101 protein-coding genes, 3 tRNA genes, 2 rRNA genes, 1 other RNA gene and 1 pseudogene (2 of these 108 running past the window's edge) are annotated in these 115,343 nt (G+C 61.6%); 60 read left to right on the top strand and 48 right to left on the bottom strand.

Translation table 11 applies throughout. The features are described from left to right. The 12 genes from J0663_RS09510 to phnN form a co-directional block, all read left to right on the top strand. A protein-coding gene (locus J0663_RS09510; RefSeq protein ID WP_207244141.1) for a carbon-phosphorus lyase complex subunit crosses the window boundary here: on the top strand, positions 1-399 show its end. The gene continues 708 nt to the left of window position 1, outside the view; the window shows 399 of its 1,107 coding nt (coding positions 709-1,107); the start codon falls outside the window, past its left edge; it ends in the stop codon at positions 397-399. Then, positions 396-1,271, top strand: coding sequence for an alpha-D-ribose 1-methylphosphonate 5-phosphate C-P-lyase PhnJ (locus J0663_RS09505; RefSeq protein WP_207244140.1), 876 nt, complete (start codon positions 396-398; stop codon positions 1,269-1,271). Before J0663_RS09510 ends, J0663_RS09505 begins: the two co-directional genes overlap by 4 nt. Further along, a complete protein-coding gene (gene phnK, locus J0663_RS09500; RefSeq protein ID WP_207244139.1) occupies positions 1,268-2,044 on the top strand; it encodes a phosphonate C-P lyase system protein PhnK in 777 nt (258 codons plus the stop codon). Before J0663_RS09505 ends, phnK begins: the two co-directional genes overlap by 4 nt. Before the next feature lie 29 nt (positions 2,045-2,073). Further along, entirely contained in the window at positions 2,074-2,781 is a 708-nt protein-coding gene (gene phnL / locus J0663_RS09495; protein WP_207244138.1) for a phosphonate C-P lyase system protein PhnL, read from the top strand. Then, a complete protein-coding gene (locus tag J0663_RS09490; protein ID WP_207244137.1) occupies positions 2,778-3,395 on the top strand; it encodes a DapH/DapD/GlmU-related protein in 618 nt (205 codons plus the stop codon). The genes phnL and J0663_RS09490 overlap by 4 nt, the downstream gene beginning before the upstream one ends. Positions 3,396-3,513: 118 nt before the next feature. After that, positions 3,514-4,356 (top strand): phosphonate ABC transporter ATP-binding protein, encoded by an 843-nt coding sequence (gene phnC, locus J0663_RS09485; protein WP_207244468.1) that lies wholly within the window; start codon positions 3,514-3,516, stop codon positions 4,354-4,356. Between the two features lie 68 nt (positions 4,357-4,424). After that, positions 4,425-5,336: a phosphonate ABC transporter substrate-binding protein gene (gene phnD / locus J0663_RS09480; protein ID WP_207244136.1), complete on the top strand. Its 912-nt coding sequence runs from the start codon at positions 4,425-4,427 to the stop codon at positions 5,334-5,336. A 68-nt stretch (positions 5,337-5,404) separates the two neighbouring features. Then, positions 5,405-6,385: a phosphonate ABC transporter, permease protein PhnE gene (phnE, locus tag J0663_RS09475; protein ID WP_207244135.1), complete on the top strand. Its 981-nt coding sequence runs from the start codon at positions 5,405-5,407 to the stop codon at positions 6,383-6,385. Then, entirely contained in the window at positions 6,385-7,737 is a 1,353-nt protein-coding gene (gene phnE, locus J0663_RS09470) for a phosphonate ABC transporter, permease protein PhnE (protein WP_207244134.1), read from the top strand. Before phnE (J0663_RS09475) ends, phnE (J0663_RS09470) begins: the two co-directional genes overlap by 1 nt. Positions 7,738-7,854: 117 nt before the next feature. Next, positions 7,855-8,550, top strand: a complete 696-nt coding sequence (locus J0663_RS09465) for a DUF1045 domain-containing protein (protein WP_207244133.1) — start codon at positions 7,855-7,857, stop codon at positions 8,548-8,550. A 13-nt stretch (positions 8,551-8,563) separates the two neighbouring features. Beyond that, positions 8,564-9,703 (top strand): alpha-D-ribose 1-methylphosphonate 5-triphosphate diphosphatase, encoded by a 1,140-nt coding sequence (locus J0663_RS09460; RefSeq protein ID WP_207244132.1) that lies wholly within the window; start codon positions 8,564-8,566, stop codon positions 9,701-9,703. Then, the gene (phnN, locus tag J0663_RS09455; RefSeq protein ID WP_207244131.1) at positions 9,700-10,293 is read left to right on the top strand and encodes a phosphonate metabolism protein/1,5-bisphosphokinase (PRPP-forming) PhnN; all 594 of its coding nucleotides are present in this window, start codon (positions 9,700-9,702) and stop codon (positions 10,291-10,293) included. The genes J0663_RS09460 and phnN overlap by 4 nt, the downstream gene beginning before the upstream one ends. A 110-nt stretch (positions 10,294-10,403) precedes the next feature. On the opposite strand, the gene J0663_RS09450 is transcribed toward phnN, so the two are convergent. Together J0663_RS09450 and polA are read right to left on the bottom strand one after the other, a co-directional pair. Continuing rightward, the gene (locus J0663_RS09450; protein ID WP_207244130.1) at positions 10,404-12,689 is read right to left on the bottom strand and encodes a DNA translocase FtsK; all 2,286 of its coding nucleotides are present in this window, start codon (positions 12,687-12,689) and stop codon (positions 10,404-10,406) included. A gap of 169 nt (positions 12,690-12,858) precedes the next feature. Next, the gene (gene polA, locus J0663_RS09445; RefSeq protein WP_207244129.1) at positions 12,859-15,858 is read right to left on the bottom strand and encodes a DNA polymerase I; all 3,000 of its coding nucleotides are present in this window, start codon (positions 15,856-15,858) and stop codon (positions 12,859-12,861) included. Positions 15,859-16,386: 528 nt separating this feature from the next. Between polA and J0663_RS09440 the strand changes: the two genes are divergently transcribed. Then, complete coding sequence (locus J0663_RS09440) at positions 16,387-16,803, top strand: MarR family winged helix-turn-helix transcriptional regulator (protein ID WP_207244128.1); 417 nt, start codon at positions 16,387-16,389, stop codon at positions 16,801-16,803. Positions 16,804-16,809: 6 nt separating this feature from the next. On the opposite strand, the gene J0663_RS09435 is transcribed toward J0663_RS09440, so the two are convergent. Continuing rightward, positions 16,810-19,197, bottom strand: a complete 2,388-nt coding sequence (locus J0663_RS09435) for a bifunctional diguanylate cyclase/phosphodiesterase (protein WP_207244127.1) — start codon at positions 19,195-19,197, stop codon at positions 16,810-16,812. Between the two features lie 210 nt (positions 19,198-19,407). On the opposite strand from J0663_RS09435, the gene J0663_RS09430 reads away from it, so the two are divergent. The 6 genes from J0663_RS09430 (at position 19,408) to J0663_RS09405 (ending at position 28,690) form a co-directional block, all read left to right on the top strand. Next, the gene (locus tag J0663_RS09430; RefSeq protein ID WP_207244126.1) at positions 19,408-20,796 is read left to right on the top strand and encodes a dipeptidase; all 1,389 of its coding nucleotides are present in this window, start codon (positions 19,408-19,410) and stop codon (positions 20,794-20,796) included. A gap of 397 nt (positions 20,797-21,193) precedes the next feature. After that, positions 21,194-21,874, top strand: coding sequence for an SH3 domain-containing protein (locus J0663_RS09425; protein WP_207244125.1), 681 nt, complete (start codon positions 21,194-21,196; stop codon positions 21,872-21,874). 574 nt (positions 21,875-22,448) lie between these two features. Then, a complete protein-coding gene (locus tag J0663_RS09420; RefSeq protein WP_207244124.1) occupies positions 22,449-24,776 on the top strand; it encodes a transglycosylase domain-containing protein in 2,328 nt (775 codons plus the stop codon). A gap of 249 nt (positions 24,777-25,025) precedes the next feature. Next, entirely contained in the window at positions 25,026-26,942 is a 1,917-nt protein-coding gene (gene dnaK / locus J0663_RS09415) for a molecular chaperone DnaK (RefSeq protein WP_207244123.1), read from the top strand. 85 nt (positions 26,943-27,027) lie between these two features. Continuing rightward, on the top strand, positions 27,028-28,155 hold the full coding sequence (gene dnaJ, locus J0663_RS09410; protein ID WP_207244122.1) for a molecular chaperone DnaJ: 1,128 nt from the start codon (positions 27,028-27,030) through the stop codon (positions 28,153-28,155). A gap of 334 nt (positions 28,156-28,489) precedes the next feature. Continuing rightward, positions 28,490-28,690, top strand: coding sequence for a hypothetical protein (locus J0663_RS09405; protein WP_207244121.1), 201 nt, complete (start codon positions 28,490-28,492; stop codon positions 28,688-28,690). Positions 28,691-28,836: 146 nt separating this feature from the next. Here the strand turns inward: J0663_RS09405 and J0663_RS09400 are convergent, their stop codons facing one another. Next, positions 28,837-29,202, bottom strand: coding sequence for a helix-turn-helix domain-containing protein (locus J0663_RS09400; protein ID WP_207244120.1), 366 nt, complete (start codon positions 29,200-29,202; stop codon positions 28,837-28,839). A 401-nt stretch (positions 29,203-29,603) separates the two neighbouring features. Here J0663_RS09400 and recF point away from each other — a divergent pair, with 401 nt between their 5' ends. Genes recF through J0663_RS09385 form a run of 3 tightly spaced genes read left to right on the top strand, consistent with a single transcriptional unit; the run spans position 29,604 to position 32,034 of the window. Further along, positions 29,604-30,728 (top strand): DNA replication/repair protein RecF, encoded by a 1,125-nt coding sequence (recF, locus tag J0663_RS09395; protein WP_207244119.1) that lies wholly within the window; start codon positions 29,604-29,606, stop codon positions 30,726-30,728. Beyond that, a complete protein-coding gene (locus J0663_RS09390; protein WP_207244118.1) occupies positions 30,725-31,549 on the top strand; it encodes a molybdopterin-synthase adenylyltransferase MoeB in 825 nt (274 codons plus the stop codon). The genes recF and J0663_RS09390 overlap by 4 nt, the downstream gene beginning before the upstream one ends. Continuing rightward, a complete protein-coding gene (locus J0663_RS09385) occupies positions 31,546-32,034 on the top strand; it encodes a GNAT family N-acetyltransferase (RefSeq protein WP_207244117.1) in 489 nt (162 codons plus the stop codon). The genes J0663_RS09390 and J0663_RS09385 overlap by 4 nt, the downstream gene beginning before the upstream one ends. A gap of 10 nt (positions 32,035-32,044) precedes the next feature. Here J0663_RS09385 and J0663_RS09380 read toward each other — a convergent pair whose 3' ends face one another. Next, entirely contained in the window at positions 32,045-33,046 is a 1,002-nt protein-coding gene (locus J0663_RS09380; RefSeq protein ID WP_207244116.1) for a 2-hydroxyacid dehydrogenase, read from the bottom strand. Positions 33,047-33,232: 186 nt separating this feature from the next. On the opposite strand from J0663_RS09380, the gene J0663_RS09375 reads away from it, so the two are divergent. Continuing rightward, positions 33,233-33,772: an SH3 domain-containing protein gene (locus J0663_RS09375; RefSeq protein WP_207244115.1), complete on the top strand. Its 540-nt coding sequence runs from the start codon at positions 33,233-33,235 to the stop codon at positions 33,770-33,772. Here J0663_RS09375 and J0663_RS09370 read toward each other — a convergent pair. Beyond that, complete coding sequence (locus J0663_RS09370) at positions 33,765-34,757, bottom strand: adenosine kinase (RefSeq protein ID WP_207244114.1); 993 nt, start codon at positions 34,755-34,757, stop codon at positions 33,765-33,767. The two genes, J0663_RS09375 and J0663_RS09370, sit on opposite strands and share 8 nt — an antisense overlap. Before the next feature lie 72 nt (positions 34,758-34,829). Here J0663_RS09370 and J0663_RS09365 point away from each other — a divergent pair, with 72 nt between their 5' ends. Then, positions 34,830-35,018 carry a hypothetical protein gene (locus J0663_RS09365; RefSeq protein WP_207244113.1) on the top strand — a complete coding sequence of 63 codons (189 nt, stop codon included), beginning with the start codon at positions 34,830-34,832 and terminating at the stop codon, positions 35,016-35,018. Positions 35,019-35,174: 156 nt separating this feature from the next. Further along, a complete protein-coding gene (locus tag J0663_RS09360; RefSeq protein ID WP_207244112.1) occupies positions 35,175-36,122 on the top strand; it encodes an AEC family transporter in 948 nt (315 codons plus the stop codon). Between the two features lie 75 nt (positions 36,123-36,197). Here J0663_RS09360 and J0663_RS09355 read toward each other — a convergent pair whose 3' ends face one another. After that, complete coding sequence (locus J0663_RS09355; protein WP_207244111.1) at positions 36,198-36,761, bottom strand: c-type cytochrome; 564 nt, start codon at positions 36,759-36,761, stop codon at positions 36,198-36,200. A 153-nt stretch (positions 36,762-36,914) separates the two neighbouring features. On the opposite strand from J0663_RS09355, the gene J0663_RS09350 reads away from it, so the two are divergent. Together J0663_RS09350 and J0663_RS09345 are read left to right on the top strand one after the other, a co-directional pair. After that, the gene (locus J0663_RS09350; protein WP_207244110.1) at positions 36,915-37,670 is read left to right on the top strand and encodes a 3-deoxy-manno-octulosonate cytidylyltransferase; all 756 of its coding nucleotides are present in this window, start codon (positions 36,915-36,917) and stop codon (positions 37,668-37,670) included. 12 nt (positions 37,671-37,682) lie between these two features. Continuing rightward, the gene (locus tag J0663_RS09345) at positions 37,683-38,537 is read left to right on the top strand and encodes a prephenate dehydratase (RefSeq protein ID WP_064711858.1); all 855 of its coding nucleotides are present in this window, start codon (positions 37,683-37,685) and stop codon (positions 38,535-38,537) included. Between the two features lie 24 nt (positions 38,538-38,561). Here J0663_RS09345 and J0663_RS09340 read toward each other — a convergent pair whose 3' ends face one another. From J0663_RS09340 to J0663_RS09320, 5 genes are all read right to left on the bottom strand, one after another. Continuing rightward, positions 38,562-38,930, bottom strand: a complete 369-nt coding sequence (locus tag J0663_RS09340) for a VOC family protein (RefSeq protein WP_097617236.1) — start codon at positions 38,928-38,930, stop codon at positions 38,562-38,564. Between the two features lie 133 nt (positions 38,931-39,063). Next, positions 39,064-39,324 carry a hypothetical protein gene (locus J0663_RS09335; protein ID WP_207244109.1) on the bottom strand — a complete coding sequence of 87 codons (261 nt, stop codon included), beginning with the start codon at positions 39,322-39,324 and terminating at the stop codon, positions 39,064-39,066. 145 nt (positions 39,325-39,469) lie between these two features. Further along, positions 39,470-40,165 carry a helix-turn-helix transcriptional regulator gene (locus J0663_RS09330; RefSeq protein WP_207244108.1) on the bottom strand — a complete coding sequence of 232 codons (696 nt, stop codon included), beginning with the start codon at positions 40,163-40,165 and terminating at the stop codon, positions 39,470-39,472. A gap of 4 nt (positions 40,166-40,169) precedes the next feature. Continuing rightward, entirely contained in the window at positions 40,170-41,129 is a 960-nt protein-coding gene (gene nudC / locus J0663_RS09325; RefSeq protein WP_207244107.1) for an NAD(+) diphosphatase, read from the bottom strand. Continuing rightward, positions 41,126-41,536, bottom strand: coding sequence for an HIT domain-containing protein (locus J0663_RS09320; RefSeq protein WP_207244106.1), 411 nt, complete (start codon positions 41,534-41,536; stop codon positions 41,126-41,128). Before J0663_RS09320 ends, nudC begins: the two co-directional genes overlap by 4 nt. Before the next feature lie 89 nt (positions 41,537-41,625). On the opposite strand from J0663_RS09320, the gene ffs reads away from it, so the two are divergent. The 4 genes from ffs to J0663_RS09300 all read left to right on the top strand — a co-directional run bounded on the left by ffs (position 41,626) and on the right by J0663_RS09300 (position 44,718). Further along, positions 41,626-41,722: signal recognition particle sRNA small type (gene ffs, locus J0663_RS09315), an RNA gene on the top strand. A 45-nt stretch (positions 41,723-41,767) separates the two neighbouring features. Continuing rightward, positions 41,768-43,633 (top strand): DNA polymerase III subunit gamma/tau, encoded by a 1,866-nt coding sequence (locus J0663_RS09310; RefSeq protein ID WP_207244105.1) that lies wholly within the window; start codon positions 41,768-41,770, stop codon positions 43,631-43,633. 23 nt (positions 43,634-43,656) lie between these two features. Then, positions 43,657-43,980, top strand: coding sequence for a YbaB/EbfC family nucleoid-associated protein (locus J0663_RS09305; RefSeq protein WP_207244104.1), 324 nt, complete (start codon positions 43,657-43,659; stop codon positions 43,978-43,980). Between the two features lie 165 nt (positions 43,981-44,145). Then, complete coding sequence (locus J0663_RS09300) at positions 44,146-44,718, top strand: hypothetical protein (RefSeq protein ID WP_207244103.1); 573 nt, start codon at positions 44,146-44,148, stop codon at positions 44,716-44,718. A 59-nt stretch (positions 44,719-44,777) separates the two neighbouring features. On the opposite strand, the gene J0663_RS09295 is transcribed toward J0663_RS09300, so the two are convergent. After that, entirely contained in the window at positions 44,778-45,395 is a 618-nt protein-coding gene (locus J0663_RS09295) for an MOSC domain-containing protein (protein ID WP_207244102.1), read from the bottom strand. Between the two features lie 57 nt (positions 45,396-45,452). Here J0663_RS09295 and recR point away from each other — a divergent pair, with 57 nt between their 5' ends. Together recR and J0663_RS09285 are read left to right on the top strand one after the other, a co-directional pair. Then, the gene (recR, locus tag J0663_RS09290) at positions 45,453-46,058 is read left to right on the top strand and encodes a recombination mediator RecR (protein ID WP_207244101.1); all 606 of its coding nucleotides are present in this window, start codon (positions 45,453-45,455) and stop codon (positions 46,056-46,058) included. Positions 46,059-46,069: 11 nt separating this feature from the next. Next, positions 46,070-47,335 (top strand): lytic murein transglycosylase, encoded by a 1,266-nt coding sequence (locus J0663_RS09285; RefSeq protein WP_207244100.1) that lies wholly within the window; start codon positions 46,070-46,072, stop codon positions 47,333-47,335. 6 nt (positions 47,336-47,341) lie between these two features. Here the strand turns inward: J0663_RS09285 and J0663_RS09280 are convergent, their stop codons facing one another. Next, complete coding sequence (locus J0663_RS09280; RefSeq protein ID WP_207244099.1) at positions 47,342-47,797, bottom strand: GNAT family N-acetyltransferase; 456 nt, start codon at positions 47,795-47,797, stop codon at positions 47,342-47,344. A 10-nt stretch (positions 47,798-47,807) separates the two neighbouring features. Next, the gene (locus J0663_RS09275) at positions 47,808-49,439 is read right to left on the bottom strand and encodes an MFS transporter (protein WP_207244098.1); all 1,632 of its coding nucleotides are present in this window, start codon (positions 49,437-49,439) and stop codon (positions 47,808-47,810) included. Between the two features lie 244 nt (positions 49,440-49,683). Between J0663_RS09275 and rimP the strand changes: the two genes are divergently transcribed. From rimP to J0663_RS09225, 10 genes are all read left to right on the top strand, one after another. Continuing rightward, positions 49,684-50,289, top strand: a complete 606-nt coding sequence (rimP, locus tag J0663_RS09270; protein ID WP_207244097.1) for a ribosome maturation factor RimP — start codon at positions 49,684-49,686, stop codon at positions 50,287-50,289. Between the two features lie 59 nt (positions 50,290-50,348). Next, a complete protein-coding gene (nusA, locus tag J0663_RS09265) occupies positions 50,349-51,950 on the top strand; it encodes a transcription termination factor NusA (RefSeq protein ID WP_207244096.1) in 1,602 nt (533 codons plus the stop codon). Further along, positions 51,947-52,639: an RNA-binding protein gene (locus J0663_RS09260; protein WP_207244095.1), complete on the top strand. Its 693-nt coding sequence runs from the start codon at positions 51,947-51,949 to the stop codon at positions 52,637-52,639. The genes nusA and J0663_RS09260 overlap by 4 nt, the downstream gene beginning before the upstream one ends. A 102-nt stretch (positions 52,640-52,741) precedes the next feature. Continuing rightward, complete coding sequence (infB, locus tag J0663_RS09255; protein WP_207244094.1) at positions 52,742-55,495, top strand: translation initiation factor IF-2; 2,754 nt, start codon at positions 52,742-52,744, stop codon at positions 55,493-55,495. 150 nt (positions 55,496-55,645) lie between these two features. Beyond that, entirely contained in the window at positions 55,646-56,050 is a 405-nt protein-coding gene (gene rbfA / locus J0663_RS09250) for a 30S ribosome-binding factor RbfA (protein WP_207244093.1), read from the top strand. Positions 56,051-56,062: 12 nt separating this feature from the next. Further along, entirely contained in the window at positions 56,063-56,995 is a 933-nt protein-coding gene (gene truB, locus J0663_RS09245; protein ID WP_207244092.1) for a tRNA pseudouridine(55) synthase TruB, read from the top strand. Between the two features lie 78 nt (positions 56,996-57,073). Further along, positions 57,074-57,922 (top strand): alpha/beta fold hydrolase, encoded by an 849-nt coding sequence (locus tag J0663_RS09240; protein ID WP_207244091.1) that lies wholly within the window; start codon positions 57,074-57,076, stop codon positions 57,920-57,922. A gap of 149 nt (positions 57,923-58,071) precedes the next feature. Next, positions 58,072-58,341, top strand: coding sequence for a 30S ribosomal protein S15 (gene rpsO, locus J0663_RS09235; protein ID WP_009997779.1), 270 nt, complete (start codon positions 58,072-58,074; stop codon positions 58,339-58,341). A gap of 348 nt (positions 58,342-58,689) precedes the next feature. After that, positions 58,690-60,828, top strand: a complete 2,139-nt coding sequence (gene pnp / locus J0663_RS09230) for a polyribonucleotide nucleotidyltransferase (protein WP_207244090.1) — start codon at positions 58,690-58,692, stop codon at positions 60,826-60,828. Between the two features lie 75 nt (positions 60,829-60,903). Further along, positions 60,904-61,920 carry a class I SAM-dependent methyltransferase gene (locus J0663_RS09225; protein ID WP_207244089.1) on the top strand — a complete coding sequence of 339 codons (1,017 nt, stop codon included), beginning with the start codon at positions 60,904-60,906 and terminating at the stop codon, positions 61,918-61,920. Between the two features lie 95 nt (positions 61,921-62,015). On the opposite strand, the gene fabI is transcribed toward J0663_RS09225, so the two are convergent. Genes fabI through fabA form a run of 3 tightly spaced genes read right to left on the bottom strand, consistent with a single transcriptional unit; the run spans position 62,016 to position 64,620 of the window. After that, the gene (gene fabI / locus J0663_RS09220; RefSeq protein ID WP_207244088.1) at positions 62,016-62,822 is read right to left on the bottom strand and encodes an enoyl-ACP reductase FabI; all 807 of its coding nucleotides are present in this window, start codon (positions 62,820-62,822) and stop codon (positions 62,016-62,018) included. A gap of 4 nt (positions 62,823-62,826) precedes the next feature. Beyond that, on the bottom strand, positions 62,827-64,059 hold the full coding sequence (fabB, locus tag J0663_RS09215; RefSeq protein ID WP_207244087.1) for a beta-ketoacyl-ACP synthase I: 1,233 nt from the start codon (positions 64,057-64,059) through the stop codon (positions 62,827-62,829). 45 nt (positions 64,060-64,104) lie between these two features. Beyond that, on the bottom strand, positions 64,105-64,620 hold the full coding sequence (gene fabA, locus J0663_RS09210) for a 3-hydroxyacyl-[acyl-carrier-protein] dehydratase FabA (RefSeq protein ID WP_207244086.1): 516 nt from the start codon (positions 64,618-64,620) through the stop codon (positions 64,105-64,107). Between the two features lie 301 nt (positions 64,621-64,921). Here fabA and irrA point away from each other — a divergent pair, with 301 nt between their 5' ends. Then, positions 64,922-65,341 (top strand): iron response transcriptional regulator IrrA, encoded by a 420-nt coding sequence (gene irrA / locus J0663_RS09205; RefSeq protein WP_207244085.1) that lies wholly within the window; start codon positions 64,922-64,924, stop codon positions 65,339-65,341. A gap of 5 nt (positions 65,342-65,346) precedes the next feature. Here irrA and J0663_RS09200 read toward each other — a convergent pair whose 3' ends face one another. Beyond that, entirely contained in the window at positions 65,347-65,982 is a 636-nt protein-coding gene (locus J0663_RS09200) for a trimeric intracellular cation channel family protein (protein ID WP_064805816.1), read from the bottom strand. A 178-nt stretch (positions 65,983-66,160) separates the two neighbouring features. On the opposite strand from J0663_RS09200, the gene J0663_RS09195 reads away from it, so the two are divergent. Continuing rightward, the gene (locus J0663_RS09195) at positions 66,161-66,634 is read left to right on the top strand and encodes a hypothetical protein (protein ID WP_207244467.1); all 474 of its coding nucleotides are present in this window, start codon (positions 66,161-66,163) and stop codon (positions 66,632-66,634) included. 47 nt (positions 66,635-66,681) lie between these two features. Here J0663_RS09195 and J0663_RS09190 read toward each other — a convergent pair whose 3' ends face one another. Then, the gene (locus J0663_RS09190) at positions 66,682-67,470 is read right to left on the bottom strand and encodes a YdcF family protein (protein ID WP_207244084.1); all 789 of its coding nucleotides are present in this window, start codon (positions 67,468-67,470) and stop codon (positions 66,682-66,684) included. A 67-nt stretch (positions 67,471-67,537) separates the two neighbouring features. Then, positions 67,538-68,260 carry a YoaK family protein gene (locus J0663_RS09185; protein WP_207244083.1) on the bottom strand — a complete coding sequence of 241 codons (723 nt, stop codon included), beginning with the start codon at positions 68,258-68,260 and terminating at the stop codon, positions 67,538-67,540. Positions 68,261-68,493: 233 nt separating this feature from the next. Here J0663_RS09185 and J0663_RS09180 point away from each other — a divergent pair, with 233 nt between their 5' ends. Further along, entirely contained in the window at positions 68,494-68,730 is a 237-nt protein-coding gene (locus tag J0663_RS09180) for a DUF2798 domain-containing protein (protein ID WP_207244082.1), read from the top strand. Between the two features lie 55 nt (positions 68,731-68,785). Here the strand turns inward: J0663_RS09180 and J0663_RS09175 are convergent, their stop codons facing one another. From J0663_RS09175 to J0663_RS09165, 3 genes are all read right to left on the bottom strand, one after another. Beyond that, a complete protein-coding gene (locus tag J0663_RS09175; RefSeq protein ID WP_207244081.1) occupies positions 68,786-69,025 on the bottom strand; it encodes a GIY-YIG nuclease family protein in 240 nt (79 codons plus the stop codon). A 119-nt stretch (positions 69,026-69,144) separates the two neighbouring features. Next, positions 69,145-69,220, bottom strand: a tRNA-Ala gene (locus J0663_RS09170). A 148-nt stretch (positions 69,221-69,368) separates the two neighbouring features. After that, a complete protein-coding gene (locus J0663_RS09165) occupies positions 69,369-69,752 on the bottom strand; it encodes a TIGR02300 family protein (RefSeq protein WP_064841223.1) in 384 nt (127 codons plus the stop codon). 373 nt (positions 69,753-70,125) lie between these two features. On the opposite strand from J0663_RS09165, the gene cmk reads away from it, so the two are divergent. Further along, complete coding sequence (cmk, locus tag J0663_RS09160) at positions 70,126-70,773, top strand: (d)CMP kinase (RefSeq protein WP_207244080.1); 648 nt, start codon at positions 70,126-70,128, stop codon at positions 70,771-70,773. A 175-nt stretch (positions 70,774-70,948) separates the two neighbouring features. Next, the gene (gene rpsA, locus J0663_RS09155) at positions 70,949-72,652 is read left to right on the top strand and encodes a 30S ribosomal protein S1 (protein ID WP_088676369.1); all 1,704 of its coding nucleotides are present in this window, start codon (positions 70,949-70,951) and stop codon (positions 72,650-72,652) included. A gap of 77 nt (positions 72,653-72,729) precedes the next feature. Here rpsA and J0663_RS09150 read toward each other — a convergent pair whose 3' ends face one another. From J0663_RS09150 to J0663_RS09140, 3 genes are all read right to left on the bottom strand, one after another. After that, positions 72,730-74,259, bottom strand: a complete 1,530-nt coding sequence (locus J0663_RS09150; RefSeq protein ID WP_207244079.1) for a hypothetical protein — start codon at positions 74,257-74,259, stop codon at positions 72,730-72,732. A 227-nt stretch (positions 74,260-74,486) separates the two neighbouring features. After that, a complete protein-coding gene (locus J0663_RS09145) occupies positions 74,487-75,113 on the bottom strand; it encodes a ribonuclease D (RefSeq protein WP_207244078.1) in 627 nt (208 codons plus the stop codon). Positions 75,114-75,293: 180 nt separating this feature from the next. Next, positions 75,294-76,103 (bottom strand): MerR family transcriptional regulator, encoded by an 810-nt coding sequence (locus J0663_RS09140; protein WP_207244077.1) that lies wholly within the window; start codon positions 76,101-76,103, stop codon positions 75,294-75,296. A 173-nt stretch (positions 76,104-76,276) separates the two neighbouring features. Between J0663_RS09140 and J0663_RS09135 the strand changes: the two genes are divergently transcribed. Continuing rightward, positions 76,277-77,557, top strand: coding sequence for a 4-aminobutyrate--2-oxoglutarate transaminase (locus J0663_RS09135; protein WP_207244076.1), 1,281 nt, complete (start codon positions 76,277-76,279; stop codon positions 77,555-77,557). Positions 77,558-77,619: 62 nt separating this feature from the next. Continuing rightward, a complete protein-coding gene (locus J0663_RS09130; protein WP_207244075.1) occupies positions 77,620-79,101 on the top strand; it encodes an NAD-dependent succinate-semialdehyde dehydrogenase in 1,482 nt (493 codons plus the stop codon). 39 nt (positions 79,102-79,140) lie between these two features. Here J0663_RS09130 and J0663_RS09125 read toward each other — a convergent pair whose 3' ends face one another. Then, on the bottom strand, positions 79,141-79,350 hold the full coding sequence (locus tag J0663_RS09125; RefSeq protein WP_207244074.1) for a SlyX family protein: 210 nt from the start codon (positions 79,348-79,350) through the stop codon (positions 79,141-79,143). A gap of 400 nt (positions 79,351-79,750) precedes the next feature. Between J0663_RS09125 and uxaC the strand changes: the two genes are divergently transcribed. Together uxaC and J0663_RS09115 are read left to right on the top strand one after the other, a co-directional pair. After that, positions 79,751-81,166: a glucuronate isomerase gene (uxaC, locus tag J0663_RS09120; protein WP_207244073.1), complete on the top strand. Its 1,416-nt coding sequence runs from the start codon at positions 79,751-79,753 to the stop codon at positions 81,164-81,166. Next, positions 81,163-82,651, top strand: a pseudogene (locus tag J0663_RS09115) (mannitol dehydrogenase family protein). Before uxaC ends, J0663_RS09115 begins: the two are co-directional and overlap by 4 nt. Before the next feature lie 230 nt (positions 82,652-82,881). On the opposite strand, the gene J0663_RS09110 reads toward J0663_RS09115, so the two are convergent. From J0663_RS09110 to J0663_RS09080, 7 genes are all read right to left on the bottom strand, one after another. Further along, complete coding sequence (locus J0663_RS09110) at positions 82,882-85,332, bottom strand: GcvT family protein (protein WP_207244072.1); 2,451 nt, start codon at positions 85,330-85,332, stop codon at positions 82,882-82,884. After that, positions 85,333-86,208 carry a phosphotransferase gene (locus tag J0663_RS09105; protein WP_207244071.1) on the bottom strand — a complete coding sequence of 292 codons (876 nt, stop codon included), beginning with the start codon at positions 86,206-86,208 and terminating at the stop codon, positions 85,333-85,335. Between the two features lie 136 nt (positions 86,209-86,344). After that, a complete protein-coding gene (locus J0663_RS09100; protein ID WP_207244070.1) occupies positions 86,345-87,421 on the bottom strand; it encodes an ABC transporter ATP-binding protein in 1,077 nt (358 codons plus the stop codon). Positions 87,422-87,445: 24 nt separating this feature from the next. Then, complete coding sequence (locus tag J0663_RS09095; protein ID WP_207244069.1) at positions 87,446-88,543, bottom strand: Gfo/Idh/MocA family protein; 1,098 nt, start codon at positions 88,541-88,543, stop codon at positions 87,446-87,448. Next, a complete protein-coding gene (locus tag J0663_RS09090; RefSeq protein ID WP_375337155.1) occupies positions 88,543-89,430 on the bottom strand; it encodes a carbohydrate ABC transporter permease in 888 nt (295 codons plus the stop codon). The genes J0663_RS09095 and J0663_RS09090 overlap by 1 nt, the downstream gene beginning before the upstream one ends. After that, positions 89,423-90,382 carry a carbohydrate ABC transporter permease gene (locus J0663_RS09085; protein WP_171049220.1) on the bottom strand — a complete coding sequence of 320 codons (960 nt, stop codon included), beginning with the start codon at positions 90,380-90,382 and terminating at the stop codon, positions 89,423-89,425. The genes J0663_RS09090 and J0663_RS09085 overlap by 8 nt, the downstream gene beginning before the upstream one ends. A 6-nt stretch (positions 90,383-90,388) precedes the next feature. After that, a complete protein-coding gene (locus J0663_RS09080; RefSeq protein ID WP_207244068.1) occupies positions 90,389-91,675 on the bottom strand; it encodes an ABC transporter substrate-binding protein in 1,287 nt (428 codons plus the stop codon). 260 nt (positions 91,676-91,935) lie between these two features. Between J0663_RS09080 and J0663_RS09075 the strand changes: the two genes are divergently transcribed. The 5 genes from J0663_RS09075 (at position 91,936) to J0663_RS09055 (ending at position 97,239) form a co-directional block, all read left to right on the top strand. After that, positions 91,936-92,613: a TetR/AcrR family transcriptional regulator gene (locus J0663_RS09075; RefSeq protein WP_207244067.1), complete on the top strand. Its 678-nt coding sequence runs from the start codon at positions 91,936-91,938 to the stop codon at positions 92,611-92,613. Positions 92,614-92,744: 131 nt separating this feature from the next. Then, a complete protein-coding gene (locus J0663_RS09070) occupies positions 92,745-93,893 on the top strand; it encodes a Gfo/Idh/MocA family protein (protein WP_207244066.1) in 1,149 nt (382 codons plus the stop codon). Positions 93,894-93,896: 3 nt separating this feature from the next. Then, positions 93,897-95,060: a dihydrodipicolinate synthase family protein gene (locus J0663_RS09065; RefSeq protein WP_207244065.1), complete on the top strand. Its 1,164-nt coding sequence runs from the start codon at positions 93,897-93,899 to the stop codon at positions 95,058-95,060. A 29-nt stretch (positions 95,061-95,089) separates the two neighbouring features. Then, entirely contained in the window at positions 95,090-95,920 is an 831-nt protein-coding gene (locus J0663_RS09060) for a sugar phosphate isomerase/epimerase family protein (RefSeq protein WP_207244064.1), read from the top strand. Positions 95,921-95,961: 41 nt separating this feature from the next. Continuing rightward, a complete protein-coding gene (locus J0663_RS09055; protein WP_207244063.1) occupies positions 95,962-97,239 on the top strand; it encodes a Gfo/Idh/MocA family protein in 1,278 nt (425 codons plus the stop codon). Between the two features lie 28 nt (positions 97,240-97,267). Here J0663_RS09055 and J0663_RS09050 read toward each other — a convergent pair whose 3' ends face one another. From J0663_RS09050 to J0663_RS09040, 3 genes are read right to left on the bottom strand one after another with little or no spacing between them, the layout of a single operon-like run. Beyond that, positions 97,268-98,281, bottom strand: a complete 1,014-nt coding sequence (locus tag J0663_RS09050; protein ID WP_207244062.1) for a hydroxyacid dehydrogenase — start codon at positions 98,279-98,281, stop codon at positions 97,268-97,270. Continuing rightward, entirely contained in the window at positions 98,278-100,134 is a 1,857-nt protein-coding gene (locus J0663_RS09045; protein WP_207244061.1) for a DUF2264 domain-containing protein, read from the bottom strand. The genes J0663_RS09050 and J0663_RS09045 overlap by 4 nt, the downstream gene beginning before the upstream one ends. Then, positions 100,124-101,170, bottom strand: coding sequence for a LacI family DNA-binding transcriptional regulator (locus J0663_RS09040; protein ID WP_207244060.1), 1,047 nt, complete (start codon positions 101,168-101,170; stop codon positions 100,124-100,126). Before J0663_RS09040 ends, J0663_RS09045 begins: the two co-directional genes overlap by 11 nt. 144 nt (positions 101,171-101,314) lie before the next feature. On the opposite strand from J0663_RS09040, the gene J0663_RS09035 reads away from it, so the two are divergent. Further along, positions 101,315-102,604, top strand: a complete 1,290-nt coding sequence (locus J0663_RS09035; protein ID WP_207244059.1) for an ABC transporter substrate-binding protein — start codon at positions 101,315-101,317, stop codon at positions 102,602-102,604. A gap of 63 nt (positions 102,605-102,667) precedes the next feature. Here J0663_RS09035 and J0663_RS09030 read toward each other — a convergent pair whose 3' ends face one another. From J0663_RS09030 to J0663_RS09010, 5 genes are read right to left on the bottom strand one after another with little or no spacing between them, the layout of a single operon-like run. Beyond that, entirely contained in the window at positions 102,668-103,639 is a 972-nt protein-coding gene (locus tag J0663_RS09030) for a glycoside hydrolase family 26 protein (protein ID WP_207244058.1), read from the bottom strand. A 3-nt stretch (positions 103,640-103,642) separates the two neighbouring features. Further along, a complete protein-coding gene (locus J0663_RS09025; protein ID WP_207244465.1) occupies positions 103,643-104,164 on the bottom strand; it encodes a DUF995 domain-containing protein in 522 nt (173 codons plus the stop codon). A 37-nt stretch (positions 104,165-104,201) separates the two neighbouring features. Continuing rightward, positions 104,202-106,067 carry a glycosyltransferase family 2 protein gene (locus J0663_RS09020; RefSeq protein WP_207244057.1) on the bottom strand — a complete coding sequence of 622 codons (1,866 nt, stop codon included), beginning with the start codon at positions 106,065-106,067 and terminating at the stop codon, positions 104,202-104,204. Next, positions 106,064-107,047 (bottom strand): UDP-glucose 4-epimerase GalE, encoded by a 984-nt coding sequence (gene galE / locus J0663_RS09015; protein ID WP_207244056.1) that lies wholly within the window; start codon positions 107,045-107,047, stop codon positions 106,064-106,066. Before galE ends, J0663_RS09020 begins: the two co-directional genes overlap by 4 nt. Before the next feature lies 1 nt (position 107,048). Then, the gene (locus tag J0663_RS09010) at positions 107,049-108,071 is read right to left on the bottom strand and encodes a UDP-glucuronic acid decarboxylase family protein (RefSeq protein ID WP_207244055.1); all 1,023 of its coding nucleotides are present in this window, start codon (positions 108,069-108,071) and stop codon (positions 107,049-107,051) included. Between the two features lie 382 nt (positions 108,072-108,453). On the opposite strand from J0663_RS09010, the gene J0663_RS09005 reads away from it, so the two are divergent. Beyond that, positions 108,454-108,774: a hypothetical protein gene (locus tag J0663_RS09005; RefSeq protein ID WP_207244054.1), complete on the top strand. Its 321-nt coding sequence runs from the start codon at positions 108,454-108,456 to the stop codon at positions 108,772-108,774. A gap of 84 nt (positions 108,775-108,858) precedes the next feature. Here the strand turns inward: J0663_RS09005 and J0663_RS09000 are convergent, their stop codons facing one another. After that, positions 108,859-109,641 (bottom strand): helix-turn-helix transcriptional regulator, encoded by a 783-nt coding sequence (locus J0663_RS09000; RefSeq protein ID WP_207244053.1) that lies wholly within the window; start codon positions 109,639-109,641, stop codon positions 108,859-108,861. A gap of 551 nt (positions 109,642-110,192) precedes the next feature. Here J0663_RS09000 and J0663_RS08995 point away from each other — a divergent pair. Continuing rightward, complete coding sequence (locus J0663_RS08995; RefSeq protein WP_207244052.1) at positions 110,193-113,606, top strand: DEAD/DEAH box helicase; 3,414 nt, start codon at positions 110,193-110,195, stop codon at positions 113,604-113,606. 65 nt (positions 113,607-113,671) lie between these two features. Here J0663_RS08995 and J0663_RS08990 read toward each other — a convergent pair. From J0663_RS08990 to J0663_RS08975, 4 genes are all read right to left on the bottom strand, one after another. Further along, positions 113,672-113,762: transfer RNA gene (locus J0663_RS08990), tRNA-Leu, on the bottom strand. Between the two features lie 49 nt (positions 113,763-113,811). Continuing rightward, positions 113,812-113,888, bottom strand: a tRNA-Met gene (locus tag J0663_RS08985). Positions 113,889-113,983: 95 nt separating this feature from the next. Next, positions 113,984-114,098 (bottom strand): 5S ribosomal RNA (rrf, locus tag J0663_RS08980). Positions 114,099-114,283: 185 nt separating this feature from the next. Beyond that, positions 114,284-115,343: ribosomal RNA gene (locus tag J0663_RS08975) — 23S ribosomal RNA — on the bottom strand; it runs 1,820 nt beyond the window's last position.

The raw sequence follows: 115,343 nt of genomic DNA, 5'->3' as shown, positions 1-115,343 counted from the left end.
GACGTGCCGGAACTCGGTTTCGCCGTCTCGCTCGGCACGATCCAGATCACCGAGTGCCAGATGGTCAACCAGTTCAAGGGTTCAGCCAAGGCGCCGCCGCAGTTTACCCGCGGCTACGGCCTGGTGTTCGGCCAGAGCGAGCGCAAGGCGATGGCGATGGCGCTTGTTGATCGCGCGCTGCGCGCCGAAGAGTTCGGCGAGGATATCACCGCCCCGGCCCAGGACGAGGAATTCGTCATTTCGCATTCCGACAATGTCCAGGCGACGGGCTTCGTCGAGCACCTGAAGCTTCCGCATTATGTGGACTTCCAGGCCGAACTCGATCTCGTCCGCCGGATGCGCCGCGAATTCGAAGCCGCCCACAACGCTGGCGACGACATGAAGGAGGCCGCCGAATGAGTGATCTCGCCAGCTACAACTTCGCCTATCTCGACGAGCAGACCAAGCGGATGATCCGCCGCGCCATCCTGAAGGCGATCGCCATTCCCGGCTACCAGGTGCCCTTCGCCAGCAGAGAAATGCCGATGCCCTACGGCTGGGGCACCGGCGGCGTGCAAGTGACGGCCTCGATCATCGGCCCCGACGACGTGCTGAAGGTCATCGACCAGGGCGCCGACGATACGACCAACGCCGTCTCCATCCGCGCTTTCTTCCAGAAGGTCGCCAATGTCGCGGTGACGACGCGCACCAGCGAGGCGACGATCATCCAGACGCGCCACCGCATCCCCGAGCAAAAGCTCGGAGCCGGCCAGGTGCTCGTCTATCAGGTGCCGATCCCGGAACCGCTGCGCTTTCTCGAACCGCGCGAGACCGAGACACGCAAGATGCATGCGCTCGAGGAATACGGCCTCATGCATGTGAAACTCTATGAGGACATCGCCCGCAACGGCCGCATCGCCACGACCTATGCCTATCCGGTCAAGGTGCATGGCCGCTACGTCATGGACCCCTCGCCGACGCCGAAATTCGACAATCCGAAGATGCACAGGTCCGAAGCGCTGCAGCTTTTCGGTGCCGGCCGCGAAAAGCGCATCTATGCCGTGCCGCCTTATACCGACGTCGTCAGCCTGGATTTTGAAGACCATCCCTTCGAGATCCAGCGTTTCGGCACACCCTGCGCGCTCTGTGGCGCAGAGGAGGTCTACCTCGACGAGGTCATCCTCGACGACAAGGGCGGGCGCATGTTCGTCTGCTCCGATACCGACCATTGCGAAGACCGCCGCGCCCAGGGGCATGCCGGCGAAATGTTGGCCCGGGAGGCAGCCGAATGACCGACACGCCGCTTCTCAAAGTCAACGACCTCTCGAAATTCTATGGCAACCGGATCGGCTGCCGGAATGTATCCTTCGAGCTCTGGCCCGGCGAGGTTCTCGCTATTGTCGGCGAATCCGGCTCGGGCAAGACGACATTGCTCAACTGCATCTCCACCCGGCTGATGCCGACCACCGGCAGCGTCGAATACCACATGCGCGACGGCGGCTACCGCGACCTCTACCGCATGAACGAGGCCGAGCGTCGCTTCCTGATGCGCACCGACTGGGGCTTCGTGCACCAGAACCCCGCCGATGGCCTGCGCATGACCGTTTCTGCCGGCGCCAATGTCGGCGAACGGCTGATGGCGATCGGCGACCGGCACTATGGCAAGATTCGCGCCTCGGCGATCGACTGGCTCGAACGCGTCGAGATCGACGCCGACCGTATCGACGACCAGCCGCGCGCCTTTTCCGGCGGCATGCGCCAGCGCCTTCAGATCGCCCGCAACCTCGTCACCGGCCCGCGCCTCGTCTTCATGGACGAGCCGACCGGTGGTCTCGACGTTTCGGTACAGGCGCGCCTGCTCGATCTCGTGCGCGGCCTTGTCAACGACCTTGGCCTCTCCGCCATCATCGTCACCCACGATCTCGCCGTCGCCCGGCTTCTGTCGCATCGCATGATGGTGATGAAGGACGGCTATGTCATCGAACATGGGCTGACTGACCGCGTGCTCGACGATCCGAGAGAGCCTTACACCCAACTGCTCGTCTCCTCGATCCTGCAGGTCTGAGCCTTCGTTAGAATCAGGAAGAAGAAATCATGCCAACGCCCCTCGTCGTTTCCGAAGTCTCGAAGAGCTTCACCATGCACCTGCGCGACGGCATCAAACTGCCCGTCGTCTCCGACGTCGCCTTTTCGGTCGCAGCAGGCGAATGCGTCGTACTCGGCGGTCCCTCGGGGATCGGCAAGAGCTCGCTGCTCAAGATGATCTACGGTAATTATGCCGTCGACACCGGCCAGATTCTCATCCGCCACGACGGGCGTGTCGTCGATCTCGCCTCCGCCGATCCGCGCACCGTGCTCAACGTGCGGCGCGATACGCTCGGCTATGTCAGCCAATTCCTGCGCACGGTACCGCGTGTGGCGGCGATCGATGTGGTGGCCGAGCCGCTCGTCGCGCGCGGCGCGGACACCGTGGCCGCGCGGGAAAAGGCCGGCGTCCTGCTGGCCCGGCTCAACCTGCCAGAGGCGCTCTGGCAGCTTCCGCCTGCCACCTTCTCCGGCGGCGAGCAGCAACGTATCAACATCGCGCGCGGCTTCATTACCGACCATGCGATCCTGCTTCTCGACGAACCCACAGCCTCGCTCGATGCCAGGAATCGTGCAGTCGTCGTCGACATGATTGCGCAAAAGAAGCAGGCGGGTGTCGCCCTCCTCGGCATCTTCCACGACGAGGAAGTGCGCGAAGCCGTCGCCGACCGCATTCTCGACGTCCAGCAGTTCTCGTCGAGAAAGATTGCCGCATGAGCCGCAAGCTTGATATCGAGCCCTATATTCACGAAACGGCCGCCGTCAGCGACTCCACCTTCGGGCGCTATACGGAGGTCTCCGAACGCTGCCGCATCAGCGAGGCCGAGTTCGGCGACTATTCCTACATCATGCAGGACGGCTCCGTCTGGTGCGCGACGATCGGCAAATTCGTCAATATCGCCGCCGCCGTGCGCATCAACGCCACCAATCATCCGACCTGGCGCGCGACGCTGCACCATTTCACCTATCGGGCCGGCGACTACTGGCCGGACGCCGACATGGAAACGGACTTCTTCGCCTGGCGACGCTCAAACCGCGTGACGATCGGCAACGACGTCTGGATCGGTCATGGAGCGACAATCCTGCCCGGGGTCAGTGTCGGCAACGGGGCGGTGATCGGGGCCGGAGCCGTCGTTTCGAAGGATGTCCCGCCCTATACGATCGTCGGCGGCGTGCCGGCTAAATTGATCCGCGAGCGCTTTCCGAAAGAGATCGGCGAGCGCATGGACAGGCTTGCCTGGTGGGACTGGCAACATGACCGTCTGCGCCTGGCGCTGCAGGATTTCCGCAACCTGAGCGCGGAAGATTTTCTGTCGCACTACGAGGACTAGATGCTGTCGCCGCCGCGCCGGGATTTGTGACACGACTTACACAAATATGACACGCGAGGTTCACGAAGCGGGACTAATGCGATGCTGACCGAGGCCTGGGATGCGAGGAAAAAGCATGATGTTCGAGCTGAAGGATGTCACACGTCGTTTCGCAAACAAGCTCGCCGTCGACTCCGTCACGCTCAGCATTCCCCAGGGCCAGATGGTCGGCATCATCGGCCGCTCCGGCGCCGGCAAGTCGACGCTCCTGCGCATGATCAACCGCCTGCAGGAGCCGAGCTCCGGCTCCATTCATTTCGCCGGCGTCGAAGTCTCCGCGCTTCGCGGCCGGACCTTGCGCAACTGGCAGCGCGACTGCGCGATGATCTTCCAGCAGTTCAATCTGGTGCCGCGCCTGGACGTTCTGACCAATGTCATGCTCGGTCGCCTCAATCACCGCTCGACGCTTCTGAGCCTGCTCAATATCTTCACGCGCGAGGAGCGCGTGCACGCGATCGCAGCGCTCGAACGCCTCGGCATCGAGCAGACGGCGCTGCAGGCGGCCGGCACGCTTTCCGGCGGCCAGCAGCAGCGCGTAGCCATTGCCCGCGCGCTGATGCAGAACCCGAAGATGGTGCTCGCCGACGAGCCGATCGCCTCGCTCGATCCGCTGAACGCCAAGATCGTCATGGATGCGCTACGCGATATCAACGAGCGCGAGGGTATTACCGTCATCACCAACCTGCACACGCTCGATACCGCCCGCAACTATTGTGAGCGCATCGTCGGCATGGCCGGCGGCCGCGTCGTCTTCGACGGAAAGCCCTCTGAGCTGACGGCCGAAGCAGTGAAGGCAATCTATGGCACCGACAAGGACGGCGCCGGCATCGACGAAACGATGACCTCGACCAGTCTCGAATCCGCGCGCCGTGCCGAGAACCAATCATCCGGCATGACGGCCAAAGCAGCCGCTATGCATTGACCGTTTCCGGCCGACGGGACAAGGGCCGGAGAACCAACCGACAAACCACGTCACAAAAGGAGACTTCCATGTCTGCATTCCGCAAGATTTTGATGGCAACCATTGCCGTTGCCGCCCTGGCCGGCAATGCCGCCGCACAGGAGGTCAAGGTCCTCCGCATTGGTCTCGATGGCGGCGAAAACGAAGCCGACCAGGTTCGTCGTACCGAGTGCGTCAAGCCGGGCCTGATCGCCGCCACCGGCGTTTCCGAGGTGCAGCTCTTCCCGTCGCCGAACTATAACGGTGTCATCCAGGGCCTCCTCGGCGGTACGATCGACCTCGCCGTCATGGGCGCCTCGTCCTACGCCGCAATCTATCTCAAGGATCCGAACGCCGTTACCCCGGTCCTCACAACCAAGCAGGCCGACGGTTCGACCGGCTACTACTCGATCATGGTCGCTCGCAAGGATTCCGGCATCAAGACGCTCGCCGACGCCAAGGGCAAGAAGCTCGGCTTCGCCGATCCGGACTCGACCTCCGGCTATCTTGTTCCCAACGTTGCCCTGCCGAAGGACATTGGTGTTCCCGTCAAGCAGTACTTCTCGGAAACCGGCTTCGGTGGCGGCCACGAGAACCTCGTCCTCGGTGTTCTCGACAAGAAGTTCGACGTCGGCACCACCTTCGGTTCGGCCCAGGGCGATTGGGCGCAGGGCTACACCTCCGGCAACCTGCACCAGATGGTCGCCAAGGGCCTGCTCGACATGGATGATATCGTCCAGGTCTGGAAGTCGCCCCTCATCCCGAATGGCCCACTGATGGTTTCCCAGAAGCTGCCGGCCGATCTCCAGAAGAAGGTTACCGCCTACTTCGCCGAGCTGCCGAAGACAGACAAGAGCTGCTTCGAATCGTTCACCGGCGGCGGCTATGTCGACTGGTCGCCGGTCGACCAGAGCTTCTACCAGACGATCATCGACGCCCGCAAAGCCGTTATCGGCGGCTGATTCTCGGTCTGGCAATCTCGCGGCGGCATCATCATGATGCCGCCAATCTTCCAAAAAGGAAGTCACATATGGATCACTCGGCCGGAGCGGCTCATCTGGATGGACTGCAGGAAAGCTCCCGCACGATCCTCGACCATTACCAAAGCCAGGTTCGGACTCGGCGGATGTACACGGTCGTCTCGATCTCCATCTTCCTGATCATCCTCAGCGCTTCGCTCGATTTTGCCAACAGCGCCAATTCAGGCAAATTCTTCGAGCGTCTTCCCTATTTCTTCGATTTCATGAAGAGTTTTGTGCCGGACAGCCCGCTGGAGATCTTCCGCGCCATGTTCGACCTGCCTTCGCCCTTTTCCGACGGTTCCATAAAATACGACTATACAAGCGACCGCGTCTGGATCACCGACAGTTTCTACATTCCGAATTTCTTCTACCAGCTCGCAATCACGCTGAACATCGCCATCGTCTCCACCATTCTCGGTGCAAGCGGCGCGTTCATGCTCTGCTTTTTCGCTTCCACCAATCTGGTCGGTGCAGGCGTAACACGATGGATCGTGCGGCGCATCATGGAAATTATGCGCGCTTTCCCGGAGATCGTCATTGCCGGTCTTCTCGCGGCGATCCTGTCGATTGGTCCTATCTCGGCGATCATCGCGGTCTGGGTCCACACCGTCGGCGCGTTGGGAAAGCTGTTCTTTGAAGTCGTCGAGAATGCCGACATGAAGGCGGACGAGGGCTTGCGCGCCGTCGGCGCCGGCTGGATCGAGCGGGTGCGCTTCGCCATCCTGCCGCAGGTACTGCCGAATTTTGTCTCCTATACGCTGCTGCGCACCGAGATCAACGTGCGAGCCTCGACCATCATCGGCGCTGTTGGCGGCGGCGGCATAGGCGAGGTCTTCAGCCTTTCGATTGGTCGCGACCATGCCGCCAAGACTTACGCAATCATCATCCTGCTGCTGATCACCGTCATTTGCGTCGACCAGTTCTCCGCCTGGCTGCGCCGCCGACTGATCGGCAAGCAGTCCTTCGAATTCGGCCGGGGAGCGGCGTGATGTCCTCTGTTCTGACGATCGACGCCGCCAAGCGCAACCGCCTGCTGGATACCTATCCCGACGTCTTCCATCGCAGCTTCATGCAGCGCTGGGGCTTCCCCCTCATTTCGGCGGCGGTCCTTGTTTACCTTGCCTTCTGCTTCGCCTTCTTCAACGTCATTCCGACTTTCATGAACGGAAACTGGGATCGCGCGGCAACCTATGTCCAGGATTGGTATTCCTGGCGTGCCCAGCCGCGCTTGCGTTTCCAGAATGATCAGGTCGTTGCGCAATGGACAAGCCGCCGCCAGTATCCCGAAGGCGCTGATATCGACTGGCTGAAGCCAAGCGCCGACGGGAGCAGATACATTGTCACCTTCGGCAGCGACGGCGATCGTCTGGAAGTAGGCCCGAGCCGCGTCGACGTCTATGTCGACGGCAAGCTCTATCCCGTGACCATCACCCGCGACCGCGCCTCCCTGCCCGCAAATGCGCCAGCCCAGATGCAGCAGGACGACAATAAGGTGAATGTCTATTACGGTTTTGCCGGACAGGCAGAAATCCGCACCAGCCAGGTCTATGTGCAGCGCCGCTTCCTCGGCTGGGCGAACTTCTTCTTCGATACGCAATCGCCCTTCTGGGGCCGCAGCCTGCCCGAGATCATCGGCTTGATCTTTTCGGGCGATCGGCTCGATGCGAATCAGTCAAATGCTTCGCTGGCGTTGGACAACTTCCTCAACAACACGAGCTGGCAGCACGGCGACATCCTGTCGAAACTGATGCAGACGCTGGTCATGGCCTTTGTCGGCACGCTGTTCGGCACCCTGGTCGCTTTCCCGCTCGCCTTCATCGCCGCGCGCAACATCATGCGCAACCGCACCGTGAACTGGGGCACGAAACGGCTCTTCGATTTCCTGCGCTCGATCGACATGCTGATCTGGGCATTGTTCTTCACGCGTGCCTTCGGGCCGGGGCCGCTACCGGGAATCGCAGCGATCTTCTTCACCGATACGGGCGCGCTCGGAAAAGTCTACGCGGAAGCGCTGGAGAACATCGACGATAAACAGCGTGAGGGCGTCAAGTCCGTAGGTGCAGCGCCAGTCGCTGTCCAGCGTTTCGGCGTCATCCCACAGGTTCTGCCGGTCTTCATCTCGCAATCGCTCTACTTCTGGGAATCGAATACCCGTTCGGCAACCGTGATCGGCGCCGTCGGTGCGGGCGGCATCGGCCTCAAGCTGTTGGAATCCATGAAGACCAATTCGGACTGGGACAAGGTCGCCTATATGGTGCTTCTGATCCTCCTGGTGGTTTTTGCCTTCGACAATCTCTCGAATGCGCTGCGCTCGCGCGTGATGGGAAAAAAGAGCCACTGACGAGCTGCCGCATCATCATTCTGTCACGGAAATCTTTTAGCCGGGAGCCTGCTTGCGGTTCGCCGCCAAATCACTGCACAGTGCGCTCCCCGTTTCGACGATCCCCAGGATAAAGCCTTGCGCTACGCTCTCTATTTTTCGCCGCCGAAGGATGATCCCCTGACCGGCGCGGCCTCGCTCTGGCTCGGCCGCGATGCCTTCACCGGCGAGACCTATCCTGCACCGGAACATGAGACGCTCAGCGCCGCGGAGCAGTTCGAATTGACCGCCGACCCCCGCCGCTACGGTTTTCACGCCACGATCAAGGCGCCGTTTTCGCTCGCTGCCTCCGTCACCGAGAGGGATCTCATGGCGGTGGCCGAGGAATTTGCCGCGCGCACGCCGGCCTTCGAGATTCCCGAACTCATGCTCGGCCAGCTCGGCCGCTTTTTCGCCCTTGTTCCCAGTTCTGTTCATCAACCTCTTCAGGATTTCGCCGCGAAGGTGGTAAAATCGTTCGAGCCGTTCCGCGCGGCGCTCTCCGAGGCCGATATCGCGCGGCGCAATCCGGAGACGCTCAGCGAAAGGCAGCGCGCCAACCTGCAGCGCTGGGGTTATCCTTATGTCATGGAGGATTTCGGCTTTCACATGACGCTGAGCGGCCAGGTGCCGGAGACACGGGCCGAGGTCATGAAGGCGATCCTGACCGAGCGTTTTGCCGATTTTACCGGCCGGCCGCTTTCCATTTCCAGCCTCGCTGTCTTTATCGAGGAGACGCGCGAGGCTCCGTTCAAAGTTCATTCCTGGCTGCCGCTTGCCGGCGCCAAACGCTGAGAGAGCCGACGACATGAGCAAAGAGACCGTGTTTTCCAACGCCCGCATCGTACTCGAGGACGACATCCTCTCGGGATCGATCCTCATTCGGGACGGCAAGATCGCCGATATCTCTGAGGGCAATTCGGTAGCCGGCGAAGATTTTGAAGGCGATTATGTCATTCCGGGCCTTGTCGAGCTGCACACCGACCACCTCGAAGGCCATTATCAGCCCCGTCCAGGCATCCGTTGGCACAAGACGGCCGCGGTCCAGGCGCATGACGCCCAGATCGTCACCTCCGGCATCACCACGGTTTTCGACTGCCTGCGCATGGGGGCGGACGAGGATGGCGGCTTCGAACATGGCGAGATGCGCGACATGGCTGATGCCATCCAGGCGGCGGAGAAGGAAGGGCGGCTGCGCGCCGAACACCTCATCCATCTGCGCTGCGAGGTCTCGGCCGACAACGTGCTCGAACATTTCGCCGATTTCGAAAACGACCCGCATGTGCGCCTCGTCTCGCTGATGGATCATGCGCCCGGCCAGCGCCAGTTCCAGACGATGGACCAGTATATCTTCTACTACCAGAAGAAGCGGGGCCTGAGCGACGAGGTGTTTGCCCGTTTTGTCGCCAAGCGCCAGGAGGAATCGGCACGCAATTCGACGCCGCATCGCAACGCCATTGCCAAGGTCTGCGCCGAGCGCGGCATCACGGTCGCAAGCCATGACGATGCGACGCTCGCCCACGTCGACGAGGCGATCGACAACGGCGTACGGCTTGCCGAGTTTCCGACCAGCTTCGACGCCGCCCGGGCATCGCACGAACATGGCATGAGCGTGCTGATGGGCGCACCGAACATCGTGCGCGGCAAGTCCCATTCCGGCAACATTGCCGCCCGCGATCTCGCCGAGATGGGCGTGCTCGACGTGCTTTCCTCCGATTACGTTCCGCTCAGCCTGCTGCATGCGCCCTTCATCCTCGCCGACGAGGTGGAGAGCATCACGCTGCCCAAGGCGATCGCCATGGTGACGTCGACGCCCGCCCGTACCGTCAGCCTCGACGATCGCGGCCGGATCGCAACCGGGCTGCGCGCCGATCTCGTCCGCGTTCACCGTTCGCACGGCGTGCCGGTGACACGCTCCGTCTGGCGCCAGGGACGCCGTGTCGCATGACGCACGAACCTCATCCGGGAGCCGGAGCCGAGCGCGGCATCATGGTCGTCGTCGTCGGACCGAGCGGCGCCGGCAAGGACACGCTGATGAACCTTGCTGCCAAGCGCTTTTCCGGGCACGACAACCTGCATTTCATCCGCCGCGTCATTACCCGTCACCGCGATGCCGGCGGCGAGCAGCATCTTTCGGTCTCTCTGGAAGGGTTTGCGGCCATGGAGCAGTCAGGCTCCTTCGCCGTCTGGTGGGAAGCGCACGGCTTGAAATACGGCATTCCGGCCGAGGTGTCCGTTGCTCTCTCCAAGGGTCATGTCGTCGTCGCCAACGGCTCGCGCTCCGCACTTCACCGCTTCCAGGCCGCCTTTCCGCGGCTGAAGGTCATCAATGTCACGGCCCGCCCGGAAGTGCTCGCCAGCCGGCTGGAGGCGCGCGGTCGCGAGACGCATGAGGACATCATGGCCAGGCTTGCCCGCGGCCCGCTGACCGTGCGTGGCGACTATGACGTGACGGAGCTCGACAATAGCGGCTCGCTCGAAGAGGCCGAGCAGAAGATGATCGGCATTCTGAACGGACTGCTGGCCCAGGCTCGGTAGACAAGCGGCCGCAGAAATTTCCGACGCATCGGGAGCGCCCTCACCCTTCCCCTCCCCGAGGGAAAGGGGATGTTGGAGCAAGCGGCATGCGCCCTTTTTCACTCACGCGATTAGTCGCCGTCGCCCCGCCCGGAGACGATCTCGCGCTTGCCGACATGATTGGCCGGGCCGACAAGACCTTCCTTTTCCATGCGCTCGACCAGGGAAGCGGCTCTGTTGTAACCGATGCCGAGGCGGCGCTGGATGTAGGAGGTCGAGCACTTCTTGTCGCGCAGGACGACCTTGACCGCCTGCTCGTAGAGCTCGTTGCCATCTTCGGAGGCCATGGCGCTCTTATCGAAAACGGCGCCGGCATCTTCCTCTTCCGGCTCTTCCTCTTCGTCGGCGGTAACGGTGTCGAGATATTCGGGGCGGCCCTGTGTCTTCAGGTGCGCAACGACTTTCTCCACTTCAGCATCAGAGACGAAGGGGCCGTGGACGCGGGCGATGCGGCCGCCGCCTTGCATATGCAGCATGTCGCCCTGGCCGAGCAGCTGTTCGGCCCCCTGTTCGCCGAGAATGGTGCGGCTGTCGATCTTCGAAGTGACCTGGAAGGAGATGCGGGTCGGGAAGTTTGCCTTGATCGTGCCGGTGATGACATCGACCGAGGGACGCTGGGTCGCCATGATCAGGTGGATGCCGGCGGCGCGCGCCATCTGCGCCAGACGCTGGATCGCACCTTCGATCTCTTTGCCGGCGACCATCATCAGGTCGGCCATTTCGTCGACGATGACGACGATATAGGGCATCGGCGCAAGATCCAGTTCCTGGCTTTCCTCGACCGGCGCACCGGTTCCCTTCTCGAAGCCGGTCTGGACCATGATGTGGATGGTCTCGCCCTTTTCGCGCGCCTGGGAGACGCGGCCATTATAGCCGTCGATGTTGCGCACGCCGAGGCGCGACATCTTGCGGTAACGCTCCTCCATTTCGCGCACGGCCCATTTCAACGCCATCACCGCCTTCTTCGGATCGGTGACGACGGGGGTCAACAGATGCGGGATGCCGTCATAAACGGAGAGTTCGAGCATCTTCGGGTCGACCATGATCAGCCGGCACTGTTCCGGCGTCATGCGGTAGAGCAGCGACAGGATCATGGTGTTGATGGCGACCGATTTGCCCGAGCCGGTGGTGCCGGCGACGAGCAGATGCGGCATTTTCGCGAGCTCGGCGATCACGGGCTCGCCGCCGATCGTCTTGCCGAGGCCAAGCGCCAGTTTATAGCCGCTCTTGTCGAAATCCTGGCTTTCGATCATCTCGCGGAAATAGACCGTTTCACGGGTGACATTCGGCAATTCGATGCCGATGACATTGCGGCCGGGGACGACGGCAACGCGGGCCGAAAGCGCCGACATCGAGCGGGCAATATCGTCGGCCAGGCCGATGACCCGCGACGACTTCACGCCGGGCGCCGGCTCGAATTCGTAGAGGGTGACGACGGGGCCGGGGCGGACATGAATGATCTCGCCCTTAATGCCGAAATCCTCCAGCACGCTTTCCAGCAGGCCGGCATTCTGCTCCAGCGTCTCCTGCGACATGATCTCGCCAAGACGTTCAGGCGGCTCCTGCAAAAGCGCGCGCGGCGGGAATTCATAGCCCGATGCGTCGATCTTTTCGGGCCGCACCGCAAGACGGGGCGACGGCAGGACTGCGGCGACGGGGGGCGTGGGCCTGGGCAGAGGTGCGGCCTGAGGCGACGGGGCGACGGGCGCGGCAACTGCAATCGGCTTTTCCCGCGATATCGCGACCGGCGGGGGCACGGCAGGCCCGGCGGGCGCGTGAAGGGCCGGCTGAACCGGACGGGATGCGGCGGGAGCATGTTTCGGCGCGCCCGGATGCCATTCCATGACACGGAACAAGGATGTGATCGAATCAGGCGCAGCCTCGATCTTCGGCAGGGCGATCGCGGGCGCGCGAACCGGCTCGGCCTCCTCGAAGGCCATGACTTCCCAGAAGGCGAAATCCGAAATCGAGGACAGTTCGGACGCGGCGCGCAAGCTGGGCGCGCCAACTGCATCCGGAAACGCCGGCTGCTGCGGCTCGATCATCGGAGCGGGTGCAGCGACCAGGTCGTCCGGCTCCGGCAGATAGATATCGAAAGGCACGTCGACGGCGACCGGTTCGATTCGTACCGCAAGCTGTGCAATCTGCGAATCGTCGCGAATCGACTCATTCTGCACGCGGCGCCGGCTGATCAGCGTTTCCGGCGTGCGGGTAAAACGCACGTTCGGCGCGAGGGAGAAATTACTCTGCCAGATCGGCGCCGGCGGTCTTTCGCCGACCTCTTCCTCCCGAAGCTCCGTTTCAAGCCCGCTGGAAAATTCTGCGGCATCCGTCAAATTGGTTCTGGGAAAACGCATGCGTCCGATACTCACTCATGCTTGGCAAATTACGACCCTACCGGGATAGAAAAGGAAGGTTAATAAGTTCCTTCCTGCCGTATCGTTCCGACACGGGTCTCGGAGATAAACTTCTGCGATTTCAAGGATTTGTATTAAGCGGAAAAATCTTCGCTTTTTGACGAGGCGCTCAATGCGCCTCGTCCCAATTGGTGGCGGCACGCGCATCGACCTTCAGCGGCACGCGCATTTCGAGCGCCGGCATGGTGGCGTTTTCCATGACCGAGACGATAATTGGCATGGCCTTTTCGACATCCTCATCCTCGACTTCGAAGATGAGTTCGTCGTGCACCTGCAGCAGCATGCGAACACGTTCGGCAAGGCCGGCTTCGGCGAGGGCCGGCTCCATCTTGATCATCGCCCGGCGGATGACGTCGGCCGCTGAGCCCTGGATCGGCGCGTTGATCGCCGCCCGTTCGTTGAAGGCGCGCACCGAGGGATTGGAAGAGCGGATTTCCGGATAGTTGATTCGCCGACCGAAGATTGTTTCGACATAACCCTTGTCGCGCGCCATCGCCTTACGGCTTTCCATATAGTCGCGGATGCCGGGGAACCGCTCGAAATATTTCTTGATATAGTCACCGGCTTCCGAACGCTCGATCGACAGCTGGTTGGCGAGGCCGAAGGCAGAAATGCCGTAGATGATGCCGAAATTGATTGCCTTGGCACGGCGGCGCACCTCGCCCGGCATGCCTTCGACCGGCACACCGAACATTTCCGAGGCCGTCATGGCGTGGATGTCGACCCCATCCTCGAAGGCCTTGGTCAGCTGCGGGATTTCGGCCACGTGGGCAAGCACTCGAAGTTCGATCTGGCTGTAATCGGCGGAAATCAGCTTGTGGCCCGGCGTCGAGATGAAGGCGGTGCGGATCTTGCGGCCTTCTGCCGTGCGTACCGGTATGTTCTGCAGGTTCGGTTCGGAGGAGGACAGGCGTCCCGTGGTCGTCGATGCCAGCGAATAGGAGGTGTGAACCCGCTTTGTCTCCGGGTGGACATAGCCCGGCAGCGCGTCGGTATAGGTGGATTTGAGCTTGGTGAGCTGGCGCCAGTCGACGATCTTGCGCGGCAGCTCGATGCCGGCAGCGGCCAGATCCTCGAGCACCGAAGCGGAGGTGGACCATTGCCCGGTTTTCGTCTTGCTGCCGCCGGGCAGCCCCATCTTTCCGAATAGAATATCGCCGAGCTGCTTGGGCGAACCGATATTGAAACGCTCGCCGGCCAATGTGTAGATCTCGTCTTCCAGGCGTGCGGCACCCTGAGCCAGTTCGCCGGAGAGACGCGACAGGATCTGCCGGTCGACGGTGACGCCGCGCGCTTCCATGCGCGCCAGCACCGGCAGCAGCGGCCGCTCCAGCCGCTCATAGACGCTGGTCAGCCCTGCCGCCGCCAGCCGCGGCTTCAGCACCAGCCAGAGGCGCAGCGTCACGTCGGCGTCTTCGGCGGCGTAATGAGTGGCGCGGTCGATATCGACCAGATCGAAAGTGACATTCGCCTTGCCGCTGCCGGCCACGTCCTTGTAGGGGATCGGCGTATGGCCGAGGAATTTTTCCGAGAGCGGGTCCATGCCGTGAGCGCCGGTGCCGGCGTCAAGCACATAAGAGATCAGCATCGTGTCATCGAAACTTCTGGTCTCGATGCCGAAGCGCTTCATCAGGAGGTAGTCGTATTTCAGGTTCTGGGCGACCTTGAGCACCGATTCGTCTTCCAGCAAGGCCTTCAGCCGCGGCAGCGCATCGCGCATCGGGATCTGGTTTTCGACAAGGCCGCCGCCGAGCAGATCGCCGACGCCGCTCTTGTGGGCAAGCGGCACGTAGGCGGCGCGGATCTTCGTGCCGGTCGGGTCGGCCGTATTATCGGCAATCGCCAGCGCAAAGCCGACAAGCTCGGCCTGCATCGCATCCAGCGACGTGGTCTCGGTATCGAAAGCGACGAGGCCGGTGTCGCGCGCATCGGCGATCCAGCGGTCGAGCGTGGCCAGATCGCGGATCGTTACATAGGCCGAATGATCGAAGGGCAGCGCCGCAAAGGCCTCGGCCCGCGACTTGGCAAGATCGCCAGGCGAAAAGGCGCCTTCGACGCCGGCCTTCGCCTTTGCCCGCGGCGGCACGGGCACCGATTCACCCGAAACGTCGGGGATGGCGCCGGCAACAGGTTCCGGCTCGGCCGCATCGAGGTCGGGACCATGGGCTTTATCACCCCATTCGATGCGGACGACCGCCGGTTCGATGGCGCTCGCATCGCAATCGCAGACTTCGGCGACGCGTCGGGTCAGCGTCGTGAATTCCATCGTCTTCAGGAAGCCGATCAGCTTCGGGCCGTTCTGCGGTTCCAGCAACAGCGCATCGAGATCGAGATCGAGCGGCACGTCGGTGCGCAGCCGCACGAGTTCGCGCGAAAGCCGCGCCATGTCGATATTGGCAAGGATCGTCTCGCGGCGCTTGACCTGCTTGATCTCGGTGGCACGGTCGAGCAGCGTGTCGAGATCGCCATATTCCTCAAGCAGCTGGGCAGCGGTTTTCGGGCCGATGCCGGGAATGCCGGGAACATTGTCGACGGAGTCACCGGTCATCGCCTGCAGGTCGATCATCTTTTCCGGCGGCACGCCCCATTTCTCGACGACGTCGGGAATGCCGATCTGCTTGTCCTTCATGCTGTCATACATGTGGACGTTTGGTGTGACGAGCTGCATCAGATCCTTGTCGGAGGAAACGATGGTGACGTCGGCGCCTGTTGCCTCGGCCTGGCGGGCATAGGTGGCGATGATGTCGTCGGCCTCAAAGCCCTCGGTTTCGATGCAGGGCAGGTTGAAGGCGCGGGTCGCTTCTCTTATGAGGCCGAATTGCGGGATGAGCTCTTCCGGCGGGGCTGAGCGGTTCGCCTTGTAGGCGTCATAAAGATCCTTGCGAAAGGTCTTGGCGGAATAATCGAAGATAACGGCCAGATGGGTCGGGGTGACCCCGACATCGGTATTGCGCGCATCCCTCAAGAGTTTCCACAGCATGTTGCAGAAACCGGAGACGGCGCCGACCGGCAGGCCGTCGGACTTGCGCGTCAGCGGCGGCAATGCGTGAAACGCCCGAAAGATGAATCCGGAACCATCGACTAGGAAGAGGTGATCGCCTTTTTTCATGCGTGCATGGATAGCGCGGGCACGGAACGAGGTCCATACAAAGTTCTGGCGCGCCAAGCGATTGTGGCGTCCCGAGCCGGGCGGCGCCACGCGTCCACTCGCAAGGACGCCGTAGTATTTTGAATCGTCAGATCATTTTGTCCCTGAAGCGATCCCCGCTCACAGAATTAAGGGGAAAGGGAATCCTGCTCACCAAACTGTTACCGATTTGTAACGTTGCGTGACCCTTGAAAAACCACATTCGCAGTTACAAATGCATGTCACCGGCGCTTGATCGCGTCGCGGGTCTGATTACCGGCTTGTCCCCCGCCGCATCAGGCTTGGACAAAGGCCTTATCCCCCTCTCCGGGCCTTTGTCCCCATTTTAAAGTCGCCATGGCCAAACCTCCAGGTCATGGCGACTTTTGTTTTTCAAGGCTCCAGGAAATTCCGATCGCGACCGGCATTTTTTTGGAAGGTCCTATGCGATTTGCTGCATTGTCTCCGGCGTGGTTTTGAGCCTAATTTGCAATCATGGGATTTAACCGCATGGATTCGGGAGCTTACCTTGCCAGCCAGCTGGCGAAGGGTTTTGCCCGCTCGCTGCACCAGCGCGCGGTCGGGCTCGGTTTCTCTCCCGGCCAGTTTCCCATCCTGCTGGAACTCTGGGCCGAGGACGGGCTGACGCAGAAACAGCTTCTCGAGCGAGTCGCTATCGAGCAGGCGACCATGGCCAATACTTTGTCGCGCATGGTCCGCGACGGGCTGATCGAGCGCCGGCCGCATCCCTCCGACAAGCGGGCGCAGCTGATCTTCCTGACGCCGAAGGCCCGCGCCATGGAAGCTGAGGCGATCGAGAGCGCCCGCGAGGCGGACCAGGCGCTGTTTAAAGGCTTTCGCGGATTCGAGCGCGAGCTGACGCTCGAATATATCCGCCGGCTGCTGGAAAACGCCAAGGCGCTTTGACCGGCACTACTCGCAGGCAAGACGCGTAGCTCGCCTCCATGGTATCGGCCGCGCGTCGGCGTCAGCCGTCGAGGACAGGAGTCTTTTACGGGCGGCGAGCTTGATGCTCGGCTCGATATCCGGCTTTCCGAGCAAAAAGCCCTGTACCTGGGCGCAGCCTTCTTCGAGGACGATCTGCCGCTGCGTCTCGGTTTCGACGCCCTCGGTCACGACAGGCATGCCGAGACTGTGGCCGAGGCCGATGATGGCGCGCACGATAGAACGTGCGGCCGCGTCTTGCTCGAGCATGCCGGTGAAGCTGCGATCGACCTTGATTTTGTCGAACGGGAAGGTCCGCAGGTTGGAAAGCGAGGAAAAACCGGTGCCGAAGTCGTCCATGACGATGTGAACACCCAGGCTGCGCAGCCGTTGCAGCGTGGCCATCACCCGATCGCGATCACGGATGAGAGCTGCCTCGGTGATCTCGATCTCCAGCCGGTCGGGCGCGAGCCCTGTTTCCTCGAGGATCGCCTCGATTCGCTCAGACAGGTTCGGCAGCATGAACTGCACCGGCGAGACGTTGACGGCGATCGTCAGTGGATGCGACCAGCGCGCGGCCTCTGTACAGGCCTGCTGCAGCACCCATTCGCCGAGCTGGACGATCGAGCCGCTTTCCTCCGCGATCGGAATGAAGACCTCCGGCTCGCTTATGCCATGGCCCGGCCGGTTCCAGCGCATCAGGGCCTCGTAACCGCTGATCTCGCCGCTCTGCGCATCGAGAATCGGCTGATAGCTGACATGGATCTGATTGCGGGTGATGGCGTGGCGCAGTTCGCTTTCGATCTGGCGGCGGGCTCGCGTGGCCTCATCCATCTCCGCATCGAAGAAACAGGCCTTGCCGCGGCCACCGTGCTTGACCCGATAAAGTGCGATATCGGCGTTGTTGCAGATCTCGTCTGCATCGCTTCCGTCGGCCGGATAAAGGGCGATGCCAAGGCTGACGCCGACGGCGGTCGGGTCGCGCGCCGTATCCATCTCGACGGCGAATTCGTCGAGGATCGCGGCTGCGAGCTTCTGCGCGGCCGCCGGTTGCTGTCCGGCGGGCTGGATGATGGCAAACTCATCGCCGCCGAGGCGGGCGATCGTATCGCTTTCATCGGCCACGCGACGCAGGATCGAGGCGACCTTGCAGAGGATGCGGTCGCCCTCGGCGTGGCCGAAAACGTCGTTGACGGTCTTGAAGCGATCGAGATCGATATAGAGGAGCGCAACCTCGCTGTTCTTTCGTTCGGCCATCTGGAGCGCCTGGCGGATGCGCGTGTCGAACAACGACCGGTTCGGCAGGCCGGTGAGACCATCGTGGTGGGCGAGATGTTCGATCATCTCCTCGGCCTGTCTGCGTTCGGTCAGATCGCGCACCGCCAGCACGTCGCAATTATGCCCGCGATAGACGATCCTGCTGGTGTTTACCTCGACGGCGATGTCCTTGCCGTTCCTGGTGTTGAGCAATGTTTCGCCAGGCCCGCTCTGCCCCTGGATAGCGGTCAAGGCGACTGACGGCGCCTTGCCGACAAGATCGGCGAGCTTCCAGCCGGAAAGGCCTTGGAAGCGTTCATTGGCATCGATGATCCGGCCTTCCCGCAGGATCAGCAAGCCCTCCTGGGAGGCATTTGCCAGCCCTCTCAGATCCGTCAGGTGGCTTCCGATAAACACCACCGCGATAGCCGTCAGAATGAGGGCCGTCGCCGCGACCACGACGATCGCAGCCAGCAGGCTGGTATCGAGCACCGTTGCCGGGACCTCTTTGCCGGGATCCGGGACGAGCGTGATGCTCGCCATCGAAATGAAGTGGAGGGTGCAGATTGCAAGGACGAAGGTGACCGACGAGGCTAGGAGCCGCCTGGCTCCGTTCCACTGGAAGAAGGCGTGGAAGGCAGCGCTCGACAGCAGCGCTCCAGCCAGAACCGCAGTCAGCGTCATATAGGGATCGTAGAGAATCACCGCCTGAGTCTCGATCGCCTGCATGCCGGTCAGGTGCATCGAGGCAATGCCGAGCGCCATCAGGACGCCGCCGCCGATGCGCGAAAATCTGCCGCTGCTTTGCGAAGCGACGCGAATCGCCACCCACGAACCGACAACCGACAGCAGGAAGGAAAGCGCCGTCAGGCCCAGCTGGTAGGTGATCGGCATGCCGCCGTCATAGGCCAGCATCGCGATGAAATGCGTTGCCCATACGCCGGTGCCGAAGGCGAAAGCCGACGCGCCGATCCAGAGCTTGCGCCGCCCCGTATCACATCCTTGAGCGCGGGAAAGCGGCAGCATCGCCGCCATCGCGCCAACCAGGCAAACCGCGGCCGCCGCAAGCACCAGCCGCCAATCGTGATCATCCCGAATACATGTAATGACCGAAAACATCCGTCCCCCGAACAGCTGAATACGGTCACGTTATTTCGGTTATGCTAAATAACCGTAAATTGAATTAGAATGTTCTTCTATATTGTCGCGGTAATCTTCTTGCACCCGATCCTGACATGGTCGCGTTCGCGCCGCCCATTTTGCTTTTCCGCCTCGCCTGCTTTCCTGCTTTGGTCTATCGTCCGGCCGAATTTCAAAAAGGAGTCGAAAATGACGGATCTACAACAGGTGCTTGCACGCGCGGATCAGAACCTTTCCTCGAGTCTCGAAAAGCTTTTCGAGCTTCTGCGCATCCAGTCGATTTCTACCGATCCCGCCTACAAGGCCGAATGCCGGAAGGCCGCCGAATGGCTGGTCGCCTATCTCGAAGGCCTTGGCTTTACTGCCTCGGTGCGCGACACGCCGGGCCATCCGATGGTGGTCGCCCATCATGCCGGCGCTTCGGCCGACGCGCCGCATGTTCTTTTCTACGGTCACTACGACGTGCAGCCGGTCGACCCGATTGAGCTTTGGGAAAACGATCCCTTCGAGCCGTCGATCAAGGAAGTCGGCAATGGCCGCAAGATCCTGACCGGTCGCGGCACTTCTGACGACAAGGGCCAGCTGATGACCTTCGTCGAGGCCTGCCGCGCCTATAAGGAGATCAACGGCGCGCTTCCCTGCCGCATCACGATTCTCTTCGAGGGCGAGGAGGAATCAGGCTCGCCGTCGCTGAAGCCTTTCCTTGAAGCCAACGCCGCCGAGCTTAAGGCCGATTATGCGCTTGTCTGCGATACCGGCATGTGGGACCGCGATACGCCGGCCATCGCCGCGGCGCTCCGCGGCCTCGTCGGCGAGGAAGTGACCGTGACGGCCGCCGACCGCGACCTGCATTCCGGTCTCTTCGGCGGCGCGGCAGCAAATCCGATCCATATTCTCGTCAAGGCGCTTGCCGGCCTGCATGACGAGACCGGCCGCATCACGCTCGAGGGCTTTTACGACGGCGTCGAGGAAACGCCCGACAACATCAAGGCGTCCTGGGAAACGCTCGGCAAGACCGCCGAAAAATTCCTCGGCGAAGTCGGCCTTTCCATTCCCTCCGGCGAAAAGGGCCGGTCGGTGCTGGAATTGACCTGGGCGCGGCCGACTGCCGAAGTCAACGGCATCTGGGGCGGATATACCGGCGAAGGCTTCAAGACGGTCATCGCCGCCAAGGCCTCGGCAAAGGTTTCGTTCCGGCTCGTCGGCGCCCAGGATCCGACCGCTATCCGCGAGGCCTTCCGCAGCTATATCAGGTCGAAAGTTCCGGCCGACTGCTCGGTCGAGTTCCATCCGCATGGCGGCTCGCCGGCGATTCATCTCTCTTACGACTCGCCCCTTCTGACCAAGGCGAAGACGGCGCTTTCCGATGAATGGCCGAAACCTGCCATCGTCATCGGCATGGGCGGCTCGATCCCGATCGTTGGCGACTTCCAAAAGATGCTCGGCATGGAATCACTGCTCGTCGGCTTCGGTCTCAGCGACGACCGCATCCATTCGCCGAACGAAAAATACGAGCTTGTTTCCTACCACAAGGGCATCCGCTCCTGGGTGCGGATCCTTCAGGCGCTTGCCGGCTGACCGGCAATGGCGTGCCTTGCGCCGGCCACCAAAATCAAAACAAAAGGCCGGTCGCCCGGCCTTTCGTCCTCCGCCCGGCTCGGTGCCAGTTCATCCGTGGTCAAGGAGCAAGCGGGTATTGGCGTCAGATTGCCGCCTGAAGGTTAACAGACGGTTAACGATGCTCTCATGAGGCACCCTCGAGGGGACCATGAGAGCGCACCCGAAGTGGCGCACAAATCTCCCCGCCGTTCAAGCTACGTTCATCGCGCTCGACCTATAAGGTTTTGAAAGACAAAGCGAACGATGACGCCCTAACAAATGCCGGCGATCGCTCTATCTTTTGTTCCAGATGGCATATGCCAAGGAAATGCAGCCGAGCGCTGCCTGAAAAACACGCCAACGAGGAGTGAGAAGCGTGAGAAACCTCATCGTCAAAATCGCCGCGGCCGCGCTGCTTGTGCTTGGGCCAGCCGTAGCGCAGGCCGCCGAGGGCTACTCGACGGCGAACGTCAACATGCGTGCGGGTCCCAGCACCCGATATCCCGCCGTCGCCGTCATCCCCGCCGGTTCATCCGTCGAAATCCGCGGATGCCTTTCCAACGTCAACTGGTGCGACGTCGAATTCTACGGCGGCCGCGGCTGGGTTTCGGGCCAGTACGTGCAGGCAGTCTACGGGCAACGCCGCGTTTATGTAGGTCCGGAATATTACCGTCCGTTGGGCATTCCGCTGGTCACCTTCAGCGTCGGCAATTATTGGGACCGTTACTACCGCCATCGCGATTTCTATCGCGAGCGGGACCGCTGGAGCCGCGGCCCGGACTACTATTACCGCAACCGCGACCGTGATTATTATTACCGCGACCGCGACCGCGATTATCGGGATCGGGACTATCGGGCCCGCGAGTACCGGGAACGCAACCGAGACTGGCGCGACGACGACCGCAGAGAGGAAGTCCGCCGGCCCGAACGTCGAGAAACCGACACGAATTTCCGGGACCTGCCGCAGTTCAGAGGCGGTAAGGCCGACACCTACAATCGTCCGGATCCAAGGGCTTCGCCTTTCGTCTGCCGTCCGGGCGATCCCAAGTGCGACTGAAAGGTCGGGGCGGCAGCGATGCCGCCCTTTTCTCAACAGCACTCATCAAGCACGGAGCCAAGAAAAAGCCCGGCGCTCCTTGGGGGGATGCACCGGGCCTGATGTCGATCGGCGCGCGTTGAGGGGAGACGGCCGATCATAGGCGGGACTTGAGGGGTTGTCCCGCTTCTGCATAAACAATCGTCGAGCCTATTGGTTCCGCTCGCCGCGTAATTCCTTAAATCAGCGATCCCATTTGATTGGGTGCAACGCGTCCAGGGGCTCTGGGGTGATAATCGTGCGGCTTTCGCGGCAACACCGATCTGGCGCCGGCTTTCATCTGGGCAAGTGGGAATAGCTCCGTGGCTTTTCGCCCTTTAACACCCCGTTAAATCGCCGCAATTACAGTTCAACCGGATGATCGCGTCGCCCGTTGCATAGTTCCTTGAACCGGAATCGATTTAAGGACGAAATTATGCAGCACTTCAAAGTGCTACAGCGTCCTTTGCGTCTCTAAGGAGACAGGCGGCGCTGTAAAGGGCGCCGTTATGCGAAGTGGGCTTCGCGATCGAACAGGGGATGCGACCGGTCCGCGATGGCAGGCAGAAGCAAATCAGGCGACAGAATTGAACCGTCCTTCAGCGGCCGCCCGGCCCGTGACGATGATTCGTTTTCGCTCGATGCCGATGATCGCGTTGTCGCAAGCAGATCCACGCGACGCGGCGGTTCCAAACCCCCGCCGCAGCGTCTGGCCCGCCAGCGGCGGCGAGAGCCGCGGGAGCGTGAAGGCGGCGGCTTTTTCGGCTTCCTGCGCGGTGTGGTCTACTGGTGCGTCGTGCTTTTCATCTGGGCCGGCATCGGCGTTGCCGGACTTGTCGTCTATTACGGCTCACGCATGCCGAGCGCCAGCACATGGGCGATCCCCGAGCGGCCGCCAAACGTCAAGATTACCGCCGTCGACGGCAGCGTCATCGCCAATCGGGGCGCCACCGGCGGCGAGGCGCTGTCGCTCGAAAACATGTCGCCTTATATACCCGAAGCCGTCATCGCCATCGAAGATCGGCGTTTTTATTCACATTTCGGCGTCGATCCGCTCGGCCTCGGCCGGGCGATCGTCACCAATTTCACGGCCGGCCACATGGTGCAGGGCGGTTCGACGCTGACGCAGCAGCTTGCCAAGAACCTGTTTCTCTCGCCGGAAAGAACGCTGGAACGCAAGGTACAGGAGGTGCTGCTCGCGCTCTGGCTGGAGCAGAAATATACCAAGGACCAGATCCTTGCCATGTATCTCAACCGGGTGTTCTTCGGATCGAATGCCTATGGCGTGGAGGCGGCCTCTCGCCGCTACTTCAACAAATCGGCGCGGGATGTGAACCTCGGCGAGGCCGCCGTGCTGGCAGGCCTGCTCAAGGCGCCGTCGCGACTTTCGCCGGCCCGCGACGCGGAAGCGGCGAATGCGCGCGCCCAGCTCGTGCTCACGGCGATGCGCGAGCAGGGTTTCATCACGGATTCCGAGGTCAAGACAGCGATGTCGCAGACTCCGGCTTCGGCCAAGAGCTACTGGTCGGGTGCCGGGCATTATGTCGCCGACATGGTCATGGACGAGTTGCCGGGCCTGATCGGCGACGTCAAGGAAGACATCGTCGTCGACACGACCATTGACAAATCGCTGGAAAAGAAGGCCGAGCAGTCGCTGGTCGACGTGCTCGACAAGGAAGGCGGCAAGCTCGACGCCTCGCAGGCGGCCCTCGTCTCGATCGACGGCACCGGGGCGATCCGGGCGCTCGTCGGCGGCAGGGACTATGCGACGAGCCAGTTCAACCGCGCCGTCAAGGCCAAGCGTCAGCCGGGCTCCTCGTTCAAGCCCTTCGTCTACGCCGCGGCGCTGGAAAAAGGGCTGACGCCTTTTTCGGTGTTCAATGACGCGCCGATCCGCATCGGCGACTGGACGCCGGAGAATTACGAGAAAAAATACAATGGCGAAGTGACGATTGCGACCGCACTCGCCAAATCGCTGAACACGGTGGCTGCGCAGCTTGTGATGTATGACGGGCCGGACCAGGTGATCAAGCTCGCCCACCGGCTCGGTATCGAAAGCGAGCTGCAGCCGAACGCCTCGATTGCACTCGGGACATCCGAAGTGTCCCTGATGGAACTCACCGCCTCCTATGCCGCCTTCATGAACGGCGGCTACAAGGCAACGCCGCACGTCATCCGTCGCGTAACGACCGCCGAAGGCAAGGTGCTCTACGAAAACACCTATGACAGTCCGCCGCGCGTGCTCTCCGAGCAGATCGCAGCGCAGATGGATGCGATGATGATGGGCGTCATCGACAACGGCACCGGCAAGAGCGCCAAGATCCCCGGCTGGCAGGCGGCGGGAAAGACCGGCACGACGCAGAATTCGCGCGACGCGCTTTTCGTCGGCTTCACCAGCAATCTCACCACCGGCGTCTGGTTCGGCAATGACGACGGCAAGCCGATGAAGAAGGTGACCGGCGGCGGTTTGCCCGCCAAGGCCTGGAAGGAATTCATGGTCGCCGCCCACAAGGGTCTTTCGCCGGCGCCACTCTTCGGCAACGGCCAGCTGATCGATAATCCGAACAATGGTCAGCCGATGGCGCAGGCAGCGCCGGACGGCGGGCAGCCGGTCACGGCCGAAGTGCCGCCCTCGACGACGATCGGCGGCATCATTTCCGGCGTCTTCGGCGGCAACGAAAATGCCAACCGCTATCCGCAGGCGCCCGTCCGGCAGCAGACGGCACCATCGCGAAATGGTCCTGTTCCGCCCGCCGACCTTGCCGACGGCGATGGGTCCGGTTATGGAAACGTGGTGCCGCCCGGCGATGTCGGAACGCCGCAGGCGACCTCCTCGGTGCAACCGCGGCGCACGACCCTGCTCGATCTGATCATGGGCCAATGACATCATTGCTGCATCGCCTGCGAGAAGCTGAGGAGATCTCTTTCCCGGCTGCCATCAAAATTGAAGGCAACACATTCGTTTTGCTGGATTCCGGGCTATTTCCCGCCTTGCAGTCCAGAAAACCGCTCCTTATATACGCCGCATCACCGCAATCACGATTGCGTAATCGCAAGTAGACCCATCCCGTAAGGGGCTGTCAGGGAAATGCCTTCTGGGGGTTCCGACAGCTTGCTTCAAGGAGAGAATGACATGGCAAAAGTAATTGGTATCGACCTTGGAACGACGAATTCCTGCGTCGCAGTCATGGACGGCAAGGACGCGAAGGTCATCGAGAATGCGGAAGGTGCGCGGACCACCCCTTCCATGGTGGCCTTTTCCGATGATGGCGAGCGCCTCGTCGGCCAGCCGGCCAAGCGCCAGGCGGTCACCAACCCGACGAACACCCTCTTTGCAGTGAAGCGCCTGATCGGCCGCCGCTACGAAGATCCGACCGTTGAGAAGGACAAGCATCTCGTCCCCTTCAGCATCGTCAAGGGCGACAATGGCGACGCCTGGGTCGAAGCCAATGGCAAGGGCTACTCGCCCGCACAGATTTCCGCGATGATCCTCCAGAAGATGAAGGAAACCGCTGAATCCTATCTCGGCGAAAAGGTCGAGAAGGCCGTCATCACGGTTCCCGCATACTTCAACGACGCGCAGCGCCAGGCAACCAAGGATGCCGGCAAGATCGCCGGGCTTGAAGTTCTGCGCATCATCAACGAGCCGACTGCTGCCGCGCTCGCCTATGGCCTCGAAAAGAAGGAAGGCAAGACGATCGCCGTCTACGACCTCGGCGGCGGCACCTTCGATATTTCCATCCTCGAGATCGGCGACGGCGTCTTCGAAGTGAAGTCCACCAACGGCGATACCTTCCTCGGCGGTGAAGACTTCGACATGCGTCTCGTCGAATATCTCGTTGCCGAATTCAAGAAAGACAACGGCATCGACCTGAAGAACGACAAGCTTGCCCTGCAGCGCCTCAAGGAAGCCGCGGAAAAGGCAAAGATCGAGCTTTCGTCCTCGCAACAGACCGAAATCAACCTGCCGTTCATCACGGCCGACGCTTCCGGCCCGAAGCACCTGACGCTGAAGCTGACCCGCGCCAAGCTCGAGAGCTTGGTCGACGACCTCGTCCAGCGCACAATCGCGCCCTGCAAGGCGGCTCTCAAGGATGCCGGCGTCACCGCGGCCGAAATCGACGAAGTCGTTCTGGTCGGCGGCATGAGCCGCATGCCGAAGGTGCAGGAAGTCGTCAAGCAGCTGTTCGGCAAGGAGCCGCACAAGGGCGTCAACCCCGATGAAGTCGTCGCTCTCGGCGCCGCCATCCAGGCCGGCGTTCTGCAGGGCGACGTCAAGGACGTTCTGCTCCTCGACGTGACCCCGCTGTCGCTCGGCATCGAAACGCTCGGCGGTGTCTTCACCCGTCTGATCGAGCGCAACACGACGATCCCGACGAAGAAGAGCCAGACCTTCTCGACTGCCGAAGACAACCAGCAGGCTGTCACCATCCGCGTTTCGCAGGGCGAGCGCGAAATGGCTGCCGACAACAAGCTGCTCGGCCAGTTCGACCTCGTCGGCCTGCCGCCGTCGCCGCGCGGCGTGCCGCAGATCGAAGTCACCTTCGATATCGACGCCAACGGCATCGTGCAGGTTTCGGCCAAGGACAAGGGCACGGGCAAGGAACAGCAGATCCGTATCCAGGCTTCCGGCGGCCTTTCCGACGCCGACATCGAGAAGATGGTGAAGGATGCCGAATCCCACGCCGCCGAAGACAAGAAGCGCCGCGAGGCGGTGGAAGCCAAGAACCAGGCCGAAAGCCTGATCCATTCGACGGAAAAGTCGCTCAAGGATTACGGCGACAAGGTTTCGGAAGCCGACCGCACCGCGATTTCGGATGCGATCGCCGCGCTGAAGACGGCATCGGAAGCCTCCGAGCCGGATGCCGACGACATCAAGGCCAAGACCCAGACCCTGATGGAAGTGTCGATGAAGCTCGGCCAGGCAATCTATGAAGCACAGCAGGCCGAAGGCGGCGCTGCTGCCGATGCCTCCGCGGAAGGCGGCGACAATGTCGTCGACGCCGACTACGAGGAAATCAAGGACGACGACCGCAAGAAGTCCGCGTAATCCGCGGCGGCGTGGTAATGCTTCAACACCTGATCCGGCTGCTCACCATGGCAGCCGGAAATCCATTTCCGGGGTTTAATCCTTAATGGCAAAAGCGGACTTTTACGAAACTCTGGGTGTAGCCAAATCGGCAGACGAGAAAGAGCTGAAGAGCGCCTTCCGAAAGCTGGCGATGAAATACCATCCGGACAAGAACCCGGATGACAAGGAAGCCGAGCGGAAGTTCAAGGAAATCAACGAAGCCTATGAGATGCTCAAGGACCCGCAGAAGCGGGCAGCCTATGATCGTTATGGCCATGCGGCCTTCGAACATGGCGGCATGGGCGGCGGTGGCGGCGGTTTTGCCGGCGGTGGCTTCTCCGACATCTTCGAGGATATTTTCGGCGAGATGATGGGCGGCGGACGTGCGCGCCAGCGCTCTGCAGGAGGCCGCGAGCGCGGCGCCGATCTTCGCTACAATATGGAAATAACGCTGGAAGAGGCCTTCTCCGGCAAGACGGCGCAGATCCGCGTTCCGACTTCGATCACCTGTGACGTCTGTTCGGGTTCGGGCGCCAAGCCCGGCACGCAGCCGAAGAACTGCGGCACCTGCCAGGGCACGGGCCGCGTGCGCGCCGCACAGGGCTTCTTCTCGATCGAGCGGACCTGCCCGACCTGCCACGGCCGCGGCCAGATCATTCCCGACCCGTGTCCGAAGTGCCACGGCCAGGGCCGGGTGACGGAGGAGCGTTCGCTCTCGGTCAATATTCCCGCCGGTATCGAGGACGGCACGCGCATCCGTCTGCAGGGCGAAGGCGAAGCCGGAACTCGCGGCGGACCGGCGGGCGATCTCTATATATTCCTGTCGGTAAAGCCGCACGAGTTCTACCAGCGTGACGGAGCCGATCTCTATTGCGCCGTCCCGATCTCGATGACGACAGCCGCTCTCGGCGGGACCTTCGACGTGGCGACGCTCGACGGCACCAAATCCCGGGTGTCAGTGCCTGAGGGCACACAGGCGGGCAAACAGTTCCGTCTCAAGAGCAAGGGCATGCCGGTGTTGCGTTCGGCGCAGACGGGTGACCTCTATATCCAGATTCAGATCGAGACACCACAGAAGCTCACCAAGCGCCAGCGCGAGCTGCTGCAGGAATTCGAGCAGATTTCCTCCAAGGAGAACAATCCGGAGTCGACGGGTTTCTTTGCCCGGATGAAGGAATTCTTCGAGGGCTGAGCGGCAATCAGGATATCCATTTCGAAAGCCGGGGACGCAAACGTTCCCGGCTTTTTTCGTCGCACCGACCCATTTTGGAACATGCGTCTGCAATGCCGGCCGATTTGTGCCGCATTGAGACGGCAGCGCTATGAAAGTCGACTGGCGTTAACGCAGCCGGATGATGGCGCTTGCAAGTTTTTCAAATGAATTCAGTCTCTGTCGCCAGCGCATTACCGGAGGATCGGAATCGGTTTTCGAGGGGTCAGGCGCAAGTAGAGTGACGGAGTGTCCTTGGCTTGTCCTGCCGGGCGCTGCGCTCTGTTCGGGAATAACCAAAGCAAGAGTAACTGCCATGGCGCCAGCCTTCTCCTCTCAGCATGACGATGTCGACGTTCTCGCCGGCGCCATTTACACATGGTGCGCCGAGCGCAACATCAAGCTTCGCAGCCAGCAAGGTCTTTCGATCGCCAATATCGCGATCGATCTCTATCATGCCGGCCATCAGACGCAAGACGACCTGCTGATGGCGCTGCACGAGCGCGAGTTTCACTGACGCATTCGTGATCGGACGCGGGTTGCTGCGGCGGGCTTCAGGCCTCTGATCCCGCTTGCTTCTCCGAGGAACCCCCAGGCGAGAACAAGCGATCCGCAAGCGCTTCATCCAGACCTTCAGATAAACGAAGACGCTGATTACCAGCATCAAGCGGCGTTTTCGGCCACCTGTGCACTCATGAGGGCGAGAATGGTCTTGACCGCTTCCTTGCCTGCGGGCGAATTCAGCTTGTCGTAACTCAAGGCCAGCGCATAGGCGTCGGGGCTGAGCTCGATGCGGTTGCCAATTTGCGGCACATCGGTTCCTTCAAAAAGGACGGAAATCTCGACATCGAGAAACACGGCGATCTGGTGCAGCTTGCTGGCGGAAACGCGGTTCGTTCCCTTTTCATATTTCTGGACCTGCTGGAAGGTCAGTCCGAGTGCTTCACCAAGCTCGAGTTGGGAAACACGGCGAATGGCGCGAAGCTGCCTTATGTTGCGACCAACGATAATATCAACCGGATCTGGCACTTCTTCTTTCTCTCATACACAAACGTTTCATTTACCATATCGTTTCCGCCGAATAACTCAACCCAGCAGTTGCAAAATTCAACCGACTTTTTCTGGGCTTTACGTTACGTAAGCGGCTTCGAACCGATGTCGAAAAACCCCTGCTGTCCAGGCGGTTCGAAGGCGACGGCAATGGCCGTCGGTGGTGAAGCATGCGGTGTCGGATCACCGTCGAGGCGGTTGTATTTTCAGGGAATTCAGAAAAAAGCGTACCGAAAGGTTCCGGAATAAGCCCTCGTTGACAGAGCATTCGGCAACGTCCTTCTGCCTATTTTGCGTCTGAACCGTGGCAACCGAGCCGCAAGCCTTGCCATCGACGCGCCTTCGGCTTAGCTGTCACGCTTCACCAACCTGGACATGCGATGCCGCACAAGGTTTCTCTTTCCCGTCTGAAGCTGACAGACTTCCGTAATTATGCGGCGGCGAGCCTTACACTCGACGGTCGGCATGCCGTACTGACGGGAAACAACGGCGCCGGCAAGACCAATCTCATGGAGGCCGTCTCGCTGCTTTCGCCTGGCCGCGGCCTGCGCCGCGCAGCCTATGGCGACATTACCCGGGTCGGCGCGGTCGGCGGATTTTCGATCTTTGCCGCCGTGGACGGCATGGAGGGCGAAGTCGAGATCGGCACCGGGATCGAAACCGGCGAGGAGAGCACCGCGCGCAAGCTGCGCATCAACGGCACGCCGGCAAAAACCGCCGACGAGCTGACAGATCATCTGCGGCTTCTCTGGTTGACACCAGCGATGGACGGACTCTTTACCGGCACCTCCTCAGACCGGCGTCGCTTTCTCGACCGGCTGGTGCTGTCGCTCGATCCCGCTCACGGCCGCCGCGCCAGCGATTTCGAGCGCGCCATGCGCAGCCGCAACAAATTGCTGGATGAAGGCCGCTTCGACCCGTCCTGGCTTGCCGGCATCGAGGAGCAGATGGCAAGCCTCGGCATCGCCATGGCACTGGCCCGCCAGGAGATGCTCGGCCTCCTAACCCGGCTGATCGAGGAATCACGCGAAAATTCCCCCTTCCCCTCGGCGTCGCTGCAGCTCTCGGGTTTCATGGATGGCCAGTTCTCGCGCCCCTCGGTCGATCTCGAGGACGACTATGCGGCGATGCTGGCGGAGAGCCGTTACCGGGACGCCGGCGCGGGACGCACGCTGGAAGGGCCGCACCGGGCCGATCTGATCGTGCACCACCGCGAGAAGGCGATGGAGGCGGAGCGGTGTTCCACCGGCGAGCAGAAGGCGCTGCTTGTCGGGTTGGTGCTTGCGCATGCGCGGCTCGTCGGCAATCTCACCGGCCATGCGCCGATCCTGCTGCTCGACGAGATCGCCGCGCATCTCGACGAAGGCCGCCGCGCCGCGCTGTTCGACCTCATCGACGGGCTCGGCGGACAGGCTTTCATGACCGGAACCGATCGGGCGATGTTTTCGGCGCTCGGCGAAAGGGCGCAGTTCTTTTCCGTCGCAGAGGGAAGGGTGTTCGAATGACAGAGGCAGCTTTTCCCGGTGTCCGGGGTCATGCTAAGATCGGCGCCATGGAACCTCTCGGCCCGGATGAAATCGCCCGGTATCACCGACACATCCTGCTGCCCGAGATCGGCGGCGCAGGACAGCAGAAATTGAAGGCCGCCCGGGTGCTCGTCATCGGCGCCGGCGGTCTCGGCGCGCCGATCCTGCAATATCTTGCCGCAGCCGGTGTCGGCACGCTCGGCATCGTCGATGACGACCGGGTGTCACTAGCCAACCTGCAGCGCCAAGTGATCCATGATTCCGGCACGATCGGCGAGCTCAAGACCGAGAGCGCTGCCCTTGCCATCGCCAGACTTAACCCGCATGTCCGGCTCATCCGCTTCGAGGAGCGCTTCTGCGGGGACACCGCCCGCCGCCAGTTGTCCGGCTTCGATCTGCTGATCGACGGTTCCGACAATTTCGACACACGTTATGCCGCCGCCGATGCGGCGGAAGAAGCACGCATCCCCCTCGTCACCGGCGCCGTCGGGCGTTTCGATGGCTCGCTGACCGTTCTCAAGCCCTATGAGAGTGCCGAGGACGGCACGCCCAATCCCGGTTATCGCGACCTGTTTCCGGAGGCGCCGCCGGCGGGAGTGATCCCCAGCTGTGCCGAGGCTGGCATCATCGGTGCGCTGACCGGCGTCATCGGCACGATGATGGCCATGGAGGCGATCAAACTCGTCACCGGCGCCGGCGAGCCGCTGGTCGGGCGGCTGCTGCTCTACGACGCACTGTCGGCCCGGTTCGACACGGTCCGCTACCGGCGGCGGCGCCCCCGGCAGAGGCAGGCCGGATGACGATCGTCCGTCTCGACCAGGCCTTCACGCGCTGGGACGAGCTGCTGGCGCTCATCCTCGCCGCCTTCGCCCCGATGAATGGCAGGATCGATCCGCCATCCTCCGCACTTAAGCTGACGACGGAGTCGCTCGCCGAAAAGGCCAGGGCCGAGATCGGTCATGTCGTCATCGACGATGACAGGCTGATTGGCTGCCTCTTCCTGCGGCCGGAGGCCGATTGCCTCTATATCGGCAAGCTTGCCGTTCTTCCGGGCCTGCAAGGCAAGGGCCTCGGCAAGCGGCTGCTGATGGTTGCCGAGGAGACGGCCGCAGCGCTCGGTCTTTTTGCTTTGCGGCTGGAGACACGTATCGAGCTCACGGAAAACCACGCAGTCTTTGCCGCCTGGGGATTTACCAGAACCGCGGAAAAGGCGCATTCCGGCTTCGCCAGAACGACCTTCGTCGAGATGCGAAAGGCCCTTCCGCTCCCGGTTCACCTCGCCTGAGCTCCAGCCATCAACGGCCGGGCAACACCCGGTTGGGCGGCCTGTGGCCGTCGATGAAGGTGCGGATATTGATGATGACCTTGTCGCCCATGTCGATACGGCCTTCGATCGTCGCCGAACTCATATGCGGCAGCAGCACGACCTTGCCCTCATTGGCGAGCTTGACCAGCTTCGGGTTGACGGCCGGCTCATTTTCGAAGACGTCGAGACCGGCACCGGCGATCTTGCCCTCCCTCAGGCACTTGATCAGCGCTGTTTCGTCGACCACATCGCCGCGCGCGGTGTTGACGATGTAGGCCGTCGGCTGCAAGAGCGCGAGCCGGCGCGCCGAGATCAGATGGAAGGTTGCCGGGGTCGACGGGCAATTGATCGAAACGATGTCGACGCGGGCGAGCATCTGGTCGAGGCTTTCCCAATAGGTCGCTTCCAGCTCGTCCTCGACGGCCGGATTGACGCGCTTGCGGTTGTGGTAGTGGATCGAAAGGCCGAAAGCCTTGGCGCGGCGGGCGACCGCCGTGCCGATTCGCCCCATGCCGACGATGCCGATGCGCTTGCCGTGAATGCGCCGGCCGAGCATCCAGGTCGGAGACCAGCCGGCCCATTCGCCCGGCTTGTCGGTCAAAACGCGCGCCCCTTCGCCGAGCCGTCTCGGCACCGCGAGAATCAGCGCCATCGTCATGTCGGCGGTATCCTCGGTCAGGACGTTCGGCGTGTTGGTGACGGTGATGCCCTTGCGGGCCGCCGCCTCGACGTCGATATGGTCGGTGCCGTTGGAGAAGCTCGCAATCAGCTTCATCTGCGGTCCCGCCTCATCGATCAGCGCCGCGTCGATGCGATCGGTGACGGTCGGAACCAGCACGTCAGCCGTTCTCACGGCGGCGATCAGCTCGGGAACGGAACGCGGCGCGTCGTCGATATTGAGCTCGGCATCGAAGAGCTCCCGCATTCGGGTTTCGACGGCATCCGGCAGCTTGCGGGTGATGTAGACCTTCGGTTTTTTCTTCGCTGTCATGGCTGCCTGCGGTGCCTTGTTCAGAGGTCTTTAACCAAGAGGGGTGATAATTTTCCCATTCCGGGCAATTTCTACCAGACCCGCACGCGAAGACAAACAAAACTCGTGGTGCAGCCGGGGAATGTCAACGCCCGGAGCGCGTGCAGGTTTAGCCTGGCCCGCGAATTCGAGCAAACGGAAACCTCCATGCGCAGCAAAGTCCTGAAGTCCTGCCTCGTTCTTGCGATTGCTCTGGCCACATCGGTGGGCACCCTGGAATTTGCTCATGCGCAAGCGGCCAAGGGGCCGAGCGGCCTGCCGTTGCCGCGATTCGTCACATTGAAATCCAAGCGCGTCAACCTGCGCATTGGCCCGGGAACGGAATACGCCGTTTCGTGGATGTATCTGAAATCCGGCCTGCCCGTGGAAATCATCCAGGAATACGACAACTGGCGTCGCATCCGTGATGCCGACGGCACTGAAGGCTGGGTCAACCAGTCGCTGCTATCGGGTCAGCGTGCCGCGATTGCCGCGCCCTGGATGAAGACGAAGGGCAAGGGCGTCTATGTCAATCTGCGCCGCGACGCGCAGCCCTCCGCCTCGATCGTCGCCAAGCTGGAACCCGGTGTGATGGTGACGATCGGCGAATGCAACGGCGACTGGTGCCACGCAGAAACCGACGGCGCCACGGGCTGGGTGGCGCAGTCGGAGATCTGGGGCGCCTATCCCGGCGAAGCCTTCAAATAAGCCCTGCCTGTTTGGCGGCCTCGGACAGCGAGGTCATCGGGCGAGGCCCGATCTGCTGGATGACGATGCCGGCGGCAAGACAACCGAGCTTGCCGCAATCCTCCAGGGACCGTCCCTGCGTATAGCCGTAAAGGAAGCCCGAGGCGAAGAGATCGCCGGCGCCCGTCGTATCCACCACTTCCCTGATCTTGATCGCATCGACGTAATAACGCTCGCGGCCCTTCAGGATGACGGCGCCGTCCTCGCTCATCGTCACCGCGGCGATCTTGCAATCGGCGGCGATCCGGTTCAGCGCCTCTTCGAAATCATCGGTCTCGTAAAGCGACAGTGCCTCCTGGCGATTGGCGAAGACGATGTCGACCTTGCCGGACCGCATCAGGTCGAGGAATTCGCCACGATAGCGCCCGACGCAGAAGCTGTCGGACAGCGTCATCGACATTTCGCGGCCGTTTTCATGGGCGATGCGGGCACAATCGAGAATCGCTTCCTTGGCGCGCGGCGGATCCCAGAGATAGCCTTCGAAATAGGTGACCTTGGCGTCGGCGACGACATCGGCCTCGACATCCTCGGGGCCGAGTTCGACGCAAGCGCCGAGATAGGTATTCATCGAGCGTTCGCCGTCCTCGGTGACGAAGATCATCGAACGCGCCGTCGGCGGAAAGGTGCCCTTCGGCTGCGTCTGGTAATGGACGCCCTGGGCACGGATGTCGTGCGTGAAGATCTCGCCGAGCTGATCGGCAGCGACATTGCCGAAATAGGCGGCCTTGCCGCCGAGGTTAGCCACGCCCGCCGCCGTGTTGCCGGCGCTGCCGCCTGAGGCTTCGAGCGCCGGTCCCATGCGCGAATACAGAAGTTCGGCGCGTTCGGCATCGATGAGGTTCATCGCCGCCTTGGTGATCTGGTTGTCAATGAGGAACTGGTCGTCGCAACGTGCAATGATATCCACGATCGCGTTGCCGACTGTCAGAACATCGAATCTTGTCATGAAATGGGGAGTCCCGGATTTGTGATAGCCGGGATCCGGTCTTAGCGAAATTTCCGCGGTTTGGAAGGATAAATGGTGAATGCGCATCTATTCTTCGCAAAAGTGCCGCTTCTTCGTCATGCCCATGTCATCTTCGAAATCTACAGATGCTCGCAAGAAGACCGGCATGAGCAGCTTCCAGTTGCAGCCGGGCGTACGAGGGATGATCCCTTCGATCTTCCCGGCGCGATGCTGACCACGGATGAACTGGCAGTTTCGTGATCCGGATATCCGGCAGGGGCCGGAGCGGAAAAGCGGGCTGTGCCCGCTTTTTTTGCTTTGCTGATGGCTCAACTGCCGGATTGGCGGGTGTTTGCCTTTTCAATCCGGACGGTTTGCTGGTAGAGGTGAGACCTCCCGCGCAAAGCAGCCTCTTCCATGTCAGCCATCATTCTCGACGTCCTTCCCATCTTCATCCTGATTCTCATCGGCTGGGTGATCGTTCGCAGCGGCTTGATGGCGTCGAATGTCGGTGACGCGCTCAGCGAATTCGTCTTCAAGATCGCCGTGCCGCTTCTGCTCTTCCGCACCATCGCCGAAGCCGACTTCCACGGCGCCTCCCCTTTCCGGCTCTGGATCGTCTATTTCTCCGGCGTCGCCATCACCTGGACCGCCGGGCATATCGCCGCCACGCGGCTTTTCGGCCGCGATGAACGGATCGGCGTTCTCGCCGGGGTTTCCTCAGCCTTTGCCAACAACGTCTTCATCGGGCTGCCGCTCGTTCAGCGGACCATTGGCGACGAAGGTCTGGTGGCGCTATCGATCCTGCTTGCCGTGCATCTGCCTGTCATGATGGTCGCCGGAACAGTGCTGATGGAGCACGCAGAGCGCAAGATCGCCGGTAAAAGCGACCGCAGCATAGTGTTCGTGCTTCGCCAGATCGCCATCAATCTCATACGCAATCCGCTGGTGATCGGGCTGGCGGCCGGCATGGCCATGCATCTTTCCGGCCTTACCATGACGGCGACGCTGGCGACGGTCGTCAATCAGATCGCCGGCATTGCCGGCCCGGCGGCGCTGATCTCGCTGGGGATGGCGCTGGAGAGGTACGGCGTCTCCGGCAATTTCGGCATTGCCAGCGTGACTTCGGGCCTGAAGCTGCTGCTGCTGCCGGGTTGCGTTTGGGCGGCGAGCCATCTCCTCGGCCTCAGCCCTGCATGGACGGCCGCGATCGTGCTGACCTCATCGGTGCCGACAGGCGTCAACGCCTGGCTGATCGCCAACCGGTTCGGCATCGGCCACAGCCTCGCCGCCTCGACGATCACGGTAACGACCGCGCTCGGCGCCATCACGGTCTCACTCTGGGCCTATTTCCTCGGCGCCTGAGCGTGTCGCGCAGAAGGTGCAGCAAAAAGCCCGGCTCACCGGCCGGGCTTTGAACAGTATGCGATTGTGCTGCGTTCACTGCGTTGCGGTATTCGGATCCGGCAGCGGTACCGGCGAATCGGCGAGCGTGTGCAGGTAAAGGATGACGTTGGCGCGATCCTGATCCTTCGCCAGGCCCGCGAAGCCCATCGCGGTGCCGGGAACATCCTTCTTCGGCGCCAGCAGGAACTTGTTGAGGAATTCGAAGGTCCATTTTTCGCTGCCGCCCTTCGAAAAATCCTTCATCGCGGAGGAATAGGCGAAGCCTTCATGCGAGGCGATCGGGCGATCTACGACACCAAAGAGGTTAGGACCGACCTTGTTCGGTCCCCCTTTGGTGGCGTCATGACAGGCCTGACACTTCTTGAAGACCGCTTCGCCGGCCTTGGCGTCTGCAGAGGCAAGCAATTGTGCGATCGGAACGGCCGCGGCAGGCGCAGCTTCACCATCGGCGGTGGGCGCCTCTTCGGCAACGATCGCGAAACCTTCCTTTTCCGGCGCTTCGGAATGGAAGATCCCCTCGGACGCGATGGAGACCGACATCAGAACGAAAATCGTTCCGAGCAGCGCCCCCACGGCCGTATTGACGTATGAATTCATCTGCAATGCTCCCCTTGCAGCCGGCAGACCAGAACCGGACCATCTTGAAATCGCGCGGAACCTATGTCTTTTGGCGGATCGTTGCAACTGTCTAAATGGTCTAGTGCGTGAGACTTTTTGACACTTTTCAGCCCGGAATAGAAGGCCCGAACAATGCGTGATTCAAATTTAGACGACGTGCTCGTGCTGATCCCGGCGCGCATGGCCTCCACCCGGCTTCCGGGCAAGCCGCTCGCCGACATTTGCGGCCTGCCGATGATCGTGCAGGTGGCGATGCGCGCGCGCGAGGCGGCGATCGGCCGCGTCGTCGTCGCCGTCGACGACCAGCAGGTGCTCGATACGATCGCCGCCGCCGGCTTCGAAGTCGTCATGACCAGCAAGGATCACCAATCGGGCTCGGACCGGATCTTCGAAGCGCTGACGAAGGTCGATCCCGATGCAAAGGCGAAAATCATCGTCAACGTCCAGGGCGACCTGCCGACGATCGAACCGGAAACCGTACGGGCGGCTTTGCGCCCTCTCGACAACCCGGCGGTCGATATCGGAACGCTGACGACCGAAATCGACAATGAGCCGGACAAGACCGCTCCGCACATCGTCAAGATCGTCGGTTCTCCCGTCTCCGACACGCGTCTGCACGCGCTTTATTTCACAAGGGCGACCGCGCCTTCCGGCAAGGGGCCGCTCTACCACCATATCGGCCTCTATGCCTATCGGCGCGCGGCGCTGGAACGGTTCGTCGCGCTCGGTCCCTCGACGCTCGAAAAGCGCGAATCACTGGAACAGCTCAGGGCGCTGGAGGCCGGCATGCGCATCGACGCCGAGATCGTTGACACGGTTCCGCTCGGTGTCGATACTTCCGCCGACCTCGAAAAGGCACGGCGCATCCTCTCCGCAAAGTCGAACTGACGGAATCACCCCATGAATATCAAGACCAACAGGATCGCCTTCCAGGGTGAGTTCGGCGCCAATTCCGACATGGCCTGCCGTGACATGTTTCCGACCATGGAGCCGCTGCCCTGCCAGACATTCGAGGATGCGTTCACCGCGGTTGACAATGGTGATGCCGATATCGCGATGATCCCGATCGAAAACACGATTGCCGGGCGCGTCGCCGATATCCACCATCTGCTGCCGGAATCGCGGCTGCACATCATCGGCGAATATTTCATGCCGATCCGCTTTCAGCTGATGGTGCTTCCGGGGGTAACCAAGGACGAGATCCGCACGGTACACAGCCACATCCATGCGCTCGGCCAGTGCCGCAAGATCGTGCGGGCCCACGGCTGGAAGCCCGTGATCGCCGGCGATACGGCGGGGGCGGCAAAGCTCGTCAAGGAAACCGGTGATCGCTCGATGGCGGCGCTTGCGCCGCGGCTTGCCGCCGATCTCTACGGACTGGAGATCGTCGCCGAAAATGTCGAGGATACGGAAAACAACGTCACCCGTTTCGTCATCCTGTCCCGCGACGAGGAATGGGCGCAGCGGAGCTCGGCGGAGGAAAAGGTCGTCACCACCTTCGTCTTCAACGTCCGCAACATCCCGGCCGCGCTCTACAAGGCGCTCGGCGGTTTTGCCACCAACAATATCAACATGACGAAGCTGGAGAGCTATCAGCTCGGCGGAAAATTCGTGGCGACGCAATTCTACGCCGATATCGAAGGCCATCCGAACGACCCGAATGTTCGCCGGGCATTGGAGGAACTGCGCTTCTTCTCGGAGAAGGTACGCATCCTCGGCGTCTACAAGGGGCATGCGATGCGAGGCCTGCTTTAGCACAGGCCTCGCGAGTGACCGGGATCATTTATCCGGCTCGCAGACTCTGAGGCGATGACCGTCCGGATCGAGCACGACGAAGGTCGGGCCGAAATCCAGTTCGGTCAGTTCTTGGGCGATCGGCAGGCCACGCTGGCGCCAGTCCTCATAGTGGTTGGCGACGGCGTTTTCCCCCGCCACCATGAAAGCCACCTCGCCGCGGTTGCCGATGGCCGACGGTTGTGGCTCGACCTTGCTGCGCCGCCAGAGACCGAGCGTGAAGCCGCCATCAAGCGGGAAGGCGACGAAATTCGGCGCCTCCACAGCCGGTTCACGGTTCAAGAGGTTGCGGTAGAAGCCGGCGCTTTCGGCCGGGTCCTTGACGTAGAGGATTATCAGATTGGGGCTGGTCATTTCGGTTCTCCCGTTGCTGCAGTTTGGTTTGCGATAGGCCTATTGCTGCCAATTCATGGCAGCAGGAAACAAAAGGCGCCGCAAAAGCAACGCCCCGTTCTCGTCAGGTGGATGAGTTGGACAATCAGATAGCTTAGAGTGCGAACCGGTCCTGGTGGCGCGGGCTGCGTCCATCCATGAAGCCGAGGTCGCGCTTCCGGTGATCCGGTACCGCCTCGATATCGAGGCTGGTATGGTTTGCCGCGCCAATCCGAAGGACTTTCATGACCAGGCGCAGCAGGCCGGAGTGCGCCGACTGCCGAACGTCTGCAAAAGTTTCGGCCGAAATAATGTCTGCAAAACTATCGGAGGCGAAGCGCTCGCCGGCCGGTTGAATGACTGGAGGCGTTACCATGATCAGTGCTCCTTCCCAAGCGCATCGGCACGATGCACAGAACCTGGATGCCACTGCGTCCTTTGCCCGTCCGAAGACGCGCGGCGCTGTGGTGAATTGAGACTGATAATAACGCTACCTGCTGACAGTTTATGGCAGCAGCAATTCAGGTCTCCAGCGGCACGTCCTGCGTCTCGCGCCACTCCTTGAGGAGCACGGTGCGGCGGCGTGGATACCGCGTCTCATGGACCGCCATATCAATGATGCGATCCGTGCGAAAATGGCGGAAATCCTGGCGCAGCTCGCACCAGGCCATGATGATGCGCACATGCTCGAAATAGCCGAGAGCGAAGGGCCAAACGCGGCGGCGGGAAATTCGGCCCTGCTCGTCGCCATAATGCAGTTCGAGGACACGCTCCAGGCGGATGGCCCTGCGGATGGCCGAAACGTCGGCCTTGTCCTCGTCCTGGCGCTTGCGGCCAACGAAGAGTGTCGCCGAATCGACCATTTCACGCATATCGGCCGGCAGCACGGCGGCGATCTTGGCGAGCGCGTCGGCGCCGGCGCCGGCAAGCCGTGGCTCGGCGGCGCGGGCCACCCAACGCGAGCCGAGCACCAAGGCTTCCAGCTCTTCCTCGGAAAACATCATCGGCGGCAGCATGAAGCCTGGCTTCAGCACGTAACCGATGCCGGCTTCGCCTTCGATCATCGCGCCCTGGGCCTGCAGGCTGGCTATATCGCGATAGAGCGTACGCAGGCTGACGCCGGTCTCTTGGGCAAGCACGGTACCGGTCACCGGCCTGCGATAACGCCGAAGCGTCTGGAGCAGCGTCAGCAGCCGTTCCGAACGGGCGACGGGCATGGCACTAGCGCTTCCACTCCACCCAGTCGCGCATTAGGCGGTGGGCGATCGCGCCCTTCGGCGGCGAGGCCTTGCCGTTGGCGCCTGGGCGATCCAGCATCTCCAGCGTTTCCTCGCGGGTGAACCAACGGCAATCCTCCAATTCGGTTTCATCGCGCTTGATTTCGGTCGATTTCGCTTCGGCGTAACAGCCGATCATCAGCGAATGCGGCATCGGCCAGGGCTGCGAGGCGTGGTAACGGATGCGGCCGGTACGGATGCCGGATTCCTCAAGCGTTTCGCGGCGGACGGCGCTCTCGATGGTCTCGCCAGGTTCGACGAAACCGGCAAGGCAGGAATACATGCCGGGCGCAAAATGCGGGCTGCGGCCAAGCAGGCAGAGGTCGCGGCTCTCGTCGACCGTCAGCATGATGACGACAGGATCGGTGCGAGGAAAGATCATGTGTTCGCAGGCGGCGCAGACACGTTTGTAGCCGCCGATGTGGATTTCCATCGCCGAACCGCAGCGGCCGCAGAAACGGTTGTCGCCGTTCCAGCGGATCAGGCTTGCCGCCTGAGCGAATTCGCCGAGCAGCACCTCGTCGATCAGCATTTCGCGAAACAGGGTTCGGCCGTCGGCGGGCTTGTATTGGCTGGCAAGGTCCTCGACGTCGACGCCGACGGGAACGGCAAGACGCGGCTCGCCGGTCTTGCGGTAGCCCAGAAGCACCGTCTCGTCCCAATCCGGCTGCAGCTCCTGCAGCTCGTAGCGGGCAAATAGCGGGTCGAGCACTTGGCCGTCATGCTTCAGCACCAGCTTGTCCCTGGCAAAGGCGAAGATATGGGTGCCGTCCTTGGCCAGCGCCCTTTCGACGGACTGTTCGTCGCGATGCTCGGAATCGCGATTGAGATCGTTGGCGGCAAAGGCAGTGAGATTGCTGGGTTCCGGATGTGGCACATCCGAATCGAAAAGCGAATGACTCATGATGAAAGGGCTTCCCGCAGCTTTGCTGTGAATTCGTCTCTCTTTCCGTCCTCGTAGGGTTCAGCGGGCCCGAAGCCCCAGACGGGACCCGGCCAGTTGGCATCGCCTTCGAAGCGGGCAATGACATGAACATGAAGCTGGCGGACGATATTGCCAAGAGCCCCAACATTGATTTTTGTCGCGCCGGTGATGTCCTTCAAGGCCTTGGCGACCATCTCCGTCTCGAAGGTGAGCAGCACCTGGTCGAGCGGCGTCAGCTCGAATATTTCGGTAATGTCAGCTCGGCGAGGCACGAGAATGAGCCAGGGCCAGCGGGCATCCTTCGACAATCTGAGATCACAGAGGCCGGTGACCATGATGCTGATGCTGTCGTTTTCCAGCCGAGGGTCGAGCGTAAAGCCGTTCAAGGGGCATTCCTCCTGTCTTTTCCTAGGACTAGCAGTTTTTTATCATGTTGGCTTGCTTTTGATGACGATATTGCCGATATGTGCATCCGGGAGGTTGGTGGTGGACGAGCCACTCGCCAACCGGGTCAGGTCCGGAAGGAAGCAGCCCTAACGAGCCCGGCACGGGTCATCGTGCCAGCCTCCCACCTTCTCTCCACGAAATGCCCGAAGATCCGGGCGACAAGCAGGACGATGAGCGACAGCGAGCGACAATCACAAGATGCCGCCTCGACGGGCACCGGATACCGGGTGCTGGCTCGCAAATACCGCCCCAAGGATTTTACGGACCTGATGGTCGGCCAGGAGCCGATGGTCCGCACGCTCACCAATGCCTTCGAGACCGGCCGCATCGCCCAGGCCTACATGCTGACCGGCGTGCGCGGCGTCGGCAAGACGACGACGGCGCGCATCCTGGCGCGGGCGCTGAACTACAAAAGGCCAGACGTCGACAAGCCGACGATCGATCTGCGTGTGCCCGGCGAGCACTGCCAGGCGATCATGGAGGGCCGGCATGTCGACGTGATCGAGATGGACGCCGCGTCGCACACCGGTATCGACGATATAAGAGAGATCATCGAACAGGTGCGCTACCGGCCGGTTTCGGCGCGCTACAAGGTCTATATCATCGACGAAGTGCACATGCTGTCGACGCAGGCCTTCAACGGGTTGTTGAAGACTCTAGAAGAGCCGCCGGAGCATGTGAAGTTTATCTTCGCCACCACCGAAATCCGCAAGGTGCCGATTACCGTGCTGTCGCGCTGCCAGCGCTTCGACCTGCGCCGCATCAGCGCATCAGATCTCGTCGGGCTGTTTACGACGATCGCGGCCAAGGAGGGCATCGAGGCGGAAGCGGACGCGCTGGCGATGATCGCGCGCGCTGCCGAAGGCTCTGCGCGCGACGGCCTGTCGCTGCTCGACCAGGCAATCGCCCACGGCGCCGGCGCCGTGCAGGCGGAAGCGGTGCGCGGGATGCTCGGCCTTGCCGATCGCGCCCGGATCGTCGATCTCTTTGAGCACATCGTCAAAGGTGATGTGGCGGCCGCGCTCGGCGAGTTCCAGAGCCAGTACGAGGCCGGCGCCAATCCGGTGGTCGTGCTCACCGATCTTGCCGACTTCACCCATCTGGTAACGCGGCTGAAATATGTGCCGGATGCGGCAAACGACCCCTCGCTCAGCGAAATCGAGCGTACCAAGGCGGCGGAACTGGCCAAGGGCGTCGCCGTGACAACGCTGTCTCGCATCTGGCAGATGCTGCTGAAGGGCATTCCGGAAACGGAAGGCTCGTCGCGTACGGCGGGTGCCGCCGAAATGGTGCTGATCCGGCTTGCGCATGCCGCCCATCTGCCGGCGCCTGAGGATGCGGCGCGGCGGCTTGCCGAATTCTCCGGCGACAATACGGACCAGCGGCCCGCCTCGCCCTCCGGCAATGGCGGCGGCAACGGAACGCGGGTTCCCTATCAAAGCAGCGTTGTGGCTCGCGCTCCGGAGCCGACACCACGGCCGCAGCCCTCGGGGCCGACCGCGATGCTGCGTGCCGTGCCCAATCCGGAGCCACAGAATATCGGCCGCACCGAGGCCAAGCCTGTCGAGGCTCCGAAGCCGCTCGTGCGCATCAATTCGATCGGCGATATCGTCGACCTCGCGGGAGAAAAGCGCGACGTCAAGTTGAAGGCACTGGTGCGCAACTTCGTGCGGCCGGTCCGTCTCGAGCCCGGCCGGCTGGATGTGAACCTCATCGAAGGCGCGCCGAACACGCTGCTCAACGAGCTCGCCGTCAAGCTCAAGGAATGGACGGGAATCCACTGGATCGTCAGCACCAGCCGCGAAGTAGGCGGGCCGACGATGGTGGAGGCGGAGGCCAAGGCGCAGGAACAGCGCGTCAGCGATGCGCGTCAGGATCCCGATGTCGCGGCCATCCTGGCACATTTCCCGGGTGCGAAAATTATCGACGTGCGCGTGCGGGCGCCCGAACTGGAAGAGGAAGGCGAGGCGGCACCGCCGGCTGCCGCCGAATCCGAAGAAGGCGACATCCTGCCCGGCGACGACATAGAATTTTAAATGTTTCAAGAAGGAGCGAGACGATGCGCGACATCATGGGCATGATGGGCAAAGTCAAGGAAATGCAGGCCAAGATGGAGCAGATGCAGGCGGAGATCGCCGAGCTGACCGCCGAAGGCAAGGCGGGCGGCGGCCTCGTCACCGTCGTCATCTCCGGCAAGGGTGACCTCAAGAGCCTGAAGATCGACCCCTCGCTGTTCAAGGAAGACGATGTCGAGATCCTCGAAGACCTGATCGTCGCCGCCCACAAGGACGCCAAGGACAAGGCCGAGGCGCTCGCCGCCGAAAAGACCAAGGCACTCACGGCAGGCCTGCCGATCCCGCCCGGCTTCAAGCTGCCGTTTTAATAGCAGGCAACTCGGTCTCAAAGGCGTTTCCGCTTTCTTCGAATTGCGGAAATACTCTATCTCTTTGTTTTCAAGCAATTCGCGGCGCAAAATCGGGCCATACTTTTGCTGGAATTGCTCTCATATTTTTCAGCAAGTAATTTCACAGATCTCATAAGGTTTTTCATGAAGATCGCCGGCGTTTTTCGCCTTTGCCTCGCCGCTGCCTTGGCCGCGCCGACGGCTGTCAATGCAAATCAATGCGATCCCAGCAAGCCTGTTTATGTCTTTGATCAATTCGATCAGGGCGACGACAAGATTTTCTACAAAATTCGTGATGGCGAACACCCATTCTTTGAGCAGCTAATACGATTCGAAACTTGGCGAAAATCCAAACTGGTGTGGTCTGTCGACGGCTCTGTAATATGCAGCGATGTCGTTGCGATGTGCGAATTGACCTTGGCCTCCTCCAATAAAAGTGACCCCGGCTCCGCGATCTACGACTGCTTCGAGGAGCTAAAGAAGGAGCAGGAGCAGGATACGCCGACAACAAAGATATCCTTTAAAATCCCCGTCACCGAGATTTCCACGAAGCATGAAACGTCCCATATCGCATTCGGCTTTTTGACTGCTCTCTCATTGGTGTGCAGCAAGCATATGGATATCCACGTTGAGCGGAAGGCTTTGCTGGTCGAAAACGAGCGCAAAGGTATGTTCCTGTTACCGCCTTTCGTACGGCGGGTTCCATGCTTGAAATGACTAGCGCCCACGCCGGCATGCTGGCGCTGCGGCTGTGATGAGCTGGTAAAAGCCCGCTCTTAGCGCTCAGCTTCCAGCATCCCACGCAGCTTGTAGTGGATAGGAGCGGCGAGATATCGTGACCGGTCCGCCTCCGAAAGCTGCCGGCCGAATGTTTTCATCAGCTCCGGCATCGTCACCTTTTCGCCTGGAAAGAGCTGATGCTCGATCGCCATTCCGGCCTCGGCAACGCCGCCGCGGATGACGCGGCAGTAGATGCCGGGGCGGGCCGCCAAGGTATAGCGTTTGACGAATTTAGGATCGGTCATCCTGGCAGCGAAGGTGGCGCAGGGAATGCGGCATGCAGTGGCTTCGAGGATGAGATCGCCTGATGTGAACCGGTCGCCGACGGCGACGTCGCGGTTGTCGAGGCCCGAGATCACCAGGTTTTCGCCGAAGGTGCCGGGCTCGTATGGCCGGCCAAGCTCCTTGCTCCACCAGTCGAGCGTCAGCGATCCCTCGACATAAATCGCCTGATCGACGCCGCCATGGTGCTTGCGGTTGCAGATGGCATCGCCGACCAGCCCTTCCGCGTCGATCATCACCGCGCCATTGACGGACTGCTTGAAGATGCCGGTCTTGTAGCTCTTGCCGGCCAACCTTTCCGGATTGCCGACGCAGAGGGCCAGGATTTTCATGGGGCAGCCGATCCTTCCGCGATTCCGTTTTCGTTGCATATCAGTTAAGAACGGCGCATGGCAAAACGAGTCACTGGTCCCGAAATCGAAAAACTTATCCAGCTTCTGGCGAAGGTGCCGGGGCTCGGGCCGCGCTCGGCGCGCCGGGCGGCACTGCATCTGATCAAAAAGAAGGATCAGTTGCTGGGGCCGCTGTCGAATGCGATGGGCGAGGCCTATGACAAGGTGAAGATCTGCTCGCGCTGCGGCAATGTCGATACAACAGACCCCTGCACCGTCTGCACCGATACGCAGCGCGATCAGTCCGTCATCATCGTCGTCGAGGACGTCTCGGACCTCTGGGCGCTGGAGCGGTCGGGCGCGATGAACGCCGCCTATCACGTGCTCGGCGGCACGCTGTCGCCGCTCGACGGCATCGGGCCGGACGACCTCAACATCCGCGGGCTGATCGACCGCATCGGCGAAGGCGGCATCCGCGAACTGATCATCGCCGTCAACGCCACCGTCGAGGGGCAGACGACGGCGCATTACATTACCGACCAGTTGCAGGGACTCGACGTGAAGATTACGCGATTGGCGCACGGCGTACCTGTCGGGGGTGAACTCGACTATCTTGACGAGGGCACGCTGGCGGCGGCGCTGCGGGCGCGGACTGTGATATGAGGGGTTTGCTTATGCCGAAAGAGGGGGGTGTTCCACGACGACTGCGACTATTCGCGTTCGCTGCAATCACTGCCCTCCTCCCTCTCCCCTCATACGCAGCCCCATCAAAAGCCTATGTCGAGGCACAATTCCAAAAATGGGTGCAGAGCGACCTCTGGCCCGAGGCGAAGGCGGGCGGTGTTTCCGAGAAAACCTTCAGGGTCGCCTTCTCGGGCATCACGCTGAACTGGAACCTGCCAGATCTCGCCCCGCCCGGTTTCCCGCCGCCGAAGGAGCAGAAACAGACGCAGGCCGAATTTTCCTCGCCCGGTCCCTATTTCAACGAAGACCGGCTGAAGAAGCTCGCAGCGACAGGGCGCGGCTTTGCGGCGCAGTACAGCTCGACGCTGAAACGGATCGAAAAGGCTTATGGCGTGCCGGGCTCGATCGTGCTTGCCATCTGGGGCCGGGAGACAGGCTTCGGCGCCGCGAAGATCCCGGAATCGGCGATCGAAGTGCTGGCGACCAAGGCCTTCATGTCGACGCGCAAGGAGATGTTCCGCACCGAGCTGGTGGCGGCACTGCATATTCTCGACGGCGGCGACGTCGCGCCTTCCGATTTCAAGGGGTCTTGGGCCGGCGCGCTGGGGCAGCCGCAATTCATGCCAACGAGTTATCTGAAATATGCCGTGGATTTCGATGGCGACGGCCATCGCAACATCTGGACCTCTGTGCCGGATACGCTCGCCTCGATCGCTAACTATCTGGTCAAGAAGGGCTGGCAGCGCGATCGGGACTGGGGTTTCGAGGTTTCGATCCCCCAGGCAATCTCCTGCGCGCAGGAGGGACCTGATCTCGCAAAGCCGCTTTCGCACTGGGCCTCGCTCGGCATCGAGCGGATCTCCGGCAAAGCCTTTCCCTCAGGTGAGATGAAGGCCCAGGGCATGATGCTGGTACCGGCCGGCCGCGACGGTCCGGAATTCATCGTCACGCCGAATTTCTACATCATCAAGGAGTATAACAACTCCGACCTTTACGCCCTCTATATCGGCAATCTCGCCGACCGCATCGCCTCGAACGGCGGCGCCTTCGAGGGCCAGTGGGGCGATGTCGGCAAGATGCTGCGTTCGGATGTGGCCGCCATGCAGAAGGCGCTGGAGCGGCAGGGTTATGACGTCGGCGGCTCCGACGGCCTGCCGGGCTACAAGACACGGCGCTCGATCGGCGAGTGGCAGGCGAAGAACGGCATGAAGCCGACATGCTTTCCCGAAGCCAGCCTGAAGGGCAAACTGAAATAGCCGGCTTTAGAGGTTGCGCTTCAGTCCTTCATGGCTGGCGACAAAACCGAGCTTCTCGTAGAAGCGGATCGAGTCTTTTCGCGTCTTGTCCGATGTCAGCTGCACGAGGCCACAGCCACGCTCGACGCATTGGGCGACCGCCCATTCGATGAATTGGGCGCCGAGGCCGGCTCCGCGGAACTCTCTTGCAATACGCACGCTCTCGATCTGTCCGCGCCACATGCCCGTCCGGGAAAGGCCGGGAAGAAAACTCAGCTGCAGGCAGCCGACGACCTGGTCGGAGGCGTCGACTGCGACGGCCAGCAACTGGTTGGCGTCCGCCTCGATCGCCGCGAAGGCCGAGAGATAGCGCGCATCGACCGGATCGGAGACGATCTCCCTGGTGCTGCCGAGGTCGTCGTCGGCCACAAGCCTGATGATGGCGGCAAGATCGGATGGCCGGGCGAGCCTGAAACTGTGCATGGCTGCTCCCTCAATGATGCAGGTCGATCGGCGCTTTATGGAAGACATCGTCGCCTGGCGGGATGGCCTGGCGCTCGATCATGCGGTGGACATGGGGCGGGCCTTCGCCGCGATGGAGCGCACGCAGCCTATCGATGTTTTCGGCATCGGCCTGGGTGCGCCGCTGGTTGTGCCTAATATATTCGACCCAGGTCGGCGTATGGTAGCTTTCCGTCCACAACCCGGGATTTTCGAGATCGCGCATCAGCGCCCAATGCCGGGCGCCGTCGCGGATGCGGATGCGACGGCGCTCGCCCATCAGCGCCATGAATTCCGCCAGGTCGTCGTCGGCGATCTCGTAATCGACCTGGATGACGATCGGGCCGCTGCGCGGGGTGATGTCGAGACTCAAAGCCGGCGCGGTGAAGCGGTTCAGCGGATCGAGATTGAGCGAGGCGAAGGCCGGCATCGAAAACCGCAGGCCGATCGCAATGCCGAGCAGCAGGACGACCGACGCCATCAGCAGCGCATCGGCGACGCCATAGCGGTCCGCCGCGACACCCCAGAGCCAGCTGCCGCCGGCGATGCCGCCGAAGGTGACGGTCTGATAGAGCGACAGCGCACGTCCGACCACCCAGCGTGGCGTCGACAGCTGGACGATGGTGTTGAAGAGCGAAAGTGCGGAGACCCAGCAGGCGCCCGAAATGAGCAGCCCGGCAGACGTGAGGACGGCGCTCGGACTGAAGGCAGCGATGACGGCGCTTAGTGCAAAGCCGGCAAAGGCGAGGCGGATGATCGACTCGCTGGACAGCGCCTGGCGAATTCTTGCACTCAGCACCGCACCGCCGATCGCGCCGATACCGAAGGCGCCGAGCATGAAGCCATAGGTCAGCGGACCGCCGGCAACGAGATCGAGCGCGACGACCGGAAGCAGCGCCAGGATAGAGCTGGCGCCGATGCCGAAAATCAAGCCCCTGACCAGAACCTTTTCGAGATTGGGCGACATCGAGACGTAGCGCAAGCCGGCGAAGATGGCGCTGCCGAGCGCCTCCCGCGGCAGGGTCGAGACCGGTATGCTCGGCCGCCAGCGCAGCAGAGCGTAGATCAATGGGATGTAACTCAACGTGTTGACCGCGAACGCAGCGGCGGCACCCGCGGCCGCCACGATGGCGCCGCCAATCGCCGGGCCGACGCTACGGGTGATGTTGAAGCCCATGCTGTTCAGCGTGACGGCGCCCGGTAGGTCGGCGCGCGGCACCATGTCGCCAACCGAGGCCTGCCAGGAAGGATTGTTGAGCGCCGTGCCGCAGCCGATCAGGAAGGTGAAGAAGAGCAGCAGCCAAGGCGTGATCCAGCCGAGAAGGGCTGATGCCGTCAGCAGCGCCGACACCACGAGCATCATGCACTGCGCCGTCAGCATGACCCGGCGGCGGTCGTAATTGTCGGCGAGTGCGCCTGATACCAGGGAAAAGAGCATGATCGGCAGCGCCGTCGAGGTCTGAACCAGCGCGACCATATCCTCCGAAGCCGTGATGGTCGTCATCATCCAGGCAGCACCCACCGCCTGGATCAGGCCGCCGAAATTCGAGGAAAGGCTGGCAAACCAGATGGCCCGATAGGTATCGTGCCGCAACGGCGCCAATGTCGCTGAGCTGTAGGCCACGATTTCTCCGCTTTTGTTTTTGAGACCCCCGGCAATATATGCGGAAGACCTTCGCTGGCCATAGGCTCGTTCGCCCTGCCGGAAGCGAATTGGCGGAATTGGCCGCAGACCTTGCAATTTTGTAAAAACCCGACTATATGGCTCTCAAATTCTTGATCGCTTGATGAAGAGTGGGCCGCAAGGACCCGCTCTTTTTTATTAGCTCGATCGCCTGAACAGCATGAAATTGCGAGGAGCGCACCGCTTGTCGGACATGACGAACGCAGACAACGAACTTGAGCCGCGACTGATTACCGAAACCGGGCTCGACCAGCGTCTTGCCGATATCATCGAACCCGTGCTTGTCGGCATGGGCTTCCGGCTCATCCGCGTGCGCATGCTGAACCAGAACGGCGCGACCATGCAGGTCATGGCCGAACGCAACGACGGCACGATGACGGTTCAGGACTGCGAAGAAGTCTCGATGGCGATTTCTCCCGTCCTCGATGTGGAAGATCCGATCGATAAAGAGTATCATCTCGAGGTGTCTTCGCCCGGCATCGACCGTCCGATGGTGCGGAAATCCGATTTCGTCCGCTGGCAAGGCCACCTTGTGAAATGCGAGACGTCGATCATGATCGGCAATCGCAAGCGTTTCCGTGGCAAGATCGTCGAAGCCGACGCCGATGGTTTTACGCTTGAGCGCGACCAGATCGCCTATGGAGAAGAGCCGAAGGTCATCATTCCCTTTACGGCGCTCAGCGATGCGAAGCTCATTCTGACCGACGATCTGATCCGCGATGCACTGCGCGCCGACAAGCTGGCGAAAGCGCAGGCCGCGAACCAGAACGAAGCAGACGACCAGGAATAACCGATCAACAGACCGCTGCAGGGACGGGAACCCTGGAGTAAAGACGGAGAAACAAAACAATGGCAGTCAGTGCGAACCGGCTCGAACTTCTGCAGATCGCAGATGCAGTGGCGCGCGAAAAGGTCATCGACCGCGAGATCGTGCTTGCCGCAATGGCCGATGCCATTCAGAAGGCGGCACGCTCGCGTTACGGCACCGAGTCCAACATCCGCGCCGACATCAATCCGAAGACCGGCGAAATCCGGCTGCAGCGCCTGCTCGAAGTTGTCGAGAAGGCCGAGGATTATTCGACGCAGATCCCGCTCGAGCTCGCCCGCGACCGCAACCCCGACGCCGCCCTCGGCGATTTCATCGCCGATCCACTGCCGCCAATGGATTTCGGCCGCATCGCAGCGCAATCCGCCAAGCAGGTGATCGTGCAGAAGGTGCGTGAAGCCGAACGCGACCGCCAGTTCGACGAGTTCAAGGACCGCGTCGGCGAAATCGTCAACGGCACCGTCAAGCGCGTCGAATACGGCAATGTCATCGTCGACCTCGGCCGCGGTGAAGGCATCATCCGCCGTGACGAAATGATCCCGCGCGAGAACGTGCGCTATGGCGATCGCGTCCGTGCCTACGTCTATGATGTCCGCCGCGAGCAGCGCGGCCCGCAGATCTTCCTGTCGCGCACGCATCCGCAGTTCATGGTGAAGCTGTTCACCATGGAAGTGCCGGAAATTTACGACGGCATCATCCAGGTGAAGTCGGTCGCCCGCGATCCGGGCTCGCGCGCCAAGATCGCCGTGATCTCGAACGACAGCTCGATCGATCCGGTCGGCGCCTGCGTCGGTATGCGCGGTTCGCGCGTCCAGGCAGTCGTCGGCGAGCTCCAGGGCGAGAAGATCGACATCATTCCGTGGAGCCAGGACCCGGCGACCTTCGTCGTCAACGCCCTGCAGCCGGCCGAAGTCGCCAAGGTCGTTCTCGATGAGGATGCCGAGCGTATCGAAGTGGTTGTTCCCGACGAGCAGCTGTCGCTTGCGATCGGCCGCCGCGGCCAGAACGTCCGCCTCGCCTCGCAGCTGACCGGCTGGGACATCGACATCATGACGGAAGCCGAAGAATCCGAGCGCCGTCAGAAGGAATTCAACGAGCGCACCAACCTGTTCATGGATTCGCTCGACGTCGACGAGATGGTTGGTCAGGTTCTGGCGTCGGAAGGTTTTGCCGCCGTCGAGGAACTGGCCTATGTCGATCTCGACGAAATCTCCTCGATCGACGGTTTCGACGAGGAGACGGCGCAGGAAATCCAGCAGCGCGCCCGCGAATTCCTCGAGCGTCTCGAAGCCGAGATGGACGAGAAGCGCAAGGCGCTCGGCGTCGAGGACGAGCTGCGCGGTATCGACGGCATGACCGCCCAGATGATGGTGGCGCTCGGCGAAGACGGCATCAAGACGATCGAAGACTTCGCAGGCTGCGCCGCCGATGATCTCGTCGGCTGGACGGAGCGCAAGAACGGCGAAACGAAGAAGTTCGAGGGCCTGTTCTCGAAGTTCGACGTCTCGCGCGTCGAGGCCGAACAGATGATCGTCCAGGCCCGCCTCGCGGCCGGCTGGATCACGGAAGAGGACCTGGCGAAGGGGACCGAAGAAGAGGTCACCGAAGCCGAACAGGAAGCATGATGACCGCGCATGAGCCGGACGCTCTCCCTGAGGACGACGATCTTGCAGGTTATGACGTGAACGGACGCATGTGCATCGTGACGCGTGAAAGCGGATCGCCGGATGAGCTGATCCGCTTCGTCGCGGCTCCCGACGGAACCGTCGTCGCCGACCTGAAGCGCGAGCTTCCGGGACGCGGATGCTGGGTGAAAGCCGACCGGTCGCTGGTCGACAAGGCGGTGGCGAAGAAGCTCTTCGCCCGCGCGCTGAAAGCGGATGTGAAGGCGGCGGACGATCTCGGCGCCAGCGTCGACCGGCTGCTGGCGGCGCAACTGATGCAGATGATGAACATGGCGCGCAAAGCCGGCCAGTTCATCAGCGGCTCCTCGAAAGTGGATGCCGCGGTGAGAAGTGGAGCAGCCCTTGCGGTGTTCCACGCGACTGAAGCAGCGGACGATGGCGTCCGGAAAATCGACCAGGCCCGCAAGGCCTGGCACCTCGGAATGGAGACCGAGGAGGAGATACCTTCCTTCCGTCTCTTCTCGGAGAGCGAAATGGAAGGCCTGATGGGCCAGAATGCTTTTATCCATGCCGCAGTGCTTGCAGGGCAGGCGGGTGAGGGTGTAGTGAAGCGCGCAAAGATGCTCGAACAGTACCGTATTGGCGGTCAGTCCCGGGCAGCGGGCGGCGCTGGCCGGCAAAAGCAATGAGACGGTCACCGGCATCGGCCGGTCCCATTCTCATTGATCGACAGTATTTGAACGACAGGGTCTGATCTAGTCATCGCTCCCTGTCCGAAGGAACGGGAACGAATGACCGATAGTAATGACGACAAGACACTCAGCGTAACGGGCAAGAAGACGCTTACCCTGAAACCATCGGGGATGAGCCAGGGCACCGTTCGCCAGGATATGGGTCGCGGTCGCACCAAGGCGGTCGTGGTCGAGACCCGCAAGCGGCGCCCGATGCGCCCGGAAGACGAAAAGCCAATTACGCCTGCTGCCGCCGCCCCGGTGCGTGCTGCCGAACCGGCGCCCGCGCCTGCGCAGGCACGCCCGCAGCAGCCGACGCCCGCACCGCGGGTTCATCAGCCTGGCGGCAGCCAGTCCAATCAGCGTCCGCAGCAGTCCTACCAGCCGCCGCGCTCGAACGATCGTCCGCGCCCGGTGGTGCTGAACCATCTGTCACCGGAAGAGATGGACGCCCGCCGCCGCGCGCTCGCCGAATCCCAGGCGCGTGACGCCCAGGATGCGATCCGCCGCGCCGAGGAAGAAAAGCGCCGGGCCGCCGAAGAGGCGATCCGCAAGGCAGCCGAGGCGGAAGAAGCCGCCCGCCGGGCCGCCGAAGAGGCCGCCAGGCAGGCGGAAGCCGCTGCTACTGCCGCTGCCGAACCGGCAGCCGCTGCGGCGGCACCGGCTGCCGCAGCGGCTGAAGCACGCCCCAACACTCCGCGGCCGGCATCGTCGGCTCCAGCCGCCCGCCGGCCCGATGCGGCAGCACCCGCTGCTGCCCGTCCGGCTCCTGGTGCCGTCGCACCTGCCGGTATCCGTGGCCGTCGCGATGACGACGACGACGATCGGGGTGCTGCGCGCGGCGGTCCGGCCCGTGGCCGCGTCGTTCGCCCGGAACCGGCAAAGCCGGTCACCACACGTCCGAAATCGGATGAAGACCGCCGTCGCGGCAAGCTGACGATCACCACTGCCGACGTGGACGGCGAGGATGCCGGCCGCAGCCGTTCGCTTTCGGCGATGCGTCGCCGGCAGGAGAAATTCCGCCGCAGCCAGATGCAGGAAACGCGCGAGAAGATCTCCCGCGAGGTCGTCCTGCCCGAGACCATCACCATTCAGGAACTGTCGCAACGCATGTCCGAACGCGCCGTCGACGTCATCAAGTACCTGATGAAGGAAGGCCAGATGATGAAGCCGGGCGACGTCATCGACGCCGACCTCGCCGAACTCATCGCCGGCGAATTCGGTCATACGGTCAAGCGCGTCTCTGAATCCGACGTCGAACTCGGCATCTTCAACGTTGCCGACGACGAAGGCGACCGCGTTTCGCGTCCGCCTGTCGTCACGATCATGGGCCACGTCGACCACGGCAAGACCTCGCTGCTCGACGCTATCCGCCACGCCAACGTGGTTGCGGGCGAAGCCGGCGGCATCACGCAGCATATCGGCGCCTACCAGGTGGAGCAGAACGGTCAGAAGATCACCTTCATCGACACCCCCGGCCACGCCGCCTTCACGGCGATGCGTGCCCGCGGTGCGCAGGCGACCGACATCGCGATCCTCGTCGTGGCTGCTGACGACAGCGTCATGCCGCAGACGATCGAATCGATCAATCACGCCAAGGCGGCCGGTGTTCCGATCATCGTGGCGATTAACAAGATCGACAAGCACGAAGCCGACCCGCAGAAGGTGCGCAACCAGCTTCTGCAGCACGAAGTCTTCGTGGAATCGATGGGTGGTGAAACGCTTGACGTCGAAGTCTCGGCCAAGACAGGCAAGAATCTCGACAAGCTGCTCGAAGCCGTTCTGCTGCAAGCGGAAATCCTTGACCTCAAGGCCAATCCGAACCGCACCGCTGAAGGTACCGTCATCGAAGCCCAGCTCGACCGCGGCCGCGGTGCGGTTGCCACCGTTCTCGTTCAGAACGGTACGTTGAAGCCGGGCCAGATCATCGTCGCAGGCGACGTCTGGGGTCGTGTGCGCGCCCTTGTCAACGACAAGGGCGAGCATATGAAGGAAGCGCCGCCGGCCATGCCTGTCGAGGTGCTCGGTCTTTCCGGTACGCCGCAGGCGGGCGACAGGTTCGCCGTCGTCGAAAGCGAGAGCCGCGCCCGCGAAATCTCGGAATACCGTCAGCGTCTTGCCCGCGACAAGGCGGCTGCCCGCCAGTCGGGACAGCGCGGTTCGCTGGAACAGATGATGACGCAGATGCAGAGCACCGGCATCAAGGAGTTCCCGCTCGTCATCAAGGGCGACGTGCAGGGCTCGATCGAAGCGATTGCCGGCGCGCTGGAGAAGCTCGGAACCGACGAGGTCCGCGCCCGCATCGTCCATTCGGGCGCCGGCGGCATCACCGAGACGGATATTTCGCTCGCGGAAGCCTCGAACGCGGCCATCATCGGCTTCAACGTTCGCGCCAATGCGCAGGCACGCCAGTTCGCCGAGCGCCAAGGCCTCGAAATCCGCTACTACAACATCATCTACGATCTCGTGGATGACGTGAAGGCGGCGATGTCGGGCCTGCTCTCCCCGGAACGGCGCGAAACCTTCATCGGCAACGCCGAGATCCTGGAGGTGTTCAACATCACCAAGGTCGGCAAGGTCGCAGGCTGCCGCGTCGTCGAAGGCAAGGTCGAGCGTGGAGCGGGCGTCCGCCTCATCCGCAACGACGTTGTCGTTCACGAAGGCAAGCTCAAGACCCTCAAGCGCTTCAAGGACGAAGTTGCCGAAGTGCCGATGGGCCAGGAATGCGGCATGGCCTTCGAAAACTACGAGGACATGCGTGTCGGCGACGTCATCGAGTGCTTCCGCGTCGAACATATCACGCGCACGCTTTAATCCCCGGCGTCACAGCAGCTTTGCAAAAGCCATCCGCCACCCGGCGGATGGCTTTTCTACCTGCCGGCTTGACCTTTTCGGCCAAAAGAGTCATGGACGCTCTCCTTTGACGGGTTCGATTCCCAGCCGCATCGGCAAATAGAGATAACAATGACCAGACCAACTTCTTCCGCGCCTTCGCAGCGCATGCTGCGCGTTGGCGAACAGGTCCGCGCCGCGATCACCCAGGTCTTGCAGCGCGGCGAAGTGCGTGACGACGTCATCGAAGCGACCGTGATCTCGATCTCGGAAGTGCGCATGTCGCCGGACCTCAAGATCGCCACGGCTTATGTGACGCCGCTCGGCGTTTCCGACCACAGCGTCGTCATCGAGGCGTTGAACCGCCATGCCAAGTTCATTCGCGGCCGACTCGGCCCGCAGCTTCGGCAGATGAAATACATGCCGGAGGTGCGTTTCCGCGACGACACCAGCTTCGACAATTACAAGAAGATCGACGAGTTGCTGCGTTCGCCCGAGGTCCAACGCGACCTCGACGGCGATGATGACGAGAGATAACAGAAGAGACTGATGTCCAAACCACGCAAACCCAAGGGCCGGCCGATTTCCGGCTGGCTGATCCTCGACAAGCCGATGGATTTCGGCTCGACGGAAGCCGTTTCCAAGATCAAGTGGCTCTATAAGGCGCAAAAGGCCGGCCATGCCGGCACGCTCGATCCGCTCGCCTCCGGCATGCTGCCGATCGCGCTCGGCGACGCGACGAAGACGGTTCCCTATGTGATGGACGGCCGCAAGATTTATGAGTTCACGGTCAGCTGGGGCGAGGAGCGCGCCACCGATGATCTCGAGGGCGAGGTCACGCTAAGCTCGGACAAACGTCCCAGCGAACAGCAGATCCGCGATATCCTGCACCGTTATATCGGCACCATCCATCAGGTGCCGCCGCAGTTTTCCGCGATCAAGATATCGGGCGAACGCGCCTATGATCTGGCGCGTGACGGCGAAGCCGTCGAGATCCCCTCGCGCGAGGTCGAAATCTTCCGGCTGACCCTGCTCGCCTGCCCTGACGCAAACACCGCGCATTTCGAAGTGGAATGCGGCAAGGGCACTTACGTGCGCGCGCTGGCCCGCGATTTCGGCCGCGAGCTCGGCTGCTACGGCCACGTTTCCGGACTGCGACGCACGTTTGTGGCACCCTTTTCGGAAGAGGCCATGGTGCCGCTCGCTAACCTCGTGGCGCTGGAAGCGATCGAAGACATGGACGAGCGGCTTGCCGCCCTCGATGCGCTGCTGATCGATACTTGCGAAGCGCTTTCCGCCCTGCCCCATCTCGTCATCAACGACGACCAGGCGCACCGGCTAAAAATGGGCAATCCGATCCTGGTGCGCGGCCGCGATGCGCCGGTCGCCGAAAGCGAAGCCTATGCGACGGCCCGCGGCAAGCTGATCGCGATCGGCGAGATCGGCCAGGGCGAATTTCGCCCAAAGCGCGTTTTTGGCTGATCTTACAACGATAGCGATTGTCAGCCGGCAGCGATCCGATATGTTTCCCCTTGGGCCATGGCGGCCCGAGGGGAAACCATGCGCAGAATTTCCGGAATACTGACGTTCTTTTCGCTGTTCCTGATCCTTGCCGGCGCCCAAGCCGCCGAACGCTGGGCCGAGCTTCCGGCCTTTCCTTCGATGCCCGCGCCGAAGACCAGCGGCATGGCCGACGTGAACGACATCAAGATGTATTACGCCGAATATGGTGAAGGCGACCCGATTCTCTTCATCCATGGCGGTCTTGGGAATGCCGACGTCTGGGGTCATCAGGTGGCCGAATTTGCAAAGGATCATCTGGTTATCGTCGCCGACAGCCGCGGTCACGGCCGCTCGACACGCAGCGCGCAGCCTTTCGGTTACGATCTGATGACCTCGGACTACGTCGCTCTTCTCGACCATCTGAAGATCGACAAGGTGACTCTGGTCGGTTGGTCGGACGGCGGCATCATCGGCATCGACATGGCGATGAACCATCCGGAGAAACTGACTCGCGTCATCGCCCAGGCGGCCAACGTCACGACCGATGGTGTCAAGGCCGACGTCTTGGAGAACAAGACCTTCAGCCACTACATCGACGTCGCCGGCGACCAGTACAAAAAGCTTTCGCCGACGCCGACCGAATACCAAGCCTTTTTCACGCAGATCTCCGAGATGTGGGCGACCCAGCCGGCCTGGACAGCCGCCGATCTTGCGAAGATCTCGGTGCCGGTCACGCTTGCGATCGGCGATCATGATGAAGCCGTCAAGCTCGACCACACGGAGTTGATGGCAAAGGAGATTCCCGGCGCCAGGCTCGTAATCCTGAAGAGTGCGAGCCATTTCGCCATGCTGCAGGATCCCGCGGGGTATAACAGGATGATCCGGGATGCGATGGCGGGGCGCTGAGCGCTGGGAATACTCCCTCTTTCCATCGGTGCTTATTTGGTTTATAGGCAGCGCCAGCGTCAGGTCCGCCTGCTCGCATTCGCGGCCAAAGCTGGACGGCATCCCGGCTTTTGGCGACTTCAATCTCCTCTCATAGAAAGGATCATCCGATGTCGATCACTGCTGAGCGCAAGGCTGCGCTGATCAAGGAATACGCAACCGCCGAAGGCGACACCGGTTCTCCGGAAGTTCAGGTCGCGATCCTGACTGAACGCATCAACAACCTGACCGAACACTTCAAGGACCACAAGAAGGATAACCATTCCCGCCGTGGCCTGCTGACGATGGTTTCGAGCCGCCGCTCGCTTCTTGATTATCTCAAGAAGAAGGATGAAGGCCGCTATTCCAAGCTGATCAACAGCCTGGGTATCCGCCGCTAAGATTGTCCGGCGGGCGCTTTCGAGCGTCCGCCGGATCTGTTTCGGGACAACGTTCCCGATGAAAAGTTCCGCCCGCGCCCTATCTCAAGCGGTGGAACGACCGGCAGACCCGGATGGGCCGGTTCTGCCAAACCAACCGTTGACCTGTCATGGGGCAGGATTGCCGGATGCTTTCGGCCAAAGCTTTTAAGGCTTTGGCCCCAAGTTTCTCAGGAACGCCCAGTTCGAGGAACTGCTGATGAAAAGCCTCCCGTTGTCTTGCCCGTGATACGTCACATTGATTGCGGTCGACTGTGCGCTGCGCCTGATATCGGCGATGGCGCGTGCTCCCGCATTGAAGGACAAGATATGTTTGATACACACAGCGTTGAAATCGAGTGGGCCGGCCGCCCGCTGAAGCTCGAAACCGGCAAGATCGCCCGTCAGGCCGACGGCGCGGTTCTCGCCACCTACGGCGAAACCGTCGTTCTCGCCACCGTCGTCTCGGCTAAGGCGCCGAAGCCCGGCCAGGACTTCTTTCCGCTGACCGTCAACTACCAGGAAAAGACCTACGCCGCCGGCAAGATTCCCGGCGGCTATTTCAAGCGCGAGGGACGTCCGAGCGAAAACGAGACCCTCGTTTCCCGCCTGATCGACCGCCCGATCCGCCCGCTCTTCCCGGAAGGCTACAAGAACGACACGCAGGTCGTCGTCACCGTCGTACAGCATGACCTCGAGAACAATCCCGATATCCTGTCGATGATCGCCACTTCGGCGGCGCTGACGCTGTCCGGCGTTCCCTTCATGGGCCCGGTCGGCGGCGCGCGCGTCGGCTACATCAACGGCGAGTATGTTCTCAACCCGCATCTCGACGAGATGGATGAATCGAGCCTCGACCTTGTCGTCGCCGGCACCTATGACGCCGTGCTGATGGTCGAATCCGAAGCCAAGGAACTCAACGAAGACGTCATGCTCGGCGCCGTGATGTTCGGCCACAAGGGCTTCCAACCGGTTCTCGACGCGATCATCAAGCTCGCCGAAGTCGCCGCCAAGGAGCCGCGCGACTTCCAGCCGGAAGACTATTCCGAGCTCGAAGGCGAGATGCTGACGCATTTCGAAGCCGAACTGCGCGAAGCCTATAAGATCACCCTGAAGGCAGACCGCTACGCCGCCGTCGACGCCGTCAAGGCCAAGGTGAAGGCCCACTTCCTGCCGGAAGGCGTCGAAGCCAAGTATACGGCCGAAGAAGTCGGCGCGATCTTCAAGCACCTGCAGGCCAAGATCGTCCGCTGGAACATTCTCGACACCAAGAGCCGCATCGACGGCCGCGACCTCGAGACGGTTCGCCCGATCGTTGCCGAAGTCGGCCTGCTGCCGCGCACACACGGTTCGGCCCTCTTCACCCGCGGTGAAACCCAGGCGATCGTCGTTGCCACGCTCGGCACCGGCGAAGATGAGCAGTATGTCGATTCCTTGACGGGCATGTACAAGGAAAACTTCATGCTGCACTACAACTTCCCGCCCTACTCGGTCGGTGAAACGGGCCGCATGGGCTCTCCGGGCCGCCGCGAAATCGGCCACGGCAAACTCGCATGGCGCGCCATTCATCCGATGCTGCCGACGGCGGAGCAGTTCCCCTACACGCTGCGCGTCGTTTCCGAAATCACCGAATCCAACGGCTCCTCGTCGATGGCGACCGTCTGCGGCACCTCGCTGGCGTTGATGGATGCCGGCGTTCCGCTGGCAAAGCCGGTTGCCGGCATCGCCATGGGTCTGATCCTGGAAGGCGACCGCTTCGCCGTCCTCTCCGACATCCTCGGTGACGAAGACCACCTCGGCGACATGGACTTCAAGGTCGCTGGTACTGCTGACGGCATCACCTCGCTGCAGATGGACATCAAGATCGCCGGCATCACCGAAGAGATCATGAAGGTCGCTCTGGGCCAGGCCAAGGGCGGTCGCGCCCACATCCTCGGCGAAATGGCCAAGGCGATCACCGAAAGCCGCGGCCAGCTCGGCGAGTTCGCACCGCGCATCGAAGTCATGAACATTCCGGTCGACAAGATCCGCGAAGTCATCGGCTCCGGCGGCAAGGTCATTCGCGAAATCGTCGAGAAGACCGGCGCCAAGATCAACATCGAGGACGACGGCACCGTCAAGATCGCCTCCTCTTCCGGCAAGGAAATCGAAGCCGCCCGCAAGTGGATCCACTCGATTGTCGCCGAGCCTGAAATCGGTCAGATCTATGAAGGCACGGTCGTCAAGACCGCCGACTTCGGCGCCTTCGTCAACTTCTTCGGCGCCCGTGACGGCCTCGTCCACATCTCGCAGCTCGCTTCCGAGCGTGTTGCCAAGACGCAGGACGTCGTCAAGGAAGGCGACAAGGTCTGGGTCAAGCTGCTCGGCTTCGACGAGCGCGGCAAGGTCCGCCTGTCGATGAAGGTGGTCGACCAGGCCACCGGCCAGGAGATCGCGAACGAGAAGAAAAAGGAAGAAGCGGCCGAATAAGCCGCGTCTGCCAGCTCCAATTCCGGGCGCGGGAATCTTCCGCGCCCTTTTTCTATTCTAAATGAGATAAAATCCATGAGCCGCGAAACGCTGAAGACCCTGTTCCATCCCTTTGCCAGCGGCACAATACAGCCGCCCGGCGAAGGCGAGCGTGTGCTCTTCCTCGGGGCCGAGGCAGGCTTTGCGCTACCGGACGGTTTTGCCGCCTCGCTCAGCGCCGTGCAGGGTTTCCGGCCGCTCTACCGCCAGCTGCTCGCGCAGCGGGTGGAAGCGACACCTGAGATTGACGGCGAGGACTATGACGCAGCGCTCGTGCTCTGCACCAAGCACAAGGGTGAGAACGAGGCCAATCTCGCTGCCGCGATCACCCGCACGCGGGCCGGCGGGCTGATCGTCGTTGCCGGCGCCAAGGAGGACGGCATCCAGCCGCTGCGCAAGCGCTTGGAAGGTTTCGGCCTCGCCATCGACCATATGCCGAAATATCACGGCGTCGCCTTCTGGTTCGGCCGGCCGGCCGATGCCAGCGACATTGTCTCCAAACTGGCAAAGGCGCCGGTGCGCGTCGACGATCGCTTCCATGCGGCCGCCGGCATGTTCTCCCACGACCGGATCGACGCCGGATCAGAACTGCTCGCCTCGCGCCTGCCGCAGGATTTTACCGGAGACGTGGCGGATTTCGGCGCGGGGTGGGGCTACCTCTCGGTCGAGATGGCGCAGAGATCGCGCGGACTGGCGCGCCTTGACCTCTACGAGGCCAACCACGCCTCCCTGGAGGCTGCGAGGGATAATCTTGCGGAGAACTGCCCGAACGCGCCTGCGCGCTTCTTCTGGCACGATCTGGCGGGCGAGCCGGTCAAGGACAAATACGATCTAGTCATCATGAACCCGCCCTTCCATGAGGGACACGCCGCCGAGCCCTCGCTCGGCCAGGCAATGATCAAGGCCGCCGCATCCGCCCTTCGCGGCGGCGGCCGGCTGATGCTCGTCGCCAACCGCGGCCTGCCTTATGAGCCGGTCCTGGCGGCCAATTTCAGGGAAAGCGGCGAAACCTGCCGCAATGCGCGCTTCAAGGTGCTGTGGGCGAAGAAATAAGGCTCAGGCCGCTTCGACACAGATCGTTTTACCCGTCAAACAAAAGGCCGTGCGCAGAGGATGCGCACGGCCTTTGAATTTTCAATCAGTCGCGTCTATTCGACGTCTGCCTTGCGCAGAGTATCCAGCGTCGGCATGGAGGTGATGTTGAAGCCGGCATCGACGAAGTGGATCTCGCCGGTGACGCCGGCGGAGAGGTCGGAGAGCAGATAGAGCGCCGAATTGCCGACCTGGTCGATGGTCACGGTCTTGCGCAGCGGCGCATTGCGCTGATTCCAGGAGAGAATCGCGCGCGCATCCGAGATGCCGGCGCCGGCGAGCGTACGGATCGGGCCGGCGGAAATGGCGTTGACGCGAATGCCGCGCGGGCCGTAGTCGGCGGCGAGATAACGCACCGAAGCCTCGAGCGCCGCCTTGGCGACGCCCATGACATTGTAGTTCGGAATGACGCGCGTCGAGCCGTTATAGGTCAAAGTCAGCATCGCGCCACTGCCTTCCATCAGCGGAGCGCAGCGCCTGGCGATCTCGGTGAAGGAGAAACAGGAGATGACCATGGTGCGGCTGAAATTCTCCCGCGTCGTATCGGCGTAGAGTCCCTTCAGCTCGTTCTTGTCGGAAAAACCGATGGCGTGGACGATGAAATCGAGCTTGCCCCAGCGGTCGCCAAGCGCGTCGACGACGGCATCGACCGAAGCGATGTCCTCGACGTCGCAGGGCAGTACGAAATCCGAGCCGAGCTCGGCAGCCAGCGGCTTGACGCGCTTGCCCAGCGCATCGCCCTGATAGGTGAAGGCGAGCTCCGCACCCTGTGCGGCGAGAGCCTTTGAAATCCCCCAGGCGATCGAGTGGTTATTGGCGACGCCCATGACGAGCCCGCGCTTACCCTGCATGATTCCCGTCATGTCGTTATCCGTTGTAGCGCTGGAAGACCAGCGTGGCGTTCGTGCCGCCGAAGCCGAAGGAGTTGGAGAGGGCGGTGTCGATCTTCGCATTATCGATGCGCTTGCGCACGATCGGCACACCGTCGAATTCGGGATCGAGCTCGGTGATATGGGCGCTTTCGCCGATAAAGCCTTGCTGCATCATCAGCAGGGAATAGATCGATTCCTGCACGCCGGCCGCACCAAGCGAATGGCCCGTCAGCGATTTGGTCGACTGGATATGCGGGATCTTGGCGCCGAACACTTCGCGGATGGCGCCGATTTCCTTGCTGTCGCCGACCGGCGTCGATGTGCCGTGGGTGTTGATATAGTCGACCTCGCCCTTCACCGTTGCGAGCGCCTGGCGCATGCAGCGGATAGCGCCCTCGCCCGACGGAGCAACCATGTCGTAGCCGTCCGAGGTCGCGCCGTAGCCGACGATTTCGGCGTAGATCTTGGCGCCGCGCGCCTTGGCGCGCTCCAGCTCTTCCAGCACCAGCACGCCGGCACCGCCGGCGATGACGAAACCGTCGCGGTTGACGTCATAGGCGCGCGAGGCGGTATCGGGCGTGTCGTTGTACTTGGAGGACATGGCACCCATGGCATCGAAGAGATTGGACATCGTCCAGTCGAGATCTTCATGGCCGCCGGCAAACATCACGTCCTGCTTGCCCCACTGGATCATTTCGGCGGCGTTGCCGATGCAATGAGCAGAGGTCGAGCAGGCCGACGAGATCGAATAATTGACGCCGTGGATCTTGAACCAGGTGGCAAGCGTCGCCGAGGCGGTCGAAGACATCGCCTTTGGCACGGCGAAGGGACCGATGCGCTTCGGGCTGTTGTTCTTGATGGTGATTTCTGCCGCCTCGATGAGGGTGCGGGTGGACGGGCCGCCGGATCCCATGATGATGCCGGCGCGTTCGTTCTGAGCGTAGTCCTTCTCTTCCAGACCGGAATCGGCGATCGCCTGCTTCATGGCGACATGGTTCCAGGCACCGCCCTGCGACAGGAAGCGCATGGCACGGCGATCGACCAGATCGGCAAGTTCCGCCGGGCCGAGCTTCGGACTGCCCCAGACCTGGCACTTGAAGCCGTGTTCGGCGAAATCGTTGGAAAAGGAAATACCCGACTTTGCCTGGCGCAAGGATTCGGTGACCTCGGCCGCGTCGCTCCCGATCGAGGAAACGATACCCAGACCCGTGACAACTACCCGTCTCATCTGATCAAACCTTTGTTGTTTTCGTCAGCCGCTCGAAATGCGGTTTCAGGCGGTCTTGTCTTTCGATAGACCGACGCGAAGGTCGGCCGCCTGGTATATGGTCTCTCCGTCCGCCTTCAGCCAGCCGTCGGCCGTGCCGAGCACGAGACGACCGCGCATGACGCGCTTGAAGTCGATGCCGTATTCGATCAGCTTCGTATGTGGCCGGACCATGCCCTTGAACTTCACTTCGCCTGTCGACAGCGCCATGCCGCGACCTTCCTCGCCGAGCCAGCCCAGGAAGAAACCGGTCAACTGCCACATGCCGTCGAGGCCGAGGCAGCCCGGCATGATCGGATTGCCTTCGAAATGGCAGGGAAAGTACCAGTCGTCGGGGCGGACGTCGTATTCGGCCCTGAGATAGCCCTTGTCGAAGGCGCCGCCCGTTTCGGATATGTCCGTGATGCGGTGAACCATCAGCATGGGTGGAAGCGGCAGCTGCGCATTGCCGGGTCCGAACAGCTCGCCATGGGCGCAAGCGATGAGTTCTTCATACGAGAAGCTGGACTGTCTGGTTGTCATAAAATTTCTTTTTCCCCCCGCGTGAAGCCGATGGATGTGAACGTGTAGTCCAAGTTCTTCAGAAAATGAAGCACAAGCAAGGCAGCTTCATCCATCGCCTCGGACCAGGCTTGCGCCATTATTTGGTGGTCGCATACAGGAAGGCCAGGGCCGCGACCAGACCTATTTGCGTCAAAAGGCCGTTTTTGCCGCGTTTATCAGGCTCTTGTCCCCATTGAACTATTGAAAGGCTCGAATGCAAAAGTTATACCGCTTGAAGAAACATGATTGCTTTATGCAGGAATAACCGGAGTTGGTTTTGATGACGGGTGCACTCCCGATCGCAATAGAGGTAAGGCTGCGCGGCGCCGGCCTGCGCCCCACCCGCCAGCGCGTCGCGCTCGGCGACCTTCTGTTTGCCAAGGGCGACCGGCATCTTACCGTCGAGGAACTGCACGAAGAGGCGGTTGCCGCCGGTGTGCCGGTTTCGCTGGCGACCGTCTACAACACGTTGCACCAGTTCACCGAAGCCGGTCTCATTCGCGTCCTCGCCGTCGAGAGCGCTAAGACCTATTTCGACACCAATGTTTCCGACCACCACCATTTCTTCATCGAAGGCGAAAACGAGGTGGTCGACATTCCGGTCAGCAACCTGACGATCGGCAATCTGCCGGAGCCGCCGGAGGGCATGGAGATCGCCCATGTCGACGTGGTGATCCGCCTGCGGGCCAAGCAGGGCTGACGGCGTCACATCACGTCGTCGGGATGACGTCCCGGTTTGTGCTTGTAAATCGGGAAGGTCCAGCCGAACCACAGGGCTCCGCCGCGAACGGCAAAGGCGGCCACGACGCCACAGCCGGAGGCGAGATAGAGCGGCATTCCGAGCGCATTGGCGAGCGTGAACACGCCGGCGCCGATCAGAGCCGCCGTCACATAGATTTCGGGCCGCAACAGCACCGAAGGCTCGTTTGCCATCAGATCGCGCAGGATGCCGCCGAAGGTCGCCGTCAATGTGCCGGTGACGATCGCGATGGTCGGCGAGCCGGTGGCGGCAAGGCCCTTGGCGGCGCCGAGCACGCAATAGGCGGCAAGGCCGATCGCATCCAGCCAGATCAGCAGGCGATAGCGCGATTCCAGCAGATGGGCGGTGAAGAAGACGATGACGCCCATGATGCAGCAGACGAGGATATAGGCGGGGTTCAGCACCCAGAAGACCGGCACGCGGCCGAGCACGATGTCGCGCACGGTGCCGCCGCCGGTTCCCGTCACCATGGCAAAAAACAGAAAGCCGATCAGATCCAGCTGCTTGCGTGAGGCGGCGAGCGCACCTGTCGCGGCAAACAGCGCAATGCCGGCATAATCGAGATAGACGAGCAAGGACATGCGGCCCCCGGAACCGGCAAACAGTTTCTGGAAAGAACCATGGCGGCAAGGGCGGCGCAAGGCGGCACGGCCATAAAACATCAGTCTTTATTCCATGCATGTCGTTCTCCCCAAAAACGCTGCCCGGTTCGGGACGAAATGCATCGCTAAAAAGCCTATGTCCAGAAAAGGAATGCCCGTGAAAACGCTGGTGCTCGCCGTTCTCAACATCGTCCTGCTGCTCACCGTGCCGGTTGCCGCGCTCGCGCAGCAGTCGCTGATCTCCGACCCTGAGATCTACGAGAAGAAGCATTTTCAGGAGCAGTGCAAGACGGCCGAATTCGCCGACGGCTTCATCACCCGCCAGGACATCAATAATGACGGGCTGATCGACGCGGTGGTCAATGAGGGCCTGCTGACCTGCGACGGGCAGAAGGGGCCGCAATGCAATGACGACGGCTGCACCTATAATTTCTATCTGCAGGTCGCCGAGGGCGGTTATTTCATGATCGCGACGGCACAGATCTATGGCTACGACTTCGTCCAGCGCTTCGGCAACATGGTGCTGGCAATGAAGATGCATCCGCGTTTCTGCGACCGCACCGAAGGTGACCCCTGCATCGTCACGGCGCGCGTGCGCGGCACCAAATTCGTCACGATTTCGAAGAAATAGATTTCCAAGCAGTGCGTCCTTTGCGCGTCCGGCGGACGCGCGGCGCTCTATTGCGGGTAAAGCTCCGATGTCCGGCCGGCGAGATAATAGCCGATCAGGCCGTACCATTCGCGGATCGCCGTCGCCATATTCTGGGCATTGAGGTTCGGCTGGGTGAAATCCAGGTCCGGTTTCACCTGCCCGTCGGTGCGATAATCGGTCGGCCAGGGCACGATATCGATGCCGAGCTTGCGGAAGATGCCGACGGAGCGCGGCATATGGAAACCCGAGGTGATCAGCAGGCAGTGGGAAAGCCCCTGGCTTGCCAGGAATTCCTTGGTATTGACGGCGTTTTCGAAGGTGGTACGCGATTGCCTCTCCTCGATCAGGCGATCCTTGCCGACACCGAAAAGCGGAAAGAACCGCTCTGATGCCGCCGCATCGCCTTCGTATATGCCGGAGATCGAGCCGTCGCCACCCGACACGAGAATGCGCGACTGCGGAAATTTCTGCCCGAGGCGCAGGGCTTCGATGAGGCGGTCGGCCGCGGCGTTGAACTCTATGCCGTGACGCGTCGTGTTCACCTCATTTTCGAAGGCGCCGCCGAGCACGATCATGCATTGCAGGCTCTCTGGATCGGCGGCAGGCTTTGCGAAGCGCTGCTCGAGCCCCTGCATCAGCAGGTTGCCGGCCGTGGTGTAGAGCGTGACGAAGAGGATGAGGGCCGAACCCGCGGCGCCGAGAATACTGAAGGCCCGCCAGCGCAGAAGGCCTGCAAGCAGGGCAAGGAACACGAGGAAGAATGCCAGCGACAGCGGCTGAGCGAAAATCCAGACAAGCTTCGAAATGACGAACAAGACCTATTCCTCAAGGATGGACGGCATCCTTCCTATCCGATTCGACGGTAACAGGAATGCGACGCTTCTATCTCGAGCGCTGGGCCGCCGAGCGGTGCGGCGCGAGCTTCTGGTTGAAGCGCCGCTGCAGCGGCCGGGGAATGAACATGGCGGCAAGCGCCAGCGCCATGGCGAAGAGGGAGACAAGCCACAGCGCATGGGCGCCGCTCAGCCGCGTCAGGACCGCACCGGCGATCGCGCCGAGCATCATGCCGCCCCAGGGCACGATCTGAATCGTCCAGTCGAGATGGCGATCGCCGATGATCCAGCGGCCGATGCCGCGGCCGAAGCGCGACAGTGCACCGGTGACATAAGTCAGGCCGATCGGCAGGCCTTCGATATGTTCGACGGCAGCATTCACCATGCCCATGGAAAAAACGATCATGAAGAACCGCGCCAGCATCAGGCCTTGCGCCGTCGTCATCGAAGCCAGCGCCAGAATGAGGCCGACGCAGCCGAGCACGACGAAAATGCGGCGCTGCGAGACATGGGCGATGACGATGCCGGCCGCATTGCCGAGCACGAAAACCAGAATGGCGGAGATCAGCACCGCCGCGTGATTGAGATTGCCCTCACTCAGGGAGAGTGCCGCCCGCGTCGTATTGCCGGTCATGAACGAGACGAAATCGCCGGTCAGCAGCAGGCCGGTCGCATCGGTCATGCCGGCAAGAAACGAAATCGAGCCGACGAGGGCAAGCCCGGTCAGGGTTCGTCGTGTGCGGATGATACGGCGGCGTCTTGCTCTGGTCATGGGCGGCGGGTCCTGAAACCGAATCGCTGAGTTTACCTGCAGGAAGGATAAATCCTCTTCCTTGAGGAATTGGCAAAGAGGATTGGTGGGGCGGGACTTGATTGGCAGGCTGTTTTCAATCATAAACCAGCGTCGCTTCAGACTGAAGCTCCGTAAGCGTTTACGTCAATCAACGCGCAACCCGCCGGTCGGGCGCTGCGCGATTATTCGATCGGCATCTTACGGAGCCAAATATGCCCAAAGCCAAACTTCCCAAACGTTACCACACGATCGTCATGCCGCTGATCCTCTCGCTGCTGATGACATCGGTCGTCTCGGCGATCAGCATCGTCCGAGCGCAAGGCCTGACCACGGCTGCGCTTGCCATGTGGCCATCCGCCTGGGCGCTCTCCTGGGTCATCGCTTTCCCCGTCCTGTTATTGGTGCTGCCGGTGGTGAAGCGGGTGACGGCAGCGATTGTGGAGATGTGAGGCGGAAGGCGCCGGCGGGCCGTGGCGCGGCCTGCTGGAGTTGGCTTATGGGCGGCTAGAGTCTTTTCTTTGCGAATGCTCTGCCCGAGGCCGACTTCAGATATTTCTCGAAAGCAAAGGCCTGCGCTTCATCGGAGAAAGCCAGATACGTCTTCAGCGACCAAGGGACGTATTTTGAAGTGTGCGAGACCTCTCCGGCGTTGTGTTTTGCAAGACGCGACCTCAGGTCGCCTGTTACACCGACATAATAGCGATCTGGAAATTCGATGCTCTGGAAAATGTAGACGTATTTCATGAAGGGATCACAGCCCGCCTACGTTGCTTCGCAACTTCGTCGCGGCAGCCTCCGCTTTCTTCTCGTCTTCGTCCGCCAAGCCTTTCGGCTTGCCGAGCCGAAGCTCGAAGAGCGTAGGCTGGTGGAGCTAAGCGGGATCGAACCGCTGACCTCTTGCATGCCATGCAAGCGCTCTCCCAGCTGAGCTATAGCCCCATCAAGGCGGTCCGGCGTGGCCGGTCCTGGGATGCTCCGGAGGGCGTTTCCTCTGGAGTGGCGGCTTCTTACTTGCGGTTTTCGCAGATAGCAAGCCTAAAAAATCCGACCCGGATTTTTTTTGTCATCCGGGCCGGCATTAGTCCGATCAGACTTCGTCTTCGTCGCCGGTGACGCCGATGATGTCGCTCATGTCGTCATCGTCATCATCTTCGTCGGGCGTGAGGAAGGTATCGTCGTCGTCATCGCCTTCGATTTCGACATCGTCGTCGCCCATATCGGGAATGTCGTCGCCGGAGGCGGCGTCATCGGCATCCTCAAGCGAGACGAGCTCGACTTCGGTGTTTTCGGTATCGACTTCGGCAACCTCGTCTTCTTCGGCAACATCTGATATCGCCGAGGTTTCCTCGAAGAAGGACAGGGGGTAGGATTTACCGGTATAAGGAGAAACGATTGGATCCCGGTTCAGATCATAAAACTTCTTGCCGGTTTCCGGATCGGTGCGCTTGGTTCCAAGTTCCGCTTTCGCCACTATAAGCCTCGTGAGAATGGCCGAATCCGCGATTCGGCAAAATGCCGTTCAAGCCGGCGTTCCATCGGAATTTATAAGCCGGTCCCCTTAATCGCTGTGGCTTCCCATGTCAAAGCCAAACTTTATGATCGCGGCACGGGCGTTTTCGCCTACCGACGGATGACCGCTCCTGGTGTTTGTGGTAACGAGCCGCGGCAGGAACGGAAGCGGGGTAAGGCTGCCGCCGGCCAAGCCGAAGCTTCGGAGGAAATGTGCTGCAGTGACAGCGGATTACGCGATGCGCGGTTCTGCGCCGCAGCGCCGTCAACTTCCCGATGTTCCAGCCGCATTTCCGCAGATCGACCTCTTTCGCGCATCATCGCAGGATTGACCCATGGCAGCAAAGACTTTCATCATCGCCATCGACGGCCCGGCGGCGGCCGGCAAGGGCACGCTTTCGCGCCGCATCGCCGAGCAATATGGCTTCCACCATCTCGACACGGGCCTCACCTACCGCGCGACGGCCAAGGCGCTGCTCGACGCTGGCCTGCCGCTTGACGACGAGACGGTGGCCGAAAAGATCGCGCGGGAGGTTGAACTTGCCGGACTCGATCGCGATATACTTTCCCAACATGAGATCGGCGAGGCGGCTTCGAAGATCGCCGTCATGCCGGCGGTGCGCCGGGCTCTGGTCGAGGCGCAGCGTCGATTTTCGGCGAAAGCGCCGGGAACGGTGCTCGACGGGCGCGATATCGGCACGGTCGTCTGCCCGGATGCGCCGGTGAAACTCTATGTGACGGCATCGCCCGAGGTGCGCGCCAGACGCCGTTACGACGAGATCCTCGGCAAGGGGGCGACGGCGGATTTCGATGCGATCTTCGAGGATGTCAAGCGACGCGACGAACGCGACACGGGACGGGCCGACAGCCCTTTGAAACCAGCCGATGATGCGCACTTGCTTGATACGTCGGAAATGAGTATAGAGGCCGCGTTTCAAGCCGCAAAGTCGATCATCGACGCCGCCTTGAGCCGTAATGCCTAATAAGCGATTTTCCGCGCTTCGTGCGTGGAACGCTCATGCAAAGCAAGCCTGAAATTCCGTCCAAGCGCCGGATTGCCTTCGTGAAAGAAGGCGGACTGGGTTCAGGCCCATTCAACACGAACCAACCGGCGCATACGTGGGCCTTGAAGCTATCGAAGGCCACGCAGGAGATTTTATGTCAGTAGCAACTCCCTCTCGCGAGGATTTCGCGGCCCTTCTCGAAGAGTCCTTTGCCAAGAACGATCTGGCTGAAGGCTATGTCACCAAGGGCATCGTCACGGGCATCGAAAAGGATGTCGCCGTGGTTGACGTCGGCCTGAAGGTCGAAGGCCGCATCGCGCTCAAGGAATTCGGCGCACGTGCCAAGGACGGTTCGCTGAAGGTCGGCGACGAAGTCGAAGTCTATGTCGAGCGCATCGAAAACGCACTTGGCGAAGCCGTTCTGTCGCGCGAGAAGGCTCGCCGCGAAGAAAGCTGGATCAAGCTCGAAGCCAAGTTCGAAGCCGGCGAGCGCGTCGAAGGCGTCATCTTCAACCAGGTCAAGGGCGGCTTCACGGTCGACCTCGACGGTGCGATCGCCTTCCTGCCGCGTTCTCAGGTCGACATCCGTCCGATCCGCGACGTCACCCCGCTGATGCACAACCCGCAGCCCTTCGAAATCCTCAAGATGGACAAGCGCCGCGGCAACATCGTGGTTTCGCGCCGTACGGTTCTGGAAGAATCCCGTGCCGAGCAGCGTTCTGAAATCGTTCAGAACCTCGAAGAAGGCCAGGTTGTCGACGGCGTCGTCAAGAACATCACCGATTACGGTGCGTTCGTCGACCTCGGCGGCATCGACGGCCTGCTGCACGTCACCGACATGGCATGGCGCCGTGTGAACCATCCATCGGAAATCCTGAACATCGGCCAGCAGGTCAAGGTTCAGATCATCCGCATCAACCAGGAAACCCACCGCATCTCGCTCGGCATGAAGCAGCTCGAGAGCGATCCGTGGGATGGCATCCAGGCCAAGTATCCGGAAGGCAAGAAGATTTCCGGTACCGTCACGAATATCACCGACTACGGTGCATTCGTCGAGCTGGAGCCGGGCATCGAAGGCCTGATCCACATCTCGGAAATGTCCTGGACCAAGAAGAACGTTCACCCCGGCAAGATCCTGTCCACCAGCCAGGAAGTCGAAGTCGTCGTTCTCGAAGTCGATCCGTCCAAGCGCCGTATCTCGCTCGGCCTCAAGCAGACGCTGGAAAACCCGTGGGCCGCATTCGCCCGCAGCCATCCGGCCGGCACTGAAGTCGAAGGCGAAGTCAAGAACAAGACCGAATTCGGCCTGTTCATCGGCCTCGATGGCGATGTCGACGGCATGGTGCACCTCTCCGACCTCGACTGGAACCGTCCGGGCGAACAGGTCATCGAGGAGTTCAACAAGGGTGACGTCGTCAAGGCTGTCGTTCTCGACGTCGATGTCGAGAAGGAACGCATCTCGCTCGGCATCAAGCAGCTCGGCAAGGACTCGGTTGGTGAAGCAGCCGCTTCCGGCGACCTGCGCAAGAACGCCGTCGTTTCCTGCGAAGTCATCGCGATCAATGATGGCGGCATCGAAGTGAAGCTCGTCAACCACGAGGACATCACCTCCTTCATCCGTCGCGCCGATCTCGCCCGCGACCGCGACGAGCAGCGCCCCGAGCGCTTCTCGGTCGGCCAGGTCGTCGACGCCCGCGTCACCAACTTCTCCAAGAAGGACCGCAAGATCATGCTGTCCATCAAGGCTCTGGAGATCGCGGAAGAGAAGGAAGCCGTCGCACAGTTCGGTTCATCCGACTCGGGCGCTTCGCTCGGCGACATCCTGGGCGCCGCGCTCAAGAACCGCGGCGGCGAATAAGTCTCGCATCCGCTTTCGAATTGAAGAACCCGCCGGAGCGATCCGGCGGGTTCTTCATTTTCAGGACTTGAAAATTGTTATTCCCAGCCGACCATGCGCTGATAAAGCGCGTAGACCGGATCGGCTGCCGTGTCGGGCTGATACGGCGACGGCTCGGCGTCGATCATCCGCGGCGTCCTGCGCTCGGGCGTCGCGTCGTCCGCTTCGGCGTCGGGCTCGGCATCCTCACCGCCGGATTGCGCCTGCTGCTCGTCCTGCGGCGCGCCGTCATGGTGATGCTGATGCTGGTGGCTCGTTTCGCCGGCCCTGTCCTCCAACGGCGTATCCTTGGCGAACTGATAAGGCAGCTGGGCGTAGGCAAATCCCTCCGGCAGCTTGGCCGCGAGCGGCACATAAGCCGCCTCGGCCGCTTCGGGAACCGGCATCATCTGCGGTTGCGCGGCGATTTCCTTGGGCTGCCTCGCAGCCGCAGCGATCTCGCCGTCCGTCTGCGGCGAATGAAGCGCTGCAGGCTGACGAGCATCGGCGGCTGCGGGATCTGCCGGCTGCCTCGCCAAGGTCTCCGTCGCGTCGCTGATGACGGCGTCGTCGAGAATGGCATCGATCTCCACCGCCGCCTCGACAGGACCGTCCTCCAGCACGGTTTCGACGTCCTGCTCGCGAATGAAGGTGACGATCATCTCGGAGACCTCTTCGGTCATGGAGACGACGATTCCCGTCCAGTTTCTCGGAATGACAGGGTCGGACTTTTCCAACGTCGCGCGAGACTCGATCACCGGCGGCTCCGTCACCTCGGCTGCGTCGGCCGCATCCGCCTCGGCAGCCAGCGGTTGCCGGGCTTCGACCTCCGACGTGTCCGAAGCAGCCTTTGTTGTCGTCACCGACGCGGAGCGGACCTGGCTTTCAGCCTGCGACTTTTCCGGGTCAGCAGCTTCTACGGCTTCGGCGGTGACCGCGCCCTCGCCCGTCGCAGGCGCCGCACCCTCGATCGGTTTGCCGGCCGGCGCAGCCCGCTTTTCCGCCGACTGGCGCACGGCGGTAGGGAGACTGTCCTCCTGCAGCTGGATTTCGGGGCGGGTTTCGGCACGCAGCGGCGAAGCGTCGTTCTGGCCATAGGAGCGGACCACGGCACGGGCGGCGAGATCGCGATCCTTGTAACGCACCATTTCCAGATAGGCGATGATCCGCGCGGCCTCCGGCCCCGTCGGGTTCTTCAGGGCTTCGGCGATCATCCGCAGCGGCAGGTTATGACCTTGCTCGGCGAGCTGGCGTTCGACCTCATCGATTCTGGCAGCCGGCAGCCGCTGAATGGCATCGGCAAGCCGGGAGGCGAAGGCCAGATTGGTCTCGTCTTCACGGCGATCGAGGGAAATCGAGCGGCCGGCCGCATCGATGACATCGAAAAGGGCTTCGACCATGCGCTCGCGCGCGGCAAGAAGCAGAATATTGAGCTTGCCGGCAATGGCGGAATTCAGGTCGGCGGCTTCGACGGCGTTGACGGGCGCGGGGGCGACCACCGACCGACCGAGGCCACCGGCGACGATCGCTGCGGTCTGGCCCTGGGACGAAAAGCTTGCATTGGACGCTGCACGAACGGGGGTCAGCATGGCATGCCCTTTCGTAAAGTGACGATGAAAGCAGAGTCTATGAAAGGACCGCGCTCATCCAGTCCCTTGCATCCCGAGCAGATCCTCCTGTCCGCATGACGCGATTCCGGCGTCATCGAATGCATAAAAATTAAATCGAATATTAAAAAACAGACCTTAACGAAACGCTAACGCCGTCGGATCAGCCTATTCACAGTTGCAGGCGACACGGGATGACAGCAATTCGCTCAGCTATGGGCGAAGATATCGGCCTCTTCCCAGCCGAGCAGGTCGAGCTTGGCGCGGGTCGGCAGGAATGCGAAGCAGGCCGTCGCATGGTCGAAGCGGCCGTCGCGAATCAGGCGTGCCGTCAGTTTGTCGCGCAGCGCGTGCAGATAAAGCACGTCGGAAGCGGCATATTCGAGCTGGGCCGGCGACAGCGTCTCGGCCGCCCAATCGGATGATTGCTGGGCCTTGGAGACATCGACGTCGAGCATCTCCTTGAGATTGTCCTTGAGGCCGTGGCGATCGGTGTAGGTCCGGCAGAGCCGCGAGGCGATCTTGGTGCAGAAGACCGGGGTCGTCGTGACACCGAAGGTATGGAAGAGCACGGCAATATCGAAGCGACCGTAATGAAAGATCTTCTGATGGGTCGGATCTTCGAGCAGAGCGACCAGATTGGGGGCCTCTTTCTGGCCGGCGGCGATGCGGATGATATCGGCGGTGCCGTCTCCCGGCGAAAGCTGGACGACGCAGAGCCGGTCGCGCCGCGGCACCAGGCCGAGCGTTTCGGTATCGATCGCGATCGCGCCAGTGTAGCGAGCGGCATCGGCCGCCGAAATATCGCCTTCGTGATAACGTATGGTGGCCGGCATGAGACTGTCTTTCGTTCGGATATTCTCCACTCGCGCTATAGCGCAAAGGCGCAGGATGCGAAACCGCTTCCTGTTGCTAGAGCGCCGTGCGTCCTCTCGGACGCATAAAGGACCCTCTATTTTAGTTTTCGCATCGTGCTTTCCCAAAATCGATTCCGATTTTCGGGCCGATGCGGTGCCTCAGAATGTCGGCGGCGTATTGATCCAGAGAAGCACGGTTTCGCCGTCATGCCGGTTGCGCCAGGAATGGTAGCGGCGGCTTTCGAAATAAAGCGAATCGCCCGGACCGAGGTCGAAGAACTGATCGCTGTCGAGCACCAGTTCGAGCCGGCCTGACAGGACATGCATGAATTCCTCGCCCTCATGGCGGTAGGCGCCTTCGCTGGCGGCACCCGGCGCCAGCACGAAACGATGGCAATCCATCATCCTGCGGCCTTCGGCAAGCAGCTGCACCGTCACGCCGGGCGTCGTTTCCGGCCAGGTGCGCCATTCGTCCGCGCGCACCAGCGTCGGCACCTCGCCGCTTTCTTCGCCGGAAAGCCGGGAAACGGTGGTGGCGTAATATTCGGCGAGGTCATGCAGCGTCTTGAAGCCGACACCCTGCGAGGTACGCTCCAGCGTCGAAAGCGTCGAAGCGGTGATGCCGATATCGCCGGCAACCTGTTCGAGCGTCTTGCCGCTCGCATGGCGCAAACTGCGCAGCTTGCGACCGACGCCGGAACCCTGGCTGGCTTCGCCACCGTCGGCGGACGGCTCCTCGTTCTCCAGCGCCTCCCGGATTGCTGCGGGATTGAGGCCGCGCTCGGCACGATACCACGAAATCCGCTTCAGCTTCGCCACGTCGTCGGCGCTATACTGCCGATGGCCGGTTTGCGAACGGCCGGGAACCACCAGGCCCTGGCTTTCCCACAGACGCAACGTCGAGGCCGAGACACCCGCCAGCCGCGCGGCCTCCGCCACCTTGTAGCGTACAGGCCCGTTATCGTTCATCCAGCATATCCCCGATTCCAAAAGCCCCGAGAGCATTCATCAAAAGGCGTGATGTTTGAAGCAAAAAATGCCGCTTGTTTTCTTGCAGAAAAAATGTAGGAGTTTTCTACAGATCTTGCAGCAGTTCTGCAAGATGATTCCGAGCTCTCTTTTTCCAGCGCAGGAGCGCACCGATGAACGCGACAAGCCTTACAGACCGGAAGAACGCCGCCATTTCGCGCGGCGTCGGCATGACCACTCAGATTTATGCGGACCGCGCAGAGAATGCCGAGATCTGGGACAAGGAGGGCCGCCGTTACATCGATTTCGCCGCCGGCATCGCCGTTCTCAACACCGGCCACCGTCATCCGCGGGTGATCGCAGCGGTCAAGGACCAGCTCGACCGCTTCACCCACACCTGCCATCAGGTGGTGCCCTATGAGAGCTACGTCCACCTTGCCGAGCGGCTGAACGCGCTGGTGCCCGGCGACTTCGAGAAGAAGACCATCTTCGTCACGACCGGCGCCGAAGCGGTGGAGAACGCCGTCAAGATCGCCCGTGCCGCGACCGGCCGCTCGGCCGTCATCGCCTTCGGCGGCGGCTTCCACGGCCGCACCTTCATGGGCATGGCGCTGACCGGCAAGGTCGTGCCTTACAAGGTCGGCTTCGGCGCGATGCCGGGCGACGTCTTTCATGTTCCCTTCCCGGTCGAGCTGCACGACGTGACGGTCGATCAGTCGCTTCAGGCGCTGAAGAAGCTCTTCGCCGCTGATGTCGATCCGCAGCGGGTCGCGGCCATCATCATCGAGCCGGTGCAGGGCGAAGGCGGCTTCTACCCGGCACCCGCAGCCTTTATGAAGGCGCTGCGCGAACTCTGCGACCAGCACGGCATTCTGCTCATCGCCGACGAGGTGCAGACCGGTTTTGCCCGCACCGGCCGGATGTTCGCGATGGATCATCATGAGGTGGCGCCCGACCTGACGACGATGGCGAAGAGCCTTGCCGGCGGTTTTCCGCTTGCTGCCGTCACCGGCCGCGCCGCGATCATGGATGCGCCCGGACCCGGCGGGCTCGGCGGCACCTATGGCGGCAATCCGCTCGGCATTGCCGCCGCCCATGCCGTTCTCGACGTCATTGCGGACGAGGATCTCTGCAACCGCGCCAACCTGCTCGGCCACCGGCTGAAGCAGCGGCTGGAATCGCTGCGCGAGAGGGTACCCGAGATCGCCGATATTCGCGGGCCGGGCTTTATGAACGCCGTCGAATTCAATGACCGGAAGACGGGATTGCCGAGTGCGGATTTCGCCAACCGGGTGCGGCTGACAGCGCTTGACAAGAGCCTGATCCTGCTCACCTGCGGCGTCCACGGAAACGTCATCCGTTTCCTCGCGCCGATCACCATCCAGGACGAGGTCCTCGGCGAGGCGCTCGATATTCTCGAAGCCTCGATGCTGGAAATAAGCGCGGCGAGCTAGGCACCGGATCCACATTCCATGGCCGCCGGCAACGGCGGCCGCACTCCCAAGGAGAATATGAGATGGCTTTCACCACCGCGCTGACGAGGCACGTTCCCTTCTCTTCACCCTTCCTGCGCGACGCCGGCTATATCAACGGCGTCTGGACATCGGGCGAGGCCGCCGGGACTTTCGACGTGCTGAACCCAGCAACCGGCGAAGTGCTCGCTTCCCTGCCCGACATGGGAGCTGCCGAGACGCGGACGGCAATCGATGCAGCCCATGCCGCCCAGCCGGCCTGGGCTGCCCGGCCAGCCAAGGAGCGGAGCGCGCTCTTGCGCAAATGGTTCGACCTGATGGTCGCCAATGCGGACGCACTCGCGGCGATCCTGACCGCCGAAATGGGTAAGCCGTTCGCGGAAGCACGCAGCGAGATCCTCTATGCCGCCGCCTATATCGAATGGTATGCGGAAGAAGCCAAGCGCATTTACGGCGAAACGATCCCCGCGCCGTCCCAGGACAAGCGCATGATCATCATCAAGCAGCCGGTCGGCGTCGTTGGCACGATCACGCCGTGGAATTTCCCAGCGGCGATGATTGCGCGGAAGATCGCCCCGGCGCTTGCCGTCGGCTGCACCGTCGTGTCGAAGCCAGCCGAACAGACGCCACTGACGGCGATCGCCCTTGCGGTGCTGGCCGAACAGGCCGGCATCCCCGCCGGCGTGTTCAACCTCGTCGTCGGCCTCGACGGGCCGGCGATCGGCCGCGAGCTCTGCGGCAACGAAAAGGTCCGCAAGATCAGCTTCACCGGCTCGACCGAAGTCGGCCGCATCCTGATGCGGCAATGCGCCGACCAGATCAAGAAGGTGAGCCTGGAGCTCGGCGGCAATGCGCCCTTTATCGTCTTCGACGATGCCGATCTCGATGCCGCCGTCGAGGGCGCGATCGCCTCGAAATATCGCAATGCCGGCCAGACCTGCGTTTGCGCCAACCGCCTTTATGTCCAGTCGAGCGTCTATGACGCCTTTGCCGCCAAGCTTGCCGCCCGGGTCGCCGTGATGTCGGTCGGCGACGGTTTCCAGCCGGGTGTCGAAATCGGGCCGCTGATCGACGAGCAAGGCCTTGCCAAGGTGGAGGACCATGTCGGCGACGCGCTTGCCAAGGGCGCCAAGGTGCTGACCGGCGGCAAACGCATTGACGGTGCCGGCACCTTCTTTGCACCGACGGTACTGACCGGCGTCACTCGCGGCATGACCGTGGCACGCGAGGAAACCTTCGGGCCGGTGGCGCCGCTCTTCCGCTTCGAGACCGTCGAGGACGTCATCGTCCAGGCCAATGATACGGAGTTCGGTCTTGCCGCCTATTTTTATGCCGGCGACCTGAAGAAGGTCTGGCGGGTGGCGGAAGCGCTGGAGTACGGCATGATCGGCATCAATACCGGCCTGATGTCGTCCGAGACGGCGCCGTTCGGCGGCATCAAGCAATCCGGCCTCGGCCGCGAGGGCTCACGCCACGGCGCCGAAGATTATCTGGAAATGAAATATCTCTGCATCGGCGGCGTCTGATCGGTCATTTCTCCAGCACGCGGCTTGCGCCGCGTGCTGTCAGTAATGCGGCGGGCGGGTGATTGCCGGAGCTTCCAGCGTCTGCTCCTCGAGCGACAGGAAACGTTCGGTCAACCGGTCGAGCTTGGTGCGCATCTGCTCGACTATCTTCCATTGTTCGGCGAGCTGATCGGAAAGCTCTTCGATCGTCTTTGCCTGATGGGCCAGCATTTCCTCCAGCCGGGTGATGCGGTTGGTCTCGTCGGACATTAGAGCTTTTCCGGGTTAGATTGCAGCATTCTGCCGGAGCAGGTTTTCGTCAGGGCAAAGGCGATTGGCGACGGGCATACCCCAGGTACGTCCGAGCCGATCGCCTTTGAGCCTGGCGAAAAGATGCCCGGCCCTTCGGGTTGGCTGAAACGGGCCGGCTGATCGACCGGCCGACTCCGTTTGAGCCAACAGAATGCTACAATCTAACCCGGAAAAGCTCTAGATCCTCCTTCGCCGACACCGGCAGAACAGATGGTTTTCCAAAGCCGAAATAGGCCGCCGCGTCAATGTTTTCGACAGCCGGCGCGGCCAAGCGCAAAACTGAACCGTTTGGTTACTAAAAGGCCTTGCCGTGCCTGATGTTGTGGGGTAGGCCCTAATCCATCAGGGAGGATTACTGATGGATGCAGGCAACGGCTTTCTTCATCCGGACCGGCTCTTTCCGGCCGATCCGGCGACACGGACGATTGCGCGGGACCTCTACGAGACGGTGCGCAATGTTCCGATCGTCAGCCCTCACGGACACACCGAGCCCGCCTGGTTCGCCGACGACAAGCCGTTCGAAGATGCGGCCTCGCTGCTGGTCATTCCCGATCACTATCTCTTCCGCATGCTGCACAGCGTCGGCGTCACGTTGGACGAGCTCGGCGTGCCGCGGCTCGACGGCAAGCCTGTGGCTCAGGGCCGGGCGATCTGGCGGACCTTTGCCAAGCATTACCACCTCTTCCGCGGAACGCCCTCGAGCCTCTGGGTCGACCACGCCATGTCGGCCGTGCTCGGCTGCACCGAGCCGCTGACGTCAGACAATGCCGACGCGCTCTACGACCACATCAACGCCCAGCTTGCCCTTCCCGAATTCCGCCCGCGGGCGCTGCATCAGCGATTCGGCCTCGAAACGATCGCAACGACCGAAGGCGCGCTCGACCCGCTTGTGCACCACCAGAAGATGGCGGCGGACGGCTGGATCGGCAAGGTGCGCACCACCTACAGGCCGGACAGCGTCACCGATCCCGATGCCGTCGGCTTCCGCGACAATCTCGTCAAATTCGGAGAGATCACCGGCGCCGACGTGACGCGTTGGGACGGCCTGATCGAGGCGCATCGGCGCCGGCGCGCCTTTTTCCGGCAGTTCGGCGCGACCGCGACAGATCACGGTGTGCCCACAGCCTTTACAGCAGATCTGCCGCCTGCGGAAAAGCAGGCCCTGCTCGACAAGGCATTGAAGGGTCCGCTTTCGGCTGCCGACGCCGAGCTTTTCCGCGGGCAGATGATGACCGAGATGGCCGGTCTTTCGGCCGAGGACGGCATGGTGATGCAGATCCATGCCGGCTCGAGACGCAATACCGACAGCGGGCTCTTTGCCACCCGCGGGCCCAATATGGGCGCCGACATCCCGACACGGACGGATTGGGTCGGCGGCCTGAACGCGCTGCTTTCCAAATATGGCCACGCGCCGGGCCTGCGCATTCTGCTTTTCACGCTCGACGAGACGACCTATGCTCGGGAACTGGCGCCGATGGCCGGCCATTGGCCCTGCCTGATGATCGGGCCGCCCTGGTGGTTCCATGACAGCCCGCTCGGCATCCGTCGCTATCTCGACCAGGTGGTCGAGACCGCCGGCTTCGCCAATATGGCCGGGTTCAACGACGATACGCGCGCGCTGCTGTCGATCCCGGCCCGCCACGACGTCTGGCGCCGCGAGGTCTGCCGCTTCCTGGCGCAGCTCGCCGCCGAGCATCGGCTTTCCAGGAAAGAAGCCGAGGTCGTCGCGCGCGAACTCTCCTATGACAATGCAAAGAAGGCCTACAAGCTGTGAGCGACAGACTGCAGAACATGACCGGCCTTGCGCCGACGGCGAAGCTTCCCGCCTATAACCGGAATGCGCTGAAGGCCGGCATCCTGCATCTCGGTCCGGGGGCCTTCTTCCGCGCCCATTTCGCACCCTTCACCGATGCTGCGCTGGCAGCAGCCGGCGGTGACTGGGGCATTGAGGTGGCGAGCCTTCGCACGCCCGATGTCGCAGACAATCTCTCCGCCCAGAACGGGCTCTATACGATGCTGATCCGCGATACGTCGGGCACGACGGCCGAGGTGATCGGCTCGATCCTGAAGGCGCATGTGGCGCCGCGCGATCCGACCGCCCTGCTGGCGCGCCTCGAAGATCCGGATATCCGCATCGTCAGCATGACGGTGACGGAAAAGGCCTATGGTTTTGATCCGGCAATCGGCGGCCTCGACCTGAAACACCCCGATATCGTCGCCGACCTTGCCAACCGGCATGCGCCGCGCGGCGTCATCGGCTATCTCGTCGAAGGCCTTGCCCGCCGCCGGCAGAAGGGCATACCGCCCTTCACGCCGCTCAGCTGCGACAACCTGCCGAGCAACGGCGCGGTGCTGAGGCGTCTGGTCCTCGAATTCACCTCCCGCATCGATTCCGAGCTGCATGACTGGATCGAAGCCAATGTGCCCTTCCCGTCCACCATGGTCGACCGTATCACGCCGGCAAGCACTGACGCGACCTATGCCGATGCCGAGCGGCTGACGGGCCGCACCGATCTGGCGGCGATCGAGACCGAGCCCTTCACGCAATGGGTCATCGAAGATCATTTCGCCAATGGCCGGCCGGCCTGGGACAAGGTGCGTGGCGCGCTGATGGTCGAGGAGGTCTCGGCCTATGAGAAGATGAAGCTCAGGATGCTGAACGGCGCCCATTCGCTGCTCGCCTATCTCGGTTATATCGGCGGCTATGAATTCATCCGCGACGTCATGGATGATGCCGGCCTCGCCGCCCTTGCCTACCGCCACATGCATGCGGCAGCGAGAACGCTCGACGCCGTGCCCGGCATCGATCTCGACGACTACGCCAGCGAATTGATAGCACGCTTTGCAAACAAGGCGATCGCGCATCGCACCTATCAGATCGCCATGGACGGCACGCAGAAACTGCCGCAGCGGCTGCTGGAGCCGGCCTGCGAGGCGCTGGCCCATGGCGACCGTGCTGAGACCTATGCCATCGCCGTCGCGGCCTGGATGCGTTATGCGATCGGCGAGCGCGGCAATGGCGAACGCTATGATCGGCGAGCGCGGCAATGGCGAACGCTATGAGCTGCGCGATCCCCGCGCCGGCGAAATCGCCGCCCTCATTGCCGACGTGCCCCGCACCGGCCCGGCAATTTCGGCGGCGCTTTTCACCCTCCCAGGCCTGTTCCCGAGCGCTTTGACGGGACACCGGGCGTGGACGCAGGATGTGTCTGACAAGCTTGAGATCCTGATCCAGGACGATCGGCTGCCGCTGTTTTGAGGCTTGGAGCCTTTTGGGCAAAGAGAGGGTGTGCCACACGACATATCCTCTCCTCCGTCATCCCTGTGCTCGTCACAGGGATCCAGTGCGCCCAAGTCCTTGGGCGCGGGAAACTCTATCCAGTTTGTAAGGAGCCTTTCACCGCGCCGACGCGCGGTGGCTGGATTCCTGTGACGGGCATAGGAATGAGGGAGTTTGGGGTTACCGGCTCGTCTCAGCCATACCGGATATCACGCCTTCACCCGCGCCATATCGGGATCGTAGAGCGGCGACAGCGATACCTTGCAGGGAATGCGCTCCCGCGCGACATCAAGCTCATAGGTGCCGGAGAGCACGAAATCCTCCGTCACGCCATCAGTGTTGCGGACGTAGCCGTAGCCGATCGGTTTGCCGAGCGTATAACCGAAACCACCGCTCGACAGCCAGCCGACGCGCTTGCCGTCGCGATAGATGGTTTCACGGCCGAGCAACACAATATCGGGATCGTCGGGAACAAAGCAGGCGAGACGCTTCTTCACGCCGCCTGACAGCTGCCGTTCTATCGCTTCGCGGCCGCGGAAGGGGATGTTCCTGCGCATTTTCACCGCCCAGCCGAGACCGGCTTCGACGGGCGTATGATCGGGACCGATATCGGACCCCCAGGCGCGATAACCCTTTTCCAGGCGGCAGCTCTCGATGGCGCGGTAGCCGGCATTGATCAGGCCGTACTCACCCCCTGACGCCATTAGCAGGTCATAGACGATCGTCGCATATTCGACCGGCACATGCAGCTCATAGCCGAGTTCGCCGACATAGGTGATGCGCAACGCCCGCACGGGGCAGCCCGCAATACCGATCGTTCTGACTTGACCGAAGGGGAAGGAGGCATTCGAGACGTCGCTGCCCGTTACCTTTTCCAGCACGGCGCGCGAATTCGGTCCCATCAGCGACAATACGGAATAGGCCGATGTGACATCGACCAGTTCGGCATGCATCTCCTGCGGTATATTGCGTGCGATCCAGTCGAAGTCATGGGTGGCGAAGCCGGTGCCGGTGACGATGTAATATTCGTTTTCCGCAATGCGGGCGACCGTCACATCGCATTCGATGCCGCCCTTGTCGTTCAGCATCTGGGTGTAGATCAGCGATCCCACAGGCTTCGCGACATCGTTGGAAGCGATCCAGGAGAGGGCGGCCTCGGCATCCCTGCCCTTCAGCACGAATTTGGCAAAAGAGGTCTGGTCGAAGATGACGGCCGCCTCACGTACGGCCTTGTGCTCGCGGCCGACGGCGTCGAACCAGTTCTGTCGGCCATAGCTGTAGACATCCCGCGGCTCCTCGTTGGCGAAGAGATCGGCAAACCAGTTCGGCCGTTCCCAGCCGAGCTTCTCCCCGAAACAGGCGCCCTGCGCCTTCAGTCGGTCGTAGAGCGGCGATTTGCGGCAGGGGCGGCCGCTCGAATGCTCCTCGAGCGGCCAGGCCATGGTGTAGTGTTTGCCATAGGCTTCGAGTGTGCGGGTCCGCACCCAGTCCGTGTCGAAATGCGGGCGTCCGAAACGGCGGATATCGACCGGCCAGAGATCATAGGGCGGCTCACCCTTCGTCACCCATTCGGCAAGCGCCATGCCGGCGCCGCCGGCGGACGCGATGCCAAAGGCGTTGAAACCGGCGCCGACGAAGAAATTCTTCAGCTCCGGCGCCTCGCCGAGGATGAAATTGCCGTCAGGCGTGAAGCTTTCCGGGCCATTCAGCAGCTGCTTGACGCCGACATTTTCCAGCGCCGGAACGCGGCCGAGCGCCTGTTCCATGATCTGCTCGAAATGGTCGAAATTGCTGTCGAGAAGCGTGTAGTGGAAGCCTTCAGGGATTCCTTTTTCCGCCCAGGGAATGGGGTTCGGCTCGTAGCCACCCATGACGATGCCGCCGACCTCTTCCTTGTAGTAGGTGAGACGGTCGGGATCGCGCAGCGTCGGCAAATTAGAGGGCACGCCGAAGGATTCGGTGATGACGTATTGGTGCTCGACCGAGACGAGCGGCACGTTGACACCGAAGCGCTGGCCAAAGGCGCGCGTCCACTGGCCGGCGCAGACGACGACGCGCTCGCATTCGATACGCCCTTCGGCGGTGATGACGGCGCGAATCCTTCCCTTGTCGATTTCGAGGTCGACGACTTCGGCATCCTCGAAGATCGAAACGCCTGACATGCGGGCGCCTTTGGCCAGCGCCTGGGTGACGTCGGAGGGATTGGCCTGGCCGTCTGTCGGAAGGAAGGCGGCGCCGACGAGGTCGTCAATCGTCATCAGGGGCCAGAGATCGAAGGCCTCCTGCGGCGTCAGCAATTGCATTTCGAGACCGAAAGATTGGGCCGTGGTCGCCTGGCGCTTGACCTCCGTCCAGCGCTCCTGGTTGCAGGCCAGCCGCAGGCCGCCATTCATCTTCCAGCCGGTGCCGAGGCCGGTTTCTTCCTCGAGCCGCTTATAGAGATCGACGGAGTAACCGAGCAGCTGGGTGATGTTGGCGCTGGTGCGCAGCTGGCCGACGAGGCCGGCGGCATGGAAAGTGGTGCCGGAGGTCAGTTTCTTGCGTTCGAGCAGGACGGTATCGGTCCAGCCCAGCTTGCCGAGATGATAGGCGGTGGAGCAACCGATGATGCCGCCGCCGATGACCACGGCTTTCGCCGTCTTCGGTAATTGTCTCGTCATTTATCGATCCTGTTCAAAGGCTTGATAGGCGCGCTCGAACCGCGCGAGATTTTCGGCCGTGTAAGCGGAATAATCGAAAACGATGGTGGAATGGATTTCCGAAATCATGCTCCAGAGCGTCTCGCGCAGCAGCGAGGCGCATTTCATCGCGCCATAACGTCGGCGTAGATCCGATGTCAGCGGCCGGTCGAAATAGGCCTCCAGCATTGCATGCTCATCCGCCTCCGAAAACTCGTTGTTGGAGGCCAATCCGCCGAGATCGAACAGCGGCGTGTTGAAGCCGGCATAGTCCCAGTCGATGAGCCAAAGCCGCTTGCCGTCGTCGAGAAAATTAGCGGCAAGAAGATCGTTGTGGCCGAAAGCGATCTCGAAAGGGCCTGCCGCCTGTTCCAGCGTCTCGGCCCTGCCGATCAACTCCGGCAGCAGGGGCAGATAGGCGCTCCCCGTTTCCTTGAGACTGGCAGCGTAATCGCGGACGACGTGAAAGACCCAGAAGATCATTGCCGGACCACGGAAATGCCGGGCGATGTCGCGGTGGCAGGTGCGCACCAGGGGCAAGACCCGGGCGAGCGTATCGGGCGCCCTGAGGCCCTCCGGGGAAAGCGCCCTCGCCTCTATATATTCGAGCACCAGCACGCCGGGCGAATGGTGGATGACGGCGGGCGATATGCCGGCTGCGTGGGCAGCATAACTTGCGGCAAGCTCGTTCTGCCGGCTGATGTGATGGATCGGAATATCGGTGCCGAGCCGAACCACGCAGCGCGCCACGGCATCGCTGACCAGATAGTTCCTGTTTGTGATGCCGCCTGTTATCGGCGCAATGTCGATCGGACCCTGCCAGATGCCGAGCGCATGAATCCTATCTTCAGGCGTCATGCTGATCCCCCCAGAGCATGATGCGGCTTTCGACGACATCCCACCCTAACTGTTTAAACCAGAAGAGGATTTATCCTGTTCCGGTGGCCCATCCTGAAATGATGGGCAGAGGAAGATCGGCTGTCAAGCGGAGCGGTCAGATCGTCCTGCCCGAGGCATCGAAGACGTGACAACGGGCCGGATCGAAGTAGGTCGTCACATTGGTGCCGCGCTCGACCTTCTGCTGACCGTCAAGCGCAACAGTCAAAAGCTGGCCATCCGGCGTGGTGGTGTAGAGCATGGTGGCGCCGCCGAGATTTTCGACGATATCGACGTTGACGGTGGAGAGCGCGATGGCGCCGCCGGCAAGCGACAGATGCTCCGGGCGGATACCAAAAGTGACGTCCTGGCCGGCCTCGCCTTTCAGCCGGCGCGGCAGGCGAACGGAGTTGCCGCAGACATGGATGCTGGTTTCGGTCTCTCCGACCTCTTCAATGCGAGCCTTGAGGAAATTCATCTTCGGGCTGCCGATGAAGCCGGCGACAAAGCGGTTGGCGGGATTGTTGTAGAGATCGAGCGGCGCTCCGACCTGCTCGATGCGGCCGGAATTCAGTACAACGATCTTGTCCGCCATCGTCATGGCCTCAACCTGGTCGTGGGTGACGTAGATCATTGTGTTGCCGAGCTGCCGGTGCAGGCGGGAGATTTCGACGCGCATCTGCACACGCAGTTCGGCGTCGAGATTGGACAGCGGCTCGTCGAACAGGAAGATGCGCGGCTCGCGCACGATGGCGCGGCCGATCGCCACGCGCTGGCGCTGGCCGCCGGAGAGCGCCTTCGGCTTGCGCTCCAGAAGCTTTTCGATCTGCAGGATTTCGGCAGCGCGCTTCACCTTCGGCTGGATCTCGGCCTTCTTGTAACCCGCCGTCTCCAGGCCGAAGGCGAGGTTCTTGTAAACCGACATGTGGGGATAAAGCGCGTAGGATTGGAAGACCATGGCGATGCCGCGCTTGGCCGGCGCCACCTCGTTCATGCGCTCGCTATCCAGCAGCAGGGCGCCACCCGAGATTTCCTCAAGACCGGCGATCATGCGCAGAAGGGTCGATTTTCCGCAGCCCGAGGGACCGACGAAAACGACGAATTCGCCGGGATCGATCGTCAGGTCGATGCCATGGATCACATCGAAGGCGCCGTAGCGCTTCTCGACCTTCTGAAGAACGACACTGGTTGCCATCGTTTCAAAACCCTCTCTTACCGGTTACTTTGTTCTTGCCCGCCAATCGGCGTATTTCGGACTGTCGGGACCGACCGGCAGCGGCACCTCGGCACCGCTGTCGGAAGACTGGTAGATGGCGGTGACGAGTTCCAGCGCGCGGCGCGCATCGCTCGTGGTCACCGGCAGCGGCCCCTGGCCGCTGAGGAAGGCATGGAACTGGCCCATCTGGGTGGTGAAGCGCGGCGCGACCGGCTGCCAGTCGCCGACCACCCGGTCGATCTTCTGCTTGATGTCGTCGTTGGCGGCGATGATCTTCCAGGGATCCTTGCCCGGCGTGTAGGGCTCATGCGTGCTTTCGAAAGTGACATTCTCGAAGTGCAGTCTCAGCCGGCTGATCTGTTCCTGCGAACCGAGCGTGCAGGACAGCGAGACGAAGGCACCGTTTTCCATCAGCAGGCTGGCGGAGGCGCAGTCCTCGACCTCGATATCGTTGACACGGGTGGCGACGCGGCCGAAGACCCTCGCGGCCGGGCCCATCAGATGCATCAGCATGTCGTGCAGGTGCAAAGCATGGGTGACGAGCACGCCGCCGAGTTCGGTCGCCCATTTGCCGCGCCAGGGAACGGCGTAATATTCGGGCTTGCGCAGCCAGAAGGTTTCGACGGAAGCCGTATAGGCTTTGCCGGCAATGCCGGCGTCAATGATCCGTTTGGCCTTCTGGATGCCATCGCCGTAACGGTACTGGAAGATTGGCATCAGCACGCCCTTGGCGGTCCTTTCCGCTTCCATGATCGTATCGACGCCGGCGAGCGAGCCCGTCAGCGGCTTTTCACAGACGACGTGCTTGCCGGCGGAAAGGGCCGCAACCACCTGTTCCAGATGGACGCCGGGCGGCGTGCAAATATCGATGATGTCGATCGCATCGTCGGCCAGGAGTTCGGCAAAGGAGGTGGTGCGGCGTTCGATCCCGAACTCGTCACCGACCGCCGCCAGGCGCTGAACGTCGAGGTCGCAGATCGCCGCGACCTTGAACTTGTCGGCATGTGGCAGATAGCCTTCGACGATGTGGGAGCGGCCGATGCCGCAGCCGACGATCGCGACTGTCTTCATGCTCATGTCACTCTTTCCCATTGCCGCCATCAGCGTTTCATGCCCGTCGTGGCGATGCCTTCGATCAGCAGGCGCTGGAAGAACAGGAAGAAGAAGAACACCGGCACGAGCGTCAGCGTCGACATGGCGAAGAGGCCGCCCCAATCCGAAGCGCTGGTGGAATCCACGAAGGTGCGCAGGCCGAGCTGGATCGTGTAGGTGTTCATGTCGTTCAAATAGATCAGCGGACCGAAGAAATCGTCCCAGGTCCAGATGAAGGAGAAGATGGCGGCCGTCGCCAGCACCGGCAGTGACAGCGGCAGCATGATCTTCCAGTAGATGCGCCAGGCGCTGCAGCCATCCATCATCGCCGCCTCATCGAGTTCGCGCGGGATACCGCGGAAGAACTGCACCATCAGGAAGATGAAGAAGGCGTCGCTTGCCAGGAACTTCGGCACGACGAGCGGCAGGATGGTGTTTACCCAACCGAGATCGAGGAAGAGCACATATTGCGGGATCAGCGTCACGTGATAGGGGATCATCAGCGTGCCGAGCATGATGGCGAACCAGAAGTTCCGGCCGGCGAAACGCAGCCGCGCGAAGGCATAGGCCGTCAGAGAACAGGCGATGACATTGCCGGTCACGACCAGCACCGAGATGACGAGCGAATTCCAGAAGAACCGGCCGAAACTGACGTCGAGCCCAGTCCAGCCGCGCACATAGGAAGAGAAATCGATCGACGAGGGTATGATCGAGGTCGACGAAAATATCTCGTTTTCCGGGCGGACCGATGCCGAAACCATCCATAGCAGCGGATAGAGCATGAGCAGCGAAGCGGCGATGAGCAGGGCGTGGATAACGAGCGAGGCCGGCAGGCTGCGTTTGGTAATGTCCGATGGCGGCCTGGCCGCGGTGACGGAAGCGGTCATCTCAGTCATCGTAGTGCACCCAGTAGCGCGAGGTCAGGAAGGAGAAGGCGGTGAAGATCGCGATGATCACCACCAGGATCCAGGCGAGCGCCGAGGCATAGCCCATGCGGAAATTGCCGAAGGCTTCCTGATAGAGGTAGAGCGTGTAGAACAGCGTCGAATTGATCGGCCCACCGGTGCCGCCGGATATGATGAAGGCCGGCGTGAAGGCCTTGAAGGCTTCGATCGTCTGGACGACGGCGTTGAAGAAGATCACCGGGGTCAGAAGCGGCAGCGTGATCTTGTAGAATTGCCGGAACTTCGAGGCGCCGTCGAGGCTCGCGGCCTCATACATGTCCTGCGGGATCTGGCGCAGGCCGGCGAGGAAGATGATCATCGGCGAGCCGAATTGCCAGACGGACAGTGCCACCAGCGTGTAGATCGAATAGTTCGGATGCGAGATCCAGCTCGGACCTTCAATGCCGAACTGCGAGAGCGCGGCATTGACGAGGCCATCACTGGCGAAAAGCTGACGCCAGAGCACGGCGATCGCGACGCTGCCGCCGAGGAGCGACGGCAGGTAGAAGATGGCGCGATAGACAGTCAAGCCGCGCAGGCCGCGGTTCAGCGCCATGGCGACCAGCAGGGCGAAGGTCAGCTTGAACGGTACGGAGAAGACGACGTAAGTCAGGGTGACGTCCATGGCGGCCGAGAATTTCGGATCCGCCGTGGCGATGCGCACGTAATTCGCCATTCCCACCCACCGCGGCGACTGGAGCATGTCGTAGTCGGTGAAGGAGAGGTAGAGCGAAATCAGGGCCGGCCCGAGCGTCAGCCCGAAAAAGCCGACGAGCCAGGGAAGGAGGAAGAGATAGCCGGGAGCATTGGCATTCCAGAGACGCCTGAAGCGTCCTTCTGCCACGGCCCCCTGATATCTTTCCACTGATATGGCCCCTGCGGGCGTGCGCATCGCATTGCTCATACGGGATCAGCCTCGTGCGAGAATCTGCGTGATTTCGGTGACAAGTTGCTTGCCACCGTCGGAAGGAGACAGTTGTCCGAAGCCGACCTGTTCGGCGATATTACGCAGCATCAGATCGGCTTCACCGGCGCCGGCCGGGGGCGGGGGCGGCAATTTGCCGGCGAGGTCGCCAAGGCCACTGACATAGGCCAATGCAACCTTGCCGTTCTCATCGAGCTTCGTCGCGACGACTTCGCGCATGGCGGCCGATTCCGGAATGCCGCGCTCGACATCGAGAAGCAGCGCTGCTTCGGGGTTCTTGACGAAGAAATTGACGTAATCCACCGCCTTGTCCACCGCCTTCGACTGAGCCGAAACCGAGAAGAACATCGAAGGCTTGCGATAGTGGCCGCCCTTCGAATCCGGCTTGATGCGCATGTAGTTGGTGAGCGCCAGCTTGTCCTTGTTCATGGCCTGATATGCGACGAACTGGTTGGAATGGGCAAAACCGGCCGCCGACTTGCCGAGCGATACGGTGTTGGTTTCGATATCGTTCTTGTCGAGAGCCTGAATATCAGCTGGAACGCAGGCGCCGGCCTCGCGGAACTTGGCCCACATGTCGTACCATTCCGAGGCGTCCTCCACACCGAAACCGATCTTGCCATCGGCGGTATAGAGCGCCTTGCCCCGCTGGCGCAGCCAGTTTTCGAACAAGGGTTCCGCGCCGCTGCCGTCGGCGATACCGAACATGCCCTTGCGCTTGCCTGATTTGGTGATCTCCGCACCCATGCGGGCGAATTCTTCCCAGGTGGTTGCCTGCGTCGGCAGATCGACGCCGGCTTCCTTGAAGGCCGTGGTGTTCAACACCGTTGCAGCCGAATTCGCGCCCAGGCTGACGCCGTAGAGATGGCCGTCGACGCTGCCGCCTTCGATCTGAGCCTTGTCGAAATCGTCGAGATTGAGCTTGGCCGGCATGTAGGATTCGAGCGGTGCGAGCGCGCCGCGCCGGGCGTATTGAACGATGTAGCGATAGTCCATCTGAATGACATCGGGCGCGTTGCGGCCGGCGACCTGGGTCGCAAGACGCGGCCAGTAATCGCCCCAGCCCAGGAATTCCCCGGTGATCGAGGTGCCCGGGTTCTTCGTCTGGTAGAGCTGCGACACCTTGTTGGTACGGTCGGCGCGCGGCTGCGAGCCCCACCACAGGAGACGCAGGCGCGTTTCCTGTGCCAAGGCACTGGTTCCGAGCGCAGACAGCGACAGAAGCGCCGCCCCTCCCGCAACGAAATTACGTCTGCTTACACGTAGAGTCATGTTTTCCTCCTCCAAAGGGAAGCGCCTCCACACGCTTCCAACTAGTTTTGCTTGCGCAAATAACTAATTGGTTACAAGCTAAGAGCAAAGCGGCAAGCCTGTCAAGCGGTGTCGGTCAGAGCATGAGGTCGAGAGCGTCAGCGGTTTTGGCGGCATATGCTCTCAGCATTCCGTTGCAGCGAGCCGCCCTTCCAAATTCGGTTTTTACAATTTCGCGCCGAAGGCTTATGAGCGCAACGCATGAAGACAGGGGTGGAGCGATGAACGACAGCGGGGGAAAAAGGGACAAGAAACAGGCGCGGCGACCGTCTACGGAACGGACGACGCAACGCGATCCGGAGCGGACGCGCGCCGCGATCCTTGAAGCGGCAACCCGGGAATTTGCCGAAAACGGCATGGGCGGAGCCCGTGTCGATGCCATCGCCGAGCGCGCCGGCACCAACAAACGCATGCTCTACCACTATTTCGGCGATAAGGAGCAGCTCTACCTCAAGGTGCTCGAAGAGGCCTATGTCGGCATCCGCACGGCCGAGCGCGCGCTGCATATCGGCGACCGCAGCCCGGAAGAAGGAATCGGCGAACTAGCGCTTTTCACCTGGCGTTATTTCCTCCAACACCCGGAGTTCCTGAGCCTGCTCGGCACGGAAAACCTGCATCGCGCCCGGTGGCTGCGCCAGTCCGTCCGGCTCAAGGAGCTGCATTCGCATCTGATCGGCGAGCTTTCACAAGTGCTGGAGCAGGGAAAGAAACAGGGCGTGTTCATCGAGACAGCCGATCCCCTGCATGTCTACCTGACGATCGCTTCGCTCGGTTATTTCTATCTTTCCAACCAGTACACGCTCTCGACCATTTTCGGCCGCGACTTGGTGGATCCGGCCAATCTCAATGCCTGGGAAAGGCATATCGTCCACGTCACGCTCGCCTCGATCAAGCGCTGAATCTCGAAAGCCGGATTTGGCTATTGACAGGCTCGCCGCTCTTCTGCCATCAAGTAACCGTTTAGTTACCGGCTTGGGAGGGCCGGGCCAGGATGCCCGCTCCCGCCGCAAAGGATTGCTGGGAGGAAAAAATGGCACGCTTGGGAATCATCTTGCACGGCGTCACCGGCCGCATGGGTTACAACCAGCACTTGGTGCGCTCGATCCTGGCCTTCCGCGACCAGGGCGGCATCACGCTGAAATCGGGAGAAAAACTCGAGATCGATCCGATCATCGTCGGCCGCAACGGCGCCAAGATGGAAGAGCTGGCGAAGAAGCACAGCATCAAGCGCTGGTCGACCGATCTCGATGCCGCTCTCGCCAATCCCGACGATACGATCTTCTTCGATGCGGGCACGACGCTGATGCGCGCCGAGCTTCTGTCCAAGGCGCTCGATGCCGGCAAGCACGTCTATTGCGAAAAGCCGATTTCCGACGATCTGAAGGTGGCGATCGACCTTGCCCGCAAGGCGCGCCGCTCCGGGCTGAAGCACGGCGTCGTACAGGACAAGCTCTTCCTGCCTGGCCTGCGCAAGCTGGCGCTGCTGAAGGAGTCCGGCTTCTTCGGCAAGATCCTCTCGGTGCGCGGCGAATTCGGCTACTGGGTCTTCGAAGGCGATTGGGGCGTGCCCGCCCAACGGCCTTCGTGGAATTACCGCAAGGCCGACGGCGGCGGCATCATCCTCGATATGCTGTGCCACTGGCGCTACGTGCTCGACAATCTGTTCGGCGAGGTCAAGGCCGTGTCCTGCCTCGGCGCCACCCATATCGGGCGGCGCGTCGATGAGCAGGGCAAGCCCTATGATTGCGATACCGATGATGCGGCCTATGCGACCTTCGAACTGGAAGGCGGCGCGATCGCCCAGATCAACTCCTCGTGGGCGGTGCGCGTGCGCCGTGACGACCTCGTCACCTTCCAGGTCGACGGCACGCATGGTTCGGCCGTCGCCGGCCTGACGAAATGCTGGAGCCAGCACCGTGTCAACACGCCGAAGCCGGTCTGGAACCCGGACCAGCCGCAGACGATCGATTTCTACAAGACCTGGGACGAGGTTCCGGATACGCAGGCCTTCGACAACGGGTTCAAGGCGCAGTGGGAAATGTTCATCCGTCATGTCGTCGAAGATGCGCCGTGGCCCTATGGGCTGGAAGCCGGCGCCAAGGGCGTGCAGCTTGCCGAGCTTGGGCTCAAATCCTGGGCCGAGCGCCGCTGGCTCGATGTTCCCGCGCTGGAGTTTTGAGCCGTGACCACGATCAATCTTCCCCTCGACGGCAAGATCGTTCCCTACTCGCTGACCGGCACGCCGATCGAACTCAAAAGACGCGATGCCAAGAGCTTTCCGCGCATCGCCTTTGCCGCTGCGCATGTGGTGGCCGATCCGCTCGCCGACAATGATCCGTGGCTGATGCCGGCGATCGACTGGGAGCGGACGCTCGCCTTTCGTCACCGGCTCTGGGACCTCGGGCTCGGCGTTGCCGAAGCGATGGACACGGCGCAGCGCGGCATGGGCCTCGGCTGGCCTGAGGCCCGCGACCTCATCCGGCGGGCGCTTGCCGAGGCGGCCGGCCGCAACGACGCATTGATTGCCTGCGGCGCCGGCACCGATCACCTCTCGCCCGGTCCCGACGTGACCATCGACACGATCATCAGGGCCTATGAAGAGCAGATCGAAACGGTCGAGGCGGCCGGCGGGCGCATCATCCTGATGGCGAGCCGGGCGCTTGCCGTCGCGGCAAAAGGCCCGGACGACTATGTCAGGGTCTATGACCGCATCCTCCGCCAGGTCAGGGAACCCGTCATCATCCATTGGCTCGGAGAAATGTTCGACCCGGCGCTTGAGGGATATTGGGGCAATGGCGACCACCTGAAGGCAATGGAAACCTGCCTGCAGGTGATCGAGGCCAATGCCGCCAAGGTCGACGGCATAAAGATTTCGCTGCTTTCCAAAGAGAAGGAAGTGACCATGCGCCGGCAATTGCCGAAAGCCGTGCGCATGTATACCGGCGACGACTTCAACTATGCCGAACTGATAGCCGGCGATGAAGAGGGCCATTCGGACGCGCTGCTCGGAATTTTCGACGCGATCGCGCCGGCAGCGTCCGCCGCGCTCGAGGCGCTCGGCCGCAAGAGCAACCATGAATTCTTCGACCTGCTCGAGCCGACCGTTCCGCTGTCGCGCCACATCTTCAAGGCGCCGACCCGCTTCTACAAGACCGGCGTCGTCTTCCTCGCCTATCTCAACGGCCTGCAGGACCATTTCGTCATGGTCGGCGGCCAACAGAGCACGCGCTCGCTGGCGCACCTGGCCGAGCTCTTCCGGCTGGCCGACAAGGCACGGGTGCTCGCCGATCCGGAACTCGCAGCGGCGCGCATGCGCCAAGTGCTTGCCGTTCACGGCGTTCACTGATCACCGGCAGGCAATGAGAGGGGAATGAGATGCAGGTCGAAGGACTTTCGATCAACCTCGCGACGATCCGCGAGCAATGCGGCTTTGCCGAGGCCGTCGACATCTGCCTGAAACACGGCATCACCTCGATCGCGCCCTGGCGTGATCAGGTCGCCAAGGCCGGCCTCGACGAGGCCGTGCGGATCGTCAAATCGAACGGCATCAAGCTGACCGGCCTTTGCCGCGGCGGCTTCTTTCCGGCGGCCAACGATGCCGACTGGCAGAAGAACCTCGACGATAACAGGCGCGCCATCGACGAAGCGGCGGCCTTTTCCGCCGATTGCCTCGTGCTCGTGGTCGGCGGCCTGCCGGGCGCTTCGAAGGATATTGTCGGGGCCCGGCAGATGGTGTTCGATGGCATTGCCGCCGTGCTGCCGCATGCACAGGCCGCGGGCGTGAAGCTCGCGATCGAACCGCTGCATCCGATGTATGCCGCCGACCGGGCCTGCGTGAACACGCTCGGACAGGCGCTCGACATGTGCGATGAGCTCGGCGAGGATGTCGGCGTTGCGATCGACGTCTACCATGTCTGGTGGGACCCCGATCTTGCCAACCAGATTGCCCGCGCCGGACGCACGAACCGCATCTTCGCCCACCACATCTGCGACTGGCTGGCGCCGACCCGGGACATGCTGCTCGACCGCGGCATGATGGGCGATGGTGTCATCGACCTCAAAGGCATAAGACGGATGATCGAGGCCGCCGGTTTCTTCGGCGCGCAGGAAGTGGAGATCTTTTCGGCCGAAAACTGGTGGAAGCGTCCGGCCGACGAGGTGATCGCCACCTGCGTCGAGCGCTTCCGGAGCTGCTGCCAGATCTGATTTCAGTATTTGTTTCATCACGCGTGCAGGAGGATCATTCGATGGAGAAACGCCGTTTTGCCCTGATCGGCACCGGAAACCGCGGCACCACCATGTGGGGCAAGGATCTGCTTGCCGGCTGGCGTGAACATGTCGACCTCACAGCCATCGTCGAGAAGAATTCACTGCGCGGCGAGCGCGCCCGCAACATGATCGGCAGCAACGCGCCGCTCTATGACAATATCGATTCCATGCTGGCCGAACAAAAGCCGGATCTGGCTATCGTCTGCACGCCCGACCATACGCATGACGATATCATCGTGCGGGCGCTGGAGTCCGGCATCGACGTCATCACCGAAAAGCCGATGACCACCTCGATCGAGAAAATTCGCCGGATTCTCGACGCCGAAAAGCGCACCGGCCGCCGGGTCGACGTCTCCTTCAACTATCGCTACGCGCCGACCGCCGCCAGGATCAAGGAACTGCTGAACGCCGGCGAGATCGGCCGGGTGACCTCGGTCGACTTCCATTGGTACCTCAACACCAAGCACGGCGCCGACTACTTCCGCCGCTGGCACGCCTATACGGAAAATTCCGGCAGCCTGTTCGTGCACAAGGCGACCCACCATTTCGATCTGCTGAACTGGTATCTCGACAGCGACCCCGAGTCCGTCACCGCCTTCGCCGACCTGCAGAACTACGGCCGCAAGGGGCCGTTCCGCGGACCCCGCTGCAAGCTCTGTCCGCACGCGCAGGAATGCGACTACTATCTCGATCTCGAAGCCGATCCATTCCTCGATCAGCTCTATGAAGATCCCTCCGAGATTGACGGCTATTTCCGGGACGGCTGCGTTTTCCGCGAAGACATCGATATTCCCGATACGATGGTCGTTTCCATCCGCTACCGTAACAACGTCCATGTCTCCTATTCGCTGAACACCTTCCAGCCGATCGAAGGCCATCACCTCGCCTTCAACGGAACGAAGGGCCGTATCGAAATCCGCCAGTACGAGGCGCAGCCCTGGGAAGAGCCGAAGCAGGATACGATTCTGCTCATCCGCAATTTCCCGAACGGCAGGCAAGCGCTGGAGCGTATCGTCGTGCCGCATTTCACGGGCGGCCATTACGGCGGCGACGACCGGATGCGCAACATGATCTTCAAGCCCGATATGGAAGACAGGCTCGCCCAGCGCGCCGGCACACGGGCAGGCGCCATGTCCGTGCTCTGCGGCATTGCCGCGCTGACGAGCTCGCGCACCGGCGAGGTGGTCGATATCGCCGAGTTGATGCCGGAGCTTGCCAATGACGGCTCGCCGAATTCGTTGAGAACACCACGCTGACCGCATCGCCAGCGCGGCGCGGGACGCGTCATGCGATGTTTTCGAGATTTTCCCGGCGGATCTGGTAGAGAAGCGGCCTCCCGGTCGTAAAACGCTCGATCTCATCCGCCGCCATCTCACCGAGACGTGCCCGCTCCAGGCCGATGGCGCCGGCGATGTGCGGTGTCAGGAAAACGTTCGGCAGATCGTAGAAGGCGGAACCCACTTCAGGAATTTCCGGATCGGTCACGTCGATGACCGCGTCGATGCGGCCGGTCTTCAGCTCCGAAAGCAGGGCGGCCTCATCGATGAGAATGCCGCGTGCCGTGTTGATGAGCGTTGAGCCGTCCTTCATCAGAGACAGCTTTCGCGCATCGATCATATGCTGCGTCGACGGCAATGACGGCGCGTGCAGGGAAACGATATCCGCTCGCCGCATCAACTCGTCGAGATCGACCTTTTCCGCTCCCAATCCGGCAGCATCGGCGGCATCGAGCATGGGATCGAACAGCAGCAGCCTGTAATCGAAAGGCTTCAAGAGTTCGATCACCCGCCTGCCGATGCGCGAGGCGCCGACAATGCCGAGGGTGCGGCCATAGTTCCCGATCGCTTGGCGCTGCATCGGATAGGTCCGATCGCGGTTGCGGTCGGCGACGTAGAGATCGCGGAAACGGAAGGCGCGTTTGCCGGCGAAGAGGATCGCGGCAAGCGTGAATTCGGCAACCGGCACGGCATTGGCCTCGGCCGAATGGCTGACCGTTATGATGCCGGCTTCGAAGATGGCTTCGTCGATGATGCCCTTGACCGTACCGGCCGCGTGCACGATGAGGCGAAGCCGCGGCGCGGCTGCGAGAATCTCGGGCCCGACATAGGGTGCCCCCCAGCCGGTGATCAGGATCTCGGCTTCGGAGAGCAGGCGTCTCGCTCGCGCGTCGTCGAGACGCTGGAGCGGCTCGGGGTCCAGCAGGCGGCCGATGGTGTCGAGCCGGCGCAGGATCTCATCCGGCAGGACATGTTCCGTGCGCGACGGTTCCATGGCAAGGACGATAGCCGGGCGGCTCATGGCATCTGACCCGGCGCTTCGATGGCGCTCACGGTCACGCCCCTTTCTCTCACCAGAGCTTCCAGCGCCGCAATATCAGGCGCTTTCGGCGGCCGCGTCCAGGCGGACGAGAGGGCAGCGGGATCGTCGAGCGCCAGCACCGCCGTCACCAGGATGGTCTCGCCAGCCGGAATTTGACCGCGCAGCTGCGGCACGATGGTCTTGGCGACGATCACATTGGTGTTGGGCTGCGCCTTCTGGGCAAGCCCGGCGCGTTTCACCGAAGAACCGAGATCGAGAATGCCGGTAAAATCGGCTTCGCCGATCGCATAGGCTGCCCCTTCCGAAGCCGACAGCCTATCCTGCTCGAAGTCGCGGCGGCCGATGGCAAAGCCGCCTTCGGCAATCCGCAGCGGCCGGCCCGTCCTGATCCGGTGGAGGCGGATATGCCAGGGGGCGGCCGGCACGAGCCAAGTTTCGGCGTCGGCATCGGGGAAGGGCGACCATTGCGAATACAGCACATTGCCCGCTAGCCGGGCTTCCTTGTTCGTTTCGCGCACGCGGTAGTGCAGGCCGTCGTCGCTGAAGGCCAGCATCGAATCGAAGGCGGCGAGCCCGAAGGCACGTTCGTCGGATTCGACGCTGAAACCGTAACGCGCGGAATAGGCGAATTTCGCGTATTTTTCGGTGCCGAAACGCATCTGCAGGTTTTCTTGACCGGACGAGAGCGCCACGACATCGCCGCCGGCCCGCATCATCACCATGCCGGGATGGCGCTGGGGAACGACTTCCGGTGCCTGCTCCGGCACCTTCTCGCTGGCGGTCCAGAAAGGATGGTCCCCGGCGAGGGCGAGCGGCAGGAAAGCCTTGAGAGCCCAATAGGGCGAGCCGGCGGAATTGTAGCTCTCCGACATCAGCAGGTTCGGATAGCCGAAACCGATCGACAGCACGCCGTCGCGATCGGCAATCGGCTTGTCCCTCCACCAGCGCAGATGCTGCAGGCAGAGATGCTTGATTTCGCCCCAGGGCAAAGCCTCGACATCGGCAAAGGCGAGCGCCGACCAGAAGCCGGCGCAGGCGAAACGATAGGTCAGGCTGCGGCCGAAGGGGATCGTCGCCCCGTCGGCGGCAAACCAGTGGCGGAAATCCCGGGCGAAGAGGATGGCGCGCTCGCGATAGCGCTTGGCATAATCGTCATCGACGAGCTTCGAATAAATCAGGCCGTAGAAATGCATGGCAAAGGGAATGTAGTGGTCGATGCGGCGCACGTTTCCGTCGCGATACCAGCCATCGCCGATATAGAAGCCTTCGAGCTCCTTGAGGTATTGCCGCGTCAGGCTGCGGTCGAAATCGGCACCGAGACGGTCGAGCGCGATATCGACGAAGATGCGGAAGAATTTCCAGTTGTTGTCGGCATAGTCGAACTGCCTGGCATGTTTGAGATAGGCGACGACATTGCCGCGGGCGCGCTGATCGAGCGGCTCCCAGATCTTTTCCGGCACGAGCGTCAGGGCAAAGCCCAAGGCAGCAAGCTCGACCATGCGCTGATCGCGGCCATTGACCGTCCCCCAATATTCGGGATGGGCGGGATCGGTGCCGTTTGCAAAGCCTTCCGCAAAACGGTGCCAATGGGAAAAGTCTCCACCACCGGCGCCGAGCGGCGCCAAGCCCCAGAGCGGGCGAGCGAAGCCTTCGAGATCGGCGGCTGCCCGGTCGAAATGGGCGGCGGCGCCATTGAGCCTGACGCGGGCACTGCCCTTGGAGAAGCAATCAAGCAGCGGATCGAAGAGCGCGAGCAGGGCTCGGCTCATATCCGCGCGGGTTTCCAAAGGATTGCCGGCAAGCGGGTTGGCGCTGGCGGGATCATAGGTCATCGGCATCTCTCACGGGTTCGGCATTCGGAACGGTTCCTCCGGGAACGGGAACAACCGCCTGGCAGATGTGGCGTGCAGGGGCTGTCCGGTCACGAAAACGCGACAACATCAGCGATACGGCCTCGCGCCCGAGGTGAGCGCGGTCGACGCGCATGGTGGAAAGCCGCGGATTAGTCATCAGTGCGCAGGGCAGGTCATCGAAGCCGACGATCGCGAAATTCTCCGGCACACGCAGGCCGGTCTCGTTGACCGCCTCGAGCACGCCGACGGCGATGAAATCATTCATGCAGAAGGCGGCGGTAAAGCCGGCATTCTCGGCAAGTGCTGCGAGCGCCAGCTCATGTGCCTCGCGGCTGGCGCTACCCTGGAACGTCAGGGGCAGGAGCCGACCCTCGGCGCCTGATACAGCGGCGATCGCCGCCTCGAAACCACGAATCCGCTCCCGGATCGTGTGACGATGGGAGCCGGTGAGGTGCAGGATGCGGCGATGGCCAGCTGTCAGGAGGCGGCGGGTCGCCTCATAGGCACCGAAGAAATTGGCCGGCGAAACGCCGTCGAACTGCATCTTGGGATCAGTGCCGTTGACGAGAACGGTCGGGGTCTTGCTGGCTTGCAGCCAGTCGCGTAGTGGCTCGTTCGGATCGATACCGACGAGGAAGAGCCCTTCGGCGCCGGTGGCCTGCATGGAGTCGCGCACGGCATCCGGCGTGGTGCGATCCTCGCGCACCAGTCGGATATCGAAGGGCATGCCCGCTTCGGCGGCCCCGGAGCGCAGGCCCTCGACGATCGCTTCGTAGAAGATGCTCAGCCCGCCCGTGACGCCGTCGCTGGCAATCAACGCCAGCCCGCCGGCAACGGCTTCTGTAGCTGATTTGACGGGGTAGCCGTGCTCGGCCGCCACCTTCAATATCTGGCGGCGCACGGTCTCGCTGATACCCGGCTCGTTGGCAAGCACGCGCGATACCGTGGAGACGGAGACGCCTGCCAGGGTCGCTATGTCGGCCTGCCGCGGCCGTCTGGTTTTCTGATCGCTCATAAAGTTAAACTATGCAAATAATGCAAATTTGCAAGATATTCATTATTTCTTGCAAAGAGAATATTTTTGCGTACTCTGATCCTTGAAATGCCCCGGCACGCCGTTGGAGGGTGGCAGAGGGCGTATGGGAACAAGGAGGAAATCATGCAGATCAACCGCCGTTCATTCCTGATGGGTTCAGCCGGTGCAGCCGCCGGCCTCGCCTTCGGGGCGGGGAGCGCCATTCCGGCCTTTGCCGAGGATGCGCAGCTCAGAGCCATGTGGTGGGGATCGAACGATCGCGCCAAGCGCACGCTCGATGTCGCCAAGCTCTACCAGTCGAAAACGCCCGGCGTTACCATCGTCGGGGAATCGCTCTCCGGCGACGGTTACTGGACGAAACTCGCGACCCAGATGGCCGGCCGCGCCATCGCAGACGTCTTCCAGCTGGAGCCGAACACGATCTCGGACTATTCGAAACGCGGCGCCTGCCTGGCGCTCGACGAATTCGTGCCCGCAACGCTGAAGGTCCAGTCCTTCGGCGCCGACATGCTGAAGCTGACCACCGTTAACGGTAAGCTTTACGGCATCGGGCTCGGCCTCAACTCATTCGCGATGTTCTTCGATACCGTCTTCTTCGAAAAAGCCGGCCTGCCGCTACCGACGACCGACCTCACCTGGGATGAATATGCCAAGCTTGCAGTCGAACTGACGAAGGCCGGAGGCAAGGAGGGCTTTGCCGGCGGGCCCTATGCAGCGCGCTATGCCTACGTCTTCGACGCCTGGCTACGCCAGCGCGGCAAGAGTCTCTACCGAGACGGCGCTCTCGGCTTTACCGCCGAAGACGCCAAGGAATGGTTCAGCTACTGGGAGAACCTGCGCAAACAGGGCGGCACGGTCGCCGCCGACGTGCAGACACTCGATCAGAATACGATCGACACCAATTGCCTGGCGCTCGGCAAGTCGGCGATCGGTATGGCCTATTCCAACCAGATGATAGGCTATCAGTTGATCATGAAAAACAAGATCGGCATCACCACGCTGCCGCGCGAAAAGAAGGGCGGGCCGTCGGGCCATTACTACCGTCCCGCGCTGATCTGGAGCGTCGGCGCCACGACCAAGAACGGCGAAGCGGCCGCAAAGTTCATCGACTTCTTCGTGAATGACCTTGAAGCCGGCAAGATCCTCGGCGTCGAGCGCGGCGTGCCGATGTCACCGACGGTGCGCGAAGCCATTCTGCCTCAGCTGAACCCGACGGAGCAGGAAACGGTCAAATACGTCAATCTTCTTAAGGATCAAGTTGGCGAGTACCCGGCGCCGGCACCGATGGGGTCGACGCAGTTCGACCAGCGCGTGCTGCGCCCGCTCTGCGACGAACTCGCTTTCGAACGGGTCTCGCCCGCCGATGCGGCAACACGGCTCATCGAAGAGGGCAAGGCGACGATTAAGGGATGATCGGTTGCCCGACTTAAGAAAAAAAGGGCCCGCAACCGGCGGGCCTTTCTATTTTCGAGAGTGTCAGTTGTCTGCCAGGCTCTCGACCACACGCCAGTCGGGCCGGCCGAGATTGAACGGCCAGGCATGCACATCCCGGTCGTTGAAATAGACGACTTCCTGCAAGTTCGGAAAAGCGCTCTGCTTCAGCGTCGCGGTTTCGATCCAGGGCTTCATATAGGCATCGCCACCTTCGTAGCCGAGTTCCGCCACCCAGATGGGCTTTCCGTAGCCGGCGACGAGATCATAGCCCTGCTTCAGCGCCTCGGAGAATGTCCGGTGCTTGCTATGGGCAAGCTCGTCGTAGCGCTCCAGCCCGAAGACCGAGAGCCCGACGAAATCGACATAATCGTCGCCGGGATAGTAATCCTGCAAGCCTGGCAGGCCCTTCGGCGACCACATGATTTCGGTGCCGGGCGCCTCCTCGCGGACGATATCCATCATCCGTCTGTAGGCCGTGATATAGTCTTGCGGGTTCCAGCCGGACCACGAAAACCGCCCGGACTCATCCTCCATCTCCTGACCCCAGCGGACGATCACCGGACTTTTCAGCTGGGATATCATCTGAGCGATTGCACGCATGTTGACATCGTAATCGCCGCGCAGGACCTTTTTGCGAAGCTCTGCCGAGGTCAGACGCCAGTCGACGTCCCAGGACCACGGCTCTACCGTTATCAGCAAATTGCGGCCTCTGGCCTGCGCATAGGCATCCGCAAGGCGCAGCGTCTCCAGGTCAACGTCCTCCCATGGCAGGAACAGGGCTTCGGTCGAGACATTGGCCTGCGTGCCGAAATCCCCATGCGGATCGTAGGCGCCGAACTTGATGCCGTCGGGATGAACAACGGGGCGTTTGTCGATGATCGTCCGCGCGCTCGCAGCCGGGTTCGGGGCAATGCCCGCATATTGCACCTCGCTTCGGCCCGGCAGATCCGCGGCGCACAGGAACAGCAACGCAATTGCGGCGGCCGAGAGGTGTTTTTTCTTCAGCCTCTTCATGGCTCACCCTCCTTTTCGGGTTATTTCCTGGTTCAGCAGGATCTGCTTCAGCTCATGCGCCTTGGCAGTGACGGTATCCATGGAGACGAGCTTGCGGAATTCGTCATCCTGGCGCACCGAGGGATGCCGGAAGACGTACCAATTGCCGTTCGGCTGGCGGCGCTGGTAGATCGTCTTGCCGATCTTGCGGTGACCGAAACAGGTGCTGGCCCGCGCTGCCCCCTCTGCATTCGTCCATGTGGCACGCATGCAGAGCTGGCCGAGATCGTCGACCACCCATTTGCCTTCGGCGAAGGACTGCTTGCCCTTGTCATTCACCCAGGCGACGAACCGCCGGCCCTCCTCGAAGAAACGGCCGCCGCCGGTGTCCCAGGTCCAGGTCCTGTCGCCGTAGATCCGATAGAGTTCATAGGCGCTGAGCGGCGTCGGTGCCGTCTTCCTCGCGGCCTCGGCACCCTGCGCCGCCAACGGCAAACACAGGCTGAAAGCAAGGGCTGCTCCGTATAGTCTCGACGCGATACGCATGACATCTTCCTCCTCGACGCCGGCCGGTTCCGCCGGCTCACGCACCTTGTTCGCTCCGTCCCGTGCTTCCGAAACCATTCCATCTGAGGCGGAACTTCACGATCCGGGTTTTGCCGCCACCGAGGCCGGCACCGGCCACGGCAAATTGTGATTGGCTGAAACTGATGAGCGTCTGGCCATGGGAAAGGGCCTCGAGACCGCGCAGCCCATGGCTGCCCGCCTGCATGCCGCCGGTGACGCAGATTGCAAGCCCGGTCGCTGTCGCAAGCCACAGCCCGCGTGACTGCGGCATCAACGGCAGGCCGTTCTCGATCGCATGGCGAACGACGATCAGCACCGTCAGCGACAGATAGATCGACAGGTTCATCGCGGCGAAAATATAAAAGCCCTGAGCTGCGGCAGCATGGTCGGCGAACGCCATAGCGCCGGCACAAAGGCCGGCGAGGCCGATATAGGGGGCAATGACGCGCAGCGGCAGAGACTGCTGCGCCTGCCGGCCTTTCGGCGTGATGCGGAAGTCGACGAAAGAGCCGAAGATATAGTCCCGCACCGCCGCCAGGCTGCCGGCGAGCGACCACGGCCAGCGCAGGAAGATGAAGGCAAGTCCCTCCCAGCCAAACAGTTTCGCATTATGCGGTCTGAACGTTGCCGTCGCCCGCCAGAAGAAGGAAAACAACATCAGCACGATGGAGATCGGCGCGAAATGCAGCAGGAAATCCGGATAGGTTACGTTGACGAAAATATGGCCGCTCAGCAAAGCAACCACCGGCAGCAGAAACATCACGGCCATGAAGGCTGAGAAGAGCGGATACCACAGCTGCGAAAACACGAACTGGAATCTCAGCCGCCACGGCAGATGGACGATATAGCGGTGGGAATATTGCAGCAGGATGGTGACGAGGCTGCGCGACCACTGGAACTCCTGGATGACGAGATCGGCGAAATTCGCCGGGCCGTCGCCATGAGCGATCGCATCGACGGCGTGCACGCCGCGCCAGCCGCCGGCGTTCATCATCAGAGTGGTCGAATGATCTTCCGCAAGCTCGGGGCCAAGCCCACCGATCTGGCGCAGCGCCGATGTGCGAACCGCATAGTGGGAGCCGATGCAAAGCGGCGCCCAGCCATTGTTGTAACCCGTCTGCAGCGAGCCATGCAGGCTTGCTTCGGCATAGAGCCTGCCGCGTGCCGACCAGCTTGCCGGCGCATTGGCATCACAGATGCTGGGCGCGGAGACATAGCCGACCTTGGGGTCGGCAAACGGGCGCAGGACTTCGCGGAGATAGGTCGGCGTCGGCACGTGGTCAGCATCGAACTGGGCGACGAAATCATAACGCGCATAGCCGAAATGGTCGTAGAAATAGGCAAGGTTGCCCTCCTTGCAGCGCGTTCGCCTGGGCCAGCTGGTGCGATGATATTCCGCCAGCCCCTTGCGGGTGGAGATCAGCACGCCGTGCTCGGCGCACCAGCGTCTGGTTTCCTCCGCAGGGTCTTCGTCGGCGAGCCACACGTCGAATTCGACGTCGACCTGGTCGAGCATCGCCTGAAGCGTCGCGCGGACGACGGCAAAGGGCTCGGACGGCGCCTTGGTGACGACCATCGCCACCCGCCCCTGCGGAAGTCCCGCGCGGGCGCTGACCGTCTTCGCATCGAGAAATATCAGGATGAAATAGGCGGGCACGAGGGTGATCCAGGCGAGCACGACCGTGACCAGCACGAAGGCCGCCCAGGAAATGATGTGGGCCGCCTGGCACCACCAGATCCAGAAATACCCGAGCGCTGCCAGCCAGCAGAAGATGCCGAAAGCATAGACAGCCCGATTGCGGCCAGTGAAAACGGAATCGAATGGGTCGGCGACGGCTTTCGCCGTCCTGACCCGGTGACCGAATTCCGAAACCAGGCTCATGCCGTCACCTCCAGACCGAAGGTGGGACCAGCAGTGCGGATGATCGTATCGATATCCGAAAGAGCCGGCACGAAGCCGAGCTCTGCCTTCGCCCTTGCCGTGTTGGCAAAGAGGATGGGCGGATCGCCGGGACGGCGCGGCCGATATCGGACCGGGACTTCGCGGCCGCTTGCGCGGTAGACCGCATCGAGGATCTCTCGCACGGAGGTGCCGCGGCCGGAACCAAGATTGACGCTGAGCGAGCCGCCGTCCGCCATCAGATGGTTGACGGCGGCAAGATGCGCCTGGGCGAGATCGCTGACGTGGATATAATCCCGCACGCAGGTCCCGTCCTCGGTCGCATAATCGGTTCCGAAGATATCGAGCCGGTCCAGTCTGCCGGCGGCAGCGAGAAGGGCACGAGGAATAAGATGAGTCTCGGGTTCGTGGCGCTCGGCCAGTTCACCCTCCGGATCGGCTCCGGCCGCATTGAAATAGCGCAGCGCCGCGAAGCGGATGCCATAGGCGGCGGCAAAATCCTCGAGCGCCATCTCGAAGATCAGCTTGGTGCGGCCGTAGGGATTGACCGGTTGCTGCGGACTTTCCTCCCATATCGGCAGCGAAGCCGGGACCCCATAGGTGGCGCAGCTGCTGGAAAAGACGATCCGGCCGATGTCCTGGTCGAGGCAGGCCTCGAGCAGCGTGAGACTGCCGACGACATTGTTGCGGTAATATTTCCTCGGCATGTCGACGGATTCGCCGACATAGGCATTGGCGCCGCAGTGAATGACACAATCGGGCGAGAACTCCGCCATTGTTCGCCGCAGCATGGCGGCATCGGCCAGATCGGCGCGCACGAGCGGCCCCCAGCGGACGCTATCGGCATGTCCCGTCGAGAGGTTGTCGTAGGTGACTGGGATCATCCCGGCGCGCGACAGCGCTTTGCAGATATGGCTGCCTATAAAACCGGCACCGCCGGTGACAAGAATGTGGCGGGGCATCTCATACGACCTCCGCCTTCTCGGTCTTGGCAAGCAGGCCGTCGAAATAGTCGACGGTGCGAGCCAGGCCAGCTTCGAGCTCGATATGAGGCTGCCATCCGAGCTCGGTCATCGCCTGGGATATATCGGGCCGCCGCTGGCGGGGATCGTCAACAACCGCCGGCAGGTGTACGATGCGGGAGCGCGAATTGGTGAGGTCCCGGATGATCTCCGCCAGGCGCCGAACGGTGAACTCACCGGGGTTCCCGAGATTGATCGGGCCGTGGCATGCGCTGCCGGCCGCCGAGAAACGCAGGAAACCTTCAACGAGATCGTCGACATAGCAGAAAGAGCGGGTCTGCTGGCCGTCGCCGTAGATCGTCAGGTCGGCGTTGCGCAGAGCCTGCACGATGAAATTGGAAACCACCCGGCCGTCATCCAGACGCATGCGCGGCCCGTAGGTGTTGAAGATGCGGCCGACCTTGATGTCGACGCCGTAGGTCCTGTGATAATCGAAGAACAGGGTCTCGGCGCTGCGTTTGCCTTCGTCATAACAGGCGCGTGGCCCGATCGGGTTGACATTGCCGCAATAGGATTCGCGCTGCGGACTCTGGGTCGGATCGCCATAGACTTCCGAGGTCGACGACTGAACGACGGTCGCGCCTGTCTTTCGCGCGCAGTCCAAGGTGTTGACGGCGCCGAGGACATTGGTGAGCAATGTGCCGACCGGATCCCGTTGATAATCGGGCGGGGAAGCGGGAGAAGCAAAATTGAAGATGAGCGACGCTTCGATATCGAAGGGCTGACGGACATCGTGCTCGATGATGCGAAAGCGGGGGTTCGAAGCGAGATGCTCGACATTCACGCGACGACCTGTCGAAAAATTATCGAGGCAAATGACGCTGTGGCCGCGCAGCAGAAGCCTTTCGCAGAGATGCGAGCCAAGAAAACCGGCTCCGCCATTTACAAGAGCAGTGCCCAGATCCCTGCGCACCGGCATAGCTTTTACTTCAGTATATCCTTCGCTGGGAACGAAACTACGCATTACAAACTCCTTCCCATGTTTTAGTCTTTTGTTTTATTTGTGTCTCGCGCCTCCGCTACCCGAATACATAATCATGCAACTGGCTATTATTGCATGATTAACTCTACATTTGTTCTTCTGATAACGGACTTGCTACTACAATGATAAGACGAATGTTATCCAGGTCAACTTTAAAAAGGCCTTCAATCCGAAATAATTACGCATTTATTCTTCAGCGTAACAAATGATTAATCATTTTCATTCTTTTTTTCACGTACAACGAGTATCTCGCCGTCACTCAAGCTTTGCTCAATGAAGATTCGATAGAAATTATCGGAAGGTTGGCCGCGGACTGCACGACCGGTCTTGCATCCGCAAGCGCCATATGCGAGGGGTTTGGGCTATGTTGAAAAAGCAAGCTGCTGCGCAGCCGAAAGGCTGGCGTCTATTTCATTTTGCGATGTTTGCCTGGGGAACGACCCTGCTTGCGATCGGACCGATGGCCTGTTCGGTCGTCGGGGATGACATAGCCGCCGTCGCGAAAAAGAATGTCGTCACCGTCAAGGCGCCGCGTGTCTCGAAGCTTTACGCCTACCCGGAAAACCGGGCTGCTCGACCGGCCGCGGCATCAGCCCGCGTCGCCTATCACGGGTCTGCGCCGTATATCTGCTCTCCAAGCGGCTTCGGACAGAAGTCGCGCTGCTTTGCGCGTCCCTCGATCTGAAGCCCGAGCGTCACTGCATACCAAACGGCAACTCAAAGTACCGCAGCGTCCGTTGCACCTCTGATGGGCGCGTGACGCTGCAGGTTAATTGCGCCACCGGCTGGACATGTCGTCATCGCCGGCCGGATGATCGTTGAAGAAGCGCGACGCGGCTTCCGTGCGGTTTCGGACGTTCATCTTCTTGTAGATGTTGCGGACGTGAACCTTCACCGTATTCTCGGAAAGATGCAGCTTGTCGGCAATAATCTTGTTCTGCGTCCCCTTGCAGATGAGATCCAGGATCTGAACCTCCCGGGTCGTCAAAGTCGAGATGCTGTCGCGTCTCAGCTTAAGTGCACTGTTGCGCGCCGCATCGACCGATTTTGCCTGATAGAGTGAAGGCTCCAGCTGGGCGCTCTTATTGGCGAGGCGGTTGAGAAGCGCCGAGGGAAAATGCTCCCCGCCCTTCATCAGCAGATCCACCGCGGCCATGAAGACATCAAGTCGAAGGTTGAGCGGCAGGACACCGTCGATGATCCTTGCTTCCACCAAACGGCTGACATAAGGATCCAGCATGTCGATGGCCTCGACGACAAGTCCGATCGACGTTTCCGGGTGACTTTCCCTGACGGCCTTCAGCGCCTCCTGCAGCTCAGGCGCAGGTATATGGTAGAATAAAACAAGCTTTAGATCGCTAATATCCTTCTCCAGGATCGGATTGATGTTTGCGATGCTTGGAACTTCGCAGCCTGGAAATTTCTTCGCCAGTGCTTCCACCATGCATTCCGAAAACAGATCGGCCTTGGCTACTACAAGGATAGTATCTCCAGACGGGCTAGACTTTCTTGTCTGGTCCGTATTCTCCGTTCCTGAACCTGTCATGAACATTTACGCCTCCCCTAGCGGTACACTTTACTCGAACACGAAGCGATGGCAGGTATAAGATAGTATGAAATGCCAGCCCCCCGATGTCATCGCCTTATTCTTTAGGCATTTCTTAATTATGTTAATACGGATTGAGAAGGAAGGAAATGGCCCAAAGTGATTAGTTTTCGGGAGCGAAAAACGATACGTTACTAAACGTCGGTTGTATTTTTATCGGGATAAATACTTCAAGGCTATATTTGTTGTCACTATAGATAATCAAGAGAATGTAATGTTTCAGTACAAATTGTAATATTTTTGGCATCTACCCCGGCGAAAGTCACCCAGGTGCGGCTTTCGGTCCTGCCGGCGGATGGCGCGGTATCGCTCCGAAACCATCGCCTGCTAAAACAAAGGGCCCAGCACAGCGGAAAGCGGCGACCGCGTCTGCATTGACGCGTGTTTACAAGGCTGCTGAAATGCGTTCGGCTGGCGTGCAATGCCATCTCTTTGATTTTGAGCTGTAATCGTTGCTAAAGAGGCCGCGAGCCTACTTTGCAACTCAGTGAGGCATCATGCAGATCGATGCGGACAGGGCGGAACGGGAACGGCTTCTGGCCATTCTCGATTTTTGGCACAAAATCGAGTTCTTCATACCTTACGATCTCTCCAGTCGCCTCGTTCCGGGCGACGGACGGACCATCTTCTGGCTGCATGCGAAGACACTGTTGGCGGACGGCGCTGCCCTTAGTCGTCCCGTCATACCCGACGAGAAGCAAATCACCGGCCTTACCCTGTTCCTCGGCGTTTTCGGCAAATCCGAAATTGCCGACATCCGCAGGCACTTCGAGACCATTGGCGCCGATCAATCAGAATATGAGGATGCCGAACGCGGAGATCTCGACGGCGATACCTGCTTTGCCAGCCTGCAACTTACTCCCTTGGGACAGCCGCTGTTCGAGACATTTTCGGTCTCGACGCTTCCGTGGGCATTGGGACGAGTGCGGACATCCGGTCTCGCCTCGCTCAGCCATGAGGCATTTGCCGACAGCAAGAAGCAGCTATCGGAACTGCTGCAAAACTTTCGAGCGCAGCGACAGCTGGGATCTTCGTCCTTCGAAGCCGGCGCCGATCAGCCGATCGATGCCGGCGAAATCCTGACGCTGCATGAATTGCTCTGTGATTGGGCGGGCTTTGCCTCACGCCGGGAAAAGCCCATCGCCGCCGTCGAAATTCGCTACCGTGACAAGGTGGAAAGACCGGATCTCATCGCCTTGCAGCCGCTACAGGAGGACCATGCACCCCGCAATTCCGGCGACGAGGAAGACGAAAGTGCAAGCGTTGAAGAAGACATCGGTATTCTCAATAGCTTCTTCATCGAGGACATCGAACGGGCGATGATCTGCGTCAAGCAAGGCAACGTCCCAGAGCCGCTCCGGCGATATCTCACCCCGCTGGCGGACGACAAGCGGGTCGACCTCTATTCGGAGGAAGGGCGCCGGGCGATCGTGCGGGCGCTGCATCCCGGCAATCTCAACCGTGGACGCTGGCCGAGCGAGCCGCACCTTGCGATGAGCCTCATGCAACAATTCGCGATCAATTCGGCGATCGGCGACCTCTCGGAAACAGGACTGTTTTCGGTCAACGGTCCGCCGGGCACCGGAAAGACGACCCTGCTGCGCGACATGTTCGCGGATAATATCGTTCGGCGCGCGCGGGTGCTCTCGTCCCTGACGGCGGCGCGCGATGCTTTTGACGGGGTGCCACGCCGCGTCATTTTCGCGGATCGGAGCACCGCCTCCATATCGCCGCTGATCCCGGCTCTTGCCGGGTTCGAAATGGTCGTCGCCTCCTCCAACAATGCGGCCGTGGAGAATATCTCGCACGACCTTCCCAAGCGGAGCTCGATCGCGACGGCGTCTTCGTTTGAATATCTGCAGGCGGTCGCGCACAAGATCGCCTGCCAGAAAGACAATGGTGCCGTCGTCAAGCTCTCCGACGGCGACCGCCCATGGGGGCTGATCGCCTGTGCGCTCGGCAACTCCCGGAACCGCCGGGCTTTCAAGGAACGTTTTGCCTTCATGGAGATTGCCGAACGGCCGAAGCCCGGCTGGTCGGGCGCCGAGAAGCCGCAGACCATCTGGGAATGGTTGAAGAGCTATCAGGGACCGAGCTTCGACGAAGCGTCAGTGGCGTTTCATGCCGCCGACGAGCTGGTTCGCGCCAAGATCGGCCAATATGCGCGCTATGCCGATCTCTCCAATGAAATCGCTCTCGTTTCGCAGGATGCCTTCTGCCGCGAAGCGCTTGAAAGGGCGGCTGCCGCAGCCGGGGACGTTCAGCATGCGCAGAAGCGATGCGACATGGCCGCGGCCGAAATGCGCCGGATCATCGACGGTTTGTCTGATCTGAAAGAGGAGGAACAGCTGCTCGACCGCAGCGCTCCCGCGCGATGGAAAAGAGTGCTCTCGACCAACCCCGCCCGGCAGCATCGACAGGAGGTCGCCGCCAACGCGCGAAAGCAGCTGGAACTGCGCAAGATGCTGGCAGAATGCGAAAATCGGTTGGCGAAAACCGACAAGCCTGCGCTGGAACGGGCTTTGCGGGAGCGTGACCGGGCCGAACGGGCACTGCGGTCACGACGGAAAATCTGGTCTGCGAAAAGGAAGGAGCTCGAGCGGCTGGGCGAACTTCTGGACCATCCCGCCGCACCCGAGCGTCTCTCCGATCTCGATAGCGACCAGGTGCAGATCGACGGTCTCTGGCATCAGGAGGAACTGGCGGGGCTGCGTTCGGCATTGCTGGAAGCAGCGCTCAAGCTGCACGAGGCGTGGCTGGCTGATGTCGGCAGGAAGGGCGGAGGTTTTGGCGGAAATATCGTTGCCATCAGCAAGCTGCTTTCCAACAACAATCCCGTCGACGATAAATACGTCGCATCGATCTGGCAGAGCCTTTTCATGATCGTTCCCATCGTGTCGACGACGTTCGCGTCCTTCGCCCGGCAGTTCCGCGGGCTCGAAGCCGGTTCGATCGGCTGGGTCTTCATCGACGAGGCCGGCCAGGCGGTGCCGCAGGCAGCGGTCGGAGCTTTGTTGCGGGCGCGCCGCGTCATGGTGATCGGCGATCCGCAGCAGATCGAACCGGTCTTTACACTTCCCAGCGCGCTGATTGCCGCGGCTTCGGCTCTCTCGCCCCACACTGCGGCAGGCCAATATTCGCCGAACAGGGCGTCAGTGCAGATGCTCGCCGACGCCGCCAATCGCTACGGAACAACACTTCAAGGCGAGGAAGCCGATGGGCTCTGGATCGGCAGTCCTCTCAGAGTGCATCGCCGCTGCATCGAGCCGATGTTCAGCCTTGCCAATCAGATCGCCTATCAGAACAAGATGATCTTCGGACTGAAGGAGCGCCGACCGGCCGGCGACGCACCGCCCTTTTATGGCGACAGCGCCTGGATCGACGTCAAGGGTAAGGTATGGGGCAAACAGGCCGTTGGCGAGCAGGCGGATTTCATCGTCGACCTGCTTGCCGCGACTTATAGCCGGGACGGTGCGTTGCCGGACATCTACATCATCTCGCCGTTCAAGGAGATCAAGAACAGTCTGAGACGGGCACTGGCCCATGCAGACTGGATCGGCCGGGACGGATATAGGCGCGAATCTCCGCCGAAATTGCAGAAGTGGCTTCAGGAACGGATCGGCACGGTGCATACATTCCAGGGCAAGGAAGAAGGTATCGTTTTCATGGTGCTCGGCGCCGATGTCGATCATCGCGGAGCGGCGGCCTGGGCCGCATCCAAGCCGAACCTCCTGAACGTCGCGCTGACGCGCGCCAAGCGCCGCTTCTACATCGTCGGCGATCGCACGCTCTGGCAGACGCTGCCTTATTTCAGGGAGGTGGCAGAGGCCCTGGATACGGTCCGTGCCTCGGAATTCCTGGCACGGAATGGGCTGGATGTGACGGACCGGAGTCCGGTTGCCGCCCGCTGAATGACTCGTTTGAGGTATTCCGGAATCAAAAAGTCCGCCGTTTGGCGGGCTTTTGGAAGTTTGGTTGCGGGGGCAGGATTTGAACCTGCGGCCTTCAGGTTATGAGCCTGACGAGGCGAGGCGGAAAGCAATCGATCCAGTGAATCGATTGCCCGCCGAGCGGGCTGCTCCACGAGGAGCATTCTGCTTTTAGAAGGAAGAGATTTGGTTGCGGGGGCAGGATTTGAACCTGCGGCCTTCAGGTTATGAGCCTGACGAGCTACCGGGCTGCTCCACCCCGCGATATTATTTTACAGCAGAAAGGGCCGCTTGAGCGACCCTTTTGTGACGGCGTGGGCCGTTGATTGATCAGAGAAGATTAAAGTTGCGCTTAGCAGACCTGGCAGCGACCTACTCTCCCGCGTCTTAAGACGAAGTACCATGGGCGCAGGGGCGTTTCACGGCCGTGTTCGGAAAGGGAACGGGTGCAGCCACCCCGCCATAACCACCAGGTCGGCAAAGCGCAACTTATGTTTTGAGAAGCTGGGGATGAGGCAGTAGGCAGTTGCCATTAGGCAATAGCGCTATTGTCATCGTTTTTTTGAACACGTCTTTGAAGCGAATGAGGAGTGGCTATTGCCGACTGCCTATTCCCTTCTGGCTTCATCAGCTTTGGCTGATGAGCATTGTCAATGAGAACGATCAAGCCGATCGAGCTATTAGTACCGGTAAGCTTCATGCGTTGCCGCACTTCCACACCCGGCCTATCAACGTGGTCGTCTTCCACGGCTCTGATAGGGAACACTCGTTTTCAGGTGGGTTTCCCGCTTAGATGCCTTCAGCGGTTATCCCGTCCATATATAGCTACCCTGCTATGCCCTTGGCAGGACAACAGGTCCACCAGAGATATGTCCATCCCGGTCCTCTCGTACTAGGGACAGATCCTGTCAATATTCCTACACCCACGGCAGATAGGGACCGAACTGTCTCACGACGTTCTGAACCCAGCTCACGTACCGCTTTAATTGGCGAACAGCCAAACCCTTGGGACCTGCTCCAGCCCCAGGATGCGATGAGCCGACATCGAGGTGCCAAACAACCCCGTCGATATGGACTCTTGGGGGTCATCAGCCTGTTATCCCCGGCGTACCTTTTATCCGTTGAGCGATGGCCCTTCCACGCGGGACCACCGGATCACTATGACCGACTTTCGTCTCTGCTCGACTTGTCAGTCTCGCAGTCAGGCGGGCTTATGCCATTGCACTCGACGACCGATTTCCGACCGGTCTGAGCCCACCATCGCGCGCCTCCGTTACTCTTTCGGAGGCGACCGCCCCAGTCAAACTACCCACCATACACTGTCCCGGACCCGGATGACGGGCCGCGGTTAGACATCCATGACGATAAGGGTGGTATTTCAAGGATGGCTCCACGGAAACTGGCGTCCCCGCTTCAAAGCCTACCACCTATCCTACACATGCCGACACGAATGCCAGTGTAAAGCTATAGTAAAGGTGCACGGGGTCTTTCCGTCTGACCGCAGGAACCCCGCATCTTCACGGGGAATTCAATTTCACTGAGTCTATGTTGGAGACAGCGGGGAAGTCGTTACGCCATTCGTGCAGGTCGGAACTTACCCGACAAGGAATTTCGCTACCTTAGGACCGTTATAGTTACGGCCGCCGTTTACTGGGGCTTCGATTCAAAGCTTGCACCTCTCCTCTTAACCTTCCAGCACCGGGCAGGCGTCAGACCCTA

The organism is Rhizobium lentis, assembly GCF_017352135.1.
GTDB lineage: Bacteria > Pseudomonadota > Alphaproteobacteria > Rhizobiales > Rhizobiaceae > Rhizobium > Rhizobium lentis.
This window is presented reverse-complemented; position numbering and strand designations above follow the sequence as displayed.

Excerpts from the sequence above, each read along its gene's own strand:
- J0663_RS09130 (WP_207244075.1), top strand. The coding sequence starts at position 77,620 with ATGGCTTTCACCACCGCGCTGACGAGGCACGTTCCCTTCTCTTCACCC.
- J0663_RS09020 (WP_207244057.1), bottom strand. The coding sequence starts at position 106,067 with ATGAGCCTGGTTTCGGAATTCGGTCACCGGGTCAGGACGGCGAAAGCC.
- J0663_RS09365 (WP_207244113.1), top strand. The coding sequence starts at position 34,830 with ATGGTGAATGCGCATCTATTCTTCGCAAAAGTGCCGCTTCTTCGTCAT.
- J0663_RS09025 (WP_207244465.1), bottom strand. The coding sequence starts at position 104,164 with ATGCGTATCGCGTCGAGACTATACGGAGCAGCCCTTGCTTTCAGCCTG.
- J0663_RS09310 (WP_207244105.1), top strand. The coding sequence starts at position 41,768 with ATGAGCGACAGCGAGCGACAATCACAAGATGCCGCCTCGACGGGCACC.
- phnE (WP_207244135.1), top strand. The coding sequence starts at position 5,405 with ATGGATCACTCGGCCGGAGCGGCTCATCTGGATGGACTGCAGGAAAGC.
- J0663_RS09280 (WP_207244099.1), bottom strand. The coding sequence starts at position 47,797 with ATGCACAGTTTCAGGCTCGCCCGGCCATCCGATCTTGCCGCCATCATC.
- uxaC (WP_207244073.1), top strand. The coding sequence starts at position 79,751 with ATGGATGCAGGCAACGGCTTTCTTCATCCGGACCGGCTCTTTCCGGCC.
- J0663_RS09100 (WP_207244070.1), bottom strand. The coding sequence starts at position 87,421 with ATGGCAACCAGTGTCGTTCTTCAGAAGGTCGAGAAGCGCTACGGCGCC.
- rpsA (WP_088676369.1), top strand. The coding sequence starts at position 70,949 with ATGTCAGTAGCAACTCCCTCTCGCGAGGATTTCGCGGCCCTTCTCGAA.
- J0663_RS09260 (WP_207244095.1), top strand. The coding sequence starts at position 51,947 with ATGATGACCGCGCATGAGCCGGACGCTCTCCCTGAGGACGACGATCTT.
- J0663_RS09350 (WP_207244110.1), top strand. The coding sequence starts at position 36,915 with ATGCGTGATTCAAATTTAGACGACGTGCTCGTGCTGATCCCGGCGCGC.
- J0663_RS09240 (WP_207244091.1), top strand. The coding sequence starts at position 57,074 with ATGCGCAGAATTTCCGGAATACTGACGTTCTTTTCGCTGTTCCTGATC.
- J0663_RS09490 (WP_207244137.1), top strand. The coding sequence starts at position 2,778 with ATGAGCCGCAAGCTTGATATCGAGCCCTATATTCACGAAACGGCCGCC.
- fabB (WP_207244087.1), bottom strand. The coding sequence starts at position 64,059 with ATGAGACGGGTAGTTGTCACGGGTCTGGGTATCGTTTCCTCGATCGGG.
- nusA (WP_207244096.1), top strand. The coding sequence starts at position 50,349 with ATGGCAGTCAGTGCGAACCGGCTCGAACTTCTGCAGATCGCAGATGCA.
- phnL (WP_207244138.1), top strand. The coding sequence starts at position 2,074 with ATGCCAACGCCCCTCGTCGTTTCCGAAGTCTCGAAGAGCTTCACCATG.
- J0663_RS09345 (WP_064711858.1), top strand. The coding sequence starts at position 37,683 with ATGAATATCAAGACCAACAGGATCGCCTTCCAGGGTGAGTTCGGCGCC.
- rpsO (WP_009997779.1), top strand. The coding sequence starts at position 58,072 with ATGTCGATCACTGCTGAGCGCAAGGCTGCGCTGATCAAGGAATACGCA.
- dnaJ (WP_207244122.1), top strand. The coding sequence starts at position 27,028 with ATGGCAAAAGCGGACTTTTACGAAACTCTGGGTGTAGCCAAATCGGCA.
- J0663_RS09435 (WP_207244127.1), bottom strand. The coding sequence starts at position 19,197 with ATGTTTTCGGTCATTACATGTATTCGGGATGATCACGATTGGCGGCTG.
- J0663_RS09370 (WP_207244114.1), bottom strand. The coding sequence starts at position 34,757 with ATGACAAGATTCGATGTTCTGACAGTCGGCAACGCGATCGTGGATATC.
- J0663_RS09140 (WP_207244077.1), bottom strand. The coding sequence starts at position 76,103 with ATGAACGATAACGGGCCTGTACGCTACAAGGTGGCGGAGGCCGCGCGG.
- recR (WP_207244101.1), top strand. The coding sequence starts at position 45,453 with ATGGCAAAACGAGTCACTGGTCCCGAAATCGAAAAACTTATCCAGCTT.
- J0663_RS09355 (WP_207244111.1), bottom strand. The coding sequence starts at position 36,761 with ATGAATTCATACGTCAATACGGCCGTGGGGGCGCTGCTCGGAACGATT.
- J0663_RS09295 (WP_207244102.1), bottom strand. The coding sequence starts at position 45,395 with ATGAAAATCCTGGCCCTCTGCGTCGGCAATCCGGAAAGGTTGGCCGGC.
- J0663_RS09050 (WP_207244062.1), bottom strand. The coding sequence starts at position 98,281 with ATGAGCCGCCCGGCTATCGTCCTTGCCATGGAACCGTCGCGCACGGAA.
- J0663_RS09145 (WP_207244078.1), bottom strand. The coding sequence starts at position 75,113 with ATGCCGGCCACCATACGTTATCACGAAGGCGATATTTCGGCGGCCGAT.
- J0663_RS09035 (WP_207244059.1), top strand. The coding sequence starts at position 101,315 with ATGCAGATCAACCGCCGTTCATTCCTGATGGGTTCAGCCGGTGCAGCC.
- J0663_RS09505 (WP_207244140.1), top strand. The coding sequence starts at position 396 with ATGAGTGATCTCGCCAGCTACAACTTCGCCTATCTCGACGAGCAGACC.
- cmk (WP_207244080.1), top strand. The coding sequence starts at position 70,126 with ATGGCAGCAAAGACTTTCATCATCGCCATCGACGGCCCGGCGGCGGCC.
- J0663_RS09135 (WP_207244076.1), top strand. The coding sequence starts at position 76,277 with ATGAACGCGACAAGCCTTACAGACCGGAAGAACGCCGCCATTTCGCGC.
- phnC (WP_207244468.1), top strand. The coding sequence starts at position 3,514 with ATGTTCGAGCTGAAGGATGTCACACGTCGTTTCGCAAACAAGCTCGCC.
- J0663_RS09200 (WP_064805816.1), bottom strand. The coding sequence starts at position 65,982 with ATGTCCTTGCTCGTCTATCTCGATTATGCCGGCATTGCGCTGTTTGCC.
- J0663_RS09060 (WP_207244064.1), top strand. The coding sequence starts at position 95,090 with ATGCAGGTCGAAGGACTTTCGATCAACCTCGCGACGATCCGCGAGCAA.
- phnN (WP_207244131.1), top strand. The coding sequence starts at position 9,700 with ATGACGCACGAACCTCATCCGGGAGCCGGAGCCGAGCGCGGCATCATG.
- J0663_RS09305 (WP_207244104.1), top strand. The coding sequence starts at position 43,657 with ATGCGCGACATCATGGGCATGATGGGCAAAGTCAAGGAAATGCAGGCC.
- galE (WP_207244056.1), bottom strand. The coding sequence starts at position 107,047 with ATGCCCCGCCACATTCTTGTCACCGGCGGTGCCGGTTTTATAGGCAGC.
- fabI (WP_207244088.1), bottom strand. The coding sequence starts at position 62,822 with ATGACGGGAATCATGCAGGGTAAGCGCGGGCTCGTCATGGGCGTCGCC.
- J0663_RS09045 (WP_207244061.1), bottom strand. The coding sequence starts at position 100,134 with ATGACCTATGATCCCGCCAGCGCCAACCCGCTTGCCGGCAATCCTTTG.
- J0663_RS09085 (WP_171049220.1), bottom strand. The coding sequence starts at position 90,382 with ATGAGCAATGCGATGCGCACGCCCGCAGGGGCCATATCAGTGGAAAGA.
- J0663_RS09285 (WP_207244100.1), top strand. The coding sequence starts at position 46,070 with ATGCCGAAAGAGGGGGGTGTTCCACGACGACTGCGACTATTCGCGTTC.
- phnK (WP_207244139.1), top strand. The coding sequence starts at position 1,268 with ATGACCGACACGCCGCTTCTCAAAGTCAACGACCTCTCGAAATTCTAT.
- J0663_RS09125 (WP_207244074.1), bottom strand. The coding sequence starts at position 79,350 with ATGTCCGACGAGACCAACCGCATCACCCGGCTGGAGGAAATGCTGGCC.
- J0663_RS09440 (WP_207244128.1), top strand. The coding sequence starts at position 16,387 with ATGGATTCGGGAGCTTACCTTGCCAGCCAGCTGGCGAAGGGTTTTGCC.
- J0663_RS09095 (WP_207244069.1), bottom strand. The coding sequence starts at position 88,543 with ATGGCGGCAATGGGAAAGAGTGACATGAGCATGAAGACAGTCGCGATC.
- J0663_RS09075 (WP_207244067.1), top strand. The coding sequence starts at position 91,936 with ATGAACGACAGCGGGGGAAAAAGGGACAAGAAACAGGCGCGGCGACCG.
- J0663_RS09380 (WP_207244116.1), bottom strand. The coding sequence starts at position 33,046 with ATGACAGCGAAGAAAAAACCGAAGGTCTACATCACCCGCAAGCTGCCG.
- J0663_RS09180 (WP_207244082.1), top strand. The coding sequence starts at position 68,494 with ATGCCCAAAGCCAAACTTCCCAAACGTTACCACACGATCGTCATGCCG.
- J0663_RS09430 (WP_207244126.1), top strand. The coding sequence starts at position 19,408 with ATGACGGATCTACAACAGGTGCTTGCACGCGCGGATCAGAACCTTTCC.
- J0663_RS09335 (WP_207244109.1), bottom strand. The coding sequence starts at position 39,324 with ATGGTAACGCCTCCAGTCATTCAACCGGCCGGCGAGCGCTTCGCCTCC.
- J0663_RS09010 (WP_207244055.1), bottom strand. The coding sequence starts at position 108,071 with ATGCGTAGTTTCGTTCCCAGCGAAGGATATACTGAAGTAAAAGCTATG.
- J0663_RS09105 (WP_207244071.1), bottom strand. The coding sequence starts at position 86,208 with ATGACGCCTGAAGATAGGATTCATGCGCTCGGCATCTGGCAGGGTCCG.
- J0663_RS09225 (WP_207244089.1), top strand. The coding sequence starts at position 60,904 with ATGAGCCGCGAAACGCTGAAGACCCTGTTCCATCCCTTTGCCAGCGGC.
- J0663_RS09185 (WP_207244083.1), bottom strand. The coding sequence starts at position 68,260 with ATGACCAGAGCAAGACGCCGCCGTATCATCCGCACACGACGAACCCTG.
- phnE (WP_207244134.1), top strand. The coding sequence starts at position 6,385 with ATGTCCTCTGTTCTGACGATCGACGCCGCCAAGCGCAACCGCCTGCTG.
- phnD (WP_207244136.1), top strand. The coding sequence starts at position 4,425 with ATGTCTGCATTCCGCAAGATTTTGATGGCAACCATTGCCGTTGCCGCC.
- J0663_RS09340 (WP_097617236.1), bottom strand. The coding sequence starts at position 38,930 with ATGACCAGCCCCAATCTGATAATCCTCTACGTCAAGGACCCGGCCGAA.
- irrA (WP_207244085.1), top strand. The coding sequence starts at position 64,922 with ATGACGGGTGCACTCCCGATCGCAATAGAGGTAAGGCTGCGCGGCGCC.
- J0663_RS09030 (WP_207244058.1), bottom strand. The coding sequence starts at position 103,639 with ATGAAGAGGCTGAAGAAAAAACACCTCTCGGCCGCCGCAATTGCGTTG.
- J0663_RS09150 (WP_207244079.1), bottom strand. The coding sequence starts at position 74,259 with ATGCTGACCCCCGTTCGTGCAGCGTCCAATGCAAGCTTTTCGTCCCAG.
- J0663_RS09055 (WP_207244063.1), top strand. The coding sequence starts at position 95,962 with ATGGAGAAACGCCGTTTTGCCCTGATCGGCACCGGAAACCGCGGCACC.
- J0663_RS09375 (WP_207244115.1), top strand. The coding sequence starts at position 33,233 with ATGCGCAGCAAAGTCCTGAAGTCCTGCCTCGTTCTTGCGATTGCTCTG.
- J0663_RS08995 (WP_207244052.1), top strand. The coding sequence starts at position 110,193 with ATGCAGATCGATGCGGACAGGGCGGAACGGGAACGGCTTCTGGCCATT.
- J0663_RS09390 (WP_207244118.1), top strand. The coding sequence starts at position 30,725 with ATGACAGAGGCAGCTTTTCCCGGTGTCCGGGGTCATGCTAAGATCGGC.
- J0663_RS09080 (WP_207244068.1), bottom strand. The coding sequence starts at position 91,675 with ATGACTCTACGTGTAAGCAGACGTAATTTCGTTGCGGGAGGGGCGGCG.
- polA (WP_207244129.1), bottom strand. The coding sequence starts at position 15,858 with ATGAAAAAAGGCGATCACCTCTTCCTAGTCGATGGTTCCGGATTCATC.
- J0663_RS09450 (WP_207244130.1), bottom strand. The coding sequence starts at position 12,689 with ATGCGTTTTCCCAGAACCAATTTGACGGATGCCGCAGAATTTTCCAGC.
- J0663_RS09005 (WP_207244054.1), top strand. The coding sequence starts at position 108,454 with ATGTTGAAAAAGCAAGCTGCTGCGCAGCCGAAAGGCTGGCGTCTATTT.
- J0663_RS09175 (WP_207244081.1), bottom strand. The coding sequence starts at position 69,025 with ATGAAATACGTCTACATTTTCCAGAGCATCGAATTTCCAGATCGCTAT.
- J0663_RS09000 (WP_207244053.1), bottom strand. The coding sequence starts at position 109,641 with ATGTTCATGACAGGTTCAGGAACGGAGAATACGGACCAGACAAGAAAG.
- infB (WP_207244094.1), top strand. The coding sequence starts at position 52,742 with ATGACCGATAGTAATGACGACAAGACACTCAGCGTAACGGGCAAGAAG.
- J0663_RS09090 (WP_375337155.1), bottom strand. The coding sequence starts at position 89,430 with ATGACTGAGATGACCGCTTCCGTCACCGCGGCCAGGCCGCCATCGGAC.
- J0663_RS09420 (WP_207244124.1), top strand. The coding sequence starts at position 22,449 with ATGGCAGGCAGAAGCAAATCAGGCGACAGAATTGAACCGTCCTTCAGC.
- truB (WP_207244092.1), top strand. The coding sequence starts at position 56,063 with ATGTCCAAACCACGCAAACCCAAGGGCCGGCCGATTTCCGGCTGGCTG.
- recF (WP_207244119.1), top strand. The coding sequence starts at position 29,604 with ATGCCGCACAAGGTTTCTCTTTCCCGTCTGAAGCTGACAGACTTCCGT.
- J0663_RS09360 (WP_207244112.1), top strand. The coding sequence starts at position 35,175 with ATGTCAGCCATCATTCTCGACGTCCTTCCCATCTTCATCCTGATTCTC.
- J0663_RS09330 (WP_207244108.1), bottom strand. The coding sequence starts at position 40,165 with ATGCCCGTCGCCCGTTCGGAACGGCTGCTGACGCTGCTCCAGACGCTT.
- J0663_RS09385 (WP_207244117.1), top strand. The coding sequence starts at position 31,546 with ATGACGATCGTCCGTCTCGACCAGGCCTTCACGCGCTGGGACGAGCTG.
- fabA (WP_207244086.1), bottom strand. The coding sequence starts at position 64,620 with ATGACAACCAGACAGTCCAGCTTCTCGTATGAAGAACTCATCGCTTGC.
- J0663_RS09300 (WP_207244103.1), top strand. The coding sequence starts at position 44,146 with ATGAAGATCGCCGGCGTTTTTCGCCTTTGCCTCGCCGCTGCCTTGGCC.
- J0663_RS09405 (WP_207244121.1), top strand. The coding sequence starts at position 28,490 with ATGGCGCCAGCCTTCTCCTCTCAGCATGACGATGTCGACGTTCTCGCC.
- J0663_RS09040 (WP_207244060.1), bottom strand. The coding sequence starts at position 101,170 with ATGAGCGATCAGAAAACCAGACGGCCGCGGCAGGCCGACATAGCGACC.
- rbfA (WP_207244093.1), top strand. The coding sequence starts at position 55,646 with ATGACCAGACCAACTTCTTCCGCGCCTTCGCAGCGCATGCTGCGCGTT.
- dnaK (WP_207244123.1), top strand. The coding sequence starts at position 25,026 with ATGGCAAAAGTAATTGGTATCGACCTTGGAACGACGAATTCCTGCGTC.
- J0663_RS09460 (WP_207244132.1), top strand. The coding sequence starts at position 8,564 with ATGAGCAAAGAGACCGTGTTTTCCAACGCCCGCATCGTACTCGAGGAC.
- J0663_RS09110 (WP_207244072.1), bottom strand. The coding sequence starts at position 85,332 with ATGACGAGACAATTACCGAAGACGGCGAAAGCCGTGGTCATCGGCGGC.
- nudC (WP_207244107.1), bottom strand. The coding sequence starts at position 41,129 with ATGAGTCATTCGCTTTTCGATTCGGATGTGCCACATCCGGAACCCAGC.
- pnp (WP_207244090.1), top strand. The coding sequence starts at position 58,690 with ATGTTTGATACACACAGCGTTGAAATCGAGTGGGCCGGCCGCCCGCTG.
- J0663_RS09070 (WP_207244066.1), top strand. The coding sequence starts at position 92,745 with ATGGCACGCTTGGGAATCATCTTGCACGGCGTCACCGGCCGCATGGGT.